General features: G+C 47.1%; 83 protein-coding genes and 1 tRNA gene (2 of these 84 cut by a window edge). 49 read left to right on the top strand and 35 right to left on the bottom strand.

Annotation, left to right across the window (positions count from 1 at the left end; genetic code table 11):
* Positions 1–1632: the 3' portion of an acyl-CoA dehydrogenase gene (locus AELLOGFF_RS11435; protein ID WP_159268862.1), read on the top strand. The gene continues 114 nt to the left of window position 1, outside the view; the window shows 1632 of its 1746 coding nt (coding positions 115–1746); its start codon lies beyond the left edge, outside the window; the stop codon is at positions 1630–1632.
* Between the two features lie 108 nt (positions 1633–1740).
* On the opposite strand, the gene AELLOGFF_RS11430 is transcribed toward AELLOGFF_RS11435, so the two are convergent.
* From AELLOGFF_RS11430 to AELLOGFF_RS11420, 3 genes are read right to left on the bottom strand one after another with little or no spacing between them, the layout of a single operon-like run.
* Positions 1741–2934 (bottom strand): acetyl-CoA C-acetyltransferase, encoded by a 1194-nt coding sequence (locus tag AELLOGFF_RS11430; RefSeq protein ID WP_159268861.1) that lies wholly within the window; start codon positions 2932–2934, stop codon positions 1741–1743.
* Between the two features lie 43 nt (positions 2935–2977).
* A complete protein-coding gene (locus AELLOGFF_RS11425; protein ID WP_159269384.1) occupies positions 2978–3634 on the bottom strand; it encodes a CoA transferase subunit B in 657 nt (218 codons plus the stop codon).
* 11 nt (positions 3635–3645) lie between these two features.
* Positions 3646–4347 carry a CoA transferase subunit A gene (locus AELLOGFF_RS11420; RefSeq protein ID WP_159268860.1) on the bottom strand — a complete coding sequence of 234 codons (702 nt, stop codon included), beginning with the start codon at positions 4345–4347 and terminating at the stop codon, positions 3646–3648.
* A gap of 159 nt (positions 4348–4506) precedes the next feature.
* Here AELLOGFF_RS11420 and AELLOGFF_RS11415 point away from each other — a divergent pair, with 159 nt between their 5' ends.
* The 4 genes from AELLOGFF_RS11415 to AELLOGFF_RS11400 all read left to right on the top strand — a co-directional run bounded on the left by AELLOGFF_RS11415 (position 4507) and on the right by AELLOGFF_RS11400 (position 8577).
* Positions 4507–5475 carry a LysR family transcriptional regulator gene (locus tag AELLOGFF_RS11415; RefSeq protein ID WP_327785486.1) on the top strand — a complete coding sequence of 323 codons (969 nt, stop codon included), beginning with the start codon at positions 4507–4509 and terminating at the stop codon, positions 5473–5475.
* Between the two features lie 170 nt (positions 5476–5645).
* Positions 5646–6443: an SDR family oxidoreductase gene (locus tag AELLOGFF_RS11410; RefSeq protein WP_159268859.1), complete on the top strand. Its 798-nt coding sequence runs from the start codon at positions 5646–5648 to the stop codon at positions 6441–6443.
* Between the two features lie 192 nt (positions 6444–6635).
* On the top strand, positions 6636–7343 hold the full coding sequence (locus AELLOGFF_RS11405) for a crotonase/enoyl-CoA hydratase family protein (protein WP_235035705.1): 708 nt from the start codon (positions 6636–6638) through the stop codon (positions 7341–7343).
* Between the two features lie 217 nt (positions 7344–7560).
* A complete protein-coding gene (locus AELLOGFF_RS11400) occupies positions 7561–8577 on the top strand; it encodes a nucleoid-associated protein (protein WP_159268858.1) in 1017 nt (338 codons plus the stop codon).
* A 71-nt stretch (positions 8578–8648) separates the two neighbouring features.
* On the opposite strand, the gene AELLOGFF_RS11395 is transcribed toward AELLOGFF_RS11400, so the two are convergent.
* Positions 8649–9644 (bottom strand): adenosine kinase, encoded by a 996-nt coding sequence (locus tag AELLOGFF_RS11395; protein WP_159268857.1) that lies wholly within the window; start codon positions 9642–9644, stop codon positions 8649–8651.
* 179 nt (positions 9645–9823) lie between these two features.
* On the opposite strand from AELLOGFF_RS11395, the gene mrcB reads away from it, so the two are divergent.
* Positions 9824–12118 carry a penicillin-binding protein 1B gene (mrcB, locus tag AELLOGFF_RS11390; protein ID WP_159268856.1) on the top strand — a complete coding sequence of 765 codons (2295 nt, stop codon included), beginning with the start codon at positions 9824–9826 and terminating at the stop codon, positions 12116–12118.
* Positions 12119–12133: 15 nt separating this feature from the next.
* Here mrcB and AELLOGFF_RS11385 read toward each other — a convergent pair whose 3' ends face one another.
* Positions 12134–13588 (bottom strand): ATP-binding cassette domain-containing protein, encoded by a 1455-nt coding sequence (locus AELLOGFF_RS11385; protein WP_159268855.1) that lies wholly within the window; start codon positions 13586–13588, stop codon positions 12134–12136.
* Positions 13589–13681: 93 nt separating this feature from the next.
* Positions 13682–14557 carry a TIGR00730 family Rossman fold protein gene (locus AELLOGFF_RS11380; RefSeq protein ID WP_159268854.1) on the bottom strand — a complete coding sequence of 292 codons (876 nt, stop codon included), beginning with the start codon at positions 14555–14557 and terminating at the stop codon, positions 13682–13684.
* A gap of 240 nt (positions 14558–14797) precedes the next feature.
* Between AELLOGFF_RS11380 and AELLOGFF_RS11375 the strand changes: the two genes are divergently transcribed.
* From AELLOGFF_RS11375 to AELLOGFF_RS11360, 4 genes are all read left to right on the top strand, one after another.
* Positions 14798–15664: a DUF1295 domain-containing protein gene (locus AELLOGFF_RS11375; protein WP_159268853.1), complete on the top strand. Its 867-nt coding sequence runs from the start codon at positions 14798–14800 to the stop codon at positions 15662–15664.
* A 59-nt stretch (positions 15665–15723) separates the two neighbouring features.
* Complete coding sequence (locus AELLOGFF_RS11370; RefSeq protein WP_159268852.1) at positions 15724–17283, top strand: cation:proton antiporter family protein; 1560 nt, start codon at positions 15724–15726, stop codon at positions 17281–17283.
* A 225-nt stretch (positions 17284–17508) separates the two neighbouring features.
* Positions 17509–18822 (top strand): DUF2157 domain-containing protein, encoded by a 1314-nt coding sequence (locus AELLOGFF_RS11365; protein ID WP_159268851.1) that lies wholly within the window; start codon positions 17509–17511, stop codon positions 18820–18822.
* Positions 18815–19822, top strand: a complete 1008-nt coding sequence (locus tag AELLOGFF_RS11360; protein WP_159268850.1) for a GDYXXLXY domain-containing protein — start codon at positions 18815–18817, stop codon at positions 19820–19822. Before AELLOGFF_RS11365 ends, AELLOGFF_RS11360 begins: the two co-directional genes overlap by 8 nt.
* 21 nt (positions 19823–19843) lie before the next feature.
* Here AELLOGFF_RS11360 and AELLOGFF_RS11355 read toward each other — a convergent pair whose 3' ends face one another.
* The gene (locus tag AELLOGFF_RS11355) at positions 19844–20251 is read right to left on the bottom strand and encodes a GFA family protein (RefSeq protein ID WP_159268849.1); all 408 of its coding nucleotides are present in this window, start codon (positions 20249–20251) and stop codon (positions 19844–19846) included.
* A gap of 191 nt (positions 20252–20442) precedes the next feature.
* Complete coding sequence (locus AELLOGFF_RS11350; RefSeq protein WP_235035704.1) at positions 20443–21666, bottom strand: acyl-CoA desaturase; 1224 nt, start codon at positions 21664–21666, stop codon at positions 20443–20445.
* A 92-nt stretch (positions 21667–21758) separates the two neighbouring features.
* Between AELLOGFF_RS11350 and AELLOGFF_RS11345 the strand changes: the two genes are divergently transcribed.
* The 3 genes from AELLOGFF_RS11345 (at position 21759) to AELLOGFF_RS11335 (ending at position 25595) form a co-directional block, all read left to right on the top strand.
* Positions 21759–21941: a hypothetical protein gene (locus AELLOGFF_RS11345; protein ID WP_159268848.1), complete on the top strand. Its 183-nt coding sequence runs from the start codon at positions 21759–21761 to the stop codon at positions 21939–21941.
* Between the two features lie 50 nt (positions 21942–21991).
* Positions 21992–24523 (top strand): TonB-dependent receptor, encoded by a 2532-nt coding sequence (locus AELLOGFF_RS11340; RefSeq protein ID WP_235035703.1) that lies wholly within the window; start codon positions 21992–21994, stop codon positions 24521–24523.
* 64 nt (positions 24524–24587) lie between these two features.
* The gene (locus AELLOGFF_RS11335; RefSeq protein ID WP_200842647.1) at positions 24588–25595 is read left to right on the top strand and encodes a 2-dehydropantoate 2-reductase; all 1008 of its coding nucleotides are present in this window, start codon (positions 24588–24590) and stop codon (positions 25593–25595) included.
* A 43-nt stretch (positions 25596–25638) separates the two neighbouring features.
* Here AELLOGFF_RS11335 and AELLOGFF_RS11330 read toward each other — a convergent pair whose 3' ends face one another.
* A complete protein-coding gene (locus AELLOGFF_RS11330; protein WP_159268847.1) occupies positions 25639–26790 on the bottom strand; it encodes an IS4 family transposase in 1152 nt (383 codons plus the stop codon).
* Positions 26791–26964: 174 nt separating this feature from the next.
* Here AELLOGFF_RS11330 and AELLOGFF_RS11325 point away from each other — a divergent pair, with 174 nt between their 5' ends.
* Positions 26965–27390, top strand: coding sequence for a DUF1294 domain-containing protein (locus tag AELLOGFF_RS11325; RefSeq protein WP_159269378.1), 426 nt, complete (start codon positions 26965–26967; stop codon positions 27388–27390).
* A gap of 58 nt (positions 27391–27448) precedes the next feature.
* Here AELLOGFF_RS11325 and AELLOGFF_RS11320 read toward each other — a convergent pair whose 3' ends face one another.
* The 4 genes from AELLOGFF_RS11320 to AELLOGFF_RS11310 all read right to left on the bottom strand — a co-directional run bounded on the left by AELLOGFF_RS11320 (position 27449) and on the right by AELLOGFF_RS11310 (position 29398).
* Positions 27449–27859, bottom strand: a complete 411-nt coding sequence (locus AELLOGFF_RS11320; RefSeq protein ID WP_159268846.1) for a hypothetical protein — start codon at positions 27857–27859, stop codon at positions 27449–27451.
* A gap of 74 nt (positions 27860–27933) precedes the next feature.
* The gene (locus AELLOGFF_RS18220; RefSeq protein WP_419183918.1) at positions 27934–28176 is read right to left on the bottom strand and encodes a DUF6868 family protein; all 243 of its coding nucleotides are present in this window, start codon (positions 28174–28176) and stop codon (positions 27934–27936) included.
* Between the two features lie 110 nt (positions 28177–28286).
* Positions 28287–28610: a DUF962 domain-containing protein gene (locus tag AELLOGFF_RS11315; RefSeq protein ID WP_159268845.1), complete on the bottom strand. Its 324-nt coding sequence runs from the start codon at positions 28608–28610 to the stop codon at positions 28287–28289.
* A 29-nt stretch (positions 28611–28639) separates the two neighbouring features.
* Positions 28640–29398, bottom strand: a complete 759-nt coding sequence (locus AELLOGFF_RS11310) for a class II aldolase/adducin family protein (protein ID WP_159268844.1) — start codon at positions 29396–29398, stop codon at positions 28640–28642.
* Positions 29399–29546: 148 nt separating this feature from the next.
* Here AELLOGFF_RS11310 and AELLOGFF_RS11305 point away from each other — a divergent pair, with 148 nt between their 5' ends.
* Together AELLOGFF_RS11305 and AELLOGFF_RS11300 are read left to right on the top strand one after the other, a co-directional pair.
* Entirely contained in the window at positions 29547–30239 is a 693-nt protein-coding gene (locus AELLOGFF_RS11305; RefSeq protein WP_159268843.1) for a Crp/Fnr family transcriptional regulator, read from the top strand.
* An 805-nt stretch (positions 30240–31044) separates the two neighbouring features.
* Positions 31045–31641 carry a hypothetical protein gene (locus tag AELLOGFF_RS11300; protein ID WP_159268842.1) on the top strand — a complete coding sequence of 199 codons (597 nt, stop codon included), beginning with the start codon at positions 31045–31047 and terminating at the stop codon, positions 31639–31641.
* Positions 31642–32258: 617 nt separating this feature from the next.
* On the opposite strand, the gene AELLOGFF_RS11295 is transcribed toward AELLOGFF_RS11300, so the two are convergent.
* A complete protein-coding gene (locus AELLOGFF_RS11295) occupies positions 32259–34532 on the bottom strand; it encodes a TonB-dependent receptor (RefSeq protein WP_159268841.1) in 2274 nt (757 codons plus the stop codon).
* Positions 34533–35404: 872 nt separating this feature from the next.
* Here AELLOGFF_RS11295 and AELLOGFF_RS11290 point away from each other — a divergent pair.
* The 5 genes from AELLOGFF_RS11290 to AELLOGFF_RS11270 all read left to right on the top strand — a co-directional run bounded on the left by AELLOGFF_RS11290 (position 35405) and on the right by AELLOGFF_RS11270 (position 40742).
* The gene (locus tag AELLOGFF_RS11290) at positions 35405–36565 is read left to right on the top strand and encodes an acyl-CoA dehydrogenase family protein (RefSeq protein ID WP_159268840.1); all 1161 of its coding nucleotides are present in this window, start codon (positions 35405–35407) and stop codon (positions 36563–36565) included.
* Between the two features lie 676 nt (positions 36566–37241).
* Entirely contained in the window at positions 37242–38246 is a 1005-nt protein-coding gene (locus AELLOGFF_RS11285; protein ID WP_159268839.1) for a phosphotransferase family protein, read from the top strand.
* Entirely contained in the window at positions 38246–38620 is a 375-nt protein-coding gene (locus AELLOGFF_RS11280; RefSeq protein ID WP_159268838.1) for a DUF6285 domain-containing protein, read from the top strand. Before AELLOGFF_RS11285 ends, AELLOGFF_RS11280 begins: the two co-directional genes overlap by 1 nt.
* Before the next feature lie 142 nt (positions 38621–38762).
* Complete coding sequence (locus AELLOGFF_RS11275; RefSeq protein ID WP_159268837.1) at positions 38763–39350, top strand: TetR/AcrR family transcriptional regulator; 588 nt, start codon at positions 38763–38765, stop codon at positions 39348–39350.
* Between the two features lie 411 nt (positions 39351–39761).
* Positions 39762–40742 (top strand): DUF7064 domain-containing protein, encoded by a 981-nt coding sequence (locus tag AELLOGFF_RS11270; RefSeq protein WP_159268836.1) that lies wholly within the window; start codon positions 39762–39764, stop codon positions 40740–40742.
* A 409-nt stretch (positions 40743–41151) separates the two neighbouring features.
* Here the strand turns inward: AELLOGFF_RS11270 and AELLOGFF_RS11265 are convergent, their stop codons facing one another.
* The 5 genes from AELLOGFF_RS11265 to AELLOGFF_RS11245 form a co-directional block, all read right to left on the bottom strand.
* Complete coding sequence (locus AELLOGFF_RS11265; protein WP_235035702.1) at positions 41152–41538, bottom strand: c-type cytochrome; 387 nt, start codon at positions 41536–41538, stop codon at positions 41152–41154.
* On the bottom strand, positions 41531–41869 hold the full coding sequence (locus AELLOGFF_RS11260) for a hypothetical protein (RefSeq protein ID WP_159268835.1): 339 nt from the start codon (positions 41867–41869) through the stop codon (positions 41531–41533). Before AELLOGFF_RS11260 ends, AELLOGFF_RS11265 begins: the two co-directional genes overlap by 8 nt.
* Before the next feature lie 24 nt (positions 41870–41893).
* Positions 41894–42427, bottom strand: coding sequence for a hypothetical protein (locus tag AELLOGFF_RS11255; RefSeq protein WP_159268834.1), 534 nt, complete (start codon positions 42425–42427; stop codon positions 41894–41896).
* A gap of 457 nt (positions 42428–42884) precedes the next feature.
* Positions 42885–43742, bottom strand: a complete 858-nt coding sequence (locus AELLOGFF_RS11250; protein WP_159268833.1) for a carotenoid biosynthesis protein — start codon at positions 43740–43742, stop codon at positions 42885–42887.
* A gap of 589 nt (positions 43743–44331) precedes the next feature.
* Positions 44332–44595, bottom strand: coding sequence for a hypothetical protein (locus AELLOGFF_RS11245; protein ID WP_159268832.1), 264 nt, complete (start codon positions 44593–44595; stop codon positions 44332–44334).
* 640 nt (positions 44596–45235) lie between these two features.
* Between AELLOGFF_RS11245 and AELLOGFF_RS11240 the strand changes: the two genes are divergently transcribed.
* Positions 45236–47536, top strand: coding sequence for a TonB-dependent receptor (locus AELLOGFF_RS11240; RefSeq protein ID WP_159268831.1), 2301 nt, complete (start codon positions 45236–45238; stop codon positions 47534–47536).
* A gap of 265 nt (positions 47537–47801) precedes the next feature.
* Positions 47802–48647, top strand: coding sequence for a lysophospholipid acyltransferase family protein (locus AELLOGFF_RS11235; RefSeq protein WP_159268830.1), 846 nt, complete (start codon positions 47802–47804; stop codon positions 48645–48647).
* 467 nt (positions 48648–49114) lie between these two features.
* Here AELLOGFF_RS11235 and AELLOGFF_RS11230 read toward each other — a convergent pair whose 3' ends face one another.
* Together AELLOGFF_RS11230 and AELLOGFF_RS11225 are read right to left on the bottom strand one after the other, a co-directional pair.
* Positions 49115–50185 (bottom strand): amidohydrolase family protein, encoded by a 1071-nt coding sequence (locus AELLOGFF_RS11230; RefSeq protein WP_159268829.1) that lies wholly within the window; start codon positions 50183–50185, stop codon positions 49115–49117.
* 141 nt (positions 50186–50326) lie between these two features.
* Positions 50327–50950 (bottom strand): TetR/AcrR family transcriptional regulator, encoded by a 624-nt coding sequence (locus AELLOGFF_RS11225; RefSeq protein ID WP_159268828.1) that lies wholly within the window; start codon positions 50948–50950, stop codon positions 50327–50329.
* Between the two features lie 168 nt (positions 50951–51118).
* On the opposite strand from AELLOGFF_RS11225, the gene AELLOGFF_RS11220 reads away from it, so the two are divergent.
* The 13 genes from AELLOGFF_RS11220 to AELLOGFF_RS11160 all read left to right on the top strand — a co-directional run bounded on the left by AELLOGFF_RS11220 (position 51119) and on the right by AELLOGFF_RS11160 (position 88913).
* Positions 51119–51979 carry an alpha/beta fold hydrolase gene (locus tag AELLOGFF_RS11220; RefSeq protein ID WP_200842646.1) on the top strand — a complete coding sequence of 287 codons (861 nt, stop codon included), beginning with the start codon at positions 51119–51121 and terminating at the stop codon, positions 51977–51979.
* Positions 51980–52089: 110 nt separating this feature from the next.
* Positions 52090–53043, top strand: coding sequence for a VOC family protein (locus tag AELLOGFF_RS11215; protein ID WP_200842645.1), 954 nt, complete (start codon positions 52090–52092; stop codon positions 53041–53043).
* A gap of 1 nt (position 53044) precedes the next feature.
* A complete protein-coding gene (locus AELLOGFF_RS11210; protein WP_159268826.1) occupies positions 53045–54793 on the top strand; it encodes a bifunctional 3-(3-hydroxy-phenyl)propionate/3-hydroxycinnamic acid hydroxylase in 1749 nt (582 codons plus the stop codon).
* The gene (locus AELLOGFF_RS11205; protein ID WP_159268825.1) at positions 54777–55574 is read left to right on the top strand and encodes a 2-keto-4-pentenoate hydratase; all 798 of its coding nucleotides are present in this window, start codon (positions 54777–54779) and stop codon (positions 55572–55574) included. Before AELLOGFF_RS11210 ends, AELLOGFF_RS11205 begins: the two co-directional genes overlap by 17 nt.
* 21 nt (positions 55575–55595) lie before the next feature.
* Positions 55596–56558, top strand: a complete 963-nt coding sequence (locus AELLOGFF_RS11200; protein WP_159268824.1) for an acetaldehyde dehydrogenase (acetylating) — start codon at positions 55596–55598, stop codon at positions 56556–56558.
* Positions 56555–57622 carry a 4-hydroxy-2-oxovalerate aldolase gene (gene dmpG / locus AELLOGFF_RS11195; protein ID WP_159268823.1) on the top strand — a complete coding sequence of 356 codons (1068 nt, stop codon included), beginning with the start codon at positions 56555–56557 and terminating at the stop codon, positions 57620–57622. The genes AELLOGFF_RS11200 and dmpG overlap by 4 nt, the downstream gene beginning before the upstream one ends.
* Positions 57609–58376, top strand: coding sequence for an SDR family NAD(P)-dependent oxidoreductase (locus AELLOGFF_RS11190; protein WP_159287824.1), 768 nt, complete (start codon positions 57609–57611; stop codon positions 58374–58376). The genes dmpG and AELLOGFF_RS11190 overlap by 14 nt, the downstream gene beginning before the upstream one ends.
* A 63-nt stretch (positions 58377–58439) precedes the next feature.
* Positions 58440–58991: a CocE/NonD family hydrolase gene (locus AELLOGFF_RS11185; RefSeq protein WP_159268821.1), complete on the top strand. Its 552-nt coding sequence runs from the start codon at positions 58440–58442 to the stop codon at positions 58989–58991.
* A 115-nt stretch (positions 58992–59106) separates the two neighbouring features.
* Positions 59107–60060, top strand: a complete 954-nt coding sequence (locus tag AELLOGFF_RS11180; RefSeq protein ID WP_159268820.1) for a fumarylacetoacetate hydrolase family protein — start codon at positions 59107–59109, stop codon at positions 60058–60060.
* A 587-nt stretch (positions 60061–60647) separates the two neighbouring features.
* Positions 60648–62468: a TolC family outer membrane protein gene (locus tag AELLOGFF_RS11175; RefSeq protein WP_159268819.1), complete on the top strand. Its 1821-nt coding sequence runs from the start codon at positions 60648–60650 to the stop codon at positions 62466–62468.
* Positions 62469–62535: 67 nt separating this feature from the next.
* On the top strand, positions 62536–64674 hold the full coding sequence (locus AELLOGFF_RS11170) for a type I secretion system permease/ATPase (RefSeq protein ID WP_159268818.1): 2139 nt from the start codon (positions 62536–62538) through the stop codon (positions 64672–64674).
* A complete protein-coding gene (locus AELLOGFF_RS11165; RefSeq protein ID WP_159268817.1) occupies positions 64671–66125 on the top strand; it encodes an HlyD family type I secretion periplasmic adaptor subunit in 1455 nt (484 codons plus the stop codon). The genes AELLOGFF_RS11170 and AELLOGFF_RS11165 overlap by 4 nt, the downstream gene beginning before the upstream one ends.
* A 141-nt stretch (positions 66126–66266) precedes the next feature.
* Positions 66267–88913, top strand: a complete 22647-nt coding sequence (locus tag AELLOGFF_RS11160) for an Ig-like domain-containing protein (protein WP_159268816.1) — start codon at positions 66267–66269, stop codon at positions 88911–88913.
* Positions 88914–89640: 727 nt separating this feature from the next.
* Here the strand turns inward: AELLOGFF_RS11160 and AELLOGFF_RS11155 are convergent.
* The 5 genes from AELLOGFF_RS11155 to AELLOGFF_RS11135 all read right to left on the bottom strand — a co-directional run bounded on the left by AELLOGFF_RS11155 (position 89641) and on the right by AELLOGFF_RS11135 (position 93980).
* Positions 89641–89717, bottom strand: a tRNA-Arg gene (locus AELLOGFF_RS11155).
* A 207-nt stretch (positions 89718–89924) separates the two neighbouring features.
* Positions 89925–91058 (bottom strand): CaiB/BaiF CoA transferase family protein, encoded by a 1134-nt coding sequence (locus AELLOGFF_RS11150; RefSeq protein ID WP_159268815.1) that lies wholly within the window; start codon positions 91056–91058, stop codon positions 89925–89927.
* 208 nt (positions 91059–91266) lie between these two features.
* Positions 91267–91830: a CBS domain-containing protein gene (locus AELLOGFF_RS11145; RefSeq protein ID WP_159268814.1), complete on the bottom strand. Its 564-nt coding sequence runs from the start codon at positions 91828–91830 to the stop codon at positions 91267–91269.
* A gap of 65 nt (positions 91831–91895) precedes the next feature.
* On the bottom strand, positions 91896–92183 hold the full coding sequence (locus tag AELLOGFF_RS11140) for a hypothetical protein (RefSeq protein ID WP_159268813.1): 288 nt from the start codon (positions 92181–92183) through the stop codon (positions 91896–91898).
* A gap of 303 nt (positions 92184–92486) precedes the next feature.
* Complete coding sequence (locus tag AELLOGFF_RS11135) at positions 92487–93980, bottom strand: succinylglutamate desuccinylase/aspartoacylase family protein (RefSeq protein WP_159268812.1); 1494 nt, start codon at positions 93978–93980, stop codon at positions 92487–92489.
* Positions 93981–94342: 362 nt separating this feature from the next.
* Here AELLOGFF_RS11135 and AELLOGFF_RS11130 point away from each other — a divergent pair, with 362 nt between their 5' ends.
* From AELLOGFF_RS11130 to AELLOGFF_RS11085, 10 genes are all read left to right on the top strand, one after another.
* Positions 94343–95887 (top strand): 2-isopropylmalate synthase, encoded by a 1545-nt coding sequence (locus AELLOGFF_RS11130; RefSeq protein ID WP_159268811.1) that lies wholly within the window; start codon positions 94343–94345, stop codon positions 95885–95887.
* Entirely contained in the window at positions 95888–96724 is an 837-nt protein-coding gene (locus tag AELLOGFF_RS11125) for a hypothetical protein (RefSeq protein WP_159268810.1), read from the top strand. It begins immediately after the preceding gene.
* Positions 96725–96728: 4 nt separating this feature from the next.
* On the top strand, positions 96729–97175 hold the full coding sequence (rimI, locus tag AELLOGFF_RS11120) for a ribosomal protein S18-alanine N-acetyltransferase (protein WP_159268809.1): 447 nt from the start codon (positions 96729–96731) through the stop codon (positions 97173–97175).
* 45 nt (positions 97176–97220) lie between these two features.
* Entirely contained in the window at positions 97221–97628 is a 408-nt protein-coding gene (locus AELLOGFF_RS11115) for a hypothetical protein (RefSeq protein ID WP_159268808.1), read from the top strand.
* 82 nt (positions 97629–97710) lie between these two features.
* The gene (pbpG, locus tag AELLOGFF_RS11110) at positions 97711–98631 is read left to right on the top strand and encodes a D-alanyl-D-alanine endopeptidase (protein WP_327785481.1); all 921 of its coding nucleotides are present in this window, start codon (positions 97711–97713) and stop codon (positions 98629–98631) included.
* Between the two features lie 92 nt (positions 98632–98723).
* Complete coding sequence (locus tag AELLOGFF_RS11105; protein WP_159268807.1) at positions 98724–99167, top strand: hypothetical protein; 444 nt, start codon at positions 98724–98726, stop codon at positions 99165–99167.
* A gap of 62 nt (positions 99168–99229) precedes the next feature.
* On the top strand, positions 99230–99694 hold the full coding sequence (locus AELLOGFF_RS11100) for an AraC family transcriptional regulator (RefSeq protein ID WP_159268806.1): 465 nt from the start codon (positions 99230–99232) through the stop codon (positions 99692–99694).
* An 81-nt stretch (positions 99695–99775) separates the two neighbouring features.
* Complete coding sequence (locus AELLOGFF_RS11095; RefSeq protein ID WP_159268805.1) at positions 99776–100414, top strand: MOSC domain-containing protein; 639 nt, start codon at positions 99776–99778, stop codon at positions 100412–100414.
* Between the two features lie 81 nt (positions 100415–100495).
* Positions 100496–101431: a ribosome biogenesis GTPase YlqF gene (gene ylqF / locus AELLOGFF_RS11090; protein WP_159268804.1), complete on the top strand. Its 936-nt coding sequence runs from the start codon at positions 100496–100498 to the stop codon at positions 101429–101431.
* A 26-nt stretch (positions 101432–101457) separates the two neighbouring features.
* Positions 101458–101931, top strand: coding sequence for a DUF1456 family protein (locus AELLOGFF_RS11085; RefSeq protein ID WP_159268803.1), 474 nt, complete (start codon positions 101458–101460; stop codon positions 101929–101931).
* A 23-nt stretch (positions 101932–101954) separates the two neighbouring features.
* Here AELLOGFF_RS11085 and AELLOGFF_RS11080 read toward each other — a convergent pair whose 3' ends face one another.
* Complete coding sequence (locus AELLOGFF_RS11080) at positions 101955–102635, bottom strand: Fe2+-dependent dioxygenase (protein ID WP_159268802.1); 681 nt, start codon at positions 102633–102635, stop codon at positions 101955–101957.
* 81 nt (positions 102636–102716) lie between these two features.
* Positions 102717–104867, bottom strand: coding sequence for a TonB-dependent receptor (locus tag AELLOGFF_RS11075; protein ID WP_159268801.1), 2151 nt, complete (start codon positions 104865–104867; stop codon positions 102717–102719).
* 437 nt (positions 104868–105304) lie between these two features.
* On the opposite strand from AELLOGFF_RS11075, the gene AELLOGFF_RS11070 reads away from it, so the two are divergent.
* Together AELLOGFF_RS11070 and AELLOGFF_RS11065 are read left to right on the top strand one after the other, a co-directional pair.
* Positions 105305–106114, top strand: a complete 810-nt coding sequence (locus AELLOGFF_RS11070; RefSeq protein ID WP_159268800.1) for an enoyl-CoA hydratase-related protein — start codon at positions 105305–105307, stop codon at positions 106112–106114.
* 133 nt (positions 106115–106247) lie between these two features.
* Positions 106248–106697, top strand: coding sequence for a PaaI family thioesterase (locus AELLOGFF_RS11065; protein WP_159268799.1), 450 nt, complete (start codon positions 106248–106250; stop codon positions 106695–106697).
* 218 nt (positions 106698–106915) lie between these two features.
* On the opposite strand, the gene AELLOGFF_RS11060 is transcribed toward AELLOGFF_RS11065, so the two are convergent.
* The 4 genes from AELLOGFF_RS11060 to AELLOGFF_RS11045 all read right to left on the bottom strand — a co-directional run bounded on the left by AELLOGFF_RS11060 (position 106916) and on the right by AELLOGFF_RS11045 (position 112217).
* Complete coding sequence (locus AELLOGFF_RS11060; RefSeq protein WP_159268798.1) at positions 106916–107449, bottom strand: hypothetical protein; 534 nt, start codon at positions 107447–107449, stop codon at positions 106916–106918.
* Positions 107450–107862: 413 nt separating this feature from the next.
* A complete protein-coding gene (locus AELLOGFF_RS11055) occupies positions 107863–108636 on the bottom strand; it encodes a hypothetical protein (protein ID WP_159268797.1) in 774 nt (257 codons plus the stop codon).
* A 112-nt stretch (positions 108637–108748) separates the two neighbouring features.
* Positions 108749–110617 (bottom strand): alkaline phosphatase, encoded by a 1869-nt coding sequence (locus AELLOGFF_RS11050; protein WP_159268796.1) that lies wholly within the window; start codon positions 110615–110617, stop codon positions 108749–108751.
* Between the two features lie 10 nt (positions 110618–110627).
* Positions 110628–112217 carry an alkaline phosphatase gene (locus AELLOGFF_RS11045; RefSeq protein ID WP_159268795.1) on the bottom strand — a complete coding sequence of 530 codons (1590 nt, stop codon included), beginning with the start codon at positions 112215–112217 and terminating at the stop codon, positions 110628–110630.
* Between the two features lie 447 nt (positions 112218–112664).
* Between AELLOGFF_RS11045 and AELLOGFF_RS11040 the strand changes: the two genes are divergently transcribed.
* A complete protein-coding gene (locus AELLOGFF_RS11040; protein ID WP_200842644.1) occupies positions 112665–113471 on the top strand; it encodes an amidohydrolase family protein in 807 nt (268 codons plus the stop codon).
* Between the two features lie 255 nt (positions 113472–113726).
* Here AELLOGFF_RS11040 and AELLOGFF_RS11035 read toward each other — a convergent pair whose 3' ends face one another.
* The 3 genes in view from AELLOGFF_RS11035 to AELLOGFF_RS11025 are tightly spaced (at most 50 nt apart) and all read right to left on the bottom strand, a layout consistent with a single transcriptional unit that may run on beyond the window.
* Positions 113727–114176 (bottom strand): DMT family transporter, encoded by a 450-nt coding sequence (locus tag AELLOGFF_RS11035; RefSeq protein WP_159268793.1) that lies wholly within the window; start codon positions 114174–114176, stop codon positions 113727–113729.
* A gap of 50 nt (positions 114177–114226) precedes the next feature.
* Complete coding sequence (locus AELLOGFF_RS11030; RefSeq protein WP_159268792.1) at positions 114227–115150, bottom strand: glutathione S-transferase family protein; 924 nt, start codon at positions 115148–115150, stop codon at positions 114227–114229.
* A 50-nt stretch (positions 115151–115200) separates the two neighbouring features.
* On the bottom strand, positions 115201–115343 hold the final stretch of the coding sequence (locus AELLOGFF_RS11025) for a flavin-containing monooxygenase (RefSeq protein WP_159268791.1). 1315 nt of this gene lie beyond the right edge of the window; only the last 143 of its 1458 coding nucleotides appear in the window; its start codon lies off the right edge, out of view; its stop codon occupies positions 115201–115203.

Below are 115343 nucleotides of genomic sequence, written 5' to 3'. Positions count from 1 at the left end.
AGGGAGGTTGTCAGCGGTGCGGCGACTCATGCGGAAAATTTCTTTGCGCCAATTAATAAAGATGCTGACAGCGAAGGATGTCGTCTTGAAAATGGCGAGGTGCTTGTTCCCAGCTCCTTTAGTCAATTGTATAAAAATTTCGCAGAAGCGGGCTGGCCCTCTGTGTCTTGCTCGCCGGAGTTTGGTGGCCATGGATTACCGCATTTAGTTGCTTGTGCGGTGAATGAGAATTTTATGGCGGCCAGCCTGAGCTTTTCAATGGTGAGCTTACTATCTCAAGGAGCGATCTCGGCGCTGACTAAACACGGTGACGACAAGTTAAAGGCTACCTATTTACCTAAGTTGGTATCTGGAGAATGGACGGGGACAATGAACCTGACAGAAGCGCAATCGGGTTCTGACTTAAGTACAGTGAGAACCTCGGCGGTGAAAACCGGAGAGCATTATCTTATCAAGGGTCAAAAAATATTTATAAGTTGGGGCGATCACAACGTTGCCGAAAATATTATACATCTCGTTCTCGCACGGGTTGCTGGTGCAACCAAAGGCAATAACGGCTTATCGCTGTTTATCGTGCCTAAGTATTTATTAGGTAAACACGGTGAACTCACTGAGCGCAATGATGTTCATCCTCTATCTATTGAAGAGAAACTTGGAATTCACGGCAGCCCTACCTGTGTGCTGGATTTCGGCGGCAACAGTGGCGCGATTGGATACTTAATCGGTGAGGAAGGGCGTGGTTTGTCGTATATGTTTACGATGATGAATCATGCAAGAATTGGGGTCGCGCTGCAGGGTGTTGGGGTGTCTGAGTGTGCTTATCAACAGGCACTGGCATACGCAAAAGAGCGTGTGCAAGGCGGTACGGAAATCATTAATTACCCTGATGTGCGTCGTATGTTAATGCAAATGCGTGCTTTAACAGAAGCGGCGCGTGTTGTCTGTTATTACGCGTATGCGCAATTAGACCTTTCTGAAAGTGAGGAGGGTAGTGATGGTGATGCTCGTCTTGCTTTGGTTACGCCACTGGTGAAAACATGGTCCACAGAGATTGCGAATGAAGTGACCTCCATGGGGATACAGGTTCACGGTGGGGTGGGCTTTATCGAAGAATTTGGTGCTGCTCAGTTATACCGCGATGCGCGTATCTTGGCGATCTATGAAGGCACTAACGGAATTCAAGCGCTTGATTTTACTAAGCGAAAAGTTATTCGTGATTCCGGCGTTGAAATTAAACGCATGATCCATATGATTCGTACCGACGCCTATAAATTCCAGCGGCGTGAGAGTGATATCTCAGATATGGGACTGAATTTAATGGAAGCTGTCATGGTGCTACAGGCGGCAACTGATTGGATTTTAGCCAATAAAGATGATGATGAATTTATTGAAAGCGTTGCTTTCGACTTTGTTATGCTCACGGGTTATGTATGCGCGGGATCATTGCTCTGTGATAAGGCGATGTTGTCGAGCACTATGCCGTCGAAGAGCGAAGATGTAGATTATTTGTCGGCGAATATTTCCGTTGCCGGATTTTATATTAATAAAATTTTACCGCGTGTCCACGCCCATTGGATTGCCATTCGTTCTGGCTCAGATGATGTCATGGCTTTGTCGGTGGGGCAGTTTTAGGCGGGTTAAGCGACTCAACGGTTTCAGGTGTTGAATGTTTGATAAGCAATACTAGCCATTTTTGTGACTAGTATTGCCTTTTTTCTGTTTATAACATCAAACCGTTATTTATCGTGTTACCGCGATAGCAACGCCTTGTCCGCCACCAATACAAAGAGTCGCGAGTCCTTTTTTTGCATTTCTGCGTTTCATCTCGTGAAGCAAGCTGACGAGGATGCGGGCGCCAGATGCGCCAATGGGGTGTCCTAGCGCAATCGCGCCACCATTGACGTTCACGATGTTAGTATCCCATGTCATCTCTTGATTCACGGCAATGGATTGGGCCGCGAAGGCTTCATTGGATTCCACAAGTTCAAGGTCGCCAACGTTCCAAGCTACTTTAGCAAGGCATTTTTGCGATGCGGGAATGGGGGCGGTGCCCATAATCGCGGGGTCGACACCTGCGCTAGCGTAGCCCGCAATGGTTGCCAGTGGGCTTAGTCCAAGTTCCTTGGCTTTCTCTTCACTCATTAAAAGTAAGGCAGCCGCGCCGTCATTCAGACCTGAGGCATTACCTGCGGTTACGCTACCGTCTTTGGCGAATGCGGGTCGTAGGCGGCTAAGCATCTCGGCATCTGTGCCGGCACGCGGAAATTCATCTACTGCAAAAGTGATGGGATCTCCTCGCCGTTGAGGAATTTCGATGGGCACGATCTCGTCCACAAAGTTGCCATTCGTAATGGCTTGTTGCGCTTTTAATTGTGATTCGGCAGCAAACTGGTCTTGCTGTTCGCGGCTGATATTATATTTTTTAGCAATATTTTCGGCGGTGATGCCCATATGGTAATCGTTAAATGCATCCCATAAGCCGTCTTGGATCATTGTGTCTTTTAATTCCCAGTTTCCCATTTTTTGCCCATCACGGGATTTGGGGAGGACGTGTGGCGACAGGCTCATATTTTCTTGGCCACCGGCGATAACGATGTCTGCATCGCCACAAAGAATAGCTTGCGCTGCAAGGTGTACGGTTTTCATGCCACTGCCACATACTTTGTTGATGGTCATGGCTGGGCAGGTTTCAGGTAGACCTGCGGCGATGGCGGCTTGTCGAGCCGGGTTTTGTCCTGCGCCGGCAGTTAATACCTGGCCAAAAATAAGCTCGTTAACCTGTTCGGCTTTTACTCCTGTACGAAGGAGTAGCTCGCTAATGACCTTGGCACCTAAAACATGGGCAGGAGTGGTGGATAAAGTGCCATTGAAGTTACCAATAGCGGTGCGAACGGCGTCGACAATGACAACCTTACGCTTTGGATCTATAACCATGTTACTTTCTCCGGTGTTTTGTTGGGTTTCAAATCGTTAATGGCTACAAGGACATCTCGGGCACATGTTCTGGAACGACTAGCTCACCTTCGGTGAGTCTAACAATATCGTCAACACTAACACCCGGTGCGCGCTCTTTTAACCAAAATTTATTGTCGGCAATTTCTATATAAGCCAAATCAGTGACCACCTTTTTAATGCAGCCGGCTCCGGTGAGTGGGAGGCTGCATTTGGTGAGCAATTTTGACTCGCCATGTTTGCTGGCGTGGGTCATGGTAACAATAATATTGTTTGCGCCGGCGACTAGGTCCATCGCGCCACCCATGCCTTTTATTAATTTGCCTGGAATCATCCAGCTGGCAATGTTTCCAGCAATATCGACTTCAAATGCACCCAATACAGTTAGGTCGACATGGCCGCCACGAATCATGGCAAAGGATTCTGCTGACGAGAAAATTGACGCGCCGGTGGCTGCGGTCACAGTTTGTTTACCGGCATTAATCATGTCGGCATCTATTTCGCTTTCCGTTGGGAATGGCCCCATTCCCAGTAAGCCATTCTCTGACTGCAGCATAACCTCTACTCCCTGAGGGATGTAGTTGGCTACCAGTGTCGGGATGCCAATGCCCAAATTTACGTAGTAACCGTCCTGTAATTCCTGTGCTACACGTTGCGCTAATTGTTCACGAGTTAAAGCCATCATTATTCTCCTTATGCGGTGCGAACGGTGCGTTGTTCTATGCGTTTTTCGAAACTGCCTAAAATGAGGCGGTCTACGTAAATACCTGGCGTGTGAATGTGGGCGGGATCTAGTTCGCCGGGCTCGACGATTTCTTCGACTTCCACGACGGTGATTTTTCCTGCCGTTGCCGCCATAGGGTTAAAGTTTTGCGCTGTGTGTCTAAAAACAAGGTTTCCGTAGCGATCCGCTTTCCAGGCTTTGACGATGGCGAAATCGCCAGTTAATGCTTCTTCCATAATGTATTGACGACCGTTGAACTCTCTGACTTCTTTGCCTTCGCCAATAGGTGTACCAAATCCGGTTGCGGTATAGAAAGCGGGGATGCCGGCACCGCCAGCGCGAATTTTTTCCGCCAGTGTTCCCTGTGGTGTCAGTTCGACTTCAAGTTCGCCGGAGAGTAGCTGAGTTTCAAATAACTTGTTTTCACCCACGTAAGAAGACACCATTTTTTTAATTTGTTTGTCTTCTAGGAGAATGCCTAAGCCAAAGCCATCAACGCCGCAATTGTTGGAAATAATAGTCAGCTCGCGGCAGCCTTTGCGCTTGATTTCAGAAATTAGGTTTTCTGGGATACCACAGAGGCCAAAACCACCGGCGATGACCGTCATGCCGTCTTCTAGCCCCGCCATGGCATCTTCATAGCTATTTACTACTTTGTTAAATCCAGCCATTGCTTGTGCTCCTCACGCTGTGTTTTATCTGAACGGGTGGCGCTCAGGGTTTTTATTGTGGGACGCTAAAATTCAATATTAGCGCTGTTATTGCTAACAGTGACGCAAGTGATTATATTGATCAAATGGATATAATTTATTGATTAATAGATTTTATGAATTAAATGTTGGGAGGCTCACATCAACGTTACCCTTAAACAGGTTCGTGCTTTTGTTGCCGTAGTACAGTCTCGCAGCTTTGCAGAGGCGGCGGTGCTGGTCCATTTGTCTCAACCTGCGTTGAGTAGTGCGATCAAGGTATTAGAAACAACCATTGGTGGGCCATTATTACTTCGCACAACTCGCAGTTTTGTACTTACCCCAGAAGGTGAAAGTTTTTACCCCGTGGCGCTGCGCCTACTTGCGGATTGGGACGGTGCTTTTGACAGTCTGCATCAGCGATTTGCCTTGCGCGCCGGTAAAATTAGTATTGCAGCTATGCCGTCCTTTGCCAGTAATCAGCTACCCATTGCTATCCGTCACTTTAAGACCCACCATCCTGAAATTAAAATCACCCTCAATGATGTTATCGCCGAAGAGGTGGTTGCCATGGTGCGCAGTGGACGCGTTGAATTGGGGGTTAGCTTTGATCCCAGTGATGGAAAAGCGGGGAGTGGGAAACAGTTTGATGGCGATGATCTGTTATTTAGCCCATTATTTGAAGATCGTTTTGTCGCCGTATTGCCACCGGGTCATTCTCTTTTAAGTTTAAAGGAACTTAGCGCTACGCAATTATTGCAGTCAGAATTTATTAGCCTGCAAGCGCCTTCTCGGGTACGTCAGCTCATATCTCGCGAATTTGTACGCTTGGGTTTGTCCTTTACACCGGCATTTGAAACGCATCAATTGGTGACTATCGGTAGGATGGTTGCTAACGGTCTTGGGGTGAGCGTTGTGCCCTCATTGTGTCAGGCGCAAATGCATGAACTTGGCGCCCATTGTCGCCCATTATTAGAACCGACAATACGCCAACAAGTTGGCATCATTACCCGCCGTCGCTACCCTTTATCAGCGGCTTGTCAGGCCATGGCGAATACCCTTCAGGATACATTTTTTAATGCTGAATTTGAAAATTCTAACAACTACTAATCAGTGTTAAGTTTATGGCTGGTGGCGTGTCCAGCGTTAATAGCTCTTTTGATCAAGCAAAAAGACGTTGTAGCTTATTGTGAATGACAGCGAGACTCGGTGGTGTATAGTGCAATTTAGCCCAGTTCAATCTACAGCGCGACGTAGGGTAGGGTATATAGGAAGTGCTAATGGATATTAATAATAAAACCATTTGGATAACCGGGGCGAGTTCTGGGATAGGTTTAGAGCTCTGCCGTCAGTTAGCCTCTAAGGGGGCGCGAATTATATTGTCCGCTAGGCGTCGTGAATTACTTTTAGAGGTTGCGGCGTCATTGCCGGGTGGCTTGGATAGGCATTGGGTGGTGCCGTTGGATTTGGCCAATAGCGATAACCTTGGCGGTATTGTTCAGTCTTCCCTAGCTGACATTGGTCCCGTGCACATTCTGATCAATAATGGCGGCATTTCACAGCGATCGCTGTTCATCGATACCGATTTATCTGTTTATCGCCAGTTGATGGAGGTGAATTACCTAGGCACTGTTGCCATGACAAAGGCCTTGTTACCGGGAATGGTGGCTCAAGGACAAGGCATGGTGGTGAGTGTGAGTAGTGTCGCAGGTAAAATAGGGTCTAAATTGCGCACTGGGTATTCTGGGTCTAAGTTTGCGGTTGTAGGCTTTATGGATTGCTTGCGGGCAGAGACTGCGGAACATGGAATTCAATGTTTAACTGTGTGCCCTGGCTCCATTCAGACAAATATTGCGATTAACGCCTTAAATGAACATGGCGCGGCTCAAAATAAAAACGATGATTCGATATTGAATGGTATGTCTGTAGAGAAGTGCGTACAGGGTATAGTCAAAGCAATGCTAAATAATAATGACGAAGTTGTGGTTGGGAAGGGGCTTAGCGCTATTGCTCCAACAATAAAGCGGTTTTTCCCTGCTTTGTTTAATAAAATCTCAGCAAAAATGGAGTATCGCTAGAGGGTTCTTTGGCCTGTTGATACTAAAGAGTTTTACGTTTTAAGACGTTTCTACGGTATTCACCCTTTTGACGTGACATTGGACTTCCTGAGTCTGCCCTGTAAATGAATTAATTACTCGTAAAAGCTGGTAGCTTGCGGTTCATTTCCCTAGAATGCAAAACGATGTTTTCAGTGATAACACTAGAGGCCCATGATGACAGATTTGGTTAACTATCAACTAGACGGCAAAATTGCCACTATAACAATGCAAAATGGCAAGGTTAATGCGATGTCGCCAGATCATATTGCCGCCATCAATGGCGCGCTAGATCAGGCTGAACAGGAAAAGGCTGCGGTTGTGGTATTGGCTGGGAAACCGGGAATATTCTCGGCGGGGTTCGATTTAAAGGTGTTTCAGGCTGATGCTCGTGAGGGTGTCGAAATGGTGAGGGCGGGATCTAGATTGTGTCGTCGTTTACTGGCCTTCCCTATGCCGGTACTGGCCGTTTGCACAGGGCATTCTCTCGCTCAAGGTTGCTTTACACTCATGGCGTGTGATTTTCGCATTGGAGTGGAAGGCCCATTTCAGCTTGGGTTAAACGAAATTCAAATTGGCATGACTATGCACCACTTTGGTATTGAATTGCCGCGTGCTCGACTAACCCCTGCCTGTTTTCAGCGTGCAATAACAACCGCACAAATGTTTTCTCCTCAAGAGGCTGTTGAGGGTGGTTTTCTTGATAAAATCGTTCCTGCAGATGCGTTACCAGCGACAGTTCAGGCTGAGGCAAACCGCCTAGCAGGTTTGAATCTGGTGGCCCACCATGTAACAAAATTGAAAATGCGGGCTTCACTACTCAAAACACTCGATGACGCAATTGAGTTAGACTACCAAGAACAGTTGGCATTATTAGCTTAGTGCTAACCTAGCTGTTCACAATAACGGTGAGTTTCACTTTTAATGTTAGTAGGCGCCCTAGCTCATAAAATGTTGCTAGGGTGCTAATAGAATAATGAGCAGTTGCGATTGTGTAAGTGAACATATCCTGCCCATCCTGGTTTTCATAAAATAAACTTTGTCTGAATGATGCGCCCTGAAGGGTGGTGTCATGCTTTTATAATTAGCGGAGTAAATAATGATCGATGTGAGTTCTGCTCGGCTGAGTAATATTGCTGTGCATAGGGTTGGCAATAAAACTAAGGAAGATGGTATTCGTCTTGCTGAAAAGGAAAGCAGTGTTAGTGAGAGTCTAAGTGAATTACTTATTACCCATTACTTGATCCCACTGTCTAAACAAAAAGCAGCTTATGACTTTTTCCATGAATCTGATTTATCGTTAAATACAGTCGCGAATATCACCGCAAAAATTTTTGCTAATACCAGTGATTTTATTGCAAACACTCAGGCCCTAGCTAAACATCTGTACTCAACGTCGACTCACCAGAATATTGCTACTGGTGACCTTGTGTTTTTATTGTTTTCAGGATTAAAAATTGGCGATACCGATTCTGCGGGTCTTGCCATTATGAAAATGGAAAACAAAGATGATTTTTTGGAAATAACTGAAACTGACGATGCATTTGATATTAGCGCTAGAAGCGGTATTTCACTTAATAAAATCCAAAAAGGGGCGTTGATTTTTCCCGGTGATCAGGGCGTATTTGTGGTTGATAACTTGGGGCAAAAAACCAAGTACTGGATAGAGTCGTTTTTGAAGGTGTCGCCAAGGGCAACGTCGCAGTCTTATGCAAAAATATGTGGATCAATCTTAAAGGGTATTACTTCTAAAATTGATGATACCCAAGACGTGGCTGAATTAAATGAAAAAATCACTGATAAAATTAATTCGGAACAAGTAACCTCAATTGGTGAAATAAAAGCATTATCTTCTGAGTATATTGATTCAGAATCACTATCAGAAGTGATATCAGGTGTGGTGAGTACGACGGGCGTTGATATTGCGGATGATTATGAAATTAAGCCAAAAGATTTTGCAAGGCAGGCAAAGCCTATCACTAGCCGAGTTAGGGTGCGGGACGGTGTGGGTATGGTTATTAGCGATTCAAAGTACTCAGTGGCGGGGGTGACGGTAACAGATAATCAGGATGGCTTTCAGGCGGTAGTTGATATTAGGGCGCGTAAGGAAAAATAATAAGCCCCATCTTGTTCATTCACGTAACACCAATGTTAGGTAATGCCTTGGTGTTACGTGTTCATGCCATATTAAGCTAGCTGCGCGAGTAGTTCTTGGTGACGCGGACCCGCTAAACGTGGGCCATATTGCGATACTACTTCTGCGGCGGCCAAGCTGGCTAAATTACCCGCTTGCTGGAAATCGTAGCCATGAGTGATCGCATATAAGAATGCACCTGCAAACATATCTCCGGCACCATTGGTGTCTACGGCGTTAACTTTATGGCCGGCAATGGTGTGAAGTTGCTCGCCATCAAATACCAACGCGCCTTTTGCGCCCAAGGTAATTGCAAAGGTCTTGCTTATCTTTTTGAGGGCGCTGATCGCATCGTCTATATTTTCACTTTGTGCCCATCCCAGAGCTTCGGCTTCATTACAGAAAATAAGGTCGACACCGTCACCGAGCATCTCACTTAAACCATCGCGGAAAAAACTCACCATGCCAGGGTCAGAAAAGCTAAGTGCCGTTTTTACCTCGTTGTTTTCTGCTATTTTGCGGCCTGCTATTGCGGCAGCGCGTCCGGTATCTGAAGTAACTAGGTAGCCTTCCGCGTAGAAGTATTGGGACTGACTTAGTGCAGACTCATTCAGCTCACTCACAGAGAGGGTTTCACTAATGCCGAGATTAGTGTTCATACTGCGCTCAGCGTCTGGGCTGATTAAGACTAGGCACTTCCCGGTGACTCCTGGGGATTTTTCACTGCTGAAGTCTGCGTCCACGCCAGCTGATTTGATATCATTCATAAAGAAGTCGCCGTGCTCGTCGTTGGCGACTTTACAAGAATAGTAATTATTAGCGCCAAAATAGGCGGCGGCAATGACAGAGTTACACGCTGAGCCGCCACTTGCTTGGCTGGCATGAACCAAATGGCCGCTTAATTTGTCCATAAGCTCCTGTTGGCGGTCTGCATCAACAAGGGTCATCAGGCCTTTTTCAACACCAAGTGCGTTAAGCTCTTGATCGTTTATTTCGATTTCAGTGTCGACGAGTGCAGCGCCAATGCCATAGAGGTGATATGTTTTCATCTTATTTGCCAGTTACTTGCGGTAAAGTGCCGCTATTATCCGGTTTGATTGTAGATTTGCAATGTAAAGACGGCCAAATGGGCTGTGACTGCCTGTAACTAGCTGTGATTATGTTTGGCTAAGCGTGAACATATAGCATGATGTAGTAAGAATTAATAAATTTGATCTGGTTGTGATGAATGGTTAAAAAATCTCAAAAGCGCATTGTGAGTAAATTGCGTTCAATATCATGGTTGAGCTTGGGGCTGAAATTGGCTCTGGTTGGCTTGGTGCTCTTGCTCATTATGTTTGCCTACAGCGATGCAAAAGTGCGTGGCGCATTTGACGCCAAACGCTACGCACAGCCTGCACAGGTTTATGCCAGACCCTTGGTACTGGCCTCTGGCGCTATATTAACGGCCTATGAGCTTGAGTCTGAGTTGGGTGAGCTTGGCTATCGGTCCCGGCGTTTAGTCAATGAGCCCGGTACGTACTACCGTCAAGGTGATCATTTCTCAATATTTTTGCGCCCCTTTTCTTTTGCCGATGGCGAGCGAGAAGCGCGAAAAATCGAAGTGGATATGAGGGCAACGACCGTTGGCGTCATTCGCAACTCCCTTGGCGAACGGATCACCGAAGATCAATTAGACCCTATGGTGATTGGCGGGGTGTACCCGGGCCGCCATGAAGATCGACTCATGCTGAGCTTGGAAGAGGTGCCACAGATGCTGGTGGAAACCTTGGTGCAGGTTGAAGACCGGCACTTTTATCGCCATTTTGGGATTTCGCCGCGCAGTATTGCACGTGCGTTTTTGGCAAATATAAAGGCGGGGCGCACGGTACAGGGTGGCAGCACCTTAACCCAGCAATTAGTTAAAAATACTATTTTGAGTAATGAGCGGAGTCTATCGCGTAAAGCCAAAGAAGCGATCATGTCCATTCTCACTGAAATGCATTATAGCAAGGACCGTATTCTTGAGGCGTATATTAACGAGGTTTACCTTGGCCAAGAGGGGAACCGCGCTATTCATGGTTTTGGCCTTGCGGCGCGGCATTATTTTAACCGACCTTTAGCAGAGTTAAATCTAGCGCAAATTTCGATGCTGGTGGGCTTGGTGAAAGGGCCGTCATATTACGACCCGTGGCGTCATCCAGAGCGCGCAAAAAACCGCCGCAATATTGTGATGGGTGAATTGGCTGAGCAGGGCTGGTTAACCCCTGCACAGCTTGCAGCATGGCAAAAAGAGCCTCTTGAGTTGGCCAAGTCATCGGCCTTGGACGGCGTTTATCCTGCGTATGTCGATTTAGTGCGTCGCCAGCTTAGTCGTGATTATCAGAGTAAAGAGTTACAGAGCAATGGGCTGCGAATTTTTACGCCGTTTGATCCGGTTTTACAGCGTCGCGCCGAAAAAGCCACGGTGAAATCCTTGGCGCGCTTAGAAAGCCGCAAGAAAGACCTGCAGGTCGCCATGGTGGTAACAAGGGTAAATAGCGGCGATGTCGTGGCGGTGATTGGCGGTAAACGGCCCCGCTATGCCGGCTTTAATCGGGCGCTTGATGCGCTCAGACCGATTGGCTCACTGGCTAAACCGGCGGTTTTCTTGGCAGCCTTAAATCAACCCCGGTATTACAATTTATTGACCCGTGTTTCGGATGAGCCCATTACGATCCCCAATGCCAATGGCTCGCTGTGGAAGCCTTCTAATTATGACCGTAAATCCCATGGTGACGTTGCCCTGCATACGGCGCTGTCTCATTCCTATAACTTGGCAACGGCCAGATTAGGGATGGATGTGGGCTTAGATAATGTCATGGATATGTTTAAACGCCTAGGCATTCACCGGCCTTTATTAGAGGTGCCGTCAATGTTGTTGGGTGCGGCCGAATTGGCTCCCATAGAAGTGGCAGCCATGTATCAAACCATTGCTGCGGATGGTCGATATACACCATTGCGGACGATTTATGCCATAACTGACAGCGAAGGTGAGCTGTTGGCGCGCTATCCACAAAAGCCTCGAAAAGTGGTGAACCCTGCCGCGGTTCATGTATTGCAATATGCGATGTTAGAAACCGTGCGCGAAGGAACAGGTAAAGGTGTTTATCGGGTTTTACCTAAGGACTACCGCGTTGCGGGAAAAACGGGAACCAGTAACGATACCCGTGATTCTTGGTTTGCCGGCTTTGCGGGTGATTACATGGCGGTGGTGTGGATGGGCACCGACAATAATGCGTCTACAGGATTAACGGGTGCCAGTGGTGCATTAACCGTGTGGCGTCAGTTTATGGCTGAGGCAAGCACAGAGCAAATGCCTTTTTCACAGGTTGCCGGTGTGGAATATCAGTGGGTAGATGGCGAGTCGGGACGGTTAACCCAGTCATGGTGTGATGGCGCACGTTATATGCCCTTTATGAGAGGCAGCGCACCCACAGAAAGTGGGGGCTGCGCGCCAGACGGGGAGAAGATGTGGCAATGGTTTAAAGGTGTTTTTGACTAGGATGGCAATCTTGCCCTAAGACTCCCGAATATTGGCGGTGTAGCCGCCATTTTCGGAAGGCACCAAATCGATAAATTGGTTGATACAGGCGGGCAACTCTTCGCGGCGGTGGGAGACAAATAAAATCCGCGTTTGGCCGTGGGCTGCAATTTGATCGACGGCGCCGAGCAGTTTCGCTTTCTGATCATTGTCTAGGCCTATACAAGGCTCGTCGAGTATTAAAATGCGCGGCGATTTCACCATGGCGCGGGCTAATAAGATCATGCGTTGTTCGCCAAACGATAGCCGTTCAAAGCGCTGTTCTTTTAATGGCAGTAAATCTAGGGCATCTAACCATGCCATCAATGTTTGGCGCTGGGATTCACTGTAATTATTGTACAAGCCCACGGAATCGAAAAGCCCAGAGGCAACAACGTCGATTGCTTTGGTGCGTTTCAGATTGCTCATTTGCATGCTGGTATTGAGAATGCCAAATTGTGATTTAACCTCCCAAATACTTTCGCCACTGCCTCGTTGGCGGCCAAATAAAAATACTTGCTGCCCATAGGCTTTGTCATTTTCACCGCATAATAAGCCGAGCAAGGTTGATTTGCCGGCGCCATTGGGACCACTAATACAGCAGTGCTGGTGAGGCATCAGCGTCCAGTTGATATCACTCAATACTTGCTTGCCGCGAAAATTCACATTGATGTTTCGAAGCTCTAGCAATGCTTTGTCGGCGGGATAACTGGGGGCATTGGCAATGGGCAGTGGTTTGGCGAAATGATGAATGACCTTGGCGTGTTTTTTTGCCTCCAAGGCGCTGCATTCACCCCGTATTTTCCCATGATCCATTTGATACACCGTGTCGATAGTATCGGGGATGTCATTGGCGTCTTTGGTCAGCAAAATTAACGGAGTTGTCGAACTGACTAATTCGGCTAGTAATGTGTGCATTTCTGCTTGGGCATGAATATCTAGGCCCTCAAAGGGGTTGTCTAAAATTAAGGCTGCGGGCTTGGCAAATAGTGCTCGGGCTAACAGCGTTTTACGGCTTTCGCCCGTCGAGATATAGCGAATTCCCTGCTCAAGAATATGATCAATTCCTAAGCGTGTGCACAGCTCAGTAAACGCCGCGTCCGGAGTATACCCTTGTAGCACTGCCTGTTTAACAGTGGTGCCAACGTCAAAGGCATCGTCGCGAGTCTCGCTGTCATCATAGCGGCGGTCGTGTTCCATTAGCTCACGATGTAAATCGAAGGAGATGTGGGCAATGTCCTTTGGGCCAATATCGTCAGCATATTCGACCTCGCCGCTATTGGGGCGGAGAGTGTCGGTAATGAGTTTGGCGAGGGTGGTTTTGCCCGCACCATTGCCGCCGAGAATGGCAATGTGCTGACCATGTGGCCAAAACCAGCTGAAGTCATCAAGGATAGGCTCTAGCTGGTAAGAAAAACGGATGTGTTGGAAGCGAACGATAGGCGCCGACATAGGTAACCATTAGCTGAAAAACAATCGGCTATGATACCACAGGCCGAAGCCATTTTTAGGTGAAGAAGGCCTGTGGCTAGGGGCTAACAGGGTCTAGCAGCGTATGCATTGCCCTGGGCTGAGTTGGTAGAAATCGACGATATGCTGCCAAGCTTGCTCGGCGGTATCGACAATAGAGATCATATTTACGTCATCTGGGCTAATAACACCTTCATCCCGCAAAAACTCTAGATTAATGGCTTGCCGCCAAAATTCGTGGCCAATAAGAATGATGGGAACGCGCTTAGATTTGCCTGTTTGAATGAGCGTCAGCGCTTCAAATAGTTCGTCAAATGTGCCAAAGCCGCCGGGGCAGACGATCACTGCTTTAGCCCGTAGCATAAAGTGCATTTTGCGTATGCCAAAATAATGAAAGCGAAAACAAAACTCGGGGCTAATATAAGGGTTTGGAGCTTGTTCGTGGGGCAATACAATATTTAAGCCAATGGACTTCCCGTTAGCCTCTGCCGCACCACGATTGGCGGCTTCCATAATACCTGGCCCGCCACCGGTGACCACATAGAGGCGTTCGTTTTCTTCGCAGTTAGCTGAATGCGAGGTGATGAGATCACCTAGTTTTTGGGCCTGCTGATAATAATGACTATTGCGTTGTTCTCGTTTGGCGGCACGAATTTTAGCTGGGTCGCCGTCAGCCTCAGCTGATTTTAGCGCGTTGTTGGCATCAGATGGTGAGAGAAATCGGGCGCTGCCAAAGATAACAATCGTCGATTCTATACCGTGTTCTTTAAGCACCATTTCAGGTTTTTGTAGCTCTAGATGAAACCGTAAACCGCGTAATTCTTCGCGAAGTAAAAAATCTTGATCGGTATACGCCAATCGATAAGCCGGTGGGCTGTCCTGTTGGTTGCTTGGCATTTCGTCGCGAGCAGAGGGGAAGTTTGCTCCATGTAGCCTGGGTTTATCTTGCATTTATTATTTCCTGATAGGTGTCTAATGCTTATGCTGCTTTAAGTTACGATTAGGGGCAAGCCTTGTTTTTCCTTGCTTCGCAAATCTTGTTTGCTGCTGTTATATTATTTACTACCTTAGAGCTAAGGGATGTGGTTTGGAATCTTAGTTTGGTGAGGTTTAGAGCTTGGCCCTGTATATTAAAATCCCAGCTGTGTTAAATACAGCGCTGTATCGCAAAGGCCATGAGGGCGTTCTATTATGAAATCAGCATGGAGTGGGGGCGCCATCATAAGTTTGCTGCTGTTGTTTATGGTAGCGCTTACTTACGCGGCATCTCAAGGAATGCCTCGTATCGCCGGCATGGCAATTCCGCTGTGGATTTTGGTTGGGGTCGTTGCCAGTCAATGGCTTGGTTTTATTCATGCCTATTTGTTTCAGACCGAGCGTTATTACGATGTCATTGGCGCAGTGGCGAATATTAGCGTCGTGCTTTCTATGCTGGTCTTAGTCGTACAGCTTGGGGTAGGCGACTATTTATTGGCGGGGTGTATTATCGTATGGGCGCTGCGTTTAGGTAGCTTTCTTTTTTTAAGAATAATGCAAGATGGTGGTGACACTCGCTTTGATAATATTAAACCGAGTTTTTCCCGCTTTTTGGTGGCTTGGACTTTGCAAGCCAGCTGGATATTTCTAATCCAATTGGCTGCTATTTTGGCGCTTAGTGATGAGCGAGCACTGCCTTTGGGGTGGTTAGTTATTATAGGGTTTGTGATCTGGTCAGTGGGTATGGTGATTGAAAGCGTTGCTGATTGGCAAAAGCGTCAGTTTCGCGCTAAGCCAAGTCATCGAGGCAAGTTTATTAGCTCTGGCTTGTGGGCTAGGTCGCGACACCCAAATTATTTTGGCGAAATATTGGCGTGGGTGGGAGTGAGTTTAATGGCCTTGCCTGCGTTAAATGGATGGATGTATTTGGGTTTGATTTCGCCTTGTTTTCTTGTACTACTGTTAACCAAGGTGAGTGGCGTTCCTCTGTTAGAGGCAAGTGCAGATCAGCGTTGGGGCGGTGATGCAGAGTATGCGCGTTATAAAAGAACGACGCCGGTATTAATTCCTAGATTATTTTAACTTAGTGCAATGTGATTGCTGTGTGATATTTAGAAACCTAGATTAATGGATGTAGGCTAATGATTGAACCCATTTTAGTGGGCGTGGCTTTTTTGGCCGGTTTAGGTTTTCGGCGAATTGGTATGCCGCCGTTATTGGGATATTTAATTGCAGGTTTTTTAGCTGGTTGGTTTGAACTTGGCGATGCTGATGTTATCCACGTCTTATCGGAAATCGGTATCACCTTATTATTGTTTACCATTGGCTTAAAATTGAATTTGCGGGAGTTATTGGCGCCGCAAATTTGGGTAACTGCGTCACTGCATACCGTTATCGTGGTGCCTTTAACCGCCGCTGTGTTATTGGCCTTACTTTGGGTCTTGCCCGGAGTTGAAGAAATTGACGCCTCAGTGGCGTGGATGCTGGCTTTCGCACTCTCGTTTTCTAGTACGGTCTTTGCCGTTAAAATCTTTGATGAGCGCGGTGAGGGCGCAGCACTACACGCCAAAATTGCTATTGGAATCTTGATTGTTCAGGATATTTTTGCGGTAAGTTACCTTGTTTTGTCTGCTGAGCATACGCCTTCGCCTTGGGCATTTTTGTTATTGGCTCTGCCTTTACTCAGGCCTGTATTGGTATATTTGTTAAAACAGGCGGGCCATGGCGAACTGTTGATTTTATTTGGTATGGCTGTCGCGCTGGGAAGTGCTGAGCTATTTCATATGATGCATTTGGAGGCAGGCTTGGGCGCCTTGTTGTTTGGCGTGTTGCTGTCCAATGTTGATAAGAGTGTTGAGCTATACAAGAGCTTGATTAACTTTAAAGACATCTTCCTTACGGCGTTTTTTCTCAGTATTGGTTATTACGGTTTGCCCAGCGGAAACATGCTGCTAGTTGCCTTGGTGATTAGCGCTTTAGTCTTGTTGCGGCCCTTGGTTTATTTTGCTTTGCTTCTGATGTTTCGCTTACGGGCCAGAACGTCGCTGTTGGTTGGCTTGTCGCTGTTTAATTACAGTGAGTTTGGTTTAATTGTTGCCGCGATGGCGGTCAATAGTGGGCAGCTTCCGGGGGCATGGTTGACCACGCTGGCCGTCGCCATGGCGATTTCTTTATTTATTGCTGTGCCATTTAACACCCATGTGCATTCCATGTATGCGCGTTTGGCTACCCGTCTGCAAAAAATGGAGCGTAAAGAGTTACTGCAAGAAGAGCGCCCAGTTGATTTGGGCGAGGCTGAAATAGTCATTTTTGGTATGGGGCGTATAGGCAGTGGGGCTTATGAATACCTGAGTGAGCACTACCCCGATAAGATTATTGGCGTGGAGGAGAGCGCGGATAAGGCATTAAAAATGCGCCTAGCGGGTATCTCCTGTGTCACTGGGGATGCCAGTGACCGAGATTTTCTAGAGCGTGCGAATTTGCATCGCCGTAAAACGGTATTAGTGAGTTTAACGAATCACTCTGAAAATGTTGATGTAGTTAAGCTTCTTCAGCAGCTGGACTACCGAGGTAAAATCGCGGTTGTGTCGCGTTTTCCCGATCAGCAGGAGGAGTTGATTGGTATGGGTTGTATTACGTTTAATTTATATGCTGAAGCGGGTCATGGTTTTGCCGAGCGAGTGTTAGAGGAGCTCGGGTAAACAGGTAGTTTCTTTTGATGCTGTATATTGAATTGGACGTATATTTATCACTGGCTATCAGGGTCACTCGGGTTAAGCGGTGATAAGCAATATAAAGTGATTTAATACGGTTATAGGGTTTCTATTCAACCCTCTAATCCCGCAGAATGATTGACCATAATACAGAACAGGACAGCGATTTCTGCCTTGGTGTTGACCTTGGCAGTTTACAATTGCAGGAGCACTATGGATAACAACAACCCTTGGCTGCGGGCCGAGATAGCGCAGTGGTTACGTGAGGGCATCATTAATGATCAGCAGGCCCAAGCTTTATATGCTCGTTATCCCGCTTTTGTAGCGTATCGACCTAAGAGTGATGGGGCGTGGGGAAAGGTTATTTTTGCCGTTTTGGGTGCGGTAATTTTCGGGCTCGGTATTATTTTGTTGTTTGCCTATAACTGGCAAGATATGCACCGTTATTTGAAGTTGGCGGTGATTTCTGTGGGTATTCTGGGGGCGCATGGCAGTGCCCTATTGATGGGCCGCAGTGAAAAGGCTAACCCTCGTGTCGTAGAAAGTATTCATATCTTGGGAACGATGCTATTTGGCGCTGGTATTTGGTTAGTGGCGCAAATTTATCACATGGATCTACATTTCCCTGATGGATTTTTATTGTTATGCCTTGCGGCTCTGAGCTTGGCTTGGGCCTTGCCCTCTGTGGCTCATGGTGTGTTGGCAATACTTGCCTTGTTGCTTTGGAGTGGTGTTGAGACCTTTGAGTTTGGTCGTCATTTGCCTCTTGCAAGCGGTATCTTACTTTTTGTTTTATTACCTTTGGCATACCTACAGCGCTCTTCGTCATTTTTAGCGTGTTTGTTGTTAGCTCTCCCCGTTTCATATTCTTTTACTGTGCTGGGCGTGGATGACTCCTATTTATTTGTTGCCGCGTTGTTATTACTTAGTAGTTATTTTGGCGTTGCTAGGTTGGCAATGACTAGCGCTTACCCTGCAAGTGCTATGGTCTTAACATCGTGCGGTAGTGTGGTGTGGTTACCCTTAATTTATATAGGGACGTTTACGGGGCTTCCAGCGCTGCCGAGCCTATCTGAAATGACGGGTATTGACTCCTTGTATCTCCTGCTTCCGCTCATATTGACGCTGGGTGTTTGGACGGTGGTGTTGGCTCGGCCTGCAAGCCGGCCTAGCTTGCCAGAACAATGGCTAGAAAGTGGTTTGGTCTTGTTTGTGCTTGTTTTTGCGTTGCTGCCTGCGCTGTTTGGCGCCGATATGTCAGGCTTGAGCCGTGTAGTGTTTAATATTGCGCTTTTGAATTACGCACTGTTGTATGTGTTTCGTGGCACCCAGTACCTAAAGGGCTGGGTCTTGACCTTGGGTTGCGTGATGTTGGTGTTATTGGGTGGCGCTCGGTTCACTGATTTGTTTCATAGTTTATTAGCGCGTTCAGCTGTGTTCTTGCTCTTGGGCTTGTTGTTATTTGTTATTGGATTGCGATATTCCAAGCAGCTTACCCGCCGTAAGTTGGAGAAGCCCCGTGCGTAAAGCGTTGATTATTGTGTTAGTGCTCAGTCAGTTTGCGGTGTTGGGGTATATGGCCGGCGAGCGGGAGTGGATACACCGTAATGGCGATCGCATCTATTTGCGCACAGCGCCTATTGATCCAAGAGATCCGTTTCGCGGTGACTACGTTCAGCTTAGTTATGCTCTAAATACCATTGATGCGGCACGATACCGCTCAACCCTTGCGGCATCCTTGCCTAGTAGTGATGCGGTGGTGTATGCCGTTTTAAAGCGGGGGGCAGAGGGTGTATATGGGCTTGATTATCTTAGCGATCGTCAACCTAGCAGTGGTACGTTCTTGCGTGGCCGAGTGAGCCGTGAACCTAATGGCGGTCAAATTCATGTTCGTTACGGTATAGAGCAATATTTTGTAGAGCAGGGTGCCGGTATTGCGATAGAAAAGAAACGTGGTGATCGTGATAGCGTCCAAATTCCAATGGAGGTTGAAGTTGCCTTGGGGCGTGGCGGGCAATCGGTTTTAACGGGGTTCCGTTGGGCGCCAATAGGTATTCGTTTAGAGCAGCTTACCACTGTGAGTGATGAGAGCGATCGGGGTGAGGCTAGGCCTCCGCGTAGTCCTAAATTGTTGCTAACTTTAAAAAATGTATCAAATAACGTGCTGCTTATTGCTGATAATGCATTGCATTGTGGCTTTTCATTGCAGGCAGAAGGGGATACTGGCCGACGTTATTCAATGGCCAATAATCACTGTAGTCCTTATGTTTTACAGGAGGCTGATGTGATTACCTTGGCGCCGGGGCAGGCGTATCGCGCTGAGCTAGATATGGCATTGCCACGTTGGTATGTATTAGAAGAAGGGGCGGCGGGCTCTGCATCGCTAGCCGTTGCGGCAGTGAATGAACGGTTTAGGATTGTTTACCGCCCCCCAGTCATTCCCGCTGATACGAGTGTAAATGAGGGCGTGTTGTGGCAAGGCGAAATCGTATCACCGACGTTTAATGTGAGAGGGGTTATTGATTAGCCTCTGCGACTAGGGCTTGCCTTAAATTTCGGCGTCATTGGGGCCTTCATTAAACGCTTTAATACCATGAGGTAGAATTTCCCACTGGGCTTTTGACCCAACATAGAGGTGGTAGTCAATATCGACCTCTGGGTCTCCGTTTAAGCAACCTAGTGTTACTCCGTGAGGAAGCCCCTGGTAGGTGCCGCACAAGGTTGAGCCGCACAGACTACAAAATTGAAATCCATATTCTGGGCTAGACGAAAAGCTAGTGAGTAATTCTCGGCCCTGCAACCAGGTGAATTCACTGCTTTCCACTAGCGCGTAAGCAGAGGCCTGGCCACTAAAGACTTTACGGCAACGGGAGCAGTGGCAGGATCGCGCATCTTTCAGCTTACCGTCAATTTGGTATTTAATACTGCCGCAAAAACATTCTCCGGTGATCGCCATCGCTTATGCTCTCTTTATTGTTTTACTTGGGGTAAATATACGGCAGCAAGGATTGCAATGCCAATAGTGCGGGACGTTGTCTAGGGGGGAACTTGAAGAGATTAAGCTTACCGCCCTTGGTTGTTCTGGGACGGTAAGGTTTGTGTGGGGAGAGAAGACTTGGAGCTTAGCCTCCAGTTTACTTCTTCAGTTTATGCCATTTCCATTGTTAGCATTTGCAGGCGCTTACGTTGCATTTTAAGGGCGTATTCAAGCTCTTTCAGTCGACTGCGCAAGGTGGCATGTTCCCATGCTTCGTGTAAATTTTGCTGCAAGGTTTCTTTTTTACCGGCAAGGTTTAGTTGCAGTGCATCTTTTTGAACGGCAAGATTCTCTCTTTTGGCTTCCATCCAGCGCTGACTGATTGCATTCCAGTCGTTCAAATGCTCACAGAATTGCTGATATTCCTGCTCTAAAAAAGCGGTAAATTGATTGCTGTCTGCGCCTTTACGGTTACGTAAAGCTTGCTCCGCTTTTTTGAATTGCATTGTCATGATGGCGCGCTGAATTTTGAAATTGGGTATTTTGCGTAAATCCCAAGTAAGCCCGATCCAAGATGCAGATTTTATTAGCCATTTTGTTGGGTCGTAATGCCACCAGCGAATGCCGTTACGGTAATCATTTTGAAAAATATGGTGGTAGTTGTGATAACCCTCGCCGTAAGTCAGCAGTGCTAGAAAATCGTTGTCGCGGGCGGTGTTTTCGTCAGTATAGGGACGGCGACCCCAAAAGTGGGCCAAGGAATTAATGAAAAAGGTGGTGTGGTGACTAACCACCAAGCGCAATACGCCGGCGAGTAGTAGGTTTTCTAGCATATTGCCGGTCAGAAAGCCTAGCGCTACCGCAGGTGCGAAGTTCATAAATAATACTAAGGGTAGATAGTAGCGGTGTTGCCACATCACTATTTTGTCGCGTTGTAAATCTTTTGCATTTGAGAAGTCTTCGGCGCTGGCGGGATAATCGCGAAGCATCCAGCCCATGTGGGAATACCACAAGCCTCGTTTGGCCGAGTAGGGATCGTTGTCGACGTGATCGACGTGGCGGTGATGGCGACGGTGGCCAGAGGCCCAGATCAATATACTGTTTTGTGTCGCTGCGGCCCCAAACAAGGCAAACAAGACCTTTAAGATTGGGTGCGCTTTATAGCTGTTGTGAGCCCATAGACGATGGTAGCCGGCGGTAATAGACATGCCGTTGGCCCCTAAAATAAGGAAGAAACCAAGCCAAGCTGTCCATGTAAAACCGTGGCTAATGCCGTACCAAGGTACACCTATTAGTGCGATTAATAATGTGCTGGAAAACAAAATAGTTTGCATCCATAGTCTTGGTGGCATAGCGTCAGTCGCTGTGTTTCCAGGCTGTGTTTGCTCAGGCATGGGTGTTTGGCCTCGGGTGTTTATTGTTTACGTTAATCCTGATATTGAGTGCATTTTATAGAAAGCTGTGCCACAAGAATAGTTACCGGTTGATGACAAGCTCATTTCAATGCCCATTGAAGCTTAATAAGCTAGCTTACTCGTTGATTATTAATGCTGATATGCGCAATTTCCCTAGGTTGGTATGGCGTGTAATCAAGGTTCTTGTTGGCTCACTTGTGGTATTGTTATTCCGTTATGGTCTAGATGAATCACTCGTTGGTGATGATAGCTAATCAGGTGGCTCGGCCAATAAATTTAAAGACAGACCTAACCTCAGTGTTAAATGACTAATCAGAAATGGACTAAGATGACGTTGTATCAATTTAAACAATTTCCTGCTTTAGCACACCGGTATTCAGAATGTACTTTCAAGCCCTTACTTCTTAGTGTGACTTTAGTTGGAGTCTTGTTACCTAGTTCTGTAGCGCTAGCAGCGGAAGCTGGTCGTCTTGAAGAGATCTTGGTGAGTGCGAGGAAGAAAACCGAATCATTGCAAGATACGCCTATTTCTTTGACGGTTTTTAATGAAGAGCGCTTGGTTGTTGAAGGAATCAGCGGCCTTAAAGACATTGCTAATAAAGTGCCGGGACTGACGATTGAGCCGTTTCCCATTAATGGTGGCAGCTTACGGATATATATTCGGGGTATTGGTATTGGTGATATTCAGGTAACCCAGGACACGCCCGTCGCGCTATATATGGACGGCGTTTATATTGCTCGTTCCAGTGGAACCTCTATGGATGTTGCCGAGTTGGCGCGTATAGAGGTTCTGCGAGGCCCACAGGGAACCCTTTACGGTCGTAATACCACGGGTGGCGCAATCAACCTCATCACTAAACGTCCAAATACAGAAGCACTTGAATTCTCTCAAGTTGTGTCCGCGGGTAACCGGAACTTATTGCGGTCTAAAACCAGTCTTAACGTGCCTATCACGGATACCTTAGCGCTCAAGTTTGCCTACTTAACCGAAAGCCGTGATGGCTTTGTTGAAAATACAGGCCCCGGTGGTGATTTTGGTGATCGCGATATTCAAGGAGCGCGCTTTGATTTGGGCTGGGATATTAGTGACCGGTTACGATTAGATTACAGCTATGACCGTTCGGAACTAGAATTTTACAATTACATGTTTCAGTCGGTGATGCCACCGGATCCAGAGGGTAGTAAGGGCCAATCTGAGGCTATAAAAAATAGCGCACAGGAGCGTAGCCGTTTCGATGAAGACATGTTGACTTCCCTAGCAACGACCGCACCGATGGAAGCCTCAACAAGTGATGTGGAAGGCCATGCCTTGATTTTGAGTGCTTCTACCGATCTGGGGGATATAAAATATATTGCTTCTTATCGTGAGTTAGTGGATGCCGCTTACACCGATTTAGGTGGTGGCTTGGGGGCTGCTGATTACCGCCTGGATACTAATGCCTATGATGGCCCTGCGGCGTTGTATGCCACTGGCGGGGCAACTCCACTGGTACGTCCTGAAATTCGCCAGCGTCAAAGCTCTCACGAGTTACAGTTTAACGGGGCGGCAGAGGATTGGGGGATTGAATATCTGATTGGCGGTTATTATTTTGAAGAAACCGCAACTGAAGATAATAGCCCTCTACACCTTCAGCTAAGAGCACCACTTGATGGCGCCGATGGTGTCTATCTCGTTAATCTACTGAGCCAACTCTACAAGGTAGATAATGAGGCTTTGGCGGTTTTTGGCCAACTCACATGGACTCCCGCTATTCTTGATGAAGCACTGCATATCACTTTGGGTGCTCGGCATTCACGCGACAAACGATATGCCCTCAAAAATCAGGAAGATGAAGTGTTGATTGAGTATTCGCCAATCAGTGGTATACCAATAGCCGTGCCGTTGTCCTTGATAGCTGAGAATCCGCTATTGGCGCCGCTGGTGAATCCTATTCTAGCTGAAGTGGGTTTACCGGGTGATCGTCGTTTCAATAATGTCTCTGGTAGTCGTCGCTTTAAAGATGATTCGTTTAGTTTGCTAGCAGAATATGAGCTAAGCGATGAAGCTAATCTCTACGCCAAGATGGTAGAAGCGTATAAAAGTGGCGGCTTTAATACCCGTGATCCACAGTTAGACGGCAATCAAGGAGCGGCCTCTGATGACATTGATTACGGTGTTGGCTTTGCAGACGGTTTTGGTGAGGAGAAAGCGCGTACAGTCGAGGTTGGAGTCAAAAGTGAGTGGTTGAAAGGGCGAGTTAGAGTGAATGCCGATATCTATCATACCGAATTTGATGACATGCAAATGAACTTTCTGCTCAATGGCACTGTTGCTGATACCAAGGTATTAAATGCGGGTAAAGCGAGTATGTCAGGTTTTGAATTTGATGCGACAGCATTACTTGGCGATGATTTTATCATTGCGATGGAGTACGCCTATTTAGACGCTGAAATCACCGAGGTTATAGATAGTTATGGCAATAATGTGACTCAGCGATATGCTTTTTCTGCCGCGCCCAAAAACACCTACACAGCCTCTCTAGATTGGGTAATGTGGCGAAGTGATTTTGCTGTGGTTCAGTTGAACGTCAATACCAGCTATATGGACACCCGTTTAGGCGGTGGTGATGTGCAAGACGCATACACCATTCTTAGAGACTATCAATTGTGGAATGCGCGTCTAAGTGTCAATGAGATTGAACTTGGCAAAGGTGCTGTAAGTATCGCGTTCTGGGGTAAGAATTTACTTGATGAAACTTATGAAATTTACGCAATCGATAACTTACCACATGCTGATAGGGCAGTATTGTGGGGTGATCCAGTCAGTTACGGTGTTGATATGGCGTATCGTTTCTAAGTAGAGTGAAGCGTTTAGCGGCGGACCATTTGTCTAATCATAGATTAGTAGCAGGGAGCAGGGCATGGCATTGAGAATAGGGATAATCGGTGCAGGTAGTATTGGCTGTTACGTGGGCGCCGCTTTGGCTATGGGTGGTGCTGAGACCAGTTTTTTAGCACGAGAGCGGATTGCCAATATTGTCGCCGAGCATGGCTTAAGGATCAGTGACTTCCGAGGATTAGACCACCATATTGCTCCTGCTCATTTGTGTTTTTTTACAGATATTGGCGCTATGGCCGATCGAGAATGTGTCATTGTTACAGTTAAGTCAGGTGATACAGAGGCTGTAGCGGCTGATCTTGCCAAAGTGATAGATTCAAAAGCCATCGTGATTAGTTTGCAAAATGGCGTTGGGAATGCAGCTGTTTTGCAAAAGGCTTTACCTAATCATACGGTGTTGGCGGGGATGATAGCGTTTAATGTATTGCAGGGAGAGAGGGGGCATTTTCATGCCGGTACAGATGGAGAGGTTATCATTCAAGAATCGGCAATGGCGCAAGAGTTAGCCGCTTTCTTCCTGGCTAGTGGCACTCCATTTGAAACCCACGACAATATGACATCGGTGCTTTGGTCAAAGTTGCTGCTTAACTTAAACAACCCCATTAATGCTTTATCAGGAATAGGTTTAAAGGATCAGCTTTCTCAGCGAGCTTACAGATTATGTTTGGCTGCGTTGCAGCGTGAGGCACTTGCCGTACTGGGCTCTGCCGGAATTCCTATCCAAAAGATGACGGCGGTCCCAGCCACTTGGATGCCTGCATTATTGAGCTTACCTGATTTTGTGTTTAAGCGATTTGCCCAATCCATGCTGGCTATTGACCCTGTTGCGCGTTCTTCTATGTGGGAAGATTTGGAGCGGGGTCGTAAAACAGAGGTGGAATGGTTAAACGGCGAAGTGATTCGCCTAGGCGAGAATTATGGTCTTTCAGCTCCGGCTAATGAAAGGGTGCGGCAATTAATTCAGCAAGCTGAACGTGGTGGGCGTAGAGATTACAAAGGCGACGAATTATTAAAACTAATCAGTGCCTAGTCCCCCTTTTTAATACCCAGTTTCACTGCTGTCCCATAAACTTTCAGGTGAATTGCAGTTGGGTTTGTAATTGAGGGTCCACCGACTCTGGAGGGTCACCTCTCAGTAGAGCCAGTAGGTCCCGTCGCTCAAATAAATTGAGCTGGAGTAAGCGTAAAATCTGCTGGAGACTCAAATTCAGCTTGTTACAAAATTTGATATACGACAGCAGCAGGTACATACAAATGGCAATCCAGATTTGCGTTAACACGGCATTTCTGGAAGTGCCCAAAAAGCTTTTGATCTTTAAGTTCTGTTTGATCCATTTAAAGAACAGTTCGATCTGCCAGCGCGATTTGTAAATGTTAGCGATGGTTTTAGCAGCCAGTTTGAAGTTGTTAGTCAGGAAGACATAGTGCTTCCCGGTTTCCGGATTGCGGTAGCTGATACGACGTAATGCCGCAGGGCAATCGGCCGCTTTGGTGCCTTTGATTTTGATTGTCTGATCGGAGGTAAGCCCCGAGTTTTTGGCAACAGGCCGACGTTCGAGCACATCGTATGTGGCATTGGTTTTCTGGCGAGTAACAAAGAAAATAGCATTGTCATTCAGCAGGTTGTACCACGTGTAATCCGTGTAGCCGCGATCAAAGACGACTATACTTTGTTTCGGGAGTTTGAGTGTGCGGCCAATGGTGACATCGTGAACCTTGCCGTCAGTGACCGTCATAAAGGTTGGAAGGTAGCCGCTGTGATCCAGGCCCACATGGAGCTTAACCGCGCCTTTGGTGGAACGGAATTTTGCCCAGGGAAATACCTTAAGGCAGAGATCAATGGTGGATGCATCCAGGGAGTAAAGTTTGTTTTTGAAACGAAAACCATGCTTGGGTGCCAGACCCTGGCAACGAGCGAGAAGCTTGCCAAAGAGTGCTTCATACAGAGAATGTGGCTGCCGTTCATTGACTCTGGCTAGTGATGATCGACTGACCGTTGAGGCACCGAGGTGGTACAGCTTACTGGCTTGGGCAGAAACGTTGGTAACGATATCGCGTAGACTGCTGCGCCCTGAGAGTTGCCCCAGCCCCATAGCAACAAACTGCGACCAGCGAGACATTTTACGCAATTTTCGGCCTTGATGATGCTGACCAGCCAGCATCTCAAATTCATGTCTCGGAATAAATTTTAGCAATTGAGCGAGTACCGTATTATGATGTGCCATGGCTTAAATCTCCTGATATGTACAGTGTTTGGTCGCACTTACATTGTATCAATCTGTTGAGATTTAAGCCTTTTTTGTTTCATGTTTATGGGACAGCAGTGACCCAGTTTTATTTTAGGGCTGCCCTTTGAACACGAAGTATATCAAACCTTGAATTATAAATATTTTATAGTAATGGCCTTTGTGGCAGCTATTTTTGGTTCTTATTCTCTCGGCTATACACCGCTAATTATTGGTGTTTTGTTTTTGGTGGCGAGCTTTGTTACTTATTTTTATTACGCTAAAGATAAAAAGGCAGCAGTAACCGGGACATGGCGAGTGCCGGAAAATACCCTACATATATTAGCGATATGCTGTGGGTGGCCGGGTGCACTTGTGGCACAAGAACGCTTGCGTCATAAAACAAAGAAACTTCGTTTTCGGGTTGGCTTATGGCTTACTGTTTTGGTAAATATTGCTGGGGTGGTTTGGCTTCATTTGAGTCAAGGTAGCTCTCTACTTCAGCGTGGTCTTCATCATGTCGAGGGCTTGGTGATGAGCCATGATCAGCATGAGTTCATTATTTCGACAGTGTTGCTGTTAACAACATATCGTCTTTAATAATCTCAGCTGACACTGTTTAAAGCTTGCCCCTGACCTTAATACTTTTTATTTACATTTATTGGTAATCATCCAGGCGCCAACCTTGTTCGGTTTTTATTAGCTGTACTCGGTCTTCTTTTGTGATGCTGTCACCCGCTTTGAAGTCACCATACTGCATCCGCATGGTCATGAGCTTGAAGCCTGAGCCAATTGTTTCAAAGGGGGAATCACTGGGTGTATCGATCATCTGCTCACTTAGCGCTTCAAAGCTTTGTTTGAACGTCAGCTCGTAGCGCACATCAGCTATATAGGTCTGTTCGTTTTTAGCTAAGCCATTGGTTTTCTCAAAGGCGGTGATACGGTAAGTCTCGGCGCCGCCATCACTAAGAATAGCATCAGAGACTAATTGTTTTATTAGACGTTCGCTGGGCTTGCCAGAACAGGCAGTTAATATGACGCAGAGAAGGATAAAACCAATTTTTTTCATGGGGCTGTTCACAGTGATTAAGAATAAGACTGATATTCTAACGTAATATTGCTAAAGAGCTGAAATCTCCTTAATTACTGAATAATCAGCAGAGCAATATAGGGAGTAAGATTAAATACCAATATTAGGATTTTATAAATTGCGAGAAACTGGTAAATCTGGGTATTGAAGGCCGTTCTTTCAAGAGTGAAAAGCCGGCCGTGAACTCGGTAAATAAAATCGGGGGCTAGCATAAACATAAGACTGCTAAAACATAGGATGCCAATGTTAAGAACACTACACCATTTCAAGAAGTTGGTGAGAAGGATGATATCCATTGCTAGATCCTATGACTGATTATCTGTCTCTGTGGAATACAATTACTTATAGCATAGCGCAAATAATCAGTAATTTTTCTGATAGCCTCGTTATTTGCGTTAAAGCTACATTAGAACGGGATTTTGCCAATAAGCATATCTTTTGCCATCACCCAGTCGCCCATAAAACTATATAAGGGGTGTTTGAAGGTAGCGGGCTTATTGTGCTCAAAAAAGAAGTGCCCCACCCAAGCAAAGCCATAACCAATGACGGGTAATAACCAAAGTAAGGCCCAGTCTTGAGTGGCAAAAGTACTAATAAGTAGAGCAATAACTAGGCTGCTGCCGACAAAGTGTAGCCGGCGACAGATGATGTTGGTGTGCTCGGCTAAATAAAAGGGATAGAATTCGGCAAAACTCGAAAATTGCTTTAGGTCAGTGCGTGTGCTGGTCATTTTATGGCTCCTTGTTGTTTTGCTTATATTTAATCGGCATAGCCAGGGTTTTGGCGGTCGAGTTTACGCAGTAATCCTGGCCATGCGAGGCCGCCGAATAAGCCCTTGGTGGCAATTTCGGCTGCTTCCTTAACACCACTGACAATACTTGGGTTTATAGGAGTTAAGTCTCTATTGCCAGCTAGCGCTCTTACTTGAATCATACAGGCAGCCTCAAAAAAATACATGGCCAAAAATGCGTCTGCAGGATTGCTACCTACGGTGAGTAAGCCGTGATTGCGCAACATTAGAAAGGTGTTGTCGGCAAGATTAGCGACTAGGCGAGGTTTTTCTTCTTCATTGAGGGCAATACCTTCATAGTCATGGTAGCCGAGGCTAGCTAAAATAAGGGTAGATTGCTGTGATAGTGGTAAGACGCCATCGCGTTGTGCGGATACTGCAACGCCGTTAAGCGAGTGGGTGTGCATCACGCAAAGCGCATCTTCTCGAGCTTGGTGAATAGCGCTGTGAATCGTAAAGCCAGCAGGGTTCACCGGGTAGGGAGAGTCTTGTACTTTCTCGCCGTTAAGATCTATTTTAACCAGTGAGGAGGCCGTAATTTCCTCAAACATCATCCCGTAGGGATTTATAAGAAAGTGATGCTCTGGGCCGGGAATTCGTACCGAAATGTGTGTGAAGACCAAATCATCCCAGCCGTATAAGGCAACAAGGCGATAGGCTGCGGCAAGATCAACGCGAAGCTGCCATTCTTCAGGGGATACTTGGTCTTTAAGTGATGTGGTGGTCATAACGGCTTCCTTATTGTTTTACTCGTTTCAAGCTAATCTATAGCCTAAGTTTCTGCGCTATGTCATCAGAAATCTGTCAAAAAGGTTACATTGTTAGTGTTGAACAAAAAGCTAAATAAAAGTGATACCCATAAAATGGACGTATTTTGTGATAGATAAACGCTTAATATTAACGACTAACTCCCTGTTGTCTGGGCTGCCGGTCGATGTGGTGGAGCAGCTTCTTGCTGTTAGTTCTTTAAAACAGTTGGCTGATGGTGAGTGTGTATATGCGCAGGGAGATGTGGGTGACGGGCTTCTTGGCGTGGTGGAAGGGCGTATTCGCCTGAGTAATAGCAGTCGAGACGGTAAAGAGCTATTGGTCATGCTTGTGGAACCGGGTGACTGGATCGGTGAGGTTTCTTTGTTTGATGGCTTACCGCGAAGTCAGGATGCCTTTGCGGTGGGTGACTGCTCAATTTTATTTTTACCCAAGGCTAAGTTTGACGCCTTATTAAACGCAAAGCCGGAGCTATATCAGTATTTTGTGCCCATGTTATGTCGCAAATTACGTTTGGCCTTAAGTTATGTAGAGAGTGTAGCGCTTTACTCTTTACCTGCGCGCTTGGCGCAACGCCTTTTAGAGCTGTTGAATTTTTATGGTGTGGATGACGGTAAGCTAGGTCATTTAATTGATGTGCACCTTCCCCAAGAAGATCTCGCAAAAATGCTTGGGGTGTCACGTCAGGCCGTTAGTCGTGAGCTCAAACGCTTAGAAGCTGATGGTGTTATCCAGCTTGCCTATGGTCAGTTACGAATACTGGATAAAGCAGCTTTAAAGCTGGAGTTAGATCGCGCTTAGCTGCCCCTATTGCTCAAGTAACGGTTTTATATCTTGCTACTCATGTGTCGAAAAAGTGTTTGGCTTATTTCTGCCAACTTGTTGTGACCGATAAGGTCGCGAGTAGCTTCAGCCGCCTTGCCTTAGTTAGTGAATAAGTTTCTTCACTTAATTTGTAAGAGAGAATGCTAGTAGCGGGCTGGTCTATCGTTAGTGCTGGGATATGACGATGCTTAATATTTTTCTAGCCTGTTCCAAAAGCGATTGGTATGGCATGAATGACGATCGGCAAAATCGCCGCTAAACCGGAAGAAGAGAAGTTGTTTCAAGCACAAAAACTTTAGAATCATTTCATGTCAGTATTAATATCCCCTCGTAAAAACATCGTTGTTAAAATATAAAAATAAAAACTCAAGTCCATGTTGGATAGATTTTTGAAATGATTAATTACCACTATATAGGAAGTGTGAAGTTGAGATATTTTAAAAAATACTACTAACAAGGAATCTCCAATAACCCGCTGGAAGCTACATCACAAAATTTAAAATACGTAACTTTTAGCCTGCAAGCTAAGGATTATGTGTAGTAGTGGGGTGATTTATAAAAATAAGTATAAGTACCAATTTATTTATTCGCTGATTGCATTTCAGAAACGAGATCGGCCTCACAAAAATAACATCTTAATATAGTCGCGCATTGAGATATCAATATATTTATACCAGTATTATTTTGTGCCGCACAAAGTCAGGTCGATTCACGGGCAGCAACTCTAATGCTCGGTGCAACATTAAAAACTATTAGTCTTAAATAAAAATGAGGGTTCACCATGAAAAAGAAAATAACAGCTCTATTGGGTGGTTTGGTAATAGCTAGTTCCGCAATGACAGTACAAGCACAAGTTCCCATCGTAGGCGGCCTGCTGAGTGGCCTACCCATTGTCGGCGGCGCACTCGGTGGAGATCTACTCGGCGGCGACTTACTTGGTGGATTACCCTTGGTTGGCGGTCTGACTGACGGCGATTTACTTGGCGGCTTAGCCGGCGGTGATTTACTTGGCGGCTTACCGATAGTCGGCGGTCTAGTCGGCGGTGATTTACTTGGCGGTTTACCGGTAGTCGGTGGTCTAGTCGGCGGCGACTTACTTGGCGGTTTACCGGTAGTCGGCGGTCTAGCTGACGGTGATTTAATTGGCGGCTTACCGATAGTTGGCGGTCTAGTTGATGGCTTAGTCGGCAATCTAGCTGGCGGTGATATTCTTGGTGGTTTACCGGTGATTGGCAACTTAACTGGCGGCGGCCTGCCCATTGTTGACTCACTACCAGTCGTTGGGGGCTTGCTTGGCGGTGGCATCCCCCTTGTTGGCGATTTACCTGTTATCGGCGGCCTAGTAGGTGGCTTGCCAATCGTTGGCGATGTTTTGTAAGTAACATCCGTAAATTAGATATAGCCGATTATTCGGCTATATCTCCAGCTCCTTATTTAAGCTGTAATTCATCACGCTTTGTCGTCACCGCTTTCCCTTTTTCTATACGCCGGTAGCAATGATTCGGTGCAGGGTATTGTCGTCGCTAGATTAGAATCGGGTCTTTCATATGTAGTAAGTTGCTCTAGCTGGGACGCTGCCAAGATATATCACGCAGGCTCCGAGGGTGATCTTAGATTGAGTATCCCGCTGGAAGGTCGAACCTTGGTGTCGCTGTTACCCGAGAATGGATAGGGAGCTATCGCTATGGCATGCTGCATTTTTGGTGCATTGATATTTATCGGTATCTCATCTCTGATCGCTACCTTTAAAGATGGTCTCGCGTGTTTTCTTGGGAAGCCTCGGCCAAAAACCGAGAAAAGTACTGAGTGGAGATTACAGCAACCCCGTTAAGTTGAGGGAATTTACTTTGACGTCAAGGCGGATGAGAAGCTTAGGTTTGGCCGTTATCCCACACGAAAGTGGAATTGTCAGTACAAACAGTGACAGCTGGCACCCTGTTTCGGTGGTGCTTGCGGTCACTGTTGTTGTCTATTTACTATAATTAAATAGGAATATTAAAAATTAGCGCCAAACTCAGCCGTTATCATCCGTGGTGGCATTAAAAAGCCCATGTGTGATCCTTCAAGTATGGGTAGGTCTGCCGTGAATTGGCGAACAGTCTTATCCTCTAGGTTTTTCACATGGACCATAAAGCGCCAGTTTTCGTTGGGGTCAACTATGCCGACGTGTAAGTTCACCAGAGAATAGGCTTCCTGGGTGTCGATGGGGTCTTGATCTAGGTCAAAGAAAATATCGTCGCGCCAGCTGTAGTCAGCACCAATAACGAAGGCCAGCTTGTCTTCTATGATCGGTAGAGCACTGTTAAACCCAAAGGCAGCACTGTATTCAGGTGCGCGTGGCAGCTGTTCACCACTTAGGTCACAGGTTTCTTCACTGCTACCTGCTTGGCATGGGCCATCGGGGTAGTCATCGAATCTAGCGTCAGTATAGCCGGCACTGGCGTAAAGCATGGTGCCGCGAAAGGGTTGGTAATTAATGTCGAATTCCAAGCCCTTCGTTGTGGCTTCGGCGGCGTTGCTGACAAGGAATCCGTTACCAATAAAGGCTTGAATTTGCATGTCGCTAAATTGGGTGTAGAAGAGTGCAGTATTTGCAGTAAGGGCACCTTCGAGGGCGGTAATTTTATAGCCAAGTTCGTAAGCAATGGCTGTTTCTTGATCAAATTCTGCTTCGTCTGGGGTGCGTGCTAGTGGATTGTAACCACCGGCTTTAAAGCCCTCGGAGTACGATGCGTAAAGCATCTGGTCGTCTTTAACGGCATACTGTAATGATAGTTTGGGCGCAACATTAGACTCGTTGCGCTTGTCTTGTAATGTGTATTCGGTTACACCAAAACCAGCCTGTAAAAGCACGCCGGTATTTTCGTAGTCTTGATCTAGATCTATTTCCTTGGTTTCTTTAGATGCGCGCAATCCAATAATGGCGGTCAGTCGGTCGCTTATATGCCAGCTTAACTGGGTAAATAGTGCCAGTGTGCTGGTGTTTTGCTGAAAAACTTGATGTAAGGAATCCGACGTTAAACCGTAGAGTAATGGGTCTAGAATATTTCCCAAAGGGTCTGTGACTGGGCCAAGTAAGTTTGTGAGCGTTGGCGAAAGTGCATCTAATAATACGCCGGTTAGGGAAGGGTCTGGCAGCATGCGCAGATCGCCCACTAAATGATTGTCCGATTGAAAACCAAAGGCGCCGACAATGTATTCTATTTTTCCTGGCGCAGAAGTAAGGCGAATCTCCAGCATTTGTTGATCATATTCTGTTTGGCGATCCCAATCTGCGATAGGGGCTGGGCCGGTGTCAGCGTCAAGGTAAAGCGTTTCTGTTAATTCGGCGTGGCTGGCAATAATCGTTAGTAATTGGTCGCCGAATTCCCAGTTGGTGTCTAGATTTATCACCCGTGATTCGCTGGCGCTATAATTTTCAGTATCGCTATGGCTAACATAGTCAAAATTGTCTTCGAGGGTAGGGTCGAATAGCCCATGTACTAGTGCGGCTTCAGGTGCTAGAGAAAACGGTTCCCAGCCTTGGCCGTTGTCTTTCGCTTCGCCTTGGTACATGGTAAGGACAAAGCTAAGATCATCTGTAGCATCAAATAATAGTTTGGCGCGGATGCCTTGCTTGTCTATTTGCTTCTCGTCTTCGTTGCGAACGGAGTTATAGACGTAGCCATCTTTGGTATGGCTAGTGGCGGCTATGCGCAGTGCTAATTTTTCCTCTATTAGCGGTGCATTTAACATTGCGCTTATTTCTTTGTTGTCATAATCACCTGTTGTTATTGCTACTGACGATTCCCATTCGTGAGTAGGGTTTGCGCTAGTAACGTTGATCGCCCCCGCGACAGTATTTTTACCAAACAGTGTACCTTGTGGACCTTTTAATAACTCGACCCGGGCTAAGTCAAGAAACGCGTCTTGGAGGAAGGCGGCTTTGCCGTAGTAAATACCGTCTACATAAAACCCAACAGATTGTTCCATGCCGTCATTGAGTGGTGCGTTCAAGCCGCGCATACCAACTTGGACATAGCCGGGGGTCATATTAATGTCGGTGTTTGGGCTGGTAAGGGCAACTTCATCAAATGATTTTATAGCCGAAGTCTGCATGCGCTCGGCGCTCATTACCGATACAGATAGCGGCACATCTTGCGCTGACTGCGACCTTTTTTGAGCGGTTACAATCACTTCCTCTATATAGTCCCGACGTTTCTTCTCAACGACGTCAGTCCATGCTTGGCTTGAAGCTAATAGTATTGATAACACTAAGGTTTTTTTCATTATTTTATCCTTGTTTAGTTTGTGTCTATATTCCAAGTTGCTGCTTTTAATACGCTTTCGCTTATAACGCTCTCGTCAAAGCGCTCTAGTGTCCCGCTGGTCTTTTTTTTTCGGTCCACGCAACTCGGGCTCTAATTAACCGCGCAAGACCGAAATCAATATTGTTCATATAGTCTTCTGATATCTGTCACAGCTAGGATGCGGCTTAGCTGATATGAACACATTTGAATGTAGTAGCTGCCCAATTATTGATCTAATTATTCGACGCCCACCTCTCAATATCTTGAGTTTGTATGGCTTGTTGCTATAGGAGTTGGTTTTGCTTATTTTTGTATACCATAAGGTATGGAATGTTGTTTCGTCAAGTATATTAATGATTACTGGGCGTGCTATTTGCTCAGTGACAGGATTGTGAGATGGGTGGCAATCTACGTAGACTAAATAGTAAAACCGTTAAACTCGCAATTGGTGTATAGAGGTATACTGGCAGGAATAAAAAATTAACTGGGGAGATGGCCGAGCATAGCGACTTTAGGGCAATTCTGCGTGTCAGGGCTGATTCTGCTGCGCTAGTTCGGCAGGAAGCACTTATTATGGGAAAAGACATAACAAATCCCCCCCTGGGATCATGTAGCCGACAGATAGCCTAAGGGGTAATACTTGCTGTATTCCCAGCTGAACGATAAGCTTAGGATAAGCATTTTTTAACCCCTTTGCCGTTAAATAAAGCGGAATGTTAGCAAAACATTGCTTAATACAAATTATAAAATTCATTAACTTTTCTGTGTTTGTAGTCGGCTTCGATCTTCGTTGAGGGGCTGGCTCACAATACATATTTACCTGCCACCAGGTAGGCTTTGGAGTCTTTATAAATGAAAAATTTCTACTTAAACGAGACCGAAGGTAGTGAGCTGTCCTTGTTTTGCGAGACGGTGAGGCGAGTTAGCGAAGAGCTAATAGCGCCTGCCTATGAACAGTGGGAAAAAGAGGGCCTGGTGCCCCGACTGCTTTATAATCAGTTGGGTGAGGCTGGCTTGCTTTGTGTTGATGTTCCAGAAGCTTATGGTGGTTATGGGGTGTCACCACGATTTTCTTTTGCGGTAATTGAAGAGCTTGGCTATGCAGGTTTTACTGGCTTCTGTGGCGGTTTGCAGGTGCACAACGATATTGTGCCACCGTACTTATTGAATTTTGGTACTGAAGAACAGAAGATGAAATGGCTTCCCAAGATGGTGAGTGGCGAGGCCGTATCTGCCATAGGTATGACCGAGCCGGGTGCGGGGAGTGACTTGAAGAATATCCGTACTCGTGCCGAACGTGTCGATGATGGCTACGTAATGAATGGCTCAAAGATCTTTATTTCTAATGGTCAGCATGCCGACTTAGTTATTGTTGCCGCTAAAACAGACCCTTCGGCTGGCGCTAAGGGGATCAGCCTGTTTTTGGTCGATACCTCCCTACCGGGATTTTCTAGAGGGAAAAATTTAGATAAGGTTGGGCAGAAGTGTGCAGACACGTCAGAGTTATTCTTTGAGGATTTACGGTTGCCTGCTGACGCGCTTCTTGGCGAAGAGGGTGGCGGATTTCCAATGATGATGAAGGAGTTGGCGCGTGAGCGGCTAATTATCGGTGTACTTGCATTGGGTGCCGCTAGAGGTGCCCTTGACCAAACCATAGGCTATGTACAAGAGCGGGAGGCCTTTGGAAAGTCGTTATCTGAATTTCAGAATACGCGTTTTAAATTGGCTGAAGTGAAAACCCAAATCGCCGCTAACGAGGCGTTTGTACAGTACGGAATAGAAGCCTATTGTCGAGGTCAGTTGTCCCCTGATGTTGCCGCTTCCATTAAACTTTCTACTTCTGAAATGCAATGTGAAGTAATGGACGAATGCTTACAGTTATTTGGTGGTTATGGGTATATGAGCGAATACCCAATCGCCCGTGCTTGGGTGGATGCGCGTGTTCAGCGTATTTATGGTGGAACCTCTGAAATTATGAAAGAGGTGATCGCCAGATCGTTGGTGGGAAAATAAAACCTCTCCGCTCCCTTTTATTCACGAGCTATAACAGTATCGGGATAAAGGGGCTCGCTGTTCGATGTATACCTGTCATTTTAAGTGGCTCTGTGACGGGTGTTGTCGCTATGGACCGACACTGTTGTATTAGCTTGGCGGGGGTGGAGCCACACCTGTAATTGCCGCTAAATATCCTCTTCGCTGCCTGCGTTTTCCACTTCACCAGTTCTGAGTAACGAAAGTCCTTTAGCGAGGGGGTTGCTAGCTTGAGGACGATGCTTCCCGTCTGCTACAACCCTAGAATACCCCATATTCATCTACGAGTGGTCCTGTAGTAGGTTGTGTTGTTAACAGCATAACTTTATTTTGATGAGGGTTTTTATCAGGCGCTGTACGCCAGTCATCCTGCTTGCTTTTATGTGGGCTTGCGCTCTTATGATTAATCTAACGACGTTGTGCTGCTGTGGTATCCCGGTATTCGTGGCTTGCTGTAGGGCCGGAAGTGGCTGGCGGCTGTCAGGCATTAAATTGGGCGTTGCGCTGAGGTGAACTCACGAGACCGAAGTTGATAGCGCGTTAATATTGTCGGGCACGGCCGAGTGCACAGGTATTTGAAATAATGAACCGATTAGAATACCATACCAAATAGTATGTTGTTTTTGTGGTGGCGCCGTAACCGGTTAGGGAATGTGATTTGAGTAAAATAAATGAAGAAATGGCTCTCCGTCTAACGGCGGCATTGCAGGGCATGGGGCAGCAAGGTGAAGTTCACGGATTACGCCGACTTTCCGGTGGCGCCAATATGGAAACTTGGTCTTTCGATTGGCAAAGCGGCGAGGCCAAAGAGCCGCTCATTCTAAGGCGCTTACCAAGTGGCGGTACTTCAGATGAGGGTGACGCTCATAAATTGGATATTGAAACCGAAGCAAAGGTGATCGGGGCTGCGGTTAAACACGGGGTTGCGGCACCGAAAGTGAGGTTGGTGCTAAATGAGACCAACGACCTAGGCAAGGGCTTTGTCATGAGTCGTGAGCGCGGTGAGGCTCTGCCCAATCGCCTCCTGGTTGACGCCCAGTATGCGGCGGCGCGGGAGAAACTCGCTTTTCAGTGTGGTGCGGAGCTAGGAAAAATTCAGCAGGTACCGCTTGATGCACTCCCAGCCGGGCTACCAGATAACAGTGGCGACGCCATGCTAAAACGCTTGCGCGCAATGATCGATCAATATGGCGCTGCATCTCCTGTTCATGAAGTGGCTTTTAAGTGGTTGCAAGATAACGCGCCGGCTAGTACGCAAAAAGTGCTGGTTCACGGTGATTTTCGGATGGGAAATATTCTGGTCGATGAGCAGGGCCTTGTGGCGGTGCTGGACTGGGAAATGGCGTACATTGGTCATCCAGCCGCGGACATCGGTTTGATGTGTGCCAATGTTTGGCGCTTTGGTTCACCGCTGCCCGTGGGTGGCTTCGGCGTTTATGAGGATTTATTAAGCGGTTACGAGTCGGTGACGGGAACGCGTCCGACGATGGAAGAGATTCGCTACTGGCAAGTGGTAACAACCTTGGGTTGGGGGCTTGTGTGCTTAATGATGCAGGACATGTACCGCAGTGGTAAGGATCGCAGTCTTGAACGCGCCGCCATTGGCCGCCGTGTGTCAGAGTCGGAGATCGACCTAATGTTGATGATGGAAGGAAATCTGTGATGAGTAGTGCTGAAGCCACTGAGTTGCTGGAAGCTGTGCGCCTTTTTTTGCGGGAAGAGGTTCTACCTGAGCTAGAAGGATTCAAGGCCTACAATACTCGGGTGGCGGCCAATGCATTGCGTATTGCCGCTCGTGAAATTGATAAGGCCCCCGAACGGGAAGCTTTAGATAAGGTAGCTACTCAAAAGTTTGAGTTGCAAGACGCGGAGGGCTCCGCAGCCTCACGGCTTGCTAAGAAAATACGTGATGGTGAGCAGGAGGTTACGCCTGAGTTAATAAGCTGGCTTAAACGCCATTGCTTATTGAGCATGGCCGTCGATAATCCACGCTACTCTGGTTTTCAGCAGGCCAGTCAGCAGTGGACTGATCTCTGAGTGTGTTGAGCAAGCTGTATTGGTTTCTCTCGGTGCTAGATGATTCAAAACATGTCGCTTGGGATGGTTTGCGTGAATTTGGTTTGTCGGTTTAAAGCAATCCACGTACCATACTCCGTTGAAGTGACTAGGAATGAACAATATGGCCACCAAACCCGCGCCGAAAAAAAAGCAAGAGAGATCCTCTCGCGACGACTGGCTTCGTGCTGCCTTGGAATTACTAGGTGAAGAGGGTATTGCTCGTATTACCATCGATGCGCTGTGTAAAAAATTACGCTTAACCAAGGGGAGCTTTTACTGGCACTTTAGTGGCCGACAGGAGCTTCTTGAGGGAATGGCAGACCGTTACGCCAATGCCCACCATAGAGAAATTCGAGAGCGGATAGATTCATCTGATTTAGATGATTGGGAGCGGATAAAGCTAGTAGCTAAAGACGCTTTTGACAATTATGCGCGCATAGATCATGCCATGCGTATTTGGGCAGAGGAGTGTGAATTTACTGCCGAGGCAATAAAACTTTCCGATGCTAGGACGCTGCGTTTTACCGAGGAGAAATTGGTCAACCTCGGAGTTCCTCAAGATCGAGCCACGTTAATTGCAAGGTTAATGCTGTGCACCGGCTTGGGTTTTTCTTTCGCCCAGCCCTCGCTGGGGGGGAAAAAAGAATATGAAGAATTGGAGCCGCTGATCGAAAGTCTGATTGATATCGAGCGTGCGAAGAAGAGGTAAGTCCGTCATTTATCACGCCAACCGCTGTGCTAGAAAAAAAATAATAAACGCTAGATACCCTCTGAATATTTAGTTGACCGGCTCGACCGAGCTCGTTTTGTGTTTACTTTACCTCGGTGTGCAGTGGCTTGGGAGCGATGGGGGAGGGCTTCAAGATGTTGCAGTGTAGCCCAGATTGGGATGGCTGAACCCTCTAAGTGTATTGGTTTGAAATACACGGAGCTGTCTCGATAACCTTTCCCAAGTCATCATCACGTAGTGTTTCATTTATTAGGCATAAATACTCTTTATACAACATACAGTACCATACGGTATGTTATGATTTCTGTTCAATCGATCGGATACGGGAGCGCTGTGGACGAGCAGGGTCGGTATCTGAATTTATAGAGAATACGAGAGAGAATAAGGCCGATGATGAATCACGAAAACATGCATCCAGTGGGCGATGACCAACATTGGAGCGAAAGCTATTATTTTAATTTTTACGACCCAGAGGCGCAGGTGGGGATGTTTACCCGTATGGGCTGGCGTACCGGCAGTGGTCGAGCTGATGCCCTACATGTGTTGTTTCTACCAGGCTCGCGGGTAGCGTTTACTTATGGGCTGCGGTCTATAGAGCGAGATCTAAGCCAGTATGACAACGATTTAAAGGTGGGTAATCTCGCCATCGAATGCCTGTCTCCCCATAAAAAGTGGTCGGTCGCGTATAGCGGTGAAGCACAAGATATCGCCAACGGCGAGATACTGTTGCAACGCAGCAAGTCGCGCCCCGAAGGCTGGTTTACTCCTGCGCATTTGGACATGGCCTTAGAATTTGATTGTCAGTCAAAGCCTCATCTAGTGTCGGATGCGACCCGCGGACATCTCGAGCAAGCAGGGGTCGTTAGCGGCCAGATTACGCTGGGGGACGACACCTGGACCGTAAAAGGCCAAGGTATTCGCGATAAATCTTGGGGGCCGCGTGACTGGAGTATGGGTCATGCCGCGCCAAGCGACGACAATGGTGGTGAGCCAAGCCCCCATGTTCATTGGTTCTCAGCGAACTTTGGCCCCGACCTTGCGCTAGGCGGAAGTTTGCTGAAATCTGAGTCAGGGGAATGGCAAACCATTGGTTCTTGGTTGCTCAGAGATGGTAAAACAACCGAGCTTGAAGAATTTCGAGTAGAGTCGTGCTACAAGCCAGATACTATTCTTCATACCAGTGTGGTGATCTCAGTAAAAACGGTGAATGGAGAAGCATTCCAAATCGAGGGGGAGATGGTTAATATCTGCCCAACTAAAGTGCCGGCACCGGGTGGCGCGATTTTGATTATGGAAGGTCTAGCTCGCTATACCTGGGGCGATCAAACAGGCTACGGTATTTCAGAGCAATGGCATGTGATGAATAAATAATGCTCTGCGGCTTGGAGATTAGCGCGTAGTTTGTCAAAGGCGCATGTCTCAAGGGCTTACAATAAGACTTTGGGGCATGTTGCTTTAGCTAAAATCGAGACATTCGTTTCGATATATTCGTTTCTAACTATTTCATGTGTCACAGCTTTGCTGTCTTTTTGTATTCAGAGCTTGGTTGGCCAAAACTTAAGGACTACAAAACTTAAATTCACACACGAACATTTCATTTTATGTCAGCGCGCTATCAGCTATGACTTGGCACAGCTTGGCCGTTAGTTTCCTGGGTTTGGTGGTTAATGTCGATTTACTTGAGTTCCTCAGCAAAGTCCTAGTAAAACAGCTCAAGCGTCAATTTCAACGCTTGAGCCTGCTGAGGCATCCAGTCATTCGCTTTTATTATGTGTGTCGGTTATTGAGCGAGATTTGAATAGTATGCCGACAAATTGGCGATGTCCTCGTCGGACAGGGGGGCTGCCATTGCTGACATTACGGGGTCTTCTCGGCCGCCATCACGGAAGCGTTTGAGCTGGTTTTCTAGGTAGCGCTTATTTTGCCCAGCAAGGTTAGGCCACGCAGGGTTTGTGGTGATGCCCTCTGCACCGTGACACGAGCGGCAGACGGCTGATTTGGCTTCGCCCGCTGCAATTGCACTGTTTGTTGTCTCTGCAGAAGCGATTGCGCAACCGAGGGCAAGGCTAATGGGCAGAACGACGCGACCAATACTTTTCTGGCATTGGGCGGTCGAATAACGAAAAACGCGTTGCATTGGCGTTGGGGTGAATCGTTGCTTATCCAAAGGGGTGATGCTCCTTTAGTTCGATCAATGTGACCTGTTCACTGTTTGAGGTCCATGGGTTGGTCTTCATTAGCTGGCCGTCAAGTTTCAGCATTTGTCGATAGCTGATAAAGCTGTACAACACGATGCCAAAGCCAGTCCAAAGTACATTCTTTAAAGTAAAGACCGATAAATCATCTAAGCTCAGGTACATGATGAGCCCATAAGTTAGGAAGGTCGATACGCCAAGATAGATTCCCATCACCACAGAGACCCATAGAAACTGTTGCTTAGAACACTTAAAAGGCTTGCTGTAACCCATGTTCTGTGGTGATTGCGTTGTCGTGCTCATGATTAAAATCTCCTTCTAACGAGGCTAAAACGGTTTGATGAAAGCGAGGAAAAATACGCCCAATATCACTAGACCGACTAGTGGGGTTGTAATAAGAAAGAACCACCAGTGGCGGTGCAGGGCGTCTTCGTAGGCTTCCCAGTCGTCGTTGTCGCCTTTTTCACGAAGGTGGCGTTTGTTGCCATGAAAATGAGAGATGTAGTAATCCACAATTTCCATGGGCACGACAGCGACCATGATCAGAGATAGTTTTAGCATAAGCCAGCGGCTTTCTGGTCCCCATCCGCCTGCAATAATCAGGAGTACACCTGATAAAAGTACCAAGGGAAAGGCGTAATGCTCGACCTTCACGCCGTGGTCGAATCTTTCAAATACCCAGTTACGCATAATCGCCAAGCCGGCGTCGCTTTCATTTTTCCGCCAAGCCTGCATAACGGGAACGAGGAAAAAATAATAGCCCATGATGACGCTGAAGGACCAAACCGTGACTGCGGGAACGTGAATCATCTTAATGTACAGATAATACGGTGCGATCATTTGGTGTAGCAGTTCATACATGTGAGGATTCCACTGATGCAGGTAAGTTATTAGGTGTTATTAATTTAGCAAGGCGTAACCGTACCATTGAGTATGGTTTGTATCAATAGTGCTCGGCTAACATTTTTGTAATTTGATATGTTGATTGAATCTAGAGTAGCCCGAAATGGTGAATAGGGAGTCGCCAAACAAGTTTTGTTACTTGATATTTGAGTGACCAACGTGCTGATGGCCTGCAGTTTCTCGGTATTAACGTCATTGATATAACAGTTGTGATGGGCTCGGGATTTTGGTTTCCCTGTCGGTTCGGCCTTTAGTCGTTAGCTTTAAAACAGATTGTTGAATAGTGCACTAAGCTAACTTGAAAATTCATATCGAACGGTCTTATTGAGCCGCCCGATATGAGCGTCTAGATTCCCAGCGGTTTAACTTACTGTGCTGGCTTGCCACCTAGTGACTTTAAATCTACACCGCGGCTCTATTCACCTTCTCCAGTTTTGGCGAAAATCTTGTAGCTTGCCAAAAGAGCAATAGGTAATAAGGTGAAGCAGGAAATAAGTAGCAATGAGCCTGAAATATCATTGATCAGCCACTCTTTTCCGTCGGGTGAAAATGCGCTTTCATCAGTACCATTGATGAAATTTCTGACACTCCCAGTTAAAAGTGCGGCATAGGAGAGAGGAGCGATTATCCAGAATTTTCGTGACGATACGATGTTTAGCTTATGAATGCTCTCGCTTGGCTTTCGGTAGATAAGGGTGAAGAGGGCATAGAAAGAAAACACACACAGAAACCAACCAGCGAAATTTACTAGCGGTACGCCGAAGTAGACGCCGCCATTTTCCCAGATCAAATTTTTTTCTACCGTTGCCATAATTGGGTCCATTGCAAGGTCCCAAGACACCATGATAAATGATGCGGCAATCGAAATTGGCAGCCACGAACCGTTCGGATATGAAGTGTTACGTTTGTCTAAAATAAGATGAGCCAACACAAAGGAAAAATAACCAACGGCAAAATAGGCGGGCATTATATTGATTGGAACAAGGCCGATTTTGGCCCCAAGTGCGTCAGTATAATGATAGTTGCCAAAGGGGAAGCCTGTGAGAACACTTATGGTTTCATATGACCAGCTTATGGTAGATACGAGCAAGAATAGAAATAGCATCCTTTTTACTCCCATCCATATGAACCCATGCCAAAAGGTGACGAGGGTCATGGTCAATACGGAGACGGCGGGTGACCACGCCTTTCCCAAGGTGATTACAGCAACCTGAATGATCACAAGGGCGATGCTGCAATAGAAAAAGCGATTAATATTAGGCGTAGTATTCATTCGTTCGAATTGCTCCTGATTACCCGTCACTAAACGGGGTGATTCATCTATAAAAGGCAGGTCGTAGCGATTGGCATAGCGCGGGGTTTAATTCTGACTCTGCAAGCGCTTATAAAAGGAAGTTGGCAAATGATCAATTATTGTTATATATACTATACAGTATGGTATAAATTTTGTGCAACAGAATAGAGTTAAAATCTTTGTAAGCAGTGACATTGCAATTACTGAATAAAGAAAAGTGGCTTAAAAGGGCGGGCGAAGTATTGGGGAGATATGTAGGCCAATAACTAAAAATGTATTTACGGCATAACTCGGCCCCGCGTTTTTAAAGGCTCTAGTTGCAGTTAGGAATATTAAATGACGTGGGGGCACCGGCTTTTAAAGGTGTCGAAGTCCTGTAAAGGCCTAGGCGTGTTGTAGGATATGCTCTATAGCTATCAGGAGCTAGTTGAAGAGGGTGGTATCGACAACCGGATAAGTAAAAGCTAATGAGGCCCGAATGCTACTAAGCATCGAGCCTATACCATTGCATAGCTTTATCATGGTTTGGATAGGGGCAGTAATGATCTGCGTAAGGTGGGCATTTTTGTTATTCCCATTCCCATCCATATATACCAAGTTCGTCTAAATCTAGGGTTCGGAATTTGGGTATTAAATTGCCTAGCGCTAAATATAAGTCTTTTGGTTTATGGATAGGCATAGGCTCGATGTCCATTGATCTTTCCATCAACCAAAGCGGCGCCACGGTGAAGTCAAACTCCATCATGTAACAGCCAGAATAGTAATAGCCTTCTGCTTCCCCTGCGTCTAGCAGCATATACCCTGGGTTTATATCAACATTTCCTCTGCTCATCCCTATTTTATATAAAAGCCATATATGTCTTTGAAGCAGCATTTTGATTTTCCTCTACAGATTGTGAAGGGCTAACGTAGCTGCTTAAAATGATCCGTCAAATCACAGAACCCACACCGAGTTTGAACTTAATATCTGGCTTTCGGGTGGTTTTTGAACAAGGTTTAAATTAATAGCATGGGGCCCCACGTGCTAGTTATAACGTTATGGTCATGGTCCGAACTATTGCCACCCTGTGGCGTTTCACTAAAAGAAAAGGGGTCACTGAGGACTTCCGCCACAAGATGGAAATGATCTCACGGCGATTCTATGGTTTTAGAAACTGAAAATTATCGTTTAAGAGAACTGCCTCATTGTTGGTGGGGTGAGATTATTAATTGGGTATGAAGAGTGACATCCTCGTTAATGTTGTAGAACCCCCGTTTTATTGTCCGAAGTTCATGGCTGATTGCCCCAGCTAGGATCGTTTTTAGATGTCGCCATATGCTGCGGTTTAGGCAGCTTTTATCCAATCCCTTTCGGAACATCCAGGCTTTATGACTAGATATAGGTATTTCCCGCTAATTGACATATATTGACAAAATAGAACATTGGTGTTCAAATAAAGGCAATAATGTTAATTAATGAAAGGTAGTTCGGTATGAATTTCAGAGTTAAAAAACTTCAGCGTGCTATTGTTACCGCCGTAATGGCTTCGGCGCCCCTCTATGGAAATGCCGCACCTCAATTAGAGGAGGTGGTGGTTACAGCCCAAAAGCGTTCAGAGAGTGCTCAGGACGTACCCATCTCAATTAACGCGGTGTCGGGCGACATGTTAGAAGCGAACGGTGTTTCTAATCTCGAAGGTATGGCGGGTATGGTGCCTAACCTTAATATCGGCGACTCACCTGACGGCAATATGATTGTGATGAGGGGCTTGGGTTCAGGTACCGGAAACCCCTCATTTGAACAGTCAGTGGGGCTTTATGTAGATGGTATTTACGCCGCTCGTGGACCGCAATTCCAGGTGCCTTTTGTCGATGTGGAGCGAGTTGAAGTACTCCGTGGGCCGCAGGGTGTTTTGTTTGGAAAAAACAGTATTGCCGGTGCGATTGCCATCCATAGTGCTAAGCCTTCAAGTGTGACTGAGGTCGATCTCAGTGCGAGCTATATCGGCCCGCAAGGAACGTTTGACACTACTGCGGTTTTGTCTGGGCCGCTAAGCGACTCTCTGTTCGGCCGGGTGGTGGCGAAGAAAGCCACCGACGGTGAGTACATGTACAGCCCAATTAACAAGCAGGATGAGCAGCAAAATGACACCAGTGCGCTGCGCGGCATTTTGGTATGGGACGTTGCTGAGTCCACCACTGCAACTCTAAAGTTAGAGCATGCAGACTATAATGAAGAAGGCACTAACTTCCAGATCAGCGATTATGACCGCACCGCCCCTCCGGAATTGTTTACTGCCGCCATTATTAATGATGCGACAGCCGGAGGCGAAGACTTCACCCATAACTACACGGGCTATTCAAATGGCAGAACCGAGTTGGAGCTCGCGTCAGATAGTGCAACGCTAAATATCACCTCCATGCTTGGCGAGCATGAGCTGACAATTTTAGGTGGTTACAGCAGCTATGAACGGGTTAATTATTCTGATGTTGATTTTAGCGCCTCCAGTCTTCTTCACCGTGTGCAAGAAGAGGATTATGAACAAAGTTCATTGGAACTTCGCATTGCATCGCCTGCTGGCGAAACCATTGAATATGTTGCTGGCTTGTATTGGATTGATCGCCATTTGTTGATCCCGCGAGCAAGGCTTGATCTTGATATTCTCGTGCCTGTGGTGGCTGATTTAAGTAATGCCTCACTGTATTCTGAGTACGACGAATCCTCCACGGCGTATTCTGGTTTTGGGCAGGTTACCTGGAATTTTGCAGACACTTTAAGAGCAAGTCTTGGAGTACGTTATTCCAATGAAACCAAAGATGCCGCCGCATTCCAAACCGTAAATCCCTACGGCAGTGATGAAGGCCCAAGTGACCCTGTAGATATTCTCCAGCAGCCTATTCGCTTGGCGATAACGAGCCAGTTAGGTGCCCAACCATTCGAATTCGATTTGGGTCGCGAAGAAAATAATGTTGATGGTACGTTTAATATTCAATGGGATGCCACCGATAATGCAATGGTCTATGGCACGATTGCTAAGGCAACCAAGGGAGGGGGCTTTAATGCCACCAGTATTTCGGGTGATCCTGACGACTGGGAGTTTGATACAGAGCAAGCGATAAACTATGAAGTGGGTTTGAAAAGTGATTTATTTGATCGTCGTGCGCGCTTGAATGTGTCGATATTTTATACCCAGTTTGAAGATTTACAGGTTTCCTCCTTCGATGGCACTGCGTTTAAAACAGGCAATGCGGCATCGGCAACGTCGAAAGGTGTAGAGCTTGAGGCCACTTTTGCCATGAGTGAAAAAGTGCTTCTTGGCCTAAACGCGGCTTATTTACAAGCCACTTTTGATGAATACATTGGTTCTTGCCCGCTTAATAGCAACGTATGGTCAGCTAGTTGCCAAGAGTCCGATGGTGCAACACAAGATTTAGCCGGAAAATCCTTGGATCAAGCTCCGGAGTGGAGTGGTTCATTGTTTGCTGAGTATCGTACTAACATTTCAGATGATTGGTTGCTGGCGGCAAGAGTCGACGGTCAATATAGCGATATGTTTTCTTATAACCCAACTCAAGATCCTTATAGTACACAAGAAGCGTTTTGGAAATTCAATATGCAAATCGCATTTGAAACGTCAGATGGCGCTTGGACGATTGCCCTTAATGGCTACAACCTGAGCGATGAAAAAACCAAGAACTTTGGTGGCGAAGTGCTACAAGCACCGGGACTGTATTGGGCGAATACTCAGGCACCTAGACAATATGGCTTGTCGTTAAATTATCATTTCGAATAGCCTTTAGTTCTTCGATTTTACTAAACATGCTTTGCGGGGGTATCCCCGCTTTTTTTTCTACGACATACCAGCATTCAAATTATAAAAAAGATGGTAAAGAATGAAGAGATATACTGTCTTTTTTATATAGGGGTATAGTGCCATTTTTGAAGATACCGTAAGTGGGTTGCCCTAGGCTGAATAATAAAGAAAATGGTATGTACGAATCTTAGATACTAAGCACTGGTGTATGAATAAGCGCTAATGTATCTCATGTATAAATCTCATGGAATGGTACGTAAATATGGATGCACTACCTACTTTTACACTCCCAGAACGTCCCCTTAATAGCTGGGATTTACGGCTGCTGAGGGGTTGGTTTCCACCCACCTTGATAGGGGGTGAGAACCTCGACGCGACGAATCCCGTTCTTTTTATCGGGAATCACACTACATATGGCTTGCTCGATGTACCGCTGTTTCAGGCAGAGGTTTGGAACGCCTCAGGGAAATGGTTGCGTGGTTTGATGGATCACACCCATTATGCGGTTCCTAAATGGGCCAGATATCTGGAGTCCAAAGGCGGTTTCCGTGGCACGCGGGAGCTTTGCTGCCGCGCCATGGAGCAAGGCGATGATCTGCTGATTTTCCCAGGTGGCGGTCGTGAAGTGATGAAGCGGAAGGGTGAGGAGTATTCCCTGATTTGGAAACGTCGACTTGGATTTGTGAAACTGGCCGTTGCGAATGGTTACCCAATACAACCCTTTGCCAGCGTGGGTGCCGACGACGCCTTTGATATTCTTGTCGATTCCAATGATTGGCAATCTAGTCGATTTAGTTCTCTAATAAAGAAGACCGCAATTTGGCGTGTTTGTAAGGACGGGGAGGAAATTCCCCCGATCGCCCGCGGCCTTGGCTTAACAGCAATTCCGCGACCAGAGCCATTTTATTTTGTGATTGGTGAGGTAATCAGTACCTCCGCTTACCAGGGGCTGGAAGATGACGATGAGGCAATGCTTGCATTGCGTGATCAGGTAGAAGCCGCGGTGATGCAGTTAATCGAGAGTGGCAAAGCTTATCAACGAGAAAGTGGCGGCGGTGCAGTCTGGCGCCGACTCCTCAATAAGCTATAGCGTAATGTAAATAAGCCTCGAAGCTAATGCTCGCCTGATTTTTTTAGGCGGGCCAACCGAACGCTGCTGTGCCGTTTATAGCTAGATAGTGTAACTCTTTTCGTTAAGTTAACGGCTAGCGAGCTTGACCATAAAAACAGATAGATTTGATCCCGCCTTTTAGCACCTTTATATGGTTCTAACAGGAGCGGGCTATGAGTTAGGTTTCATGCGAGCAATATTTTTCCCGAGCTTTAATGTCGATAGCTAGACTGAGGTAAGTCCAGCTTGCCGACAAACATGGCAGGTTTGTCGATATCCACATTGTTACTTCCGGACAGGCTTATGGGAAACCAAGTCTACGAGGCACGTATTACTGAAGATTCTTGGTGTTTGGCGGCAGATTAAATTCTGGGAGATTTACGTCCATATAATTTCCTTATTTGTTAGGCCTGCTCGCGGTGTGGGGCAGGCCAAAGTTGCCTATGTTATCGATTTCTTAGTCTATCGACGAGATGGACTAGGGGTTTGATTGCTTTTGCTTTGAATTTTGCTTTGCTGTTCATTGGGCTGAACTCACGAACCATTCCCGGCACCTCGCCATCTTGCTTGTAATGCGGGAATAACGCCAAGGCATTGTCACGGCCTATAGCACTTTTTTGTTGGGCGTTGAAAATCTCTGATGCACTTAGGGTTTTAGTTTGTAAGGCGGTTATTGGTGCGGGTGCGAAAGGAAAGTCACTGCCAAACAAAATATGTGAGGGGTCTACCAGTTCCTTCAGCGCGCCAAGCGAATAAACCGATGGTGAAAGCGCCGTATCGTAATAAAAGTTTTTAATGTAGGTCATAACGCCGCGGGGCGTTTTTTCTGCCACGTCAGGCATCATATTTGATAGCGATACTCGCCACGCGACATAAGGTAAAAAGCCGCCAGAGTGGGAGAGAATCCAACGAATGTTTGGGTAGCGTTCCATCGTTCCAGATGCGATTAGGTTTAGCGCGCCGCGGGTGGTATCGCACAAAAATTCGATCAGAAAGCCAGGCAGATTCAGGCCAATCTCATCGCTGGTTTTGTGCATATTCGGGTGCACAAATACAGTGGCTTTGCGGCGGTCTAGTTCAGCCATTAATTCTTCAAAGCGGGGGTCGCCGAGGAAGTGCCCTTCTGTGCTGGCCAGTAGAACAATGCCATCTGCGTTCAGCGTATCCAGAGCATATTCTGCCTCGGCACAAGCCTCCTCCGTCAAGGGCATAGGCAGTACTGCAAACATGCCGAAACGCCCCGGGTGCTGCTCACGCATTGACGCGGAGAATTCATTGCAATCTCTCGCCAGTGCAATCGCTTCTTTGCGGTCACCAAAATAAACGCCGGGTGCTGACAGAGAGGTCAGTGCCGTTTCAATACCGTTGATATCCATGATTTCAATGGATTGTTTTGGTGTCCAATTCGGTAGCGGGGCGCCAGCGACTTTGCTTAGGCCTCGTCGGCTCATGGTGGCGGTAAACGCGGGGGGAATGACGTGGTGATGGACGTCAATACGGCCTTGGCTGCGACTCATAGTTTTATTCTCGTCAATAGATTGGTATTAATATATGAACATTTGTGTTCATATATTAATACCATTGATCACTTTATGCAATTTCGAGACGATTCGGGCTTGGCTGGTGTCGTAGCGGACCGGGAGAGTACTTTTGGAGGGCTACTTTATTTCTTTGAGTTCTGTGAGTGGTGAATTTGCTATCTTTTTGGCTTGCTGGGCATCCAGCCCGAAAGCCCGTAAGGTCAATTCTGCTGATTCAATGCCGGCTTCTCGCCATGTTTTGAGGCCATCCAGTACCAGCAGTATTCCCGTTAATGTTGCTCCACCCAGCAGGGCGACGGCGCTAGGAATAGCATTGAGATCTAAGTTGAATTCACCTGCCTCTACGGCGGCTTGAATGTCCTCCGAAGGTGGGCCTGTCCACAATTCCCTGAGCGATTCTGCTGTTAGGCCAAAATGGATTAGAAAGCGTCCCCAGTGTGGGTTCTCGTGGGCGCGACGAATATAAAGTCGGATGCCGGTAGCGAGGCGTGCAGCAGGCGAGTCGATTTCTGAGTTGCTTGCTGCAATTCTTTCATCCATCTCTGATGCTAATCGGGTTGCGACACTATTAAACAATTGTTTGGGTGACTCTAGGTGTTTGTAAACGGTCCCTCTAGCGACTCCTGCCGCGCTGGCGAGCTCGCTAACCGTGATGTCGTATGAGCCTTTTTCTGCATACAAGCGTAGTGCTGCGTCGTACACCCTCAGTTCGGCGGCTCTAAACCGTTTTTTCTTAACCATAGTGAACAGAAGCCTGTTTTGTGAACAATTTGTAGTAAGTCTATCACGATGAGCGTTTTGTGAGGTCTCGTATTAAAATAAGATATATTTGACTTATTTGAACATTAATGTTCAAATATTTTAAGTTTAGGCTAATTAATGCCGTGTGCAGTAGCGAGAGACCGACCAATGACAATAAATAAGCTAGCTCTAACCTCCAGAATTGTAGAATTTGATGATCGCAGTATTCACCTCACCGAGTGTGGAGAGGGCTTCCCCGTGTTGATGTTGCACGGTGGTGGTGCTGGAGCATCTGGCATGTCCAATTACTCGCGCAATGTAGAAGCGCTTGCGCAACATTTTCGTGTGCTCGTACCTGATATGCAGGGTTATGGTCGCTCGTCAAAAGGTGTGGATCGCGCGGACCCTTTTGGCGATTTGTCCTCCGCCATGCTGGGGCTGCTAGATGCCTTAGATATACCCACCGCACATGTGGTCGGAAACTCCTTGGGTGGTGCTTGCGCACTGCGCATGGCCTTAGATTGCCCTGAGCGAGTGACGTCACTGGTGTTGATGGGGCCGGGCGGAGTGAATACGACACGCTCTGTGCCCACTCCGGGCTTGAGGTTGCTGTTGAACTACTACAAAGGCAGCGGCCCTAGTAAAGAAAAGCTTGAGCGCTTTATTCGAGATTACTTGGTTTACGACGGTTCCTTGGTTCCCGATGAGGTCATTGAACGTCGTTATCAAGACAGCCTCGATCCTGAGGTGGTCGCGTCACCGCCTCTGCAAGGCCCCAAGGGAATCCCCAATTTCAAAAAGTATGATTTTACTCGCGATTCGCGTCTTCAGCGCTGCGAGACACCATGTCTAGTGTTGTGGGGTGCGGAAGATAAGGTCAATCGTCCGAGTGGTGGCCAAGCATTGCAAAAGAGGATGCCTAATTGCGACCTATACCTTTTCAGTAATACCGGTCATTGGGTGCAGTGGGAACGGGCGGTCGAGTTCAACGCCTGTACTATCGGCTTTTTGCAAAGCCATACCCTTTAGGTTTCACGAGCACGATCGAGATACCTAGTCGCAAATAATTTATAAGGGCTTACCCAGTGAAAACAACTGAAAAACTAGACCTATTTGGCAAGATTTCCATGGGTTACCTGGTGATTGAATCGAAGAAGATTGCTGCGTGGAAGGTATTTTGTGAGGCCGGCTTAGGCATGCACTGTGATACTGACCGGGACGACTTCCTTGCTTTTGCCTTAGATGAACACCGCCGTCGCCTCATTATAAAACGAGGACCGGCGGAAGATTATCGCGCGGTCGGGTATCAGCTCGCGAGCAAGCTCGAGCTCGAAGAGATACGTCGTCGCTTAGCCGCTCACAAGATTGAGGTAGCGGAAGGCTCGGCCAAGGAGGCTCAAGAGCGTGGGGTAACTGCATTCTGGCGCTTTGAGGGGCCGAAGTCGCTGGCTATTGAACTCTTTATTGACGCTGAACACCGGACTGATCCGCTGAGTATGCACACCAGTGCGTTTGTTACAGGTAATGGTGGTATGGGGCATATGGCGATCACTTCTCGTCGACCCGAGGAAATGCAGCGCTTCTGGCAGGAAATATTCGACGCTCGACTCAGTGACTATATCGATGAGCGGATTGCTGGTGTCGATCTTGATCTGGCCTTCTTTAGGCTGAATTCTCGCCACCATTCTGTCGCGATTGCATCGACACGGGGGATCCAGATGGACCCCATTCGTTCCAAGGTCCAGCACGTCAATTTCCAGGTTGCCACTCTTGAGGACTTGAGTAGTGCCTTCCGTCGACTTCAAGATCTTGGGTTTGAAATGGCCCATGAAATTGGTCAGCACCCCAATGACAAAGAGTTGTCATTTTATGTTTTTTCGCCATCCGGTTTTGAAATGGAGCTGGGTTGGGCGCCTTTGGAAGTTGATGAAGCCACGTGGGATGTTACTAAGTATCACGGTATGAGTACTTGGGGGCATAAGCCTGAAAAACGTGGCATGCGTCATTTCTTGCTGACTAATTTCACCAACCTGACGCAAGGTACTAAATCCTTGCTTCGTAGTGAATTTAACCCTCTTGTCGAGGAAAAATAAGATGAAAAAAACGTCCAATTTTGATGCTGATATTGTTATTTCCGGTCTAGGCCCCACTGGGCTCGTGCTCGCACATTGCTTGGGAAAGCGCGGCCATCGCGTGATTGTATTAGAGCGAGAGCCCCTCTTTTACGGTAATGCTCGCGCCGTCTACACCGATGATGAGTGTATGCGGGTGTTTCAGTCAGTTGGTGTTGCAGAAGAATTGCAGAAAAACATGCTGTTGGATACGCCGGCTCAGTGGGTGTTGTCTGATGGGAGTGTATTAAGTCAATACGGCCCTTTGAAACAGCCCTTCGGTTGGCCGCATATTAGTTTTTTCTATCAGCCTTATCTTGAAACTAGTCTCTCCGATTTGCTGGCAAAGTATCCAAATGTTGAGATTTGTCGCGGCAGGGAGGTCATCGATTTTAGCCAAGATGGGCAGAGTGTCAGCATCGAGCATCGCGCAACTCAGGAAAGTCGTTCAAGTGACCACAGTGGCGATTCTATTAATACTGGATTAGCTGAAGACATACAGCATATTCGCGCACGCTATCTTGTTGGTGCCGACGGCGGTCGCAGTATTGTCCGGGAAAAACTCGGCATCAAAATGACCGGTAAAAACTTTCCAGAACCTTGGTTGGTCGTTGACTTGAAAATGAAAGATGGCGAGGACGCGATACGCCATATTCCCTATTTTAATTTTTATTGTGACCCAGACTGCCCTGCTGTGAGTTGCCCTCAGCCAGATGGTTATCACCGTTTCGAGTTTATGCTGAAGCCCGGCCAGACAAAGGAATACATGGAAAAGCCGGAAACGGTTCGCAAGTATCTGTCCAAGTATGTTGATCCGGATAAGTTCGAGGTTAAGCGCCGTCTGGTCTATACCTTCAACGCCTTGATGGCTGAACGTTGGCGAGATCAGCGTGTGCTGCTGGCGGGTGACGCAGCGCATATGACCCCTCAGTTTATGGGGCAGGGTGCGAGTTCAGGTGTGAGGGACGCCTATAACATTGCCTGGAAGCTGAGCGCTATTCTTGAAGGAAAGGCTGACGATAGCTTGCTGGATAGTTATCAAACCGAACGTCAGCACCATGCCCAAGCCATGATAGATATTTCGGTATTGATGAAGGATATCGTTTCAATATCCAGCCCGGTTAAAGCGCTGGCAAGGAACGTCGGGATCAAACTCGGACTGGCGACCCCCTTCGTTCGTGACTTTTTCTACGAGGGTAAATTCAAGCCGAGTCCGGTGTATAAAAAAGGCGAATACTTTGGCCTTCCTCGTCGCAAGCGCAATGGCCCTGAGGGCGCGATGTCGCCCCAGCCAGAGGTTCGCAATATTCTCGGTAGACGGCAACTTTTAGATGACATTACCGGCGATAATTTCGCCCTTGTTGGTTACGAGACGGATCCAAGGGCCACGCTAAGTCAATCGACGGTGGACTTTCTGGATAGCATCGGCTGTCGCTATATTAATGTAATGCATTACGGCAATCGCCCTCAAAATAAACCGAATGTTGAGCGGTCGACCCCGGAAGGCTTGGTTGAAGTTGAAGATCTTCAGGAGCAGATGACGACTTGGTTCGAAAAGGCGGGCAAAAAAGAAGGTTCTGTTGCGATCCTCCGCCCCGACAAATTTTCTTTCGCCGTTGTTTCTGCAAAGCAGGCCGAAACGGCTGTTCAGCAGCTTAAGACCATGATGCTGCCTTCGCAGCTGAAATCTTACAAAGGTGAGGAGGAAGTACTTGATGTCGTCACCCACTGAATATCCTGAACATCTCATACAAGCCGCTGACGCCCTATTTGAGGCGCGAAAACAGCGGGTGGCAATTCCACGAATTTCTGAAACCTTCGGAGTGGAAGGGCTCGAGCAAGCGTATACGGTTGCTCATATTAATTGCGTTCGCACTGCGCAATCCGGTGCGAGTGTTGTGGGCAAAAAAGTCGGACTTACTTCATTGGCAGTTCAGCAACAGCTAGGGGTAGATCAGCCTGATTTCGGAATATTGTTCGACGATATGGAGTATCTGAGTGGCGATGATGTGCCTTCATCGCGTTTTATTCAGGCAAAAGCTGAGGCCGAAATCGCATTTGTAGTAGGCCGGGAATTGCGTTCTGAAAAGCCAAGTTATGCTCAGTTTCTTGCGGCACTCGATTACGCGATCCCCGCAATCGAAATTGTCGATAGTGCGATTGAAAATTGGAAACTCACCTTAGTGGATACGGTGGCTGACAATGCCTCTTGTGGTGTCTACGTGCTGGGGAATCAACCAGTGGCTGTTGGCCAATTATCCTTAGACGAAGTGAGTATGACCTTGCGCTGCAATGGTCAGTTGGCATCACAAGGCAGTGGTATCGCTTGCCTTGGCCACCCGCTGCGGGCGGCTTATTGGCTCGCCTGTACGATGGCTGCGCGGGGCGAAGCACTGCTGGCTGGAGAAGTTATTTTGTCAGGGGCCCTTGGGCCAATGATTCCTTTAAATATCGGTGATCATATCGCAGTCAACATTGGTGGTATGGGTAGTGTGAATTGCACGTTTGTTTAACGACAGACGAGGAGAAGTTCTATGGCAGAGAAAATAAAAGCCGCCATTATCGGTAGTGGCAATATTGGCACCGACTTAATGATCAAATTGTTGCGTCATGGCGATCATATTGAAGCGGCAGTGATGGTGGGTATTGACCCCGAATCTGATGGTTTGGCTAGGGCAGCTAAGCATGGGCTGAGCATTACCGCCGAAGGCGTGTCCGGCTTAGTCGCCATGCCCGAGTTTGATGATATTGATGTCGTCTTCGACGCAACGTCCGCTGGGGCGCACATTGCCAATGACAAATATCTTCGAGAACGGCGCCCGGATATTCGCATGATCGATCTTACCCCGGCGGCGATTGGTCCATATTGTGTACCCGTGGTGAATCTGGATGAGCACGTAGAAGCGCTAAACGTCAATATGGTGACCTGCGGCGGTCAGGCAACGATTCCGATCGTCGCGGCTGTCTCGCAGATCGCCAAGGTTCACTATGCAGAGATTGTTGCCTCCATCAGCAGCCGATCGGCCGGGCCCGGTACTCGCGCAAACATTGACGAATTCACCGAAACGACCTCAGCGGCGATTAAGTCTGTGGGGGGAGCGGGTGAAGGGAAAGCCATCATTGTGCTCAATCCAGCAGAGCCACCGCTACTCATGCGAGATACGGTTTACGTATTGTCGGAAGCGTGTGAGCAACAGCAAGTTGAAGCGTCGATTGTGGAAATGGTCGCTGCGGTCAATAAATACGTGCCTGGGTATCGACTAAAGCAGGATGTGCAGTTTGAGATTATCCCGGAAGACGCGCCCTTACATTTGCCTAGCGTGGGCACCTTTTCAGGCTTGAAGACCAGTGTGTTCCTCGAGGTCGAAGGCGCGGCGCATTACCTGCCGGCCTATGCCGGTAATCTCGACATTATGACCTCAGCCGCGTTAGCCGCAGCGGAAAAAATCGCTGCCCATCTGCTTGGGCAACGCCGTGTTATGGGAGAGCCAGCATGAGTTTCAACATGGACAAAAAACTCACTATATCTGATGTTACTTTGCGCGATGGCAGTCACGCTGTGCGCCACCAGTATTCTATCGATAATGTTCAGCGCATCTGCCGAGCCCTCGACCGCGCGGGCGTTGACAGTATAGAAATTGCGCACGGTGATGGTTTGCGTGGTTCCAGCTTTAATTACGGCTTTGGCGCTCATTCAGACTTGGAATGGATTGAAGCGGCGGCGGACGTGTTAGAGCGCGCACAGATCGCGACACTTCTGTTACCAGGAATAGGGACTATTCATGATCTAAAAGCCGCGCATCGGGCGGGAGCCTCAGTGGTGCGGGTGGCGACACATTGCACCGAGGCGGATGTGAGCAAGCAGCATATTGAAACTGCTCGTGAACTGGGCATGGATACCGTGGGCTTTTTGATGATGAGCCACATGACCTCGCCACAGGCCTTGGCACAACAAGGCAAGCTAATGGAAAACTACGGCGCGACCTGCATCTATGTTGTTGATTCCGGTGGTGCCCAAAACATGAACGAAATCCGTGATCGTTTCCGAGCGATGCGCGATGTCCTCAAGCCAGAAACTGAATTGGGAATCCATGCTCACCACAATTTGAGTCTGGGCGTGGCGAACTCCATTGTCGCGGTAGAGGAAGGCTGTGATCGGGTAGACGCAAGCCTTGCTGGCATGGGCGCTGGTGCCGGCAATGCACCCTTAGAAGTGTTTATAGCGGCGGCGGATCGTATGGGCTGGAACCACGGTTGTGATGTACTTGCGCTAATGAATGCAGCAGACGATATCGTGCGGCCATTACAAGATCGCCCAGTACGGGTTGACCGCGAAACTCTGGCGCTGGGCTACGCGGGTGTTTACTCCAGCTTTCTGCGTCATGCTGAGATTGCGGCTAAAAAGTACGGCATCGAAACGGTGGATATTCTTCTAGAACTCGGTAAGCGCCGGATGGTTGGCGGCCAAGAAGATATGATCGTCGACGTGGCCTTGGACCTGCTAAGAAAAAAAGAGCATGACAAGTCTCATGCTGAGCCTGTGATGAGTGAGGCTGGTTGAACCAGAAATTACGATGGAAGTGATATCTGACGCTAAACCTGTAGCCATTGTCAGTGGCGGAAGCTCTGGCATTGGCTTGGCGTTTGTCTCTGCTTTATGTAAGCAAGGCTATCAGGTGGTGACCTGTGGTAGAGACAAAGCCAAACTGGATGCCGTTGAAAAACAATTTCCCAGCGTAGACACCTATGTCTGCGATGTTGCTAGTCGAGATGACGTTATTAAATGGCTTGAAGCCATTCGGCCGGTATACCCGAATGTCGTGTTGTTGGTCAGCAATGCGGGCGGTTTGACCCGTGTCAATCTCCAGGACGACTTTCTACGCAGCGATATCAACGGGGATATCTACAGTAATTTATGTGGCGCAATTAATTTTATCTCCGCCTTCTTGCCGGCTGTAACGCAAACGTCTGGTGGAAAAATCATTGTTGTAGGCTCGGGGTTTGGCATCGCGCCGGCAAGTTATGCGCCCATATATTCTGCAGCTAAGGCTGGATTGCATAGTTTTTGTAAGGGCTTGCGGCTGCAGTTGCAGGGTACATCCGTATCTGTGACCGAAGTTTTACCCCCCGTAGTGGATACACCGGCCACGGCTCATAGAAATGACAAAAAACTGAGTGCGAATACCTTGGTGACCGCCACGCTAAAAGCCGCTAAGCAGGGTCGCTCGGAGCTCTATCTTGGCAAGTCGCGATTGTTGCCTTACATGATGCGTATTGCCCCGGCTATCACGGAAAAGATTGCGGCTAATTCTTAGTACTCGCCAATGCGCGACAGATCCAACGTCAAAACACACTAACTATAAAAATTGAGGTGTTTAATGAGTATAAAATTCGTACCTTTCTGTATGAGGGGTTTGCCCCTGATATTATTGTTTGTTTTGGCTGGCTGTGGCGCTGATTCAAAAAGTAATGGACAACAATCACAGTCTGATTCAACTAGCGAGCCTGCGCAAACGTCCCGTTCTGAACTATCCGCCCCCTTCGATGGCTTTGTCGCACCAGTACCCGAGTATGATCAAGGGTATGTAAGCGCAAATGTTCCCATTGTTATAGATGATGGCGTAACCCTGCGGGCAGATGTGTATTCCCCAGCGTTGCCAGATGGTAGTAAAGCGCCAGGCACCTTTCCGGTTATTGTTATTCAGCACTGCTATGACAAAGCGAAAATTGGACCATCCGTGGAGTATTGGCGCTATGGATACGTCACGGTTGTTGTTGATAGTCGTGGTACGGGCTCCTCGGAAGGGCGGTTTAATATTCTCGACAAGCGTGAAAAGCAAGATGCCTTTAGGGCAATGCTTGGAAACTTGCGTCGAAGCCCAGACTTAAGCCTAAGAAAATTACTTATTTTGGCAAAGTTGTTTGGGTAGGGGCATGCCCAAGATGTTGGCTTTATTTTCCGACGAAATCTACTCAGCAGTGTGGCTGGTGAATGGACGAGTTTCTTAGCAAGACGCTAATACCAAAACAAATGAGGAGCAGGCTATGACAGTTAATGTTGTTCGATATCAATACCAAGAAGCGGTTTATTGGGGAGTTATTCGTGGTGATGCCATCACACCGGTACCGGGAGACTACGTCACGACACAAGAATTCATTGAGCAAATCGACCTAGCTGAATTGCGAGCGTTGTCTGACCCCGTTGTCGCTTTAAGCGATGTCAGATTGTTGTCACCGATTACGCGTAATCAGCAGTTTGTTTGTCAGGGAGCTAATTATCGTCAGCATATGATTGAGTCCGGCATGGACCCTGATGCCAAAGACTTTAATATGATTTTCACCAAGGCGCAGAGCTGTATTGTACCGGCAGATAGTGATGTCATTAAGCCACGTATTGTCGACTTTCTAGACTATGAAATTGAGTTGGGACTAGTATTAAAAAAGGGTATTCATTCTCCGATTACTGTGAACGAAAATAATCTTTACGAGTACGTGGCGGGCATCGTTATTGTCAACGATTACTCAGCAAGAGATATCCAGATTCCAGAAATGCAATTTTACAAAGGGAAGTCATTCCGCACCTTTGGACCGGTAGGGCCATATCTAACCTTGCTCGATAAAGACACGATCGGAGCCATCAAAGACCTGAAATTAAGGTTAACGGTCAATGGCGATGTTCGGCAGCAGGACAGTACCGCTAACCTAGTGTTTTCTCCTGCGGAAACGCTGACAGAGCTGTCAGAGGTGCAGGACTTCCTGCCAGGAGATTTACTGGCAACGGGCACTCCGGCAGGATGTGCACTCGCCATTCCCTCACCGGTAAAGCAACGCATTGCTGCACTATTGCCCGAGTCCACAAAATGGAAATTGTTTAAAAAAGTGCAAAGTAAGCGGAGCCAGTACCTCAAAGTGGGTGATCTTGTCGAAGCCAGTATTCGCAGTGCCGACGGCAGCGTTGACCTGGGGGTTCAACGTAATCGGATAGTTGACGAGGATTAATTTGTGAGGGTATCGAGAGTATCGGTAGGCTTATCGCCATTGGGGTCAAGCGTGACGTTGCTTATATGCCTCAGAGTACTAGGATCTGATTGCTCGAAGCTGTTTAGCGTTCAGATGCAAGAGGCTTTTGTTGTTTACTTATGGAGAGGAGGGAGGTCTCTTTTTAAGTGTGTTTTCTTGATTCTTATAAAACGCCGTGCTTTCGGTCCTGTCCGTTCACTGGGGGAAATAGCTATAGGCATTAGTTTGCGACGAAATCCATACCGCAATTTGATCAATCGTATTTCCCTCACTTTCAGCATGATGGCCAGCGCTTCTATTTAGGGTTTTGCTCCTTCACTCAAGATTAACAAGTATAGAACGAGCTTTGTAACCCCAGCTCAAGGATAATAAGTGTTTTTGGGTGGGTGTAGTTCGGGTTTAGGGGCAGTTCGAATGTGACGCCAGTGGCCACGGTAATCTGTCAATTTTGGGTGATATATTAATATATAAGAGTGTATTTACTAGATTGAGATACTAATAAATTGACAGGGTTGGTGCTGCTGAATATGCTCGTTGTAATAGACAAATTGCATGGAGCAAAGTAAGTGAACCTTGAATCACCTTCTCGACAAAGATTTCTTTGTTTAGCTCGTCTTGATCTGCTTGTTGTAGGCCTACTTTTTTCGCTGTTAAGCACGTTTGCTGTTGCTGAAAAAGATACATTGCGTTCTGCGGTTCTCGACACCTTAGATAGTAACCCTGAAATCAATAGCCAGTTAGAAGCTTTTTTTGCATCTCAGCAGGATGTGCGTGCCGTTTATGGTGGGTATTTGCCTACTGTTGATCTGGATGTATCGGTGGGGGAGGGCAACAGGAGTTTTGATAATCGAGGTAGTTATTCGCGAAATTATGCTGAGATTTCGCTTACGCAGATGTTGTTTGATGGCTTTCGTGTGCGTAATAACCTGGCGCAGGCAAAGCATACAAGCCGCTCGCTCTACTATGATGCGTTAAATGCGGCAGAGACTAAGGGGTTGGAAGCGGCTCAAGCTTATTTAGATGTGCTTAGATATCGAAAACTGGTTGCGCTTGCACAGTTGAATCTTGACCGCCATTTACGCGTACGTGAAAACGTGACTGAGCGTGCTCGAAGTGGTGTTGGGAATAGAGCAGATCAGCAGCAAATTGAGGGCAGGGTGTCACTTGCTCGTTCTAATCTGATGACTGAAGTGGCGAATCTGCAATCGGTCACTGCCCGTTTTCAGCGCTTGGTTGGTCGTTTACCTTTAAAGGATATGGCCGTTTTTTCGCTTACTGATGGTCCTATCCCAGACTCGCTTGATCAAGTGTTAAATACGAGTTATGCGAATAATCCAGCACTTTATTCAGCCTTTGAAAGTGCTCGCAGTGCGGAAGCCTCACTTGGTACAACTAAATCCAATCGCTATCCCACAATTGAATTAGGGGTCCGCCAAGGGGTCTATAAAAATAATAATAGCTTCGATGCGCGTACAGACCCAGACCCTTATGGGGGCGACCGGATAGTTGAGCTAAGGATGAATTATAATCTTTTTAACGGCGGTAGTGATCGCGCTGCTGAACGAGCTGCTTATCGGCGTATGAATCAAGCGCTGAGCCTAAGAGATAAGGCATGTGTTGATTTGCGCCAGACCGCGACAATTGCATATACAGACATTTTAAATATTGATACTCGTATCAGTGCGCTTGCGGCTCATCAGGTTGCGTCGCGCAATGTGCATGAGGCCTATCGTCAGCAGTTTGATATTGGGCGTCGCTCTTTGCTAGATGTCTTGGACTCTGAAAATGAAGCGTATCAGGCTGATCGTGCGTATGTGGCCGGCTTGCATGACCTGCAGCTGGCAAAATTACGTACTTTGCAGAGTATGGGCTTGTTGTTATCTACGTTGTCATTGTCAAGTGATCAGATCCCTACATTGGAAGATGCGCTTGCGGAGGCTGCTGCTCCTGAGGATAGCCGTTATTGCTCTTCTTATATTGATGCTCAATTAGACATGGTTAATTATGATAAGCCGGCATCAGAACCGTTGACTGAAAGCATTGCTTTGTCTGGTGATGCGCTTTTTGATACGGGCAGTGCTGAGTTAAAACCCCAAGCACTAGGAAGCCTTCGGTCTTTAGTTGAAAAGGCCTTGTCCTACGGAGTAACACTGACCTCGGTTAGTATAATAGGGCACACAGATAGCACTGGTAGCGATGAGTTGAATCGAAATTTGTCATTGGCTCGAGCTATAGCCGTCAGAGACTTTTTAATTAAGGAAGGCATAACGGCGAGCATCATGACAGCGTCAGGTGTAGGTGCTTCTCAGCCGGTGGCCAGCAATGCGTCCGCAAGTGGCCGGTTAAAAAACCGTCGAGTCGATTTGCTTATTCAGCGATCTGAGTAGTTACTCCCCAGGCCAGAACAGTTGAAACAAGGCTTATTTTATTGGCCTTGTTGACGGTTAGGATAATATGGAAACACAGTTTGATGATCCGCTGAGTAGCTGTTTATTAAAAATGGCTGAAGTTCACGGCATTACCACGAGTCGAGGTGCTCTGGTGGATGGACTGGGCTTGGTGGGGGGGCGTTTGACACCTGCGCTGGTGGCCCGAGCCGCGAAACGGGTTGGTCTTGTCACAAATATAGCCAAGCAGCCATTGGCTCGGATTAATCAGCAATTACTTCCTTGTATTATCTTGCAAGAAGATAGTCGAGCCAGTGTGCTTGAACGCCTAGATATTGCGGCCGGAAAAGCGTGGCTGCGCTTACCTGAATTGGGCATGGCGTTACAAGAAGTTGACTTGGATAGTCTGCAGGATGGCTACATTGGCATGGCAATTTATTGCCGTCAGTTGTTTCAGCCTAATGAAAACCCTGATGTTGAGTCTGAATCGTTAAGTGGGCGTGGAGAGCATTGGTTTTGGCGTACAATTTCAGCAAACCGTAGAGTCTACCGTGATGTGCTCGTTGCTGCATTTTTTGTCAATATATTGGCATTGACGATGCCTTTGTTTGTCATGAATGTATACGATCGCGTTGTTCCAAATCATGCAACAGATACTCTATGGGTTCTTGCCGCGGGTGCTATCTTAATTATTTGTGCCGACTTGAGTTTAAGAATGTTGCGCAGCTGGTTTGTGGAGCTTGCTGCGCAGAGGGCCGATGTTGTGCTCTCGTCGCGAATAATGGAAAGCATTTTGGGAATGCGGATGGAGCATAATCCACCGTCCATTGGTTCCTTCGCCGCAAATGTGCAGGCTTTTGAATCGGTGCGATCATTTATTGGCTCAATGGTTGTTGTGGCGCTGATTGATCTACCATTTTTTTTACTGTTCATTTTAATTATCGCGTTGATTTCATTTTATATGGCGGTGCCGGTATTTATTGGCGCTCTGGTAGTGCTTTTATATGCCCTTTCTGTTCAAGGCCGCATGCATCAACTGGCCGAGACATCCAATCAAGCTAGTGCGCAACGTAATGCCGGGTTAATCGAGAGCCTTGCAACGGCACAAACTTTGAAAGCTTTTAATGCCTCGGGCCGAATGCAAGCGCTGTGGGAGCAAGCCACAGTTTTTTTGTCTGGTTGCTCAGGTAAACAGCGTTTATTGGGTGGATCGGTTGCAATCTGTGCGGCGTGGGTTCAACAATCTGTGGCAGTCGCCATGATGATAGTTGGTGTGTATTTGGTTATTGCTGGTGATATGAGTCAAGGTGCATTGATTGCAGCTTATATGCTTTCTTCCCGTGCATTGGCACCGGTATCACAGGTAGCATCTTTGCTGACCCAGTACCACCAAGCTGCTACTGCTATGGAATCATTAGATGGCATTATGGCGAACGAGCAAGAGCGTGTGCCAGGAAAACAGTTAATTAGCCGTCCACAACTACGTGGTGAAATTGAATTTCGTAATGTCTCATTTGTCTATCCTGGGGAGCAGCGCCCTGCTCTATCTGATGTGTCTTTCCACCTGCTAGCTGGTGAACGAGTTGCTATTTTGGGGCAGGCGGGGTCAGGTAAAAGTACCATTGAAAAACTGATCTTAGGTTTATACCGGCCAACAGAGGGAAGTATATTTATTGACGGTGTACATATAGAGCAATTGGATATTGCTGAGTTACGTCGTGCTGTGGGGTATATTCCGCAAGACTTGGATTTATTAAGTGGTAGTGTTTACGACAATATTACCTTGGGAACTGATGTTCCTTCGCGTGAGCGGCTGTTTCAGGCTGTTGAAAAGTCAGGTCTAGCGTCTCTGGTTGGTACGAATGCCGATGGGCTTTCAATGCAAGTTGGGGAAGGGGGGCGCCGTCTATCTGGTGGCCAGCGTCAGGCTATCGCGGTTGCTAGAGCATTGATGCCTGATAGCGCTATGTTATTACTCGATGAGCCAACAAGTGCTATGGATAGCATGATGGAAAATCATGTTAGCCAGTCTCTTGCCGAATTTTCTAAAGGTAAAACACTTTTATTGGTTACTCATCGTACTAGTCTTCTACATATGGTAGAAAAAATTATCATTATGGACGGTGGCTGCATTGCGGCGAATGGTCCGAAGCAGGTCGTGTTACAAGCCTTGGATCGCGGAACGATTCAAAGGAAGTCGGTATGACATCTACCGAGAAAAAGCCTGATCACAACAAAAATAAAGTAGCTGAACAGTTGGCTTTTGAAAAAGTTGGCCGTCTGTCCGTGATTAGTTTATTGGGGCGAGATTGGGTTGATCGCTTATTTAAGCCTTTTTTTGCTGGATTCTCTGGCTTTTCTCGTGATTGGAAGATATCCGCTGAGCAAGTAGTCAACGAACAGCGAGAAATTCGAGCTCGAGGATTACTTTATGCGGTTGTGATTACTCTCATTCTTATAGTCGTTTGGTCGGCATTTGCTAGTGTCGACGAAGTGACGCGAGGAGAGGGTAAAATTATTCCTTCGCAACAGTTACAAGTTGTGCAAGCCGTGGATGGCGGTGTTGTTGAAAATATTTTTGTTGCGGAAGGCGACGTTGTTCGCGCGGGCGATTTGCTCGTTCGAATTGACTCGACTCGTTTTGTTGCTAGTTTCCAAGAAGGCGCGGTAAAAATGTTTGCCTTGAGCGCTAAGATAGAGCGTTTACAGGCCTTAATAGCTGCTACGCCTTATGAGCCGCAATATGACCAAGAATTGAGTCCTGCCCAGCAGCAGGTAGCTTCTCAAGAATTGGATTATTACAAGTCCAGTATGGATGAATTGCAGCAACGGCTTTTAATCGCTCAAGAACAGCACAGTCAGCGCTTGCGTGAACTCGATGAAACCCGTGCTCGGCTGAATGCCGTTCAGCAGTCATATCAAATGTCGAGTAAAGAATTGCAGGTAACACTTCCGTTGTTACAGTCTGGCGCAGTGTCTGAAATGGATATATTACGCTTGGAGAGAGATCTAGCCGCAGCCGATGGTGAGCGTAATCAGGTTGCTGCGGCGATGCGTCAGGTAGAGGCTGGTGTTCAAGAAGCTCAGGCGCGAATTTCGGAAGTGGAGTTAGGAATGCGAAACCAGTGGCGGGCTGAGCTTAGCGAGGCTACAAGTACACGTAGCAGTTTAAGTAAAAACGTTGATGGTTTGGCTGATCGGGTTAAATTTTCTGAAATACGCTCACCTGTTAACGGCACCGTACAGCGAGTACTTTATAACACCCTCGGTGGCGTGGTGCAGCCGGGGCATTCTGTCATTGAAATTGTACCTAGCGACGACCGCTTAATGGTGGAGGCAAAGGTCGCACCTAAAGATATTGCTTTTTTGCGACCGGGTTTACCGGCAACTATTAAATTACATGCCTATGATTTCTCTATTTATGGTGGTATGTCTGCGACCTTGCAGCATATCAGTGCGGACAGTATCACGGATGAGCATGACAACACGTATTATCTTGTGCGGGCTATAACTACAGATGCTGAGGAAGGGTCGCACTTTTCGGTGATTCCTGGAATGACGGTGCAGCTAGATATTATGACCGGTAAGCGCACGGTGCTCGCTTACATACTTAAACCGTTACTTCGAGCAAAGGGTAATGCCTTGAGCGAGCGCTAAACAATGTGTCGAAAAACATAGGTGAGCTATTTTTTCGACAGGATTAATGAATGATTTTTTTGTCATGCATCATGCATGTACATTGAATATATACGCTGACCAATTTGGATGGTTGGTGTGGAAGAATTTAACGAGGTTTCTATGAATATCCTGTTTACAGTTGTATCTCTTGTTGGCCAGGCGTGGGCTATCGCGGCTAATGGTACGCGCAGAGAGCTTAGTGTTGGGGATGTTTTACATGGAGACGAAACCTTAATAGTCGCTCCGGGTGCCCAGATCGCTATTGATTTTGGCGACAATCGCATTATTAGTTTTATTGGTGAGCAAGAAACCTCACTAACAAATGTTCCTAGTGTGGATGATGTTACGCAAAGCATCACACCGCCAGCGTATCAATCATCATCGTTAACCGACGATAAGCCTGACACCCCTTCATCTCAAGTGCTAATGCAGGAAGGTTATCGTTTTGTTCAGCTGGTTCGCATATTTGAAATTCTTGAGTCCGATGGATTAACGGCACTCACTGTTGCTCGAATTCAGGAAATAATACGCCCTCTAGATCTTAGTTTACCTACTAATTTTAACGACCAAACTGAGTTACGTGATTACAGACCTGGCGAACAACGAGAAGATCAATCACCACGCTATCCAGGGCTTAATGTTGAATTGCGAGGCGCTGGTAGCGATGGTATTTACAGTGATGCTGAAATTGGCCCAGATGGCACTGTGACGGCAGTTGTTAGTTTTGATACGCAAGCTCAAGCTGGTGATGTTGTTCTTATAAAAGATAGCGACGGGAATGTTGTATTAGAGCGCGTTATAACCGGTGCTGACCTTGCAAATGGTATATCTGTAGAAGTGCCAGTAGTTGCTGGTCAGTCTAGTGTTGGTGTTGATGTCATCGTGACTACTGGTGCAGGTTATGTTGGCTTCGATCGTGACAGTCGTAACATAGACAATGATGTGCCCGGTGTTGAGGTAAAACTGCAGGGTGATGGGCCTGATGGTGTGTATAACGTGGCCGAAATTGGCCCAGATAACACCGTGTCGGCTCAAATTACCTTAGACGACCAGACCCAAGTTGGCGATATCTTACGCGTTGTTGACGGTAATAATGTTGTTGTACTTGAGCGCTCTGTAACGCAAAGCGATATAGAGAACGGCGTTATTGTTCAAATTCCTGTAGCCGTAGGCCAGACAAATGTGTCAGTCACGGCTGAAATTATTGATGCTACAGGCAACGCGAGCACGAGTAGTGATAGTAAACAGGTGGATAATCTTGCGCCTGAGTTGATTGCTATCGCTGATCGCAGCGATGCGGACTCAGACCTCATTAACCTGAATTTAGCCGATTTCTTTAGTGATGCAAACACACTGACGTATGTCGCAAGTGGGTTACCTTCGGGATTAACGTTGGACTCCGCTACTGGACAAATAAGCGGTGTGATTGATAGCTCCGCGAGCCAAGCTGGCGAGGGTGGTGTTTACAATATTACAGTGACGGCAACTGACGCCGCCGGCACCACAGCCACGCAGACTTTTACTTGGACCGTCACGAACCCCTCGCCAACTGCAATTGCGGATTTGGGCACAACAGATGTAGATAGCGTATTAACGGTTGATGCTGATGGTATTTTGGCGAATGACCTTGACCCAGATGGCGATGCTTTGGCTGTCGGTGAAGTGGCTGGCGCTACTGGTAACCTCGGAACTCCGATTGCCGGCGTGGGGAGTGGCGTGGGCAATGGTGCATTCATCATTAATGCTGATGGCAGTTATAGTTTTGACCCTAACGGCGAGTTTGATTATTTAGGGGCAGGCGAGAGCGAAACGAGCACGATTAGCTACGCCGTCTCGGACGGAGAAGGTGGCACGTCGACCAGTAGTATTACGGTGACGATCACCGGTGCGAACGATGCACCGGTTGCTGTTAACGATGCAAATATATTTGACGAAGACACGACTGCTGTTGGCAATGTGTTGAGTAATGACAGTGACGTAGATAGCGGCACGATCCTGACGGTAACGGCATTTACGGTCAATGGGGCAAATTATCCGGTTCTTGCTGGGACGCCCGGCACGGCGGTAATTGCGGGCGTTGGCACCTTGGTTATGGCATCGGACGGCAGCTACAGCTTTAGCCCTGCGGCGGATTATGACGGTGCTATTCCCGTCGCCACTTATACGGTTAGCGATGGCACGTTGACTGATACGGGCACATTGACGCTATCTATCACACCTGTTAATGACGCGGTGAGCTTAAATGGCTTGGTGGACGGAGCTGTGCTTGGCACAGATGGGATGGTAACTGAAGCGGATTTAGCGGTGGGTAGTAATCCGGCTGGTACAGGTGAGACCTTGCTTGGTAGCTTTAACGTGTCGGCTCCGGATGGCATAAGCAGCCTGAGTGTTGGCGGCCTAGTCTTCACGCTAGCTCAGCTTGCCGATGCTAATGCAACCCCCTTGGTCATTACAACCGATCACGGTGTGTTAACGATTACTGGTTTTACTGACAATGCGGCGACGCGTCTTGGTAGCGCGGCAATAGATTATAGCTATACCTTGAGTGGCCCTGTGGATCATTCTGGCGGGGCGGTGAGTGATGCGATAGCGTTGTTACTAACTGACAGCGATGGTGATACCCAAGCCGGTAATTTGGCGATAGAAATCGTTGATGATATGCCGGTAGCGGTAAGTGACATAGACGAGGTCATCAATATTGCTGGCAACCCGAGCAGTGTGGCGACCGGTAATGTGGTTACCGGTGTTGATGTTGTCGCGGGTGATGCGAATAGCAGTGATGGCATCGCTGACACCCTTGGCGCTGATGTAGCACCTAGCCCAGTTACTGGTGTTGGCACGGGCGCCCTTGCTCCTATTGCAGGCAATGTTGGCCAGCCTCTTGTTGGTGATTACGGGACTTTGACGCTGAATGCCGATGGTAGTTACAGCTATACCCCCGATTATGAAAACCCGACGGTGAAAGGGTTGGCGGCAAACGAGCCGCTCCTCGACACATTCAGTTATGTGGTGACTGACAGTGATGGTAGTAGTAGCACTACTAGCTTGGCTATCACCATTGTAGGTACTCCCGCCATTTTAGGCTTAGGTGATGGTGATGTAGCGGGTAGTGACGGTTCGGTTTTAGAGTCAAACCTAGCTGGTGGGACGAGTGAGAGTGGTACGGGTGAGGTGCTGGTCGGCAGCTTCTTGGTGATCACGCCTAAAGGTTTGGCAACACTGAGTGTGACAGGTTTGGGTGGTCAGCAAGACTTCACTAATACTGACTTAGAGAGCGCTAGTGAAAACACGCCTCTTAGTATCACGACCGGTCATGGCGTATTGCTGATCACGGGCTATGACGCCGGTACTGGCGAAGTGAGTTATGAATATACCCTGGGCGAGCGTACGGATGGTGATGCGTTTGATAGCGTGAGCATTGAAGTTCGCGATACCTTGGGTGATGGCGGTGCGGGTGACTTAAATATTGCCATTATAGATGATGCGCCGATCCTTATTGCCGACACCGCGTCTATTACAGAAGATGTTACCCCTTCTACCGTAATGGGTAATGTACTCAGCAATGACAATCTCGGTGCGGATGCGGCTCCAGTTACGGGTGTGAGCTTTAATGGTAACAATGGCACACTGGGCAGCGCGTTAGCGGGTCAATACGGTGAACTTACCTTAAATGCCGACGGTAGTTATAGCTACAAGCTAAATAATGCGAGCGCAAGTGTTAATGGCCTAGCGGAAAATGAGAGTCTCACCGACACGTTTAGCTATGTTGTTACTGACGCAGACGGTAGTGAACAGACGACAAGCCTCACGATCACCGTCAATGGCGCTAATGATGCGCCGATGCAGCTTGGTTCTATAGCGGATCAATCGGGTGCTGATGCGCAAACGATTACCTCCATCGATACCAGCACCGCATTTACCGATACGGATCTCACTAATACCTTAAGCTACAGTGCCAGTGATTTACCGGCAGGCCTCACGATCGATAGCAGCACCGGTGTTATCAGCGGCACGATAGATCCATCAGCGAGCCAAGGCGGCGCTGGGGGCGTGTACAGCGTTGTGGTGACGGCGACAGATGATGCGGGCGCGACGGTAACGCAAAGCTTTGATTGGACGGTTAGTAACCCGGCGCCGACGGCGTTAGCAGATACCGGCAGCACGTCTGAAAACGCGGTGCAATTGGTCGTGAATGCGGCCAATGGTGTGTTGAGTAACGACAGTGATCCGGATGACGACACGCTGACGGTAAGTGAAGTTAACGGCGTTAGCGGCAATGTCGCCACGGTGGTTACAGGTAGTCATGGCGGTAGCTTTATCCTGAATGCCGATGGTAGTTATGTCTTTGATGACAATGGCGACTTCGAAGCGTTAGCCGTTGGCGAACCGGCCACGACACAGGTTAGCTACACGGTCACGGACAGTGAAGGCGGTACGGCGACCGTGACGTTGACGATCACGGTGACGGGCGCGAACGACGGCCCGACGGCGGTCGCGGATACGGAGTCGACGGATGAAAATACGACCTTAACGGTGGCAGCGGATGGTGTATTAAGCAACGACACCGACCCAGATGTGAGCGACACCTTAAGTGTGATTGAGGTGGCGGGAGATGCGGCGTCGCTAGCGACGGCGATAGCGGGTAATGGTAGTGGGACAGGCAATGGTCTGTTTACGGTTAATGGTGATGGCAGTTACAGCTTTAATCCAAACGGTGAGTTTGATTATTTAGCGGTGGGTGAAAGCGAGACGAGCACGATCGAATACACGGTCTCTGACGGTAACGGTGGTACGGATACCGCGAGTATTACGGTGACGATCAATGGTGCGAATGATGCGCCAACAGCGGTTGGCGTTATAGCTGGACAAGCTCATGATGATACGGACGTTGTGTCCTTAGCCACCAGTGATGCGTTTGCCGATACTGATTTAAATGACGCTCTGACTTACAGCGCGACGGATTTACCACCAGGTCTTAGCATTGATCCGTCGACGGGTATCATCAGCGGGGTGATTGATTCATCTGCGAGTCAGGGTGGCGTCAATGGTGTATACAGCATCGTTATCACGGCGACCGATGACGCGGGTTCGACGGCGACGCAAAGCTTTGATTGGACGGTGAACAATCCCGCTCCTATGGCGACAGCGGATTCGAACGGCACATTAGAAAATGATGCTCAATTGACAATAGCCGCAGCCAATGGCGTGTTGAGTAACGACATTGATTTGGACGGCGACGCACTGGCAGTTGTTGAAATTAATGGTGATAGCAATAATGTCGGTGCTTTAGTTGCAGGTACTAATGGCGGCTTGTTCGTGATTAATACTGATGGTAGCTACAGCTTCAATGACAACGGTGAATTCGAGTCTTTAGCCGATGGCGAGATTATCGATACTGTTGTTAGTTATACGATTACCGATAATGAGGGCGGCACCGACACTGCAACCTTAACAGTCACGATAACAGGTACCAATGATGATCCAATAGCCGTTGTAGATACCGGCGAGACCAGCGAAGACACTACATTGAATGTTGTTCCTGCTGACGGTGTATTGGGCAATGATACCGATCCTGATAGCAGTGATAACTTAGTTGTCAGTGAGGTGAGCGGCGCAGCCTCCAATTTAGAAACTGAGATGGCTGGCACGGGTAGCGGCGTCGGTAATGGCGTGTTTATCGTTAATGAGGATGGTAGCTATAGCTTTAATCCAAATGGCGAATTTAACTACCTGGCCGTTGGTGAGAGCGAGACCAGCACGATTAACTACACCGTTTCTGACGGAAAGGGTGGTTCGTCGACAAATAGTATTACTGTCACTATAAATGGGAGCAATGACGGTCCTGTAGCGATTGCGGATAAGCAGATTTTTGACGAAGACAGTATCGCGACGGGCAATGTACTGAGTAATGACAGCGATGTTGATGCTGGTACTGTTTTGCGCGTGACAGAATTTACGATTGAGGGTGCAAGCTATCCGGTAACTACTGTAGGTGCGGGCACTGCTGTGCTTACTGGGATTGGCATCTTAAGCATTGAATCTAATGGTGATTACACCTTTACCCCAGTCGCGGATTACGATGGAGCCATTCCGGTAGCGACTTATACCGTCAGCGATGGCACGTTGACTGATACGGGTACACTGACATTAGATATTACACCGATTAACGACCCCCTTAACTTGAGCGGCCTTGATAATGGCTCCACGGTAGGTACTGACGGTTCAGTCACTGAAGCTGATTTAGTCCTTGGTAGTAGTCCGGCAGGCACAGGGGAAACCTTGACTGGGAGCTTTAATTTATCGGCCCCAGATGGCATTAGCAGCCTAACTATTGGTGGAATGTTTTTTACCCTGGCGGAGCTTGCTGACGCGAATGCGAATCCTTTGGTCGTTAACACCGATCATGGTGTGTTGACGATTAATGGCTTTACCGATAATTCGGCGACTCGTCTGGGTAGCGCTGAAATAGATTACAGCTACACTCTGGCCGGCCCTGTGGATCATTCAGCTGGAAGCGTCATTGATGCGATTACTTTGCTACTGGCCGACAGTGATGGCGATAGCCAAAGCAGTAGCCTGGCAATTGAAATTGTTGATGATATGCCGGTAGCGGTAAGCGATATCGACGAGGCCATTAATGTCGCGGGTAACCCAAGTAGTGTGGCCACAGGTAATGTGGTTACCGGTATCGATGTGCCGGCGAGCGACGCAAATAGCAGTGATGGTCAAGCCGATACTATTGGCGCCGATATGACTGGAAGCCCTGTCACTGGTGTTGTGGCTGGCGTGAATACACCTGTGGCTACTAATGTTGGCCTTCCTTTACTCGGCGCTTACGGCACGTTGGTTGTGAAGGATGATGGTAGTTATCGATATACGCCCGACTATGAAAATCCCACGGTTAAAGGTCTAGGACCAAACGAGCCAATCACCGATACCTTCACCTATGAGCTGACGGATGGCGATGGGAGTACAAGTACTGCGACCTTGATGATTAATATTGTCGGTACTCCAGCGATTTTAGGTTTGGGTGACGGTGATGTAGCCGGTAGTGATGGTTCAGTGTTTGAATCAAATCTACCTGGAGGAACTAGTGAAGGTGGACAAGGTGAGATTTTAACCGGCGACTTTGTTGTTATTACCCCTGAAGGGTTGGCGACATTGAGTGTGACAGGCGTTAACGGTAAGCAAAATTTTTCGGTTAACGATTTACAGGGTGCGAGTGTAGATTCTCCGCTAACCGTCTCCACGGAGCATGGTTCCTTTCTCATAACTGGTTTTGATACTGGTACGGGGGAAGTGAGCTATGAGTACACCTTAGGTGAGCGCACGGATGGTGTAGCTTTTGACGGTGTAACGATCGAAGTCCGCGATACTTTGGGAGATGGTGGAACCCGAGACCTGAAAATTGCCATTGTGGATGACGCTCCAGAACTAGTCGCTGATACCGCAATGATCACCGAAGATGACATACCGTCGACAGTAACTGGCAGCGTACTTGATAACGATAACATCGGTGCTGACACAGAGGCAAACCCGGTAACAGGCGTAAGTTTCAATGGTATCAGCGGTACGCTGGGAAGTGCGCTAGCTGGTCAATATGGTGAGTTCACGTTAAATGCAGATGGTAGTTATAGCTATGAGCTGAATAACGCGAATTTGAGCGTTGATGGCCTAGCAAAAGGCGAGACGCTAACAGAATTTTTTAGTTATGAAGTGGAAGATGCAGACGGCAGTCTACAGACATCGAGTATTACGATCACGATTACGGGTAGTAACGACGTGCCTGTGGTTATTGGCGCTATTGCTAACCAATCGAGTGTGGATGCGGCTGTCATTCATGTCGGAACCGCGGGCTATTTTGATGATGTCGACACTGGCGATAGCCTGACCTATAGCGCGAGTGGTTTACCTGCTGGTTTGAGCATCGATGAATCGACGGGTGTTATCAGTGGCACAATCGATCGCTCCGCAAGCCAGGCTGGTACTAATGGCGTTTACAGTGTTGTCGTGACAGTGACGGATGAACACTTGGCCACTGTGGACCAAGTGTTCACTTGGACGGTCAGTAACCCTCCACCAAACGCAGATAATGATACCGGAGCAACAAATGAAGATACTAGTCTTTCGGTAGAAGCCGCTGGCGGCGTTCTAAATAATGACAGTGACCCTGATGGAGATTTGTTAACGGTAAACGCAGTGAACGGTGTTTCCTCAGATGTAGGGGTGCCGGTTGCTGGGACTGATGGAGGTCTTTTTACCATTGGGGTTCATGGTGATTATGTATTCAATCCGAACGGTGAATTTGATGGGTTGGCTGCCGGCGAAACTCTAGATACTAGTGTGGTTTATTCCGTTATCGACAGTGAGGGTGGGTTAGACACTGCGACCTTGATTGTAACGATTACGGGCAGCAACGATGCCCCGACAGCGGTGGGGAGTATTGCCGACCAAGCTGCTGATGATGCGGATGTAGTGTCACTGGCGACCAGTGGCGCATTTACCGATACCGATTTAAGCGACACGCTCACGTACAGCGCGACGGGTCTGCCTGCGGGTCTGACGATTGATGCGAACACGGGAGTGATCAGCGGCACGATCGACAAGGCGGCGAGCCAGGGCGGCACGGCGGGTGTTTACAGTGTTGTTGTGACGGCCAGCGATGGCACGAGCACGGTGGATCAGAGCTTCGAGTGGGCGGTGAGCAATCCAGCCCCCGTTGCTGATGCCGATACCGGCGAGACCGATGAGAACGCGGCGCAGCTGGTGGTTGATGCCGCGAATGGCGTGTTAAGCAACGACAGTGATGCGGATGGTGATGCCCTAGCGGTCACGACCGTGAGCAATGGCACGGACACCGTGAATGCGACCGAGCCACTCGCGGGTAGCAATGGCGGTCTCTTTACCTTGGCGGCCGATGGTAGCTATACCTTTGCTGACAACGGAGACTTCGAATCGCTAGCGGTAGGTGAAACCGATACCACGAGTGTGACCTACACGGTCTCCGATGGTGAGGGAGGCACGGATACCGCGACCTTGACGATCACGGTGAATGGCAGCAACGACGCGCCGACTGCGGTGGGGGCGATTGCTGACCAAACTGATGATGATGCGGACACGATTGCGGCGATCGACACCAGCACGGCGTTTAGCGATGCTGATTTAAGCGACACCTTAACGTACAGCGCGACGGGTCTGCCTGCAGGACTGACGATTGATCCCAGCACAGGGGTGATCAGTGGCACGATCGATCCGTCGGCGAGCCAAGGCGGCACGGCGGGCAGCTATAGCGTGGTTGTTACCGCCACGGATGATGCTGGCGCGACGGCGACGCAGAGCTTTGATTGGGCGGTGACGAATCCGGCGCCGATCGCGACCGCGGATGCAAACGACATTGATGAGAATGCGGCGCAACTGGTGGTGAACGCCGCGAATGGTGTGTTGAGTAACGACAGCGATGCGGACGGCGATACGCTGACTGTGAGTGCGGTCAATGGGGTTGCCGGGGATGTCAGCGCGACAGTGAGCGGCACGAATGGCGGTAGCTTCATCCTGAATCCTGATGGCGGCTACGTCTTCAATGACAATGGTGACTTCGAATCGCTAGCGGTAGGTCAAACGACCACGACGCAGGTGACTTACACGGTCTCTGATGGTGAAGGTGGTACGGATACCGCGACCTTAACGATCACGGTCACAGGCACGAATGATGCCCCAACGGCAGTAGCTGATACGGGCGCGACAGATGAAGACACCGTATTGAATGTCGTGCTAGCCGATGGTGTATTAAGCAACGATACCGACCCAGACACTAACGATACGTTAGTGGTGAGTGAAGTGGCGGGCGATGCAGCGAATCTTGCGACGGCGATTGCGGGTAATGGCAGCGGCACCGGCAATGGCGAATTTACCGTAAATGCGGATGGTAGCTATAGCTTTAACCCGAACGGTGAGTTTGATTATTTAGCGGCAGGCGAGACCGAAACCAGCACGATTAACTACACGGTCTCTGATGGTCAAGGTGGCACGGATACCGCGAGTATCACGGTGACGATTACGGGCAGCAACGATGCCCCGACAGCGGCTGATGATTTATCCATTACCTCTCAAAATACTGCAATAACCTTTGATGTGCGTGGTAATGATACTGACCTAGATACTACTGATGTATTGCGAGTGACTCATATCAATGGCGACGTTATTAGCTCTGGTGGCCATGTTGTTCTGGCTGGACAAGGTACGGTCACATTAAATGCAAACGGCACTTTAACCTTTGAACCCGAAGCGGGTTTTATGGGTGAAGTACAAATTCCTTACACCGTAAGCGACGATAATAACCTAGGGAATAGCACCGATACAGCAACATGGACCGTCAATGTTATTGGTGTGGATATTATTGATGATGCAAGCCTAGCGGATGCGAATACTGGTGAGAACGTATTAAGTAGTTTAGATGATAGAACAGACGTCACGATCAATGGACAAATTCCAGCGGGGGGCGCTCTTACTAACGTCATTATTAGTAGTTCCGGTGGCGGTATGGGGCTTGCGTTGAATGTTGCGAATATCACCATAAATGGTGACGGGAGCTTCAGCAGCAGCGCAGATTTGAGTAGTTTACCCGATGGCACGCTAACAGTGACGATGTGGGCTAGCGACGCAAACAATCAGTCGACAAGTACTATAGATACAATATTACAAGACACTGTGACCACGGTTACGGCAGACTCTCTGACGGTGAATGATGATGATAATACCGCTTCATTAACGGGTACTGGTGAACCTGGTGCTTCGATTGCCATTACGGTTGATGGCGCGGTAGTGCCTATTGCCACCGTGGTGGTTGATGGTAATGGCGATTGGTCTTATGACTTTGGGAACGACTTAAGTGGCAATGAATCCGTCAGCGTTGTAGCAACTGATACTTACGGCAATACGGCTAATGATGGCCGTGATGTACCTAAGTTGGCTATTGCTGATATGAATGGCGGTGTTGATGGACACATTACCGTTAATGAAGCTGGTTTAGATGTGGTTGGTTCAGATGCGGCAGCAAATAGTGAAAGTGCCAGCGGTACGTTCACAATAACCTTGAACGATGCACTCGACGAGGTTCAAGTCGCTGGTACAACAATCAGTGCCGCTGCACTTAATGCTGCTACGTCAGGAGCTCCTATTGTAGTTAATACGCCCAACGGCACAATGACCATTAGCGACTACAATACAGGAACAGGTGTTGTTAGTTATAGCTATGAATTGACAGGTCCTGTAACGCACGACAATGCCGCTGGGAATAATAGTTTTGATGAAGCGTTAGAGATTCGCGTTAGCGATGTAGAGGGTGACGTGCGTATTGGCACGTTGCATGTAAATATCGTTGATGACATTCCTACCGTAGGCGCAAGCGAAGCTGGAGTCGTCTTGGCCGAAGGTGGTATTACCGTAGGCACAGGCAGTGGCGATGAAAATCTCCTTGCCAACGACATCCAAGGTGCTGATGGCGCACGGGTGCATACGGTTACCTACAATAATGCAAGTGGCGTCGAAACAACCACAGCCGCCATCGCCGATGGTGGTAATACCGGCGCGTTAACAACTCAGTACGGTAGCCTAACGGTGCATAGCGACGGCAGTTGGTTGTATACCAGTGCGGCAACATCAACCACCACAACATCGGTTGACCATTCAACTAATGGTTTAAGTGAGCAAGATAACTTTAGCTATAACATCATTGATGCGGATGGCGACATCAGCGCCACTTCGGCTACCCAAGAAATAGAAGTTACGGATACCGGTCCAGTCATTGGTGCACCCGGGGATAGCGGTGTAGATGAAGCGAATTTACCAACGGGTTCCGACCCAGCGCCGTTAGACTTAATCGCAAGTGGGTCGTTGGCTGTGACTAAGGCCGCGGATAGTATTGATACAACGTTTACCGCAGCGACAAAGACAGCTCTAGAAGGGCAGTTATTGAAGTCGGGTGGTGTCGACGTTGAGTATGTACTATCAGATGCACATACATTGATTGCCTATAGCGGCGCAGGACGTACTGAAGCAGACAAAGTGTTCACGGTTGAGATTAACAACCCTACGGCGAGCACGGTAAGTTACACCTTTACGCTTCAAGGCACGCTAGATCATGTCGCTGCGGCTGTTGATTTAGACTTTGGTTTTACTGTTACAGACAGTGATGGCGACAGTGATACTGATGCCTTTACTGTTACCGTAACGGATGACGTACCAACAGCAGTTAATGATACTGCAACCGTTGCTGAAGGCTCTTATGCTGCAGTCACTGGGAATGTAATTGATACAGGTGCTGGTGAAGATACAGAAGGTGCTGATGGTTCAACGATAACCAATATCAACTTTGGTGGAACAGATGTCATACCACCTGCCAACAATTCAACCACTACTATCAATGGCGCATACGGTGTCCTCACTATTCAAGCTGATGGCACATACAGTTATCAGCGTGATGCTGGCACAGCCGGTGGAGTGAATGATGTATTCACTTACACATTAGAAGATGCCGATGGTGATACTGACACATCAACATTAACAGTTAGTATTACCGATGCTGGTGTAGTGATATCAGATGTAACGCCTCAAGCCAGCGGTGGCGATGTTACTGTGCTCGAAAGTAAATTGGGGGATGGAACGGCTGTGGGTTCTGGCAGCACCACGGCTAATGGCACGTTCACCATCACCTCTCCAGATGGCGTGCAAGAACTTAGCCTAACCCATGATGGTAGTACTTATAACATTGCCTTGAATAATGTGACTCAAGGACCATTGCCGACTATTACAACGGCGTTGGGCAATACATTAGCAATCACAGCTTATAACGAAAACACAGGTGAAGTTAGTTACACCTATACATTGGTTGATGCAGAAACTCATACAAGTGGTAGCGGTCGCAATGACCTGTTTGAAAATTTCACAATAAACCTTAAAGACATGGATAACGATACGTCTACCGATACTTTATCGGTGGCCATTGTTGATGACATTCCTGTTATTACTCAAACTGGCGCTGCATTGCCATTATTCACTGTTGATGAAAGTACCTTAGGTACTGATCCGGCAGTGACTTTAAGTGGTTTATTTAGTGTTGAATATGGTGCTGACGGAGCCGCTCTTGCTGATGCTACGCTCTATTCATTAGATGCAAACCCCGTCAGTGGTTTAGTCGATACAGCCACTGATGCCAGTGTTGTGTTTGCTGTTAATGGTGACGGTACAATCATTACAGGTACTGCGGGCGGTAATACAGTACTTACTATCAGCATTAATAGTGTTACGGGTGAAGTTACTGTAGATCAACAGCGCGCTGTTAAACATTTAGATGCTGGGGACCCCAACGACAACACATCTATTATTAATACAGCCGTTAGTATTATAGCTACAGCGACAGATGGTGATGGTGATGAGGTAACAAGCACCATAGCTATTGGTAATCGTTTCACCTTCTTTGATGACGGCCCGAGCATTACAACGGCGACATCGGGTCCGGCAGGGCTGGCGACAATCACTACCACGGATTCAGATCTTCCTGGAAGCAGCACAGCGAACCAAAATTTTGCAGGTGCTTTTTCAGTAGATACCTCTAACTACGGTGCCGATGGCAATGCCGGCACGGTATGGGGCTACGCTCTGGGTTTGGATGATTCGGTGTCTGACCTTAAGAGCAATGAAGAAGACATCACGTTGTCGCAATCTGGAGATACCATTACCGGCACGGCTGACGGTAATACCGTGTTCACTATTACAGTGAACTCAGCTACGGGTGTTGTAACGTTGACACAGTTTCTGCCTATTGATCACACAACCGATCAAACAGACCTAGCAGACTTTAGTGGCGACACACAAAGTTTATTAGCCAGCTTAATCACTTTGACGGGCACGGCCACCATTACCGATGGTGATGGTGATACGGCAGCCGATAGCGAGACAATTAATATTGGCGATAAATTCATCTTTGAAGATGATGGACCAATAATTGATGCGCCAGATGACGCGACAGTTAATGAAGCAAACTTACTGACAGGTACGGTACCAAATAATGGTGCATTGACCCAAACAGGTAGTTTGGATATATCGCTGTCAGGTGATGGTGTGGATACGCAGTTTGCAGCCGACTCAGAGGCTGATTTCCTTGCTTTGGGTCTAACATCCAATAACGTAGCTTTAAGTTATTCCTTGAGTGGAGATGGACATACGTTAACGGCTGTAGCGGGTGCTGTAACAGTCTTCACAGCCACCATTACCAATCCAACGGCGGCGATTGCCGGTTATAGCTATGTACTTTCAGCGCCTATAGATCATATCGGAGGCAATGATCTTGAAATAGTTCTGCCGTTTGATGTTGTTGTAACTGACGGTGATGGCGATACGGCGACTGGCAGTTTCGATGTGACTGTTACCGATGACGTACCAACTGCCGTAGCGCAGACTGCGGTAAATGTTTCGGAAGGTACAGAAACAGTTGGTTCAGCCAGTGGTGGTGTAAACCTTATTACTGGTGGTACAGCTGACGCTCAAGGTGCGGATGGCGCAGAAGTTCATCAAATCGAATACCTTGATGACCTCGGTGTTGTCGCAATGGCTACGCTAAATGGCGTTACCACGGGAGTACTGAATACCAAGTACGGCCAATTAACGGTTAATCCTGATGGCACGTGGAGCTACACCAGCGACGCAGTTATAGACCATACCGGCGGCGTGGCTGAAAGTGACCAGTTCCGTTACAACTTGATTGACGGTGACGGAGATATAAGTAACTGGGCGGCTCAGCCATTGAATGTGACTGATACCACGCCAATGGCGGCCGATGATACGTCGGTTACGACAACCGAAGGCGCGGCGTTACTTTCCGGCAATTTGATTGGAAACGATACCGCCTCAGCGGATGGCACACCGACCATTTACGACTTCACTTACACAGATGCGGCAGGGGATACTCAAACCTTCGAATTCCTACCGCTTGTTCTGACGCAAGCTGTTACTACTCCTACTGGTGTGTTGACAGTGAATAGCGATGGCGACTGGAATTTTGTTCCTAATGATAGCTATGAGCACGATGCAACAGGCTCGTCAGATGAAGGTAGTTTTGGTTACCGTTTGATTGACGACGATGGCAGTATCTCCAATACGTCGACTCAGCCGATAGTTATTACTGATACGGACCCCACTCTGGATAACACAGTCACGATAGCTATTGATGAAGCAAACAACAATAGTCAGGGTAGTGCAGGTGCGGTTATCGATAATGAAGTTACTGAACTGCTCAATATCAGTAAAACCCAAGACGACATTAGTGATGTGGTTTTTAACGCCGCAACAATTACCCAACTTGAAAGTCAAAACCTAAGTTCAGGTGATACTGATCTAAGCTACGCCATTAGCAATAGTGGTCATACGCTAACCGCCTCTGCTGGTGGTGATGACGTGTTTGTATTGCAGTTAAATAACGCAACAACAGATGTGAGTGGCGCCACGCAAAGTATGACCATGACGCTAAACCAGCCACTGGATCATGCTAATGCAGGCGGAACCAATAACCTAGCTATTACCGTGGGCTATGCGGTTTCGGATATCGATTCTACAGTTAGCAGCTCATTAACTCTTAATGTGACCGATGACATACCAATGGTATTGGTTAATGACACCCCAGTTACAGTGGTTGAGGGTGGAACTGCAGTAGGCTCGGCTAATACGGGAGCCAACTTATTAACAAACGATACGTTAGGTGCCGATGGCGGCCTAGTGCATGACATTAGCTATACAAATCGTGACGGTGATGCACAAGCCAATGTAGGTGTTCCTGCGGCTGGTTTAACGGTTGAGACTCAATACGGTGAGCTGACTGTAAACCAAGACGGCAGTTGGACATACGAGCCTATTGATTCTGCTGATCACATAATAGCGACTAATGACACCTCGTTAAATGATGATTTTAGCTATCGAGTAACTGATAACGACGGAGACATTGTTGGTACTGCTACTCAGGTCATCACCGTTACAGACACCGTGCCCGAGTTCAATGACGCTACCATTACTGCTGCGGCAGTCGATGAAGCGAATTTGGCACTTGGCAGCGACCCTGATGCTCCTGCGCTAACCGTCACTGGTGATCTGCCGATTACGGTGGGCAAAGACACCTTTGATGTGACCTTTGATACTGAGATGCCAACGACTTTGGCGGGGCTAGATCTAGAGTCTGCGGGTGTAGATGTTGAGTATGTACTGTCTGATGATGACCATACGTTGACTGCGTACCGTGGTGCTGGTCGCGCAGAGGCTGACAAAGTATTCACCGTTGTCATCAATGACTCAACGGACGCCGACGCCGGTTACACCTTTATCCTGCAAAATGTAATAGATGAAGCAGTAGATTACGATTTTACATTTGACGTTGTGGTGACAGACAGCGATGGCGATACAGACACCGCAAGCTTCGATGTCACCGTGGCCGATGATACGTCTGCCGCTACCATAGCTAAGACCATTGACGAAGATAGTGCAGGGACGACGTTCAATACCTCCGCGGATGCGACACCGGAAAATACTAAGATTTTTGATAGTAACGATGTCGAGCTAGTAGCAACGGTTACGAACGGCGATGGCAGCAAAGAGTACGATGTGGATTACGGCACCGTCACGGTAAATGCCGATGGCACGATTACCTATGTGCCTAATGAGCATTACAGCGGTGAAAACGTGTTCTCGTTCCAAACGCTGACGGAAGCCGTTACAGAAGTCACCATCACGGTTAATCCCATTGCTGACGCACCGACTTTAGAGGTAGATGAAGCTTCGGTTGAAACCCTTGAGGATACGGCCGTTGCGCTAGGCCTCAATGCGCCTGTGGTCGTTGATGATACAGATGCTAATGGTGTGGAAGCGGGCGATAACCCAGAGCTTTTAGGTGCTATCACCTTAACCGGTATTCCTGACGGTGCGATACTAAGTGCTGCTCAACTTGATGGAACTGGCGCGATTTCGTACAGCGCAAACGGCGGGGCTATTAAGGTATACATTAGCGACGGAACACATATTGACGGTGCAGAAACGGGCGCGGATATCACATTAACTACAGAGCAATTCGAAGCGCTGCAAGTGTTGCCACCCGAGCATGACCACACCAACTTTACGGTTACCACATCGGTCACCAGTTACGAAGTAAACGACAGCGACGAGCCGCTAGACTTAAACGCCGGCGCAATCACCAGCACCGATGTGCTTGTCTACGTGCAAGCGGTTACTGATGATGCTCAGCTGCTGTTTAATGATGCTGTTGCTGGCACGGTTGATAATGTTAATACCGTTACTTATAACGGAGCCGATACGGTTGCTGGTGTTACCATCAAAGAGGATACCTCGTTCATACTGAATGACATTCTAACGTCATCGTTTGAAGATCTTGATGGCAGTGAAGTGCGTTCTATCACCATTGAAAACACTACTGGCCACACCATTATGGTTAACGGCACTGCGTTGGCTAACGGTGATGATCGAACTATCAATGATAAAAATGGTAATGCTGGCCAAACGGGTGACATTAATAGCTTTGCTAATATCACTATTGGCGCTGCTGAAAATTTCAGTGGTGATTTAAACGGCATTAACATCACACTGAATGCACAAGATAAGGACTCCGATGGCTTTAACGTGGGTAATGAGGGCAATAATGTTGATGGTGTTGCTGAAGCAAACACCGCCAATAACAGTGTAACTCTTAATCTTCACGTAACTCCCGTAGCGGGCGATGTAGCGCTAGAAGCAGGCGACATAACAACACCAGAAGATACATCTGTGGCCTTCTTGCAGAACGTAGCTGTGATTGACACCGGTATGTCAACAGGTACTGAAGTCATCACGAAAGTTATCTTTGACGTGCCTACTGACTGGGTGATGAACGACTCAGCAGTAGCAAATGGTGCAGCGTGGACGACTGATCTGACTGGTAATACCTACACCATTGAGTTCACCGCCGGCACGGAGGCAGAGCGCGAAGCTGTATTAGATGGCTTTACCATCACCCCAGCGCCGCATAGCAGCACAGATGAAGACATTGATGTCACGGTAACCACGCAAGATAGTCAAACGGTCAACGGTGTATTGGTTGATAGTCCTGAAGTAGATACGCTTCTCACTATTAACGTTGAAGTGACTGCCGTCGCAGAGCAGTTGGTTATTGATACTGATGGAGACACTGTTGCTGACATCACAATCAATGCTGATCACGACTACGTAACGCCAGGTGAAGAAGACACTTGGTTTGACTTGAGTAGTGTTGACGATGGCGTCTTGCCTTTAGATGGTTGGAGCAACCAAGATGATGAAAACAATGCTGCTCCTGGTAGCGAGCAAACTTTTGCGGTATTTACCCCTACATTAATTAGTGGCGATGGTTCTCAGGCGAACGCTAACGGCTCGCAGTTCCGTTATTCGACGGATGGTGGCACTACCTGGGTGACACAAACCTTTAATGGTACTGCGATTGAAGTGCCAGTCAGCTATCTAGATACATTGCAATTTAAGGCCGCGAATAACTTTGCTGGTATTTTTAATATAGCAGTGCAAGCTCACACGATTGATACTGACCCAGATACAGGAATCATTTCGGAATGGACCGGAGGTTCAGCAACACTAAGTAGTGTCACCATTAACCCTGTGGCTGATGATGTTACTTTGGCGGTAGCAGGTCGTGCGCGAGGTACTGAGGATACTGATATTGCTTTGAACATCCGCCCGATCAGTTCTGATTCGTCTGAAACGTTCAACATTACACTATCTGATATCCCAGCCGGTGCGATTTTGACCTACGGTGGAGTTGTGCTGGATTCTAGTTCCGGCAGCGTTACGATTACTGAGTTTAATCGTAGTACGAGCCTGACGATTCGTCCGCCAGAGCATAGTTATGAGGACTTTACGCTTGATGTGTCAGCCGTATCTGTTGATGAATTTGGTGGTGTATCCAGCATATCACCTGCACAAGGGCAAGCTATTCAAGTAGTTGTACGCGGCGATGCAGATATAGCAAGTTTGACGACAGACAATCCTGTTTTTACTGAGGCAAGTGCGGATGCTGCAGTTCTTTACGATGATTACGGCAGTGTGGCGCTTAGCCAAGTTATTACAAATGCTGCATTAACTGATACTGATGGTTCAGAAGTTTTAACGTTAAGCATTAGTGGTTTGGATGCGCAGTTTTTTGTTGATGGTGCAACCTTTATTGGCGGCACGGGTAGTGGGCGAACGTGGTTATTGACTACGGATCAATTAGATGATGCGAAAGTACTGTTACCATTAAATTATAGCGGAACGGTGACGGCTAGTGTCGTTGCAATTACCACAGAAAATGATGGGGATGCACAGTCGAGTGCTGCTGTACCTTTGAGCTTTACCGTTACGCCAAGCCCAGAAGCGACAATTAATAATACGACGGACGATTTAGATGAAGATACGCTGGGTAAAGTTAATTTCAGTTTAATACAGCAAAATAATGATACTGATGAATTCGTATCTTCTATTTGGATCAAAGTGGATGATTTAGATGCTGATGCTGGGCAATACACATTGTATCTTGGGGCCGATGGAACAACGACGCTAGCAGCTGCAGTGGGACAGCCTGGCGTTGTCTTAGAGGATGGTTGGTATAAGCTAACTGATGCGGCAATGGACAATGTCTACGCAAAAGGTACGTCTAATATTAATGGAAGTTTTGACTTTGGCGTAAGTTACGAAATTACCGATCCGTCATCAGACGGTACTTTGGTCGCTGTAGGCCAACACACCTTAGCTACACATTCTCTAGTGATTGGTGCGGTGACGGATTCAGCTACGCTGGTAATCAATAGCATAGTGGCCATTGAGAACGGTGATAAAGCTACTATTGTTGGAGATGATGTAGAAGTTAGTGGAAATACCAAGTTAGAGGTCAATCTAACGCTGACGAAGGATCAAGACCCTAACGCCAATAATGAGCGAGACTATGATGGTAGTGAGCAGGTTACACAGGTCATTATTGACGGTGTACCTGCTGGTGTGACGATTGAGAATGCTGATTATATTGGTAACTTCCCTAATACTCATAATCCTGACGCTCCTAATAGCGGGCGATGGTTGCTGAAAGTCGTCGACCCTGTCGATGACAACTTGCTTGGATCCGTTAATTTTGACCTAGTATACGATTTTAGTGGTACTGCAGATAAATTGGCTGATTTAACAGATTTAGAGTTATTTGTTCGAGTTGTCACTGAAGACGGAAATAATAACTCTGAACACGAAGCATCAGATTCGTGGACACTGACCACAACACCCGTATTTGATGATACTAATGCGCAACTTGATTTGGCGGCAGGTATTACCACTTGGGAAGATGATGCGAGTTTTACAGCGACCGAAGATACATCATTCACTCTTAATCAAGCATTAAATGGGACAATAACGGGTAGCAGTGATTTTTCTGTCACAATTACCGGTTTCCCTGCTGGAACGCAGGTAAGTGGTATGGAACTCACGATTGTCGATGGTATTGAAACGTGGACAGCCTCAGGTTCAGGCGATGATGCCGCTTTGCAGGTATTGCTAAATAATATTCAAATTACTTTACCTGATGAATGGAATAACAACACGCACGCAGGGGTAATGGAATTCCAGAGCACATTGACTACTTACGCACCTAGTGGTGACCGTAATAGTGACACTGTGCTTGTGAACCAGCCAGTGACGCCAGTTACTGATCCTGCGGTACTTACTATAAGTAATAATGGTGGAAGCGTTGAGGACCGCCCTAATGTTGTTGGGGAAGATGACTCAGTAACTTTCACCGTAGCTATTACTAATAGTGAAGACGGTACTTTTAGCCAAGTTGTAAATGATAATTTATATGTGCAGTTGACGGAAACGGGTATGAGCGGCGGCACGCTTTCTTATAGCGGAGCCGAGTTGACGTTGCAGGCTGTTACGGGTGTCGATGGTGTGCCTGATGGTGATTACTACATCGTGAACCCTGTCGCAGTAGGGGATTCACCTCAACTAATATACCAGCCATCAGAACATAAAGCCGGAACTGTAAAACTTAGTACTTGGTTGCAAACACAGGAAGTTGGTGCAGCTGAAAGTAAGTCCAGCACAACTGAATTGGCAGAAACTCATTCAGATACTGTGGAGGTATTCCCGTTAAACGATGGTTTTGATATTACAGCAGAAGATGTAAGCGGTGATGAAGATACATTAATAAAACTGGATATCTCCGGTACTGGGCTTGTTGATACGGATGGTTCGGAAAGCGTTGTTGCAGTTTTACTAAGTGGGCTGCCAGATGGCTTCCTTGTTTATACCAGTAGCAACAGTGATGGCACCGGCGCTGTGTTGGCAAATAATGCGGGTAGTAGTGGTTGGTCAATTCCAACTATAGCCGGTGAGTTGCCTCCTTATATTGCAGTGTTGCCGCCAATAAATTGGAGCGGATCTGTTGCTGGTGTAACTCTCACAGCCCTAAGCGGAGAGGAATCTCTTCAATATGTTGAGACTAGCCAAGATACTTTTGATATAGCGGTAGAAGCAGTGGCGGATGGCTTAACGATTAATCCAACGAATAGCTTTGGTCTTGAAGGTGAAATTAATGATATTAATTTAAATGTCAGTGTTTCCGATGATGACGGTTCCGAAGCTATAACACTCATTCTAGCTGGGTTAGGCGAATACGCCTCGTTTTATGATAATGGCAGTTTGATTACCGGTGTTAGTTATGATGCAGCAGATGGCGGAACATATACGCTCAGTAATCTTACCGAAGCGCAGCTAGATACCTTGGGTTTCATTCAAACAGACGGCGTACGAACTGTACAAGTCACCGTAACAACTGAAGATGGTGGTCATATTTCGGCGGCGGAGACCGGCAGTTTTGTCAGTAATATCAGTGCCGTTCAAGCTACGGGTGGAAATGACCTATTTCTTTACGATGGTAACGCAATTAACGGTTTAGCCGGTGAAGATACAATTCAATTGCGCTTTGGTGAAGATTTAGATTTCGACGGTGATGCTGACAATAAGTTAACTAATATTGAAACCATTAATTTGGGTGATACCGACTACGACCACAGCATCAGCAATCTAAGCTTAGCCGACATACAAGCAATGACGGATGAAGACAATGTACTGATTATTGATGGCGGTGCTGGTGATACTGTTGAGTTGCTTAAGGACAACGATCCGTTAACGTCAGGTTGGGTGTTGGATGATACTACGGACCCGGATTATGATATTTATACACTGACGGATCTTACTGATCCCGCGAAGGTAACCACCGTTAAAATTGGCAACGGAATCAATACAAGTGTTACCGAGTACGAACCTACAACTGGCGATGATACTTTTGTTTATGATGGCAGTGGGGTTAACGGTTTAGCTGGTGAAGACACTATTCAACTGCGCTTTGGTGAGAATTTAAGCGGAGGCGATCTTGCAGATGATTTGAGTAACATCGAAATACTTGATTTGAGCGTTACGGGTGCGAATGAAATCACCAGTCTGTCACTTCAAGATGTCTTAGATATGACCGATGCTGGTAATGTGCTGCGGATTTTGGGTGATGGTGATGACCAAGTCGAGCTGTCCGGTATCGATTTAGATCCTGCAACATCTAACTGGACGTTTGACGCGGGTCAAAGCGATGCGAGCTACAATGTCTACACGAGCTTTGACGGCAGCGACACTGCCACAATCGAAATTCAAACAGGTGTCATTATTGAATAGCTGGAGGGGAGGTTGGGAAGTATATGCTGGCATCGAATTTTATTCCGGCGGTCAAATTGGGCATGTGTTGTTATGTGTCGATAGGGGCAACAATTAAGGCTAGGGCATCGATGTCTAATGAAGGAATAATTATAGGCTAGCCTAGTTTTGATATTGAGACGGCAGACAGAAGTCGGGGGGCTGGATTCAGCCCAGCCGAACCTGTGGCTCCTTGTAAGAATTTTCTGGATGCTGGTTTGTGGATTTAGAAAGGTAGCTGTTAATGTAATAAGGTGATGACGTCCGTTACTGGGCTTCTAAAACATAAGGCTTAGAATCCTTTGAAGCCCATTATAGAGGTGTAACCCATCACAAGCGTTGACTACCATACCAGCCTAGGAACTTTGCAGCTTTGGCGTCAGCGCCACCACATTAGGGCTATCCCCCGTTAATGTTGTAGAGACATATTGTAGAGTCGGTTGAGCCTGAGCCGAGCGCAGTAATATTGCCGCAGGCTGACCTCTTAGCATTTATAGATTTACTTTATTTGGCTCGAGATAAGAGGTCAGTGACCACTTGGCAGCAGTGCCTATAAGGGCTTGCAGTTGGATGCTAGAAGGTCGAATTTGAGTCTTTTGAAAATTGAATGGGCACGATTTGGGCACAACATGGGCACAGTCAAATTTCAGGCATAAAAAAACCCAGATCAAAGATCTGGGTTTCTTCATATAAGTCAAAGACTTATGTATGGTGCGCCCGGCACGATTCGAACGTGCGACCGCCTGGTTCGTAGCCAGGTACTCTATCCAGCTGAGCTACGGGCGCTTCAGGCTGCGTACTATATGGAAGCAGGCAGGCCCTGTCAACAACTTCTAATAATATGTTGTATTTTTTATCGGCTTGTTCAAAAAATGGCCAACATATTGATATTCAAGCTAATTCTTAACACTGCTATATGTTGAATAGGGGTTAAAAATAATACCCCTTCATCTTCTTTCTCCTTGGGGTTGGTTAATGTGGGTTTTGCTTCTTTTATGTCAAAACCCCCTGCGCACGTAATTCATCTAGCTGCTGGGGCTCGTATCCTGCAAGTTCCTGTAGAACGTTGTTGGTATGACTACCGGGGCGTGGGGCGCCCTCCGAAACCGATGGGGTAGTGCGGCTGAACTTTGGAGCTGGGCCGGGCTGCAGATCGCCATTTATTTCGATAAACGATTTTCGGTCCACATTATGGGGGTGATGTGGCGCTTCTTTCATAGACAATATTGGTGCGAAACACACATCGCTGCCCTCTAGCAGCTCACACCATTGATCTCGTGTTTTAGTCTTAAATATTGCCTTGAGCTTGTCTTTCATTTCTGGCCAACGATTTTCATCTAGTTGCGCCTCAAAATTGGCATCAAGTTGCAATTTTTCCTTTAAGATTTGGTAGAACTGAGGTTCTATCGAGCCAATAGATACGTATTTATTATCACTTGTTTCATAGGTTTCATAGAAATGCGCGCCGGTGTCCAATACGTTAACTCCCCGCTTGTCAGCCCACATATTGTGGTTGAATAGGCTATACATCATGTGCATTAACGCAGCTGAGCCCTCTACCATAGATGTATCTACCACTTGCCCCTTGCCGCTGCGAGTGGCTTCTAATAATGCCGACACAACACCGAAAGCTAAAAACATTCCGCCGCCACCAAAGTCACCCACTAAGTTAAGAGGCGGTAAAGGGTTGTCGCCCTCTCGGCCCATTGCATGAAGCGCACCAGATAAAGATATGTAATTAATGTCATGGCCTGCAGCGTTAGACAAAGGGCCAGTTTGTCCCCAGCCGGTCATACGGCCATACACCAGTTTAGGGTTGCGGGCAGCACAATCGTTGGGGCCAATCCCCAATCGTTCCGCAACACCTGGGCGAAACCCTTCGATTAAGGCGTCTGCGGACTCACACAACTTTAATACAGCCTCAACGCCACGAGGATCTTTGAGGTTCAGGGCAATAGATTTTTTACCACGCTCGCTAATTGAATTGTTGATAGGTGCATCGGCAGCGGCAGACTTTCGGGTGATAGAAATAACCTCTGCTCCCATATCGGCAAACATCATTCCTGCAAATGGCGCTGGACCCAGCCCCTCAATTTCTAAGATTCGTAGCCCTGTAAGTGGTCCCATTATTCCTCCCGTATTTATTGTTTATTATCTAAATTTATCGCTAGTTTATTATTTGTAAGTTCCAAATGTTAGTTTATAGATCTAGCAAATTACAGCCACTCTTTTTGGGAGGCTGTAACGTATTTGATTCCCATCTATTTAAAATATACAAATGTTTGTTAATGTATAAATTAAGCCTTCCCGCCAAGGTGGGAAGGCTTACTTCCCATTAACGGTGAAGTGAGGAGAGGTAAAGCTCTGTAAACTTTGTGGGTGATTGAATGCAAACTTCCATTTTTAGTTTACGTGCAATATCACTAGCAGAAATAACGCCTCTGATTTGATGCTGCTCACGTTCAACAACCAAACAGTGTTGGTGTCCAAACTGTTTGAGGACGTCGAGCACATTTGAAACTGTCATTAACGTTAAATCACTGTAATCAAACACTTTCAAATCTTGTCGCTTACGCATCATATCCGCCACTTGCAGTTCCGCACGATTAAAACCGTTGGCGACTTTTTTTATTATTTCACTAGGATGCAAGTCTTCGTAAGCAATCACGCCAACAAATACTTCATGCTCATTGAGCACTAGCATTAATCGAACGTGGGATTGTTTCATTAAGCGTTCTGCGGCAATTGCGCTGCTATTTGCGTCAATGACTAAGGGTTCGTGTTCGGTAAAGTCTGTGAACACCAGCTTTGCTGATGAATCGCCGTCAATCATTTGAAAATTTTCAGGACGAACTAACTGATCCACTTGATCAGCTTCATACAGTTCAAAATGTTTCATAACATTCTCACTCTGAATATATAGAAAAATGCTCACCACAATGGTGGTGAATCAAGTTTTGATAATCAGAGTGTTATAGGTGGTGACCGAATAGAGGCATTACCGTATACGTGATTCTTAACACGGGGGGAGGTCTGGGGAGCTACTCGTCCCAATAAAGTGTACTGGGGGGCTGAAGAAGTTTGTGGGGTTGCTGCAGTAAATAATCGTTCAGGTGTGTCAGTAAAGCCTGATTCAAGCTCTACCATGCTGCTAACATTAGCAGGCGCTGCGTCGTTCACGCCATGATAGCTACCTGCCAGAGCGGCAGTCCACAGCATCAACGCTAATATTGAAAATACAATCCGCAACATGAGCAGCTCAAAAAAACATTAATGTAATAAGATTACAGGGAAAGCGAAAAACTAGCTACTGCATATTTAGCCTTCTTTTTTAATAGGGACGATAAAAAAGGGCCTTAATAATTTCGGCTAACTTCCTGTTAGTTACTTATCTCACTTATTTTTAAATTGTCGATTTTGGAGTTGTTACGATTCACCCGTAAAGATGTGGTTACTTTTTATAGTCGCAGACAGGATAGATTGGGTTTGTAGCTTAAAGCCCGTTAGAAGACACTTTAGATATTGCGGTGTCTTCTAACGGGATAATAAATCGAACTACTCAGGGTGCTCCTCGAGCTCGTCATTAGGGCGCGGAGCGCTAATGGATTTGGGGGGAGTGTGGTTTTCGTTTTGTTGTGTTTCAGCGTCCGGTGACGAGGGCTTGTCAGTCTTTGGCTGATCAACCAGTTGTGATGCGTTGCGGGCTGCATCTTGAACGGCTTTGCGTGCTGCCGCGCTAACCTCAGCCGGGTCGTCGCTGGTTTTTGCTGCGGTTTGGGCTGCTTCGCGAGCAACTTCTTTCATCGATTCTGCGACGGGTTCAAGTGCTTCCGCTACCACGCTGTCAGCGACTTTATCGGCCGCCACTTTTTTCTCGTCAGCGGCAATACCAATATGATAGGCGGCGAAACCGGGCATCACCATTTGATTGAGAGCTAGGCCGATGATTTGTCCGTCTACATTTGTGCGTATTACCGAGCTTCGATTCGTTATAGGGTCTGTGACGGTGCCTAAGATATCCCCTTTTTTAACATTTTGTCCGAGTTTTGCTTCGGTTAGAAAAACCCCGCTTTGGTCCGCGCGCAACCATGTTGATTTGTAAAACACTTTTTGTTTTGGTGCTCGGTTTGGTTTTTCCCCGATCATGTCCATATGATACATTACCGCTTTAATACCATTGACGCTCTGTACTACTTCCTTTAATTGTAAGCGTAACGGTTCACCAGCTTCCAAGGTAACCGCCGGAATTCCGGCGTCTACGGCGGCTCTACGTAGAGTTCCTAGCCCACCAGCGCCGTCCAATACGGTGACGTCATGGAACATTTTACTAAATTGCATAACGCTTTCTTTACCGAGGTCTGCCCGTAACTGGGTGATGTTAGTGCGGTGAAATGAGCCGGTATGGATATCAATTAAACGATCACAGTGGGTGATAACCTCATTGAAAAAGCTATGGGCGATGCGACCAGCAGAGCTGCTTTTGGCGTCGCCAGGGAAATAGCGGTTAAGGTCTCTGCGATCTGGGAGATATCGTGAGGTACGGCGAAAACCATGCATATTGACAATAGGTACACCAATGACAACCCCGTTTAATTTATCACTTTCTAGACTAAACATAACTCGTCGTATTGTTTCCACGCCGTTTAGCTCATCGCCGTGAACTGCTGCTGTTAAGCAGAGAGTGGGGCCGGCTTTGTTCCCTGCCGCGACCAGAATGGGAGTGGGCATGGCGAGTCCAGCTATAGCTTGTCCTGCGGTCCAGTAGAGGCGTTCAAAGCTGCCGTGTTTAATGTTTTGACCTAGCAGTGTTAGGGCAATTTCAGGCGCGGGTGCGTCGGTCGGGCTTGTCTCGAAGTCGGTATTTAATGGTCCAGTTTTGCGATTGTTGGAGGTAAAGTCGTTGCTGCCATCATTTTTAGTTCCAGTTGAGGTGCTGGAGTTGAGGGCGCGGGATTCATTCAGCGTTTTTGGTGCTTGCTCGTTTGCTATGACAGCTTGGCTTAGTAGTGGAAAGCTCAGTGTCATTAAAAAAATAAAGATGCTTCGCATGATATAGCGGATTACTCCGTTAATTGTTGTTTGTCTGTTCGCATTGCCGACTGTGATTTGACAGCTTTCTTCAATGAGACCGCAAATGCAAATTGTATACAAATTAAGCAAGAATGACGTGTTTAAGGTATAGCCAACGGCATTCTCTTGCTTATAGTGCTCTTGCAGTTTGACGTTATGAGCGGTCGAAGTTCATTTACGGTACTCGGCATTTTTACCAAGTTTTGAGTATATTATCTGCAAAAATCGGTTTAGCCACCGAAAAGAGTCAAGAACTCTGGCTCATGTCCGACTATAATTGCGCCATAGAATACGCTGTCGATAAGTCGATGGGCGAATAATGACAAATTCAGGGGTTTTTCATGTCTAAAGATCGTCTAATTATTTTTGATACCACGCTGCGTGACGGAGAGCAAAGTCCTGGTGCATCGATGACGCGGGATGAAAAAGTGCGTATCGCAAAAATGCTGGAAAAAATGGGCGTAGATGTTATTGAGGCAGGCTTTGCTATCGCTAGCGTGGGTGATTTTGAGTCGGTACGGGCGGTTGCAGATGCTGTTAAGAATAGTACGGTGTGCAGTCTAGCGCGGACAGGAGCAGAAGATATTGATCGCGCGGCGGAGGCCTTGCGCTCGGCTGAGTCTGGGCGTATCCACACGTTTATCGCTACATCGCCCATTCATATGGAATATAAGCTGCGGATGGCGCCAGATAATGTCGTCGAGCGGGCTGTGGCAGCCGTAAAGCATGCTCGTAATTTAGTGGCAGATGTGGAGTTTTCCTGTGAGGACGCATCACGATCAGAATATGATTTTATGTGTCGAATCATTGAGCAAGTCATTGATGCTGGCGCCCGGACAATAAATTTGCCCGATACGGTAGGTTATGGCGAACCTGGTGAGTATGGTGAGATGGTTTCGCGGCTCATGAACGCGATCCCTAATGCGGACAAAGCTGTTTTTTCGGTGCACTGTCACAATGATCTAGGTTTAGCCGTAGCCAACTCGCTCTCGGCGGTAATGCATGGCGCTCGTCAGGTTGAATGTACTATTAATGGCTTGGGTGAGCGCGCGGGTAATGCCTCTTTAGAAGAACTGGTTATGGCCGTGCGCACACGGGCTGATATTTTCCCCGTAGAAGTGAGTGTTGATGCCACTCAAATAGTGCCTACATCGCGGTTGGTGTCCTCTATTACAGGTTTTCCTGTTCAGCCAAATAAAGCCATTGTTGGCGCCAATGCCTTTGCTCATGAGTCGGGTATTCACCAAGACGGTGTTTTAAAATACCGTGAAACCTATGAAATTATGCGTGCTGAAGATGTGGGCTGGAACGCGAATAAACTAGTGTTGGGTAAACATTCTGGCCGAGCCGCCTTTAAGGCAAGGTTAGAAGAGCTCGGCATTAGCTTGGACAATCAAGCCGCGTTGAATTTAGCATTCACTCGATTCAAAGAATTGGCTGATAAAAAGCACGAAATCTTTGACGAAGATCTACAAGCGCTGATGAGTGATGTTCAGCCTGAAGAGAGTGACGTGAAATACCGTTTTATTGGTTTAGAGGCGGTGTCCAAGACAGGGTTAAAACCCCGCGCTGATATTGAGTTAGCGGTTGATAATACGCCGCAGCAGGCATCAGCAGAGGGCGATGGTCCCGTTGATGCGGCGTTTAAGGCAACGGAAATGTTGGTAAATAGCGGCGCGAATCTCTTGCTGTACTCTGTGAACGCCATTACCAGCGGCACCGATTCGCAAGGAGAGGTTCAGGTTCGTTTAGAGAAAGACGGTACCATTGTGAATGGTAATGGTGCTGATACCGATATCATCATTGCCTCGGTGAAGGCCTATTTAGATGCCTTGAACCTTTTGGAGGCGGGAGTGCTTAAAGCCCACCCGCAACGAGGTATCTAAGTGAACGAAGCGCTGCGACTAGATTATTTGCAGGCAATGGGCGTAGACAGCTACGTGCCTCGGTTTTTGCTTGAGGGCGCAGCGTCGTCGCCACTTTGTGACTTGGGGCTTCCTCTTGCAGACGATGAGGGTATTGGTTTAAACGATAGTACCAATATTGGTGATATTGATAACGAGTATCAGCGCCAATCTGCGTATCAAGATGGCGAGGGCTCTGAGCCTATTTCACCTTCAGGCAGTGGAGAAAGTCGCTCCAGAATTGCAATTGACCTAGAAGGCTTGGATGTCACTGGTAAGCCTTCACGGCAGGCCATTAATTCAAAGAAAAATAATAACAATAACAATGAAAGCGACGCTGAAAGCCTTGGCCCACAGCTTAACCCTAGCTTTCAAGTTGATATCGTTGGTACTGGAATTGGCCTGTTATTTGTTGTCGATGCTACCTTGGCTCCCTTGGCGCCTGCTGAAAAACGTTTGCTGGCGAATATTGCGACTGCAGTAAAATCCTATCACCAAGTGGAAACCCCGCTTTCATTTTCTAGTGACCATTTTAGATGGCCCGTTGCCAAAAATTTTGGTTTGCCTCAGGGTGAGGCGGCGGCGAAAGACGCGTTGCTTGGCAATATTATGGCTCATGCAGAGCGTCAGCATGCCCAATACGTTGTTGTGTTTGGTGAAGAAATATACCCGTATTTTGACCATGCCATGCTGTCATCTGCCAGCCTAACCGTCATACCGAGTTCGATGCCCTCGGAAATGATCAATAATGGCGGCTTAAAAGCTGCACTTTGGCAGCAGTTACGTGGCTGTAAGTTGACTATACAAGATACAGAGTAACCTTATGCCACGTGTCGCGATGCTCGGTATTCAACACCTTGAGCAATGTTTATTAATAGAGACTCGGTCTGATCCACACCCTTGGGGGCGGACTAACTGGTTGCGCAGCCTTCGCGACGATCATTGTCTAGGCTATTGGCGAGATACTGATTTAGTGGCGATCAGTGCTTATAGCCTCGTTTTGGACGAGGTAAGTTTGTTAAATATTGTGGTCGACAATAGTAGTCGTGGCAACGGCGTTGGACGCCAGTTATTAACAGAAGGCTTGGAATGGATGCAGCAGTTTGGTGGTCAGCGCTGTTTACTTGAAGTGCGGTTATCCAATATAGTCGCGCGAACTTTATATAAAAAATTGGGGTTTGCTGAGGACGGCATCCGCAAGAAATATTATCCATTGGGTGAAGGCCATGAAGATGCGGTGTTAATGTCTGCCGATCTTCCGCTTATATAATTAAACCCATGTCTACGTGCTTATTTATTTACCGAGATAGAAATAATGCAAGAAGTCGAATCAGATTGGTGGTTCATTGGGTTGCCGGAAGAGTGGCGTACAGAGCAAGACGAAGACAGTATTCTGATCTTTGATCAAGATGAATTAGGCTGTATTAGCTTGAGTAGCTTGCAGGCCGCTCATGGCAAACCCGCCGGAGAACAGGATCTAAAAAACCTAATTAACGAAGTTGGTATGCCGTTTGCTAATGCTAAAGCGTGCAAAATAGGCGACGATTATCGTGGTTGGGAATTTGAAACTATTGAAGAAGGCGATTATATTCGCGAATGGTTCTTGCACGGCGGTGGTCATTTGCTGCTAGTCAGTTATGCGTGTGCGCAGGACGACAGAGATATGGATCGGGCCGCCGTCGATCAAATTTTAGATACCTTGCGCATCAAAGGTGGCGAATAAGCATATTGCTTAAATATTGAACAAGTTGGCAGTTTCTTTGTTTTGACCGTGGTAACTTCCACTTAATCATTTAGTTAGGTTTATGGTGATGATGAGAATAATGACAATAATCCTGGCGACGCTAATGCTGTCGCCCTTTGTAATGGCTGAGAAAATCAGTCGTAACCCCGCAAATTTACAGCTTGCTTCAGTGAGCGCCGTTGTCGTAGATGCGGATAGCGGCGAGCTTATCTACCAGAAATATTCAGATATCGTTAAACCCATTGCGTCGCTGACCAAAGTTATGACAGCAATGGTAGTGTTAGATTCTAAGCAGTCGCTACGAGAAATGATTCGTTTTTCTCAGGAAGACCGCAAAGCAATCAATAATTATTACTCTCGTATTCGGGTAGATTCTGAATTGCCGCGGGGTGAGGTATTACGTATTGCGTTGATGTCTTCGGAAAACCTTGCTGCAGCATCTCTAGGCAGAAACTTCCCGGGTGGAATGACAGCATTTGTAGCAAAAATGAATGCTAAGGCAAAACAGTTGGGAATGAAGAATACGCAATTTGTTGATAGCAGCGGTCTCTCACATTTCAATGTGTCCACTGCGGCTGATATGGCTAAGTTATTGGCGGCAGCTGCCAATTACCCTGAAATTGAAGCTTACTCAACTACATCAACCCACACGGCTAATTTCCGCCGGCCGGTTTATCGTCTTGCATACGTCAATACCAATTCACTGGTACGTTATAAGCGTTGGGATGTCGATGTATCTAAAACAGGCTACCTCAATGAGGCGGGACGTTGCTTGGTTATGAAAGCCAATGTTGATGGCAGAGATTTGCTTTTTGTGATGCTTGATTCTTTTGGAAAAACCAGCCCAATTGGTGATGCGGGTCGAATAAAACGCTGGCTGGCATCGGGTAAAGGTGGCAGCGTGGCTACTGCAGCGCAGCATTACCAAAAAAAGAAGGTGTCTGAATACCTAGCTCAACGGACAACAGCAAGTATTCATTAATACTAAATTATCGCTAACAAAGAAGGGCCGTTCTGCTTGCAGGGCGGCCCTTCTTGTTTTTATTAATACCAGAATAGAAAGGTTGAATCGTCATGGGCTTTGAATGGCAAGTAAATACTCACGATAGTGGTAGTACCACGCAATGCGTTTATCGCTTTAGTCGTGTATCTCAGTTAGAAAGTGATTTAGAGCCCCTGATTATGGCTTGTGTCGATAAGGCGGTCAGTTTAATACCGGATAATATCAATGACGACGCCTGCTATTTACTCTTTGAATTTGATGAAAATGATGTACTGAATATTGTGATGACCGACGATACCAAACAACGTGAATCAGCGCATGGTGTTTGCTGTGAGCTCGCATCTGCAAGGCCCTATTTATCAGAAACGTCTCATTGGAAATTTAAAGATGAACGTTTCAGCGATATTATTAAATACTGTATTCGTGATTACTTAACAACTTGTGGCGGCTTTATGCGTTACTCCTTGGTAGCGGTATTTTCTGAAGGCGATCGAAGCAAGACGCAACTTTTATGAGCTTCGGCGACATTTGTGCTGACTGAGCTTGGCTCTAGTGCGGCTTGGATAAAAGGGTGGGTATGGACGTTAAAATTGTTCAATTTCAAGAAACAAAAGTGGCCGCCCTTGAATATTTAGGGCCACCATCAGGTGAGCATGAGGCGGTACTGCAATTGATTGCTTGGCGAAAGCAATATGGTTATCCACCGTCGCCTGAGCACCGTAGCTACGGAATACATTATAACAACCCTCAACAAGTCGCTTTAGAAAAATACCGTGTCGATCTCTGTGTATCGGTAGGCGGTGATGTTGAATCGAATGCGTTTGGCGTCGTAAACAAAATTATTCCCTCCTGCCGCTGCGCTGTTGTACGGCATGTCGGCTCTCGTAATCATGTCAGTGCTGCCCAGTATTTGTATGAACAATGGTTGCCGAAGAGCAAGGAACAGCTAGGCAATTTCCCGCTGTTTTTTCATTATGTAAATGTCGGCTTGGATATTCCCGAGCAAGATATGTTGACTGACGTATATCTACCTATCGCTTAAATTTGGCATGCTTAGGTTCTGAATTGAACACCGCACAGGCAGTGAAGTCGCCGCGGTGTGGAGCAGCCAGAGGTGAGGTAGATGAAGCTAGTTTCCATTAATCGAGCACAAAAACAAAGTATAGAGTTTTCTGGTCAACGCGTTGAAACAGGCCTTTTTAAAGCGCCAGTAAGTGAAACTGTGTTTCTGGGCACATTGGGTATTGAGGGGGATGTCATTGTTGATACCAGTGTTCATGGCGGAGTCGATCAAGCTGTCTATTTGTATAGTTTGGAAGACTATCAGTGGTGGACTGAAAAATTAGCGAGAGAACTGCCGCCGGGCATGTTTGGCGAAAATTTAACCACAGCGGGTATAGACTTACGCACTCTTGTTATTGGCGATCGTTTAATGATTGGCAATGTCATCTTAGAAATATCTGCGCCACGCACCCCCTGCTTTAAGCTTGCAGTGAGGATGGGCGATAAGCACTTTGCCAAACAATTTGTATCGGCTTCGCGACCGGGAGCTTACGCGCGGGTATTGAGAGAGGGGGATATTTGTGCGGGAGACCCTGTGATGTTGGTAAAAACCACCGCGGATTACGCGGGGGTCGTTGAGGTATTTGATCTTTGGCATGAAAAGCAGCGATGTCCGCAATTAATTTACAAGGCTCTGGAATCCCCCATTTCTGCCTATCACCGGAGCGTAATACAGGGCTGGTCAGTCGTAGGAGAGTGAGTAGCAAGAGTTTTTACTGTATTTAGCCAAAGTTAGTCCGTGTAACGTACAATAGCGTCTTTGATTTAAAAGGCGTGTTCAATGGCGATTCAGTGGTATCCGGGGCATATGCATAAAGCGCAGAAGGCGATTGCTGACATGCTGCCCCAGGTTGACCTGTTAATCGAGGTGTTAGACGCTCGTATTCCTAGTTCTAGTGAAAACCCTGCTATTGCGAAATTACGCGGTGATAAGCCCTGTATCAAAGTATTAAGCAAGGCAGATCTAGCAGACCCTAAAATAACGGCTCAGTGGCAGGCGTATTTCGAACGTGAACGCGATGTTAAAACCATTGCAACCACGACGGATGAACCGCTTAAAATAAAACAGTTGATTGAACTGTGTCGAACCATGTTTCCCGCTAAAGATGCCAGCCTAAAAACAATCAATACCATGATTGTTGGTATTCCCAATGTGGGTAAGTCCACCATAATCAATATTCTTGCTGACCGGATTATAGCTAAAACCGGTAATGAGCCTGCTGTAACCAAGAGTCAGCAGCGCATCAACTTGGGTAGTGGCATTGTTTTGTTTGATACACCGGGTATTTTGTGGCCTAAGATAGAAAACCCCAATAGCAGTTACCGATTGGCAGTGACCGGCGCGATTAAGAATACCGCGATGGAATATGACGATGTGGGTTTTTTTGCAGCGGAGTATCTTGTAAAAGCTTATCCTCAGTTATTAAAAGCGCGGTTTCAATTAGAGACTATGCCGGATACCGAATTGGCTTTTTTAGAAGCGGCTGCATTGCGGCGCGGTGCGCTGAGTGGCGGTGGGCGAATTAATTTTCATAAAATATGTGAGCTCTTAATAAATGAGTTGCGTGCAGGTATCGTTGGTCGGATTAGTCTTGAAACGCCCGATATGATTGAGGCTGAAATCAAGGCTGTGGCCGAAGAGAAAGCAAAAAAAGAAGCCAATAACCTGGCCAGAAAACGTCGCTTTAAAGAAGGTAGTCGTCGTTCAGACAGATAAACAATTGCATATTAATAGGTACTGGTATGGTAAATAATGATGTCTTGCGCCGAGTGCGTTACATCTTTGATTTTAATGATTCAAAAATGATGGCTATTTTTGGTTTAGCTGACCACCATGTTTCTCGTGAAGAGGTGAGTGCATGGCTTAAAAAAGAGGGCGATGAAGGTTACGAAGACTGTAGTGATTTACTTTTAGCAGTGTTTTTAAATGGTTTGATTATTGATATGCGTGGGCAAAAGGAGGGGGAGAAACCTATTCCTGAAAAACGCCTGACCAATAATATGATTTTTATGAAATTGAAAATTGCCTTAAGTTTGAAAGCAGAAGATGTCATGGCGATATTGGCACTTGCGGATTTTAACATCAGCAAACACGAGTTAAGCGCGTTTTTTCGCAAACCAGATCACAAGCATTATCGTGACTGTAAAGATCAGATCCTGCGCAATTTTTTAAAGGGCTTGCAGATAAAGCATCGCGCTACTGATAGCGAGGAGTAGGCTAGTATCACAGTGGGCGTAAGTTAGGTTTGCGCCCACTGTCTTAATAAATTGTGATAAACCCCTGTGAGCTGAATAATCGCGGGGTGATCTTCATTACCTTGACTCAAATTTTGAATACTCATATCCATATCGTATAGCAAACTGCGTTTTTCGTCGCTGGCCACCATGCTTTGTAGCCAAAAAAATGAAGCTAGGCGTCGCCCTCTAGTGACGGGTGTGACCCTGTGTAAGCTGGTTGATGGATACAGAATCATATCGCCCGCAGCGAGTTTCACACTTTGTGTGCCGTAGGTGTCTTCAATGATAAGTTCGCCGCCATCATATTCATCGGGCTCGGAAAAAAATAAGGTCATCGACAAGTCCGTTCTAACCTTTACAGCAGTCCCTTTTACTTGGCGAATGGCATTGTCGACATGCACGCCAAAAGAATGGCCACCCTGATAACAGTTAAACAGCGGAGGGAAAATTTTAAGGGGTAGCGCTGCAGACATAAATAAATTGTTGTTGGCTAGAGCAGATAGAATGATATCCCCTAGCTGCTGGGATGCCTCGGAATTTTCTTCTAGTTGAATATTGTTTTTATTTCTAGCGGATTGGTAACCAGCCGTGACTTTGCCATCGACCCAATTTGCCGCTTCTAAAATGCTACGACAATGTGCGACCTCATTTTTACTGAGTAGGGCGGGGATCTTAATTAACATCGTGGTGGACCTTTTACGAACTCACCCCGCAAGAGCGGGGTGAGTGGGTTTTCTAATAGCGATAGTATCGCCTTTTGTGACTTAGAACTCTAGGCTAGCAGTCACTGTCACGCTCTTCCCTGTTCCGGGCACACCTCGACTACCACGTGGTTTAAGCAGATACTTTTCATCTGTCAGGTTGTTAGCGTTGAGCTGTAATTTAAGGTTTTTGGTGGCTTGAAAAGAAGCTGTTGCGTTGACCAGAGTCACCGCATCTAGCTCAGTGGTACTGCCATTTTGATAGTCACCTATATATTGCAATCCGCCACCTACTTGCCATGCGCGATCTAGTTGGTAAGTCGTCCAAAGGCTAGCGCTGTGCTCGGGCGTGTTATAGATAACTTCGCCTTCCTCGGTAGGGTCACCTGATTCGGTGATTTCACTGTCTGTATAAGTGTAATTGGCAATGATTGCCCATTGGTCGGTGATAGCGCCGTTAATACCAAGCTCTAAGCCTTGAACAATTTGCTCTCCCTCTAAGACGATAACATCATCATTGTCGACATCAGTTGTGGAAGCATTTGTTTTGACTGAGCGGAATAAGGCAGCGTTTGCGAGCACTTTGTCATTGAATAATTCCCACTTGGTTCCTAATTCAACGACTTGATCTTCTTCCGCATCAAGGTCTTGTTCATCGGAGCTCAAGGTTAAATTACTGCCTAATGGCGTTTGTGCGTTGCCCACACCCAAGTAAATGCTTCCATTCTCAGCTGGCTTATAAGTGATGGCGGCATTCCAGCTAATCAGGGTGTCGTTAGCGTCATACGTAAACGGGGCGGTGACGCTGCCATCTCGGTTAGTCGACGAATAATTTTGTGAATACTCTTGTTCGTAATCTTCTATCCGTACACCAAGAGTCAGCATCCACTTTGGTGTGAAGGTGAGGGTGTCATTGGCATATAAGGAAATGGCATCAAATGTCCCCGTTTGTTTGCCACCCGTGCGTGTAATAGAGCCGTTGTATGGATCATCAGTTACTGGGTTGTATAAATCCACATTGGCGGCGCTGTCGTCAATTTGTAGCATTTGGTAGCGAACGTACTCTTCTTGGGTTAGATCCATGCCAACCACAAGGTTGTGACCTACATTGCCCGAGGTGAAATCTGCACGTAATGTGGTTTGGTTAGAAATAATATCGCGATCTTCGTCACGTGCTTTTGCTGAGCCACGTCGTGCTTCACCGGTTGTGGAGTCGTAACTTGGGCGGGTGATTGCCGCTGAGGTTTCGGTTGCGCCTATAAATGTTTGGTTACGGAGGCTTAGGTTTTCGCTGAAGTCGTGATCAATCGCAAGCTTTAACGTGGTGATTTCGTTTTTATCGTAGTCGCGATTTTCTACCCCGTAATAATTTTCAGCAGTTGCCTCATCTAAATATCGGTCGCCATTGGCGTTAGTTAATAAGGGCACACCACCGTCGGGGATGTTGTCTTGGTCTAAATAAGAAACACCACCGCTAATGCGAGTTTTATCTGACAGTAAATAGGTTAGAGCACCCGCGAAACCGCTACCTTTGTTTTCTGTCACATCACGCCCAGGTACGCCGCTGTCTTGAGTCATCAAGTTGATGCGGCCTGCTAAAGACTCGGATAAGGTACCGTTAATATCTGCGGTAGCTCGAAGTTGACTGTCGTTACCTACCATAACGGTGGCACGTTTAAAGTCATCAAACTGGGCTTCCTTGCTAACTAAATTGACAGAGCCACCGGCTGAGCCACGTCCACTTACGGCAGAAGAGGGCCCCTTGGTCACTTCAATTTGTTCTAAGTTGAAAGTGTCACGGCTATAAGAGCCAATATCTCTAACGCCGTCTACATATAAGTCATTGGTTGCATCAAAACCACGAATACTGAGGTTGTCACCGGCTGCAGCGCCACCTTCACCTGCTTGCATTGTAATACCAGACACGTTGCGAAGCGCGTCGCGTAAGCTCGTGACCGCTTGGTCACGTAAGACTTGTTCTGGAACGACGCTGATGGTTTTGGGGGTGTCTGCGAGCTTTTGGGTATATTGCGGAGAAGAGGCTTTTTCTGTTTTGTAAGGTGTGATAACGCTTGATTCGATTTTGACTGCAGGTAAGGTTTCTTGCGCTTCTTCTGCAGCTATTGCAGGTAATGTGCTACTTGCAATGGCAATCCCGATGGCGTGGGCAAGCATATTGCGTTTTGGTCTTGCTGTAGTATCAATACAGGTCACTGTAAATGTCTCCTTTGGGTGTCTAGCGATGCCGTTCGTGTATGCCACTGTTGGTTCGGCAGGAAGTAAGTGCTTTAAGCGATGTGTTGCTCAAAGCTTGAAGTCGTGAGCATCTTAATGATAATCAATATCAAATACAAATGATTTTTGTTTATGGTTTTTATTGCAGATTGCTTGATCGTGGTGCCATACATGGTCAAAGTAGTGTATTTACGGGGTAATAACGTAACAGTAAGGGCTGGCTCGGGGAGGCGATTAATGGATGGGCACGGAAAATTGATATTACTTCTGCCAAGCTTGGTTTTATAGATTGTCTTTAATGGTGTTGTCCCGTATTTTGTGATTATCTGACTTGGTGTAATATTGAATGACAAGTAGTAGCGCATTGAGCTTTATGCTCAGCTGTGTCTTTGTTCGTAGATAATAGGATTAAAATAATGATTAATGACATTGGTCCCGTACACTCCCGTCGTCACGGCAGAGTTCTGCATATTATATTAAGTCGCCCAGCTTTAAAAAATGCAATAAATGAGGAGATGGTAACGTCTTTGTACCGCTGTTTACGTGATGCCGCGCAAGATGATTCTGTTGGCGCGGTGGTGTTGGAAGGTGCCGGTGATGCCTTTAGTTCTGGTGCAGATATTAAGAATTTGGCCTTGGGGCTTGAGCACACTCGTAAATATTCCACAGAGGTATTACTCCGGGTGGGCGCTGAAGCCGCGATGTTGTTACATGAAATGCCCAAACCTACTATTGCAATGATACGTGGCCCCGCTGTTGGTGGTGGTTTGTCATTGGCCTTGGCCTGTGATTTTAGGTTAGCTGACGATACCGCAACCTTGGGATATGCTCATACAAAAATTGGCCTGTCTGGTGACTTTGCCGCAGCTTATTTCTTGAGTAAATGGATGGGCGCGGGTAAAGCGCGTGAATTTTGTTTGTTATGCCCAACGTATAGCGCACAAGAAGCTTTTAATAATGGTCTTTTAAGTAAGGTCTGTGATGCGCAAGCACTGTGCTCAGAAGTAGAAAGTCTTGCAACTAGGCTAGCTGATGGACCTACCAATGCCCTAGGGTGTATTAAAAACAATCTTAAAAATGCTGAAGAACTTAGCTGTGAAAGCTATATTGCCGAAGAAATTAAAAACTTTCAGCGCTGCCGAAATAGTGATGAGCATCGTGAAGCGCTAGCGGCTTTTTTAGAAAAGCGTGATCCGGTTCTTCCTCGTTCAAAAGTAGCGGGTTAATAAGCCCGTATCGTCCTGCAGTGTCGGTAATAGTATTGCTGACACTTTATGACTACTCCTGCCAAATTTAGCTCTGAAAAGCGTGGGCGCAGTGTTCACAATGTCATCAATAATATAAGAGATTTGCCAATAGATGCTTGATGTAAACCCAGTGTACTTTCCTGATGTCGAATCTACAGAGTGGATGGCCATGCCGATGCCCCCTGGAGATAGTTTCGATGCTCGCCTAGATCCCTTTCAGCTTCGAAAAGTGGCAAACGGAAAGGCTGAGGCTTTGTTTGACACCAATACGGGGTGTCAAAATGCTCAGAATGGTTTTCATGGTGGTTATTTAGCTGTTAGGGCGGAGCAAGTTATTTATCTGCCACTTTTTGTTAATCGCAGTGTTGCCTTTGGTCGTGTGGTTACCATTGATTTGACCTTGCAGTATGTTGCTGGTGGTACGATTGGTTTACCTTTACTTGCTGAGGTTGAACTAATTCACGAAACGGGGCGTATGGGTTTTACTCGGGGCGTGCTTAAGCAAGATGATAGGGTGTTGACGAGTTTTACGGCGACACTCCGAAAACTCCCAGAGTCTTGAGTTAACAACCTTAGCTTTTAATGTTTTTGAAATAGTGGATTGCTTGTCTAGCGGGTCTTGGTAATGAGGTATGCTAAAGCTATAAATCTACCTGAATTTACACGTTAGTGTTATCGCTCTAGATATAAAAGGGATTTCCTCAGAGCATTACAAGCGACAGTTAGCGTGCTTATAATGCTCTAATTCAGGCCTAGTGATTTTGTAAAAAAGGATACTTGCTATGAACTCATGCTATGGCAGCGACTAAGAGCTTGAGAGCGAGCTTCCGTAAAGCCATGTAATGAAAATCGATCATTGCCTTCATTAAAATGGCGCGATAACTCATTAGTTTCTGGCATAAAGACATTGACCGAATCAGAGTGTGACATAAGATCTAATAACTCTGCGTTAGCAAAAACATGGCCCATAACAATTTCATGCTGGTTACCAGTTAACGGGCGAATGGCGACAACTTCAAGAGGAAGCGCCATCGAAATGCCGTCAAAGCTAGCATCTACGGTAATGGTTTGCCCCGCTAAAGACCAAACTTCAGCGCTATCGCTAGACCAGCTTACGTATAACTCATCACTACTACAGGTATTACTGTGCTTCACCAAGCCAAATTGATGTTTGGCTTGGTTTTCACCTTGAGTGGTATACCCCGTAGATTTGGAAATTTCATCAATCTCCCAGGAAGGTGCAATATTGGCTAATACACTCATGGAGAAAAGAGCAGATCCGAATAAAAGTGGAGATAAGACTGATTTTTTCATGTTTGGTCACCTAGGCTGAATAGAACATAGTTGATTTGTTAGGGTTATCTTGGTGACGATTGGAAATGAAGTGTATACGTACTCTCCGCGAATGAGAAAGTGGTCACATTATCTAACATTATTAATAAGTGTTGATATTTTTGGAAATATGATATCGATACCAGAGGGATAGGTGCTTGTATTGCTTGGGGAGGTAATGAAACTCAGTATAATTGGTATGAAGGGGTGTCTAAGTATTCTGGCGGGTCTATGGCTACTTTTCCTAATTCAGCAAGGGTACGGTGTTTTATGCAGTATATGGCCGGAGCTAGCTCAGTGGATGTTGGCTCGTGTTAATAAATTAAAACGATATAAGGTTTTCATTAGGGATGATTATGGCCGGCTTATACCGGCCCGATGTGAAAGTGGTGGATTTAATGGTGGTGATCGCCACCCATTTCATGTCCCTGTGCGTCGTACATGCCTGAGCCGCCGTGTTCTACAAAACCTAGATTGATCATTTTTCTTAAGAATGGGTCAGATTCATTGTCGCCGATGTCAGCGTAATCAGTCGTTTGATAAGACAGGTGAGTGTCGAAAAACCGATCAATGGTTTTGATGTCGGTGCTTTTTTTACTCAACGTCCAATTAGATACCATATTATTGGCGTTGCGCTGATAGGATTTAACTAGACGGTATTCAGGCAGCCAGGTGAGAGTAATAGTCTGGTGTTGATCTTTTAGTGTGTATAACTCTTCGCGTTCGCAGCCTGATCCAGACTGTTTACTTAGGCTCATTTTTGCAAGTAAGGAGTTATCGATGAGCTGGTTTTTCATGCTCCAATCGTCATTAGTTTTTACTTCACGTATTTCACTTGGCGCGTATTCTATACCACGCTCGTATTCATCGAAGTATCGATTCAGCTTAATGCTCTTGCTGTGATTCCGTTCCCACAATTCTGTAATTTTACGCTCTGGATATTGTTCGGCGACGGTATTGGCTCGGCGCCATAAGACCATGTGAGAAAATTTCTTGGGCGCTGAGTCAACGGCGTATTTACTGATCTTATAGTGCGCACTGATAGGTGTTTCAGCATTGCAGTTTGATGCGCTGGCCTTGGGTGCTATGGCAAATATGGTAATACCAGTGATTGCGAGCGCCAAGCCTGCGTGTTTTCTAACGGTTGAAAATAGTGTGTATTGATTCAATGTAACTTCCTCAAGCTTCTTGTTGATAGCGAAAGTAGGGGTGTTCTGTATCAATAAAGGCGCCGGTTTGCACCGGCGCCAATAGACTTATTGCTATGTATTTATTGTTAAATTACGGTGCTACTTGATTGCTATTCGCTTTGTTGACAAGGTCTGCAGCGTAGTTCATCACATGAAATATGACGTTCTGCTCATTGGTGCCGCTAATTAAAGCTGCGCCAGGTCCTGTTGCGTAGACGCCAACATCTTCACCGGCATGGGTTTCTGAACCAAGTGGAATTAATGCTTCTTGGTGGAAGCCCGGTGCTTCAGTGTCGACTAGAAGGAGGTCTTGGCGACCTGTGTCGATAGCATAGTTGTAGCCCGCATCTGCATCAGTTTCATCACCGAGGTCGCGGAAGCCTTGTCCGTTTGTGTATCCAACGGTGGTATATGGCATACCATCAGCGGCTAGCGAGGGTGAGTTAGAGCCGATGTCGACAACTTTTCCCAGAATTGGGTTGCCACGTTTAGGGTAACCGGCAATGGTAAATACATGGCTGTGATCAGCGGTGACAATAATTAAAGTGTCTTCACTGTTTGTAAGCTCTACTGCTTTAGCGACAGCTTCAGACAACTCGATCGTGTCAGTCAATGCATTGTAGGCGTTACCGGCATGGTGAGCGTGATCGATACGGCCCGCTTCAACCGTTAAGAAGAAGCCTTCATCGTTGTTATCGAGTATTTGAATGGCTTTTTCGGTCATGTCACGCAAAGATGGCTCGCCGGCAACGTCGTTGTTGCGATCCGCTTCATACTGCATATGTGACTCATTAAACAAACCAAACACTTTGCTGGTAGTTTCAGTGTCCAGAGCGTTAAAGCCAGACTTGTCGAAAACGTAGTTGCCTGTGGGGTATTGAAGCTGCCATTCGGCGGTGAGATCACGGCCATCGGTGCGATCACCCTCTACGCTACTGACTGCATCAGGGCTGTTAAAGGCAGCGTCTTTGGGTAAGAAACTGCGGCGACCACCACCCATGACAACTTCTATACCGTCAACATCAACACCGGCGATAAAGGCTTCTAAATTAGTTTCAAAATTCACTAATTGTGAGGCAATATCTTCGCAGCCTGCTGCAATGGCTGCGGCGGACATATCCCCGTCGTCTTCCCAGTTGCGGTCTGCAGATTTGGCATACGTTGCTGCAGGCGTAGCGTGGGTAATACGAGCGGTAGAAATAATCCCCGTTGATTTGCCAGCAATCTCGGCTAACTCAAGGGCCGTTACCAATTCATTTCCAGCGGCAGTGCTGCAATCTCCACGTTCAATGTTTTCATTTACGCCAATAACGCCAACGTCAGTTTTTATGCCCGAGATCATCGCAGTCATTGTGCCTGCTGAGTCTGGTGTTTGTGCGTCGACATTATAGGTTTTGGCTAAACCCGTGTAAGGGAACATATCAAAGCTGAGATTGTGCTCTTCACCAAGCTTGCCATTCAGCTGGCCTTCTAAAATACGCGCAGCCGTTACCGTAGAAACGCCCATGCCGTCACCTACAAATAAGATGACATTTTTTGCCGCGCCGCGCGTTAAATTGGGTACGCTCACGTCTGCAATTTTTGCCTCTGCATCACTGTACCATGCGCTGCTTCGAGCATTGCCTATAAGGTCAATTTCTTCTGGCGCGGTGTACGGTTCGCAAACATATTTAGTATCAGTGATTTCGCTGCTATCTAAGGTTCCGTCACTGTTTGTATCTGAACCGCTGTCAAACTGAATACCACCACCTGGGCAGTTACTATCGCCAACAGCTAGTTCCGTTTGTGTGATCAGGCTGCTAAGACCGTCAGAGCCATTAGAACCATCATTGCCATTGCTGCCATCAACTCCGTTACTTCCATCTAGGCCATTACTGCCATCTCTGCCGTCATCGCCACCGCAGGCTGCTAAGCCGGTTACTATCGCAGCGGCTAATAATGCTACTTTAAACTGTTTCATCGTATTCTCCTTATTCGCCTGTCAGCAGATCGAGGGCTTGATTAATCATGTGGAACACCATGTTTTGCTCAACAACGCCGCGAGCAAATTGTGATCCAGGGCCTTGAGCGTGAATGCTGATATCTTCACCGGCATGGGTTTCTGAGCCGAGCGGTATAGTTGCTTCTTGGTGGAAACCAGTGGCTTCAGTGTCTATGCTACTTAAGTCTGCACGTCCTGCTTGATTGCCTTGCGAGTATACCGCGTCAGCGTCAGTTTCTGTTCCCAAGTGATGGAATCCAAGCCCATTGGTATAGCCAACAGTGGTGTACGGCATACCATCTGCTGCAGTGGTAGGTAGTGTTTCACCAACATTAACAACTTTACCCAAGATTGGATTACCCCGCTTTGGATAGCCTGCTATGGTAAACACATGGCTGTGGTCCGCAGTCACCATAATTAATGTTTCATCAGGGTCTGTGGCGTCGATAGCAGCTTGTACTGCATTTGAGAGTTCAATTGTATCGCTGAGAGCACCGTAAGCGCTGCCCGCGTGGTGAGCGTGGTCAATTCGACCAGATTCAACAACGAGCAAGTACCCATTGTTATTGTTATCAAGAATGTCGATGGCCTTAGCGGTCATCTCGGTTAGCGACGGCTCGCCGGCAACATCATTTCCGCGGTCTGCTTCATATTGCATGTGTGACTCATTAAACAAGCCAAACAACTTGCTTGTACTGCTCGCATCGATAGCATCAAAGCCATCCTTATCGATTACGTACTCACCAGCGGGGTAACGCGTCTTCCATTCAGCCGTTAAGTCGCGGCTGTCAGTACGATCACCCTCTACAGAGCTGACAGCATCATTGCTATTAAACGCGGCATCTTTGGGTAGAAAGCTACGACGTCCGCCACCCATGACAACGTCTAAACCGTCAACATCAGCGTCGGCGATACGGGCTTCTAAGTTGGTTTCAAAATTCACTAATTGCGAGGCAATATCTTCACAACCGGCTTCTTTGGCTGCGGTGGGCATATCGCCATCGTCTTCCCAGTTGCGGTCAGCAGCTTTTGCATAGGCAGCGGCAGGGGTTGCATGAGTAATTCGGGCTGTAGATATAATGCCAGTGGCTAGGCCTTTTAGCTCTGCCAGCTCAATGGCCGTAATCAATTCGTTGCCGCTCACGGTATTGCAGTCGCCGCGCTCAATGTCCTCAGTTACACCCAGTACACCGGCGTCACTTTTAACACCAGACATCATGGCAGTCATTGTTCCGGCTGAATCCGGTGTTTGCGCATCGACGTTATAGGTTTTTACCAAGGCAGTATGAGGAAAGGTTTCAAAACTTAAATATCCTTCTTCACCGAGTGCCCCCGCTTGTTGACCCTGTAAAATACGTGCAGCGGTCAGGGTTGTTACGCCCATACCGTCGCCAACAAAAAGAATGACATTTTTGGCTTTTTCTGGGGTGGCGGCAGCATTTGCTTTTGCTGAGGTAGTCGCAGCAGCATCTGTATACCAAGGGTCGCTAGATTGATTTGCAGGCACGACGGCTGCAGCGGCATGAGTCGCGATTGTAAAGGGTAATACCCCTGACAATATGGCGTGTTTAATACGCATTTGAAGGCTCCTGGTCTGGAAAATGATTTTTCCTATATTAGGTATCTAGAACTTGGGGCAAAGAGAGAATCTAGAAAAGTGGTTAAGTAACCACTTTCGAAATGAAGACTAGAGGCTGACGTTTACAGTTTGATTACGGTTGTGTTGAGCTTTAAAGTCGAAAAGATGACACACCTTTTTGGCGCATGGTTTTTGGGTGCGTTTAACAAGGTATTAAATAAAAGTGAGAGAATGATTTTGTACATTTCAGGTTCTTAGCATCCTCGCTGTCAAATCCTTCAAATACTAGGCGTTGAACATCCGGTTGCTCCAGCAAGACAAAAGCCATTTTCACCACAGGCATAAGGTGTGATTTATAATGGAACGGGTTTATGATCTAGAAGCGGGAACGAAGAAAATATAAAAAGACCTCCCTAATATAATGTTATTCCCCATCGGAGAATTTTGATGATAGTTGACGCTTGGGCGCAACATCCCACCTTGAAGCATGCGCAAGATCCAATCTTTGAGTCATTGCGAAGATGGACGAAGATGCCTATTCCAACAGTTGAACTCCCAGTTCAAGTGACTCTCTATCAAATGGATCAAGCCGGTGTTGATCGAAGTTTGATTTCAGCTTGGGTCGCTCCACGTAATATCATGATCTCCAATGATGAGGTCGCTGGTTTCGTCGCCGAGGCGCCCGATAGATTGGTGGGTGTGGGGTCGGTAGATATCTCAAAGCCAATGGAAGCAGTTCGGGAGATTCGACGTTGCGTTAATGAGCTTGGATTCAAGGCGATACGTGTTTTGCCTTGGCTTTGGGAAGTGCCTCCCACAGACCGTCGCTTCTATCCTGTTTACACAGCGTGCTGTGATCTTGGCATTCCGTTTTGTACGCAAATTGGTCATACCGGGCCACTTATGCCCTCTGAAGTCGGTAGGCCTATCTACTTGGATCAAGTTGCGTTGGACTTCCCAGAATTAGCCATCGTAGCGGGACACATTGGTTATCCCTGGACGGACGAAGCGATTGCGGTAGCGACAAAGCATGAGAATGTATATATCGACACTTCTGCATACACTGTCAAAAGATATCCGCCAGCCTTGATCGAGTTCATGCGCGGCCATGGTCGTAGCAAAGTCCTATTTGGCACTAACTACCCGATGATCATGCCCAGCAAAGCATTAGAAGAACTGGATGAACTGGAATTAGGGGAGGATGCGCAGCGGCTTTTTCTAAGTGGTAACGCATGTCGTATTTTCAAACTTTAGTTAGTGCGGTAAGGCCCAACTTAGGTGTTGGGCGGCAATAATAATGAAGTGATTGTCGGAAGGTCAAAATGCATTTCCTATTACGTTGCGGCTTCACATTTATTGCAAAGCCGCTCATGCTGGCAGCGTTATTTGTTTAGCTCAGTAGTGATACTGTAATTGGCAATAAGCATGAAATCATAATGTGTTGTACCAACAATACGATGTTCGTGGTTAAACCCCAGTTTTTATTTAATATCTTGCGTGAGTACTGGCTTATTTTTTATTAAGCACCAAGAAAACACCAGTTGCCATGAGCACTAAACCAGCGAGCCGATATATATCTAACTTAAAGGTTGTGGCGCCAAATAGACCGAAGTGATCAATGACGGTCATGGCAATTAATTGGCCGAGTAGTACAAAGGCAACCGCGTTTGAAATTCCAAAATGCGGGGCAACCCAGGTGATACTAAGAATATAAAACATGACAAAAAAACCGCCGCCGTAAAAATACCAAGCTGTATTTTCAAAGTGGCGCATTGACGGAATACCGTCTGTCACTAATAGGTAGCTTAGGGCGACGAGCAGACCGACGGTAAATAAGATGACCGCGGCCAGAGCGGGGCTGTTTAATTTTGCACCCAGTACGCCATTAAGTGACGCCATAATGGGGATTCCCAATCCAGCCAAAAGCATGAGAATCGCATAGGAAATGCTGCTGTGCATGGGCTTCGTCCCTTATTAAATAGAATCAACACACTGGGATTTTACCGAGACTATTGCGGAGTGAGGGAATAGCCGTGACGCGGGAAGTGGACATGCAGTTTGCCCAGTTCAGATGTGTCCCGCATGACAATAATACGCTCATCTGTCATGGCCACCAGTGTTCCCGAGACAGGTAATACTCCGTAGTCAGAGGGGGCAATATTGACGCGCTTGCCAATCTCTACAGGGAGATCCTGTGCACTATTTGGCAAAGCCCGAGGCTCAGCATTTCGCGCTGTGGAGAAGGCGTCTTCTGCACTAATTTCTGTGCGAATACCATGGCCTATCTCGCTGACACGTTTATACCATGCGGTGACCTTGGGGCCGGCACTTAAAGGGCGATGTTGGCACAGGGAGTGAAGCCAAAGTGGGTGAAAGACCGTGGCGTCGGCGATAGTGGCGTGTTCGCCGCCAAGCCATGATTGGTTTGCTAGTTGTGATTCTATGCTATCGAGTAAAGTATCTAATAAAAGAGCGGCTCTTTTTCTGGAAGGAGGTCTAGCGGTGCCGCCTTTCATTAGTCCACTTCTATCTTTTACAAAACGGTAGGTGTCGACCGGCCCCAGTAATTTGATCATTGTGCTGAGTAGGCGCATGGGAGGGATTGCGGTAATGGCAGCAAAAAAGCCCTCTTTTTCTGCGTGAGCCATTAGCGCTTGAATGGGCTCGTCTAAAGAAAGTGGATTGAGCGCAGCGCAGTGAGTCATTTTTTCTATTTCTTGAGAAATAATATGTGAGTCACAGAAAATGTCTGCGCCTATCTGGGCGACGGGAATTCTGCGGTAGCCTCCGGTAAGTAGGTCTAGGTTTGGGCGAGGTGGTTGGGCTGATGTGAGTAACGACTGCCAGTGAATATTAGCTATCCCACATAATAATCTGATTTTTTCAGCGTAGGGTGACATATCGTAGTGATGTAGAATGAGCGTGTTATTCATTGCTGTTTTACCTTGTCGTAAAAATAATTGTTGGTGATATTGCCGAGTGCTTAGGTTTCTTGTTGGTACTCTTTAAACGCAACAGTCTTCATTTCTTGGCCGAAGCGCCAAGTGGTATAAGGCCAGTTATTGGTGATCTTTCCCGAATCATTTTTATACCAGCTGCCGCAATCTTCTCCCCAAACCGTTTCAG

This window comes from Zhongshania aliphaticivorans, assembly GCF_902705875.1.
Taxonomy (GTDB): domain Bacteria; phylum Pseudomonadota; class Gammaproteobacteria; order Pseudomonadales; family Spongiibacteraceae; genus Spongiibacter; species Spongiibacter aliphaticivorans_A.
The sequence above is the reverse complement of the archived record's forward strand: the minus strand, read 5'-3'. Positions and strand labels throughout refer to the sequence as shown.

Coding starts and splice junctions, on each gene's coding strand:
- AELLOGFF_RS11430 (WP_159268861.1), bottom strand. CDS start 2,934: ATGGTTATAGATCCAAAGCGTAAGGTTGTCATTGTCGACGCCGTTCGC.
- AELLOGFF_RS11425 (WP_159269384.1), bottom strand. CDS start 3,634: ATGGCTTTAACTCGTGAACAATTAGCGCAACGTGTAGCACAGGAATTA.
- AELLOGFF_RS11420 (WP_159268860.1), bottom strand. CDS start 4,347: ATGGCTGGATTTAACAAAGTAGTAAATAGCTATGAAGATGCCATGGCG.
- AELLOGFF_RS11410 (WP_159268859.1), top strand. CDS start 5,646: ATGGATATTAATAATAAAACCATTTGGATAACCGGGGCGAGTTCTGGG.
- AELLOGFF_RS11405 (WP_235035705.1), top strand. CDS start 6,636: ATGATGACAGATTTGGTTAACTATCAACTAGACGGCAAAATTGCCACT.
- AELLOGFF_RS11400 (WP_159268858.1), top strand. CDS start 7,561: ATGATCGATGTGAGTTCTGCTCGGCTGAGTAATATTGCTGTGCATAGG.
- AELLOGFF_RS11395 (WP_159268857.1), bottom strand. CDS start 9,644: ATGAAAACATATCACCTCTATGGCATTGGCGCTGCACTCGTCGACACT.
- mrcB (WP_159268856.1), top strand. CDS start 9,824: ATGGTTAAAAAATCTCAAAAGCGCATTGTGAGTAAATTGCGTTCAATA.
- AELLOGFF_RS11385 (WP_159268855.1), bottom strand. CDS start 13,588: ATGTCGGCGCCTATCGTTCGCTTCCAACACATCCGTTTTTCTTACCAG.
- AELLOGFF_RS11380 (WP_159268854.1), bottom strand. CDS start 14,557: ATGCAAGATAAACCCAGGCTACATGGAGCAAACTTCCCCTCTGCTCGC.
- AELLOGFF_RS11375 (WP_159268853.1), top strand. CDS start 14,798: ATGAAATCAGCATGGAGTGGGGGCGCCATCATAAGTTTGCTGCTGTTG.
- AELLOGFF_RS11370 (WP_159268852.1), top strand. CDS start 15,724: ATGATTGAACCCATTTTAGTGGGCGTGGCTTTTTTGGCCGGTTTAGGT.
- AELLOGFF_RS11365 (WP_159268851.1), top strand. CDS start 17,509: ATGGATAACAACAACCCTTGGCTGCGGGCCGAGATAGCGCAGTGGTTA.
- AELLOGFF_RS11355 (WP_159268849.1), bottom strand. CDS start 20,251: ATGGCGATCACCGGAGAATGTTTTTGCGGCAGTATTAAATACCAAATT.
- AELLOGFF_RS11350 (WP_235035704.1), bottom strand. CDS start 21,666: ATGCCTGAGCAAACACAGCCTGGAAACACAGCGACTGACGCTATGCCA.
- AELLOGFF_RS11345 (WP_159268848.1), top strand. CDS start 21,759: ATGACAAGCTCATTTCAATGCCCATTGAAGCTTAATAAGCTAGCTTAC.
- AELLOGFF_RS11340 (WP_235035703.1), top strand. CDS start 21,992: ATGACTAATCAGAAATGGACTAAGATGACGTTGTATCAATTTAAACAA.
- AELLOGFF_RS11335 (WP_200842647.1), top strand. CDS start 24,588: ATGGCATTGAGAATAGGGATAATCGGTGCAGGTAGTATTGGCTGTTAC.
- AELLOGFF_RS11330 (WP_159268847.1), bottom strand. CDS start 26,790: ATGGCACATCATAATACGGTACTCGCTCAATTGCTAAAATTTATTCCG.
- AELLOGFF_RS11325 (WP_159269378.1), top strand. CDS start 26,965: ATGGCCTTTGTGGCAGCTATTTTTGGTTCTTATTCTCTCGGCTATACA.
- AELLOGFF_RS11320 (WP_159268846.1), bottom strand. CDS start 27,859: ATGAAAAAAATTGGTTTTATCCTTCTCTGCGTCATATTAACTGCCTGT.
- AELLOGFF_RS18220 (WP_419183918.1), bottom strand. CDS start 28,176: ATGGATATCATCCTTCTCACCAACTTCTTGAAATGGTGTAGTGTTCTT.
- AELLOGFF_RS11315 (WP_159268845.1), bottom strand. CDS start 28,610: ATGACCAGCACACGCACTGACCTAAAGCAATTTTCGAGTTTTGCCGAA.
- AELLOGFF_RS11310 (WP_159268844.1), bottom strand. CDS start 29,398: ATGACCACCACATCACTTAAAGACCAAGTATCCCCTGAAGAATGGCAG.
- AELLOGFF_RS11300 (WP_159268842.1), top strand. CDS start 31,045: ATGAAAAAGAAAATAACAGCTCTATTGGGTGGTTTGGTAATAGCTAGT.
- AELLOGFF_RS11295 (WP_159268841.1), bottom strand. CDS start 34,532: ATGAAAAAAACCTTAGTGTTATCAATACTATTAGCTTCAAGCCAAGCA.
- AELLOGFF_RS11290 (WP_159268840.1), top strand. CDS start 35,405: ATGAAAAATTTCTACTTAAACGAGACCGAAGGTAGTGAGCTGTCCTTG.
- AELLOGFF_RS11280 (WP_159268838.1), top strand. CDS start 38,246: ATGAGTAGTGCTGAAGCCACTGAGTTGCTGGAAGCTGTGCGCCTTTTT.
- AELLOGFF_RS11275 (WP_159268837.1), top strand. CDS start 38,763: ATGGCCACCAAACCCGCGCCGAAAAAAAAGCAAGAGAGATCCTCTCGC.
- AELLOGFF_RS11270 (WP_159268836.1), top strand. CDS start 39,762: ATGATGAATCACGAAAACATGCATCCAGTGGGCGATGACCAACATTGG.
- AELLOGFF_RS11260 (WP_159268835.1), bottom strand. CDS start 41,869: ATGAGCACGACAACGCAATCACCACAGAACATGGGTTACAGCAAGCCT.
- AELLOGFF_RS11255 (WP_159268834.1), bottom strand. CDS start 42,427: ATGTATGAACTGCTACACCAAATGATCGCACCGTATTATCTGTACATT.
- AELLOGFF_RS11250 (WP_159268833.1), bottom strand. CDS start 43,742: ATGAATACTACGCCTAATATTAATCGCTTTTTCTATTGCAGCATCGCC.
- AELLOGFF_RS11245 (WP_159268832.1), bottom strand. CDS start 44,595: ATGAGCAGAGGAAATGTTGATATAAACCCAGGGTATATGCTGCTAGAC.
- AELLOGFF_RS11240 (WP_159268831.1), top strand. CDS start 45,236: ATGAATTTCAGAGTTAAAAAACTTCAGCGTGCTATTGTTACCGCCGTA.
- AELLOGFF_RS11235 (WP_159268830.1), top strand. CDS start 47,802: ATGGAATGGTACGTAAATATGGATGCACTACCTACTTTTACACTCCCA.
- AELLOGFF_RS11230 (WP_159268829.1), bottom strand. CDS start 50,185: ATGAGTCGCAGCCAAGGCCGTATTGACGTCCATCACCACGTCATTCCC.
- AELLOGFF_RS11225 (WP_159268828.1), bottom strand. CDS start 50,950: ATGGTTAAGAAAAAACGGTTTAGAGCCGCCGAACTGAGGGTGTACGAC.
- AELLOGFF_RS11220 (WP_200842646.1), top strand. CDS start 51,119: ATGACAATAAATAAGCTAGCTCTAACCTCCAGAATTGTAGAATTTGAT.
- AELLOGFF_RS11210 (WP_159268826.1), top strand. CDS start 53,045: ATGAAAAAAACGTCCAATTTTGATGCTGATATTGTTATTTCCGGTCTA.
- AELLOGFF_RS11205 (WP_159268825.1), top strand. CDS start 54,777: ATGTCGTCACCCACTGAATATCCTGAACATCTCATACAAGCCGCTGAC.
- AELLOGFF_RS11200 (WP_159268824.1), top strand. CDS start 55,596: ATGGCAGAGAAAATAAAAGCCGCCATTATCGGTAGTGGCAATATTGGC.
- dmpG (WP_159268823.1), top strand. CDS start 56,555: ATGAGTTTCAACATGGACAAAAAACTCACTATATCTGATGTTACTTTG.
- AELLOGFF_RS11185 (WP_159268821.1), top strand. CDS start 58,440: ATGAGTATAAAATTCGTACCTTTCTGTATGAGGGGTTTGCCCCTGATA.
- AELLOGFF_RS11180 (WP_159268820.1), top strand. CDS start 59,107: ATGACAGTTAATGTTGTTCGATATCAATACCAAGAAGCGGTTTATTGG.
- AELLOGFF_RS11170 (WP_159268818.1), top strand. CDS start 62,536: ATGGAAACACAGTTTGATGATCCGCTGAGTAGCTGTTTATTAAAAATG.
- AELLOGFF_RS11165 (WP_159268817.1), top strand. CDS start 64,671: ATGACATCTACCGAGAAAAAGCCTGATCACAACAAAAATAAAGTAGCT.
- AELLOGFF_RS11160 (WP_159268816.1), top strand. CDS start 66,267: ATGAATATCCTGTTTACAGTTGTATCTCTTGTTGGCCAGGCGTGGGCT.
- AELLOGFF_RS11150 (WP_159268815.1), bottom strand. CDS start 91,058: ATGGGACCACTTACAGGGCTACGAATCTTAGAAATTGAGGGGCTGGGT.
- AELLOGFF_RS11145 (WP_159268814.1), bottom strand. CDS start 91,830: ATGAAACATTTTGAACTGTATGAAGCTGATCAAGTGGATCAGTTAGTT.
- AELLOGFF_RS11140 (WP_159268813.1), bottom strand. CDS start 92,183: ATGTTGCGGATTGTATTTTCAATATTAGCGTTGATGCTGTGGACTGCC.
- AELLOGFF_RS11135 (WP_159268812.1), bottom strand. CDS start 93,980: ATGCGAAGCATCTTTATTTTTTTAATGACACTGAGCTTTCCACTACTA.
- AELLOGFF_RS11130 (WP_159268811.1), top strand. CDS start 94,343: ATGTCTAAAGATCGTCTAATTATTTTTGATACCACGCTGCGTGACGGA.
- rimI (WP_159268809.1), top strand. CDS start 96,729: ATGCCACGTGTCGCGATGCTCGGTATTCAACACCTTGAGCAATGTTTA.
- AELLOGFF_RS11115 (WP_159268808.1), top strand. CDS start 97,221: ATGCAAGAAGTCGAATCAGATTGGTGGTTCATTGGGTTGCCGGAAGAG.
- pbpG (WP_327785481.1), top strand. CDS start 97,711: ATGGTGATGATGAGAATAATGACAATAATCCTGGCGACGCTAATGCTG.
- AELLOGFF_RS11105 (WP_159268807.1), top strand. CDS start 98,724: ATGGGCTTTGAATGGCAAGTAAATACTCACGATAGTGGTAGTACCACG.
- AELLOGFF_RS11100 (WP_159268806.1), top strand. CDS start 99,230: ATGGACGTTAAAATTGTTCAATTTCAAGAAACAAAAGTGGCCGCCCTT.
- AELLOGFF_RS11095 (WP_159268805.1), top strand. CDS start 99,776: ATGAAGCTAGTTTCCATTAATCGAGCACAAAAACAAAGTATAGAGTTT.
- ylqF (WP_159268804.1), top strand. CDS start 100,496: ATGGCGATTCAGTGGTATCCGGGGCATATGCATAAAGCGCAGAAGGCG.
- AELLOGFF_RS11085 (WP_159268803.1), top strand. CDS start 101,458: ATGGTAAATAATGATGTCTTGCGCCGAGTGCGTTACATCTTTGATTTT.
- AELLOGFF_RS11080 (WP_159268802.1), bottom strand. CDS start 102,635: ATGTTAATTAAGATCCCCGCCCTACTCAGTAAAAATGAGGTCGCACAT.
- AELLOGFF_RS11070 (WP_159268800.1), top strand. CDS start 105,305: ATGATTAATGACATTGGTCCCGTACACTCCCGTCGTCACGGCAGAGTT.
- AELLOGFF_RS11065 (WP_159268799.1), top strand. CDS start 106,248: ATGCTTGATGTAAACCCAGTGTACTTTCCTGATGTCGAATCTACAGAG.
- AELLOGFF_RS11060 (WP_159268798.1), bottom strand. CDS start 107,449: ATGAAAAAATCAGTCTTATCTCCACTTTTATTCGGATCTGCTCTTTTC.
- AELLOGFF_RS11050 (WP_159268796.1), bottom strand. CDS start 110,617: ATGAAACAGTTTAAAGTAGCATTATTAGCCGCTGCGATAGTAACCGGC.
- AELLOGFF_RS11045 (WP_159268795.1), bottom strand. CDS start 112,217: ATGCGTATTAAACACGCCATATTGTCAGGGGTATTACCCTTTACAATC.
- AELLOGFF_RS11040 (WP_200842644.1), top strand. CDS start 112,665: ATGATAGTTGACGCTTGGGCGCAACATCCCACCTTGAAGCATGCGCAA.
- AELLOGFF_RS11035 (WP_159268793.1), bottom strand. CDS start 114,176: ATGCACAGCAGCATTTCCTATGCGATTCTCATGCTTTTGGCTGGATTG.
- AELLOGFF_RS11030 (WP_159268792.1), bottom strand. CDS start 115,150: ATGAATAACACGCTCATTCTACATCACTACGATATGTCACCCTACGCT.